The sequence below is a fragment of the Campylobacter concisus genome (genome assembly GCF_902460675.1).
GTDB lineage: Bacteria > Campylobacterota > Campylobacteria > Campylobacterales > Campylobacteraceae > Campylobacter_A > Campylobacter_A concisus_AJ.
In genome coordinates, this window is sequence record NZ_CABPUQ010000001.1 from 1,060,912 (window position 1) to 1,147,971 (window position 87,060).

General features: G+C 39.0%; 87 protein-coding genes, 6 tRNA genes and 1 pseudogene. 22 read left to right on the plus strand and 72 right to left on the minus strand.

Annotated features, from left to right (window positions below):
* Window positions 1-370: 370 nt before the first annotated feature.
* Genes F3G88_RS05125 through mqnE form a run of 5 tightly spaced genes read right to left on the minus strand, consistent with a single transcriptional unit; the run spans window position 371 to window position 5,109 of the window.
* Window positions 371-1,057, minus strand: a complete 687-nt coding sequence (locus F3G88_RS05125) for a type II secretion system protein (protein WP_149715544.1) — start codon at window positions 1,055-1,057, stop codon at window positions 371-373.
* Between the two features lie 3 nt (window positions 1,058-1,060).
* On the minus strand, window positions 1,061-2,278 hold the full coding sequence (locus F3G88_RS05130; protein ID WP_149715545.1) for an ArnT family glycosyltransferase: 1,218 nt from the start codon (window positions 2,276-2,278) through the stop codon (window positions 1,061-1,063).
* 9 nt (window positions 2,279-2,287) lie between these two features.
* Window positions 2,288-2,728: a phosphoribosyltransferase gene (locus tag F3G88_RS05135; RefSeq protein WP_149715546.1), complete on the minus strand. Its 441-nt coding sequence runs from the start codon at window positions 2,726-2,728 to the stop codon at window positions 2,288-2,290.
* Window positions 2,729-2,740: 12 nt separating this feature from the next.
* Window positions 2,741-4,033, minus strand: coding sequence for an NCS2 family permease (locus F3G88_RS05140; protein WP_087583722.1), 1,293 nt, complete (start codon window positions 4,031-4,033; stop codon window positions 2,741-2,743).
* A gap of 11 nt (window positions 4,034-4,044) precedes the next feature.
* Window positions 4,045-5,109: an aminofutalosine synthase MqnE gene (gene mqnE / locus F3G88_RS05145; protein ID WP_149715547.1), complete on the minus strand. Its 1,065-nt coding sequence runs from the start codon at window positions 5,107-5,109 to the stop codon at window positions 4,045-4,047.
* A 110-nt stretch (window positions 5,110-5,219) separates the two neighbouring features.
* Here mqnE and F3G88_RS05150 point away from each other — a divergent pair, with 110 nt between their 5' ends.
* The 7 genes from F3G88_RS05150 to F3G88_RS05175 all read left to right on the plus strand — a co-directional run bounded on the left by F3G88_RS05150 (window position 5,220) and on the right by F3G88_RS05175 (window position 11,747).
* Entirely contained in the window at window positions 5,220-7,718 is a 2,499-nt protein-coding gene (locus F3G88_RS05150) for an HD domain-containing protein (RefSeq protein WP_149715548.1), read from the plus strand.
* Window positions 7,719-7,721: 3 nt separating this feature from the next.
* A complete protein-coding gene (gene glmS / locus F3G88_RS05155; RefSeq protein WP_149715549.1) occupies window positions 7,722-9,533 on the plus strand; it encodes a glutamine--fructose-6-phosphate transaminase (isomerizing) in 1,812 nt (603 codons plus the stop codon).
* 128 nt (window positions 9,534-9,661) lie between these two features.
* Window positions 9,662-10,456 (plus strand): CsgG/HfaB family protein, encoded by a 795-nt coding sequence (locus F3G88_RS05160; protein ID WP_103637399.1) that lies wholly within the window; start codon window positions 9,662-9,664, stop codon window positions 10,454-10,456.
* 1 nt (window position 10,457) lies between these two features.
* On the plus strand, window positions 10,458-10,883 hold the full coding sequence (locus F3G88_RS05165; protein WP_107930401.1) for a gamma-glutamyl phosphate reductase: 426 nt from the start codon (window positions 10,458-10,460) through the stop codon (window positions 10,881-10,883).
* Window positions 10,884-10,912: 29 nt separating this feature from the next.
* Window positions 10,913-11,332 (plus strand): DUF4172 domain-containing protein, encoded by a 420-nt coding sequence (locus tag F3G88_RS05170; protein WP_107930399.1) that lies wholly within the window; start codon window positions 10,913-10,915, stop codon window positions 11,330-11,332.
* The gene (locus tag F3G88_RS10245) at window positions 11,296-11,445 is read left to right on the plus strand and encodes a hypothetical protein (RefSeq protein WP_188117462.1); all 150 of its coding nucleotides are present in this window, start codon (window positions 11,296-11,298) and stop codon (window positions 11,443-11,445) included. The genes F3G88_RS05170 and F3G88_RS10245 overlap by 37 nt, the downstream gene beginning before the upstream one ends.
* A 5-nt stretch (window positions 11,446-11,450) precedes the next feature.
* Window positions 11,451-11,747 carry a Fic family protein gene (locus tag F3G88_RS05175; RefSeq protein ID WP_149715550.1) on the plus strand — a complete coding sequence of 99 codons (297 nt, stop codon included), beginning with the start codon at window positions 11,451-11,453 and terminating at the stop codon, window positions 11,745-11,747.
* 47 nt (window positions 11,748-11,794) lie between these two features.
* Here the strand turns inward: F3G88_RS05175 and F3G88_RS05180 are convergent, their stop codons facing one another.
* The 8 genes from F3G88_RS05180 to thiC form a co-directional block, all read right to left on the minus strand.
* Complete coding sequence (locus tag F3G88_RS05180; protein WP_002939504.1) at window positions 11,795-12,289, minus strand: type 1 glutamine amidotransferase family protein; 495 nt, start codon at window positions 12,287-12,289, stop codon at window positions 11,795-11,797.
* 11 nt (window positions 12,290-12,300) lie between these two features.
* On the minus strand, window positions 12,301-13,500 hold the full coding sequence (locus tag F3G88_RS05185; protein WP_149715551.1) for a tetrahydrodipicolinate N-succinyltransferase N-terminal domain-containing protein: 1,200 nt from the start codon (window positions 13,498-13,500) through the stop codon (window positions 12,301-12,303).
* A 220-nt stretch (window positions 13,501-13,720) separates the two neighbouring features.
* Window positions 13,721-14,173 (minus strand): hypothetical protein, encoded by a 453-nt coding sequence (locus F3G88_RS05190; RefSeq protein ID WP_149715552.1) that lies wholly within the window; start codon window positions 14,171-14,173, stop codon window positions 13,721-13,723.
* 187 nt (window positions 14,174-14,360) lie between these two features.
* Window positions 14,361-15,050 carry a cytochrome-c oxidase gene (locus F3G88_RS05195; protein WP_149715553.1) on the minus strand — a complete coding sequence of 230 codons (690 nt, stop codon included), beginning with the start codon at window positions 15,048-15,050 and terminating at the stop codon, window positions 14,361-14,363.
* A gap of 103 nt (window positions 15,051-15,153) precedes the next feature.
* Complete coding sequence (locus F3G88_RS05200) at window positions 15,154-16,491, minus strand: PFL family protein (RefSeq protein WP_149715554.1); 1,338 nt, start codon at window positions 16,489-16,491, stop codon at window positions 15,154-15,156.
* Window positions 16,492-16,500: 9 nt separating this feature from the next.
* Window positions 16,501-16,767, minus strand: a complete 267-nt coding sequence (locus tag F3G88_RS05205) for an ACT domain-containing protein (protein WP_002939508.1) — start codon at window positions 16,765-16,767, stop codon at window positions 16,501-16,503.
* Window positions 16,768-16,903: 136 nt separating this feature from the next.
* Complete coding sequence (locus tag F3G88_RS05210; RefSeq protein ID WP_103573471.1) at window positions 16,904-18,004, minus strand: Mrp/NBP35 family ATP-binding protein; 1,101 nt, start codon at window positions 18,002-18,004, stop codon at window positions 16,904-16,906.
* Entirely contained in the window at window positions 17,998-19,293 is a 1,296-nt protein-coding gene (thiC, locus tag F3G88_RS05215; protein ID WP_149715555.1) for a phosphomethylpyrimidine synthase ThiC, read from the minus strand. Before thiC ends, F3G88_RS05210 begins: the two co-directional genes overlap by 7 nt.
* Before the next feature lie 146 nt (window positions 19,294-19,439).
* Between thiC and F3G88_RS05220 the strand changes: the two genes are divergently transcribed.
* The 4 genes from F3G88_RS05220 to F3G88_RS05235 are packed head-to-tail and all read left to right on the plus strand — an operon-like array spanning window position 19,440 to window position 23,080.
* Window positions 19,440-20,558 (plus strand): bifunctional 2-C-methyl-D-erythritol 4-phosphate cytidylyltransferase/2-C-methyl-D-erythritol 2,4-cyclodiphosphate synthase, encoded by a 1,119-nt coding sequence (locus F3G88_RS05220; RefSeq protein WP_149715556.1) that lies wholly within the window; start codon window positions 19,440-19,442, stop codon window positions 20,556-20,558.
* Window positions 20,555-21,445: a response regulator gene (locus F3G88_RS05225; protein ID WP_149715557.1), complete on the plus strand. Its 891-nt coding sequence runs from the start codon at window positions 20,555-20,557 to the stop codon at window positions 21,443-21,445. The genes F3G88_RS05220 and F3G88_RS05225 overlap by 4 nt, the downstream gene beginning before the upstream one ends.
* Entirely contained in the window at window positions 21,423-22,604 is a 1,182-nt protein-coding gene (locus F3G88_RS05230; protein ID WP_149715558.1) for a sulfate adenylyltransferase, read from the plus strand. The genes F3G88_RS05225 and F3G88_RS05230 overlap by 23 nt, the downstream gene beginning before the upstream one ends.
* An 8-nt stretch (window positions 22,605-22,612) precedes the next feature.
* A complete protein-coding gene (locus tag F3G88_RS05235; protein WP_021092968.1) occupies window positions 22,613-23,080 on the plus strand; it encodes a phosphatidylglycerophosphatase A family protein in 468 nt (155 codons plus the stop codon).
* A gap of 34 nt (window positions 23,081-23,114) precedes the next feature.
* Here the strand turns inward: F3G88_RS05235 and F3G88_RS05240 are convergent, their stop codons facing one another.
* From F3G88_RS05240 to F3G88_RS05410, 35 genes are all read right to left on the minus strand, one after another.
* On the minus strand, window positions 23,115-23,702 hold the full coding sequence (locus F3G88_RS05240) for a hypothetical protein (RefSeq protein ID WP_223228734.1): 588 nt from the start codon (window positions 23,700-23,702) through the stop codon (window positions 23,115-23,117).
* Between the two features lie 63 nt (window positions 23,703-23,765).
* On the minus strand, window positions 23,766-24,356 hold the full coding sequence (locus F3G88_RS05245) for a hypothetical protein (RefSeq protein WP_149715559.1): 591 nt from the start codon (window positions 24,354-24,356) through the stop codon (window positions 23,766-23,768).
* A gap of 105 nt (window positions 24,357-24,461) precedes the next feature.
* The gene (locus F3G88_RS05250) at window positions 24,462-24,842 is read right to left on the minus strand and encodes a hypothetical protein (protein ID WP_148785497.1); all 381 of its coding nucleotides are present in this window, start codon (window positions 24,840-24,842) and stop codon (window positions 24,462-24,464) included.
* Between the two features lie 191 nt (window positions 24,843-25,033).
* Window positions 25,034-25,468, minus strand: a complete 435-nt coding sequence (locus tag F3G88_RS05255; protein WP_149715560.1) for a fatty-acid--CoA ligase — start codon at window positions 25,466-25,468, stop codon at window positions 25,034-25,036.
* The gene (locus tag F3G88_RS05260; protein WP_149715561.1) at window positions 25,469-28,564 is read right to left on the minus strand and encodes a cytochrome c biogenesis protein CcsA; all 3,096 of its coding nucleotides are present in this window, start codon (window positions 28,562-28,564) and stop codon (window positions 25,469-25,471) included.
* A gap of 45 nt (window positions 28,565-28,609) precedes the next feature.
* Window positions 28,610-29,167, minus strand: coding sequence for a c-type cytochrome (locus F3G88_RS05265; RefSeq protein WP_009294491.1), 558 nt, complete (start codon window positions 29,165-29,167; stop codon window positions 28,610-28,612).
* Window positions 29,168-29,260: 93 nt separating this feature from the next.
* A complete protein-coding gene (locus F3G88_RS05270; RefSeq protein ID WP_103558373.1) occupies window positions 29,261-30,484 on the minus strand; it encodes a major outer membrane protein in 1,224 nt (407 codons plus the stop codon).
* Between the two features lie 267 nt (window positions 30,485-30,751).
* Window positions 30,752-31,189 (minus strand): hypothetical protein, encoded by a 438-nt coding sequence (locus tag F3G88_RS05275; RefSeq protein WP_149715562.1) that lies wholly within the window; start codon window positions 31,187-31,189, stop codon window positions 30,752-30,754.
* 126 nt (window positions 31,190-31,315) lie between these two features.
* Window positions 31,316-31,903, minus strand: a complete 588-nt coding sequence (locus tag F3G88_RS05280) for a hydrogenase-4 component G (protein WP_149715563.1) — start codon at window positions 31,901-31,903, stop codon at window positions 31,316-31,318.
* An 83-nt stretch (window positions 31,904-31,986) separates the two neighbouring features.
* Entirely contained in the window at window positions 31,987-32,421 is a 435-nt protein-coding gene (locus tag F3G88_RS05285) for a Dps family protein (protein WP_149715564.1), read from the minus strand.
* Window positions 32,422-32,574: 153 nt separating this feature from the next.
* Window positions 32,575-32,952 carry a rhodanese-like domain-containing protein gene (locus tag F3G88_RS05290; RefSeq protein ID WP_149715565.1) on the minus strand — a complete coding sequence of 126 codons (378 nt, stop codon included), beginning with the start codon at window positions 32,950-32,952 and terminating at the stop codon, window positions 32,575-32,577.
* A gap of 80 nt (window positions 32,953-33,032) precedes the next feature.
* Window positions 33,033-34,466, minus strand: a complete 1,434-nt coding sequence (locus tag F3G88_RS05295; protein ID WP_223228735.1) for a thioredoxin reductase — start codon at window positions 34,464-34,466, stop codon at window positions 33,033-33,035.
* Between the two features lie 71 nt (window positions 34,467-34,537).
* Entirely contained in the window at window positions 34,538-35,152 is a 615-nt protein-coding gene (locus tag F3G88_RS05300; protein WP_149715566.1) for a tRNA 2-selenouridine synthase, read from the minus strand.
* Between the two features lie 116 nt (window positions 35,153-35,268).
* Window positions 35,269-35,345: transfer RNA gene (locus F3G88_RS05305), tRNA-Arg, on the minus strand.
* A 78-nt stretch (window positions 35,346-35,423) separates the two neighbouring features.
* Complete coding sequence (gene fusA / locus F3G88_RS05310; RefSeq protein ID WP_149715567.1) at window positions 35,424-37,502, minus strand: elongation factor G; 2,079 nt, start codon at window positions 37,500-37,502, stop codon at window positions 35,424-35,426.
* A gap of 12 nt (window positions 37,503-37,514) precedes the next feature.
* The gene (gene rpsG, locus F3G88_RS05315) at window positions 37,515-37,985 is read right to left on the minus strand and encodes a 30S ribosomal protein S7 (protein ID WP_002941142.1); all 471 of its coding nucleotides are present in this window, start codon (window positions 37,983-37,985) and stop codon (window positions 37,515-37,517) included.
* A gap of 78 nt (window positions 37,986-38,063) precedes the next feature.
* Complete coding sequence (gene rpsL, locus F3G88_RS05320) at window positions 38,064-38,459, minus strand: 30S ribosomal protein S12 (RefSeq protein WP_149715568.1); 396 nt, start codon at window positions 38,457-38,459, stop codon at window positions 38,064-38,066.
* A gap of 80 nt (window positions 38,460-38,539) precedes the next feature.
* Window positions 38,540-39,673 (minus strand): beta-aspartyl-peptidase, encoded by a 1,134-nt coding sequence (gene iadA / locus F3G88_RS05325; RefSeq protein ID WP_103574040.1) that lies wholly within the window; start codon window positions 39,671-39,673, stop codon window positions 38,540-38,542.
* Window positions 39,670-41,082: a Na+/H+ antiporter NhaC gene (gene nhaC, locus F3G88_RS05330; RefSeq protein WP_103574041.1), complete on the minus strand. Its 1,413-nt coding sequence runs from the start codon at window positions 41,080-41,082 to the stop codon at window positions 39,670-39,672. The genes iadA and nhaC overlap by 4 nt, the downstream gene beginning before the upstream one ends.
* A 135-nt stretch (window positions 41,083-41,217) precedes the next feature.
* Window positions 41,218-41,607: a DoxX family protein gene (locus tag F3G88_RS05335; protein ID WP_103574042.1), complete on the minus strand. Its 390-nt coding sequence runs from the start codon at window positions 41,605-41,607 to the stop codon at window positions 41,218-41,220.
* Between the two features lie 132 nt (window positions 41,608-41,739).
* A complete protein-coding gene (gene rpoC, locus F3G88_RS05340; RefSeq protein WP_149715569.1) occupies window positions 41,740-46,254 on the minus strand; it encodes a DNA-directed RNA polymerase subunit beta' in 4,515 nt (1,504 codons plus the stop codon).
* On the minus strand, window positions 46,241-50,386 hold the full coding sequence (rpoB, locus tag F3G88_RS05345; protein WP_149715570.1) for a DNA-directed RNA polymerase subunit beta: 4,146 nt from the start codon (window positions 50,384-50,386) through the stop codon (window positions 46,241-46,243). The genes rpoC and rpoB overlap by 14 nt, the downstream gene beginning before the upstream one ends.
* Window positions 50,387-50,504: 118 nt before the next feature.
* Window positions 50,505-50,882: a 50S ribosomal protein L7/L12 gene (gene rplL, locus F3G88_RS05350; RefSeq protein ID WP_012001504.1), complete on the minus strand. Its 378-nt coding sequence runs from the start codon at window positions 50,880-50,882 to the stop codon at window positions 50,505-50,507.
* Window positions 50,883-50,910: 28 nt separating this feature from the next.
* Window positions 50,911-51,396 (minus strand): 50S ribosomal protein L10, encoded by a 486-nt coding sequence (gene rplJ, locus F3G88_RS05355; RefSeq protein WP_103574045.1) that lies wholly within the window; start codon window positions 51,394-51,396, stop codon window positions 50,911-50,913.
* 103 nt (window positions 51,397-51,499) lie between these two features.
* Window positions 51,500-52,201, minus strand: a complete 702-nt coding sequence (rplA, locus tag F3G88_RS05360; RefSeq protein ID WP_002941167.1) for a 50S ribosomal protein L1 — start codon at window positions 52,199-52,201, stop codon at window positions 51,500-51,502.
* Window positions 52,202-52,260: 59 nt separating this feature from the next.
* Window positions 52,261-52,686 carry a 50S ribosomal protein L11 gene (gene rplK, locus F3G88_RS05365; RefSeq protein ID WP_021092996.1) on the minus strand — a complete coding sequence of 142 codons (426 nt, stop codon included), beginning with the start codon at window positions 52,684-52,686 and terminating at the stop codon, window positions 52,261-52,263.
* 10 nt (window positions 52,687-52,696) lie between these two features.
* Window positions 52,697-53,227: a transcription termination/antitermination protein NusG gene (gene nusG, locus F3G88_RS05370; RefSeq protein WP_002941154.1), complete on the minus strand. Its 531-nt coding sequence runs from the start codon at window positions 53,225-53,227 to the stop codon at window positions 52,697-52,699.
* 15 nt (window positions 53,228-53,242) lie between these two features.
* The gene (gene secE, locus F3G88_RS05375; RefSeq protein ID WP_180999961.1) at window positions 53,243-53,422 is read right to left on the minus strand and encodes a preprotein translocase subunit SecE; all 180 of its coding nucleotides are present in this window, start codon (window positions 53,420-53,422) and stop codon (window positions 53,243-53,245) included.
* A 17-nt stretch (window positions 53,423-53,439) separates the two neighbouring features.
* Window positions 53,440-53,515: transfer RNA gene (locus F3G88_RS05380), tRNA-Trp, on the minus strand.
* A gap of 19 nt (window positions 53,516-53,534) precedes the next feature.
* Complete coding sequence (rpmG, locus tag F3G88_RS05385; RefSeq protein ID WP_002941157.1) at window positions 53,535-53,693, minus strand: 50S ribosomal protein L33; 159 nt, start codon at window positions 53,691-53,693, stop codon at window positions 53,535-53,537.
* A gap of 53 nt (window positions 53,694-53,746) precedes the next feature.
* Entirely contained in the window at window positions 53,747-54,946 is a 1,200-nt protein-coding gene (gene tuf / locus F3G88_RS05390; protein WP_002941132.1) for an elongation factor Tu, read from the minus strand.
* Between the two features lie 72 nt (window positions 54,947-55,018).
* Window positions 55,019-55,093, minus strand: a tRNA-Thr gene (locus F3G88_RS05395).
* Between the two features lie 124 nt (window positions 55,094-55,217).
* Window positions 55,218-55,294: transfer RNA gene (locus F3G88_RS05400), tRNA-Gly, on the minus strand.
* A 7-nt stretch (window positions 55,295-55,301) separates the two neighbouring features.
* A tRNA-Tyr gene (locus F3G88_RS05405) sits at window positions 55,302-55,386 on the minus strand.
* A gap of 52 nt (window positions 55,387-55,438) precedes the next feature.
* Window positions 55,439-55,514 (minus strand) — tRNA-Thr (locus tag F3G88_RS05410).
* A 257-nt stretch (window positions 55,515-55,771) separates the two neighbouring features.
* Between F3G88_RS05410 and F3G88_RS05415 the strand changes: the two genes are divergently transcribed.
* Window positions 55,772-56,020 (plus strand): hypothetical protein, encoded by a 249-nt coding sequence (locus F3G88_RS05415; RefSeq protein ID WP_002941090.1) that lies wholly within the window; start codon window positions 55,772-55,774, stop codon window positions 56,018-56,020.
* Here the strand turns inward: F3G88_RS05415 and F3G88_RS05420 are convergent.
* The 12 genes from F3G88_RS05420 to hemB all read right to left on the minus strand — a co-directional run bounded on the left by F3G88_RS05420 (window position 56,017) and on the right by hemB (window position 69,541).
* A complete protein-coding gene (locus tag F3G88_RS05420) occupies window positions 56,017-56,511 on the minus strand; it encodes a transglutaminase-like cysteine peptidase (protein WP_223228736.1) in 495 nt (164 codons plus the stop codon). The genes F3G88_RS05415 and F3G88_RS05420 overlap by 4 nt on opposite strands.
* 124 nt (window positions 56,512-56,635) lie before the next feature.
* On the minus strand, window positions 56,636-57,271 hold the full coding sequence (locus tag F3G88_RS05425; protein ID WP_103603296.1) for a response regulator transcription factor: 636 nt from the start codon (window positions 57,269-57,271) through the stop codon (window positions 56,636-56,638).
* Window positions 57,272-57,288: 17 nt separating this feature from the next.
* A complete protein-coding gene (locus F3G88_RS05430; RefSeq protein WP_103603295.1) occupies window positions 57,289-57,786 on the minus strand; it encodes a DUF5416 family protein in 498 nt (165 codons plus the stop codon).
* Window positions 57,786-59,252: an HlyD family type I secretion periplasmic adaptor subunit gene (locus tag F3G88_RS05435; protein ID WP_103603294.1), complete on the minus strand. Its 1,467-nt coding sequence runs from the start codon at window positions 59,250-59,252 to the stop codon at window positions 57,786-57,788. The genes F3G88_RS05430 and F3G88_RS05435 overlap by 1 nt, the downstream gene beginning before the upstream one ends.
* A gap of 2 nt (window positions 59,253-59,254) precedes the next feature.
* The gene (locus tag F3G88_RS05440; RefSeq protein ID WP_103574047.1) at window positions 59,255-61,393 is read right to left on the minus strand and encodes a type I secretion system permease/ATPase; all 2,139 of its coding nucleotides are present in this window, start codon (window positions 61,391-61,393) and stop codon (window positions 59,255-59,257) included.
* A gap of 3 nt (window positions 61,394-61,396) precedes the next feature.
* Window positions 61,397-63,346, minus strand: a complete 1,950-nt coding sequence (locus F3G88_RS05445) for a bifunctional diguanylate cyclase/phosphodiesterase (protein ID WP_087582012.1) — start codon at window positions 63,344-63,346, stop codon at window positions 61,397-61,399.
* A complete protein-coding gene (locus F3G88_RS05450) occupies window positions 63,343-64,002 on the minus strand; it encodes a transglutaminase-like cysteine peptidase (RefSeq protein ID WP_149715571.1) in 660 nt (219 codons plus the stop codon). Before F3G88_RS05450 ends, F3G88_RS05445 begins: the two co-directional genes overlap by 4 nt.
* Before the next feature lie 20 nt (window positions 64,003-64,022).
* A complete protein-coding gene (locus tag F3G88_RS05455) occupies window positions 64,023-65,702 on the minus strand; it encodes a TolC family outer membrane protein (protein ID WP_103574048.1) in 1,680 nt (559 codons plus the stop codon).
* Between the two features lie 112 nt (window positions 65,703-65,814).
* Entirely contained in the window at window positions 65,815-67,176 is a 1,362-nt protein-coding gene (hemN, locus tag F3G88_RS05460; protein WP_107915407.1) for an oxygen-independent coproporphyrinogen III oxidase, read from the minus strand.
* Window positions 67,169-67,654, minus strand: a complete 486-nt coding sequence (locus F3G88_RS05465) for a DUF2603 domain-containing protein (protein WP_103558393.1) — start codon at window positions 67,652-67,654, stop codon at window positions 67,169-67,171. The genes hemN and F3G88_RS05465 overlap by 8 nt, the downstream gene beginning before the upstream one ends.
* Window positions 67,651-68,568 carry an ornithine carbamoyltransferase gene (gene argF / locus F3G88_RS05470; protein ID WP_103558394.1) on the minus strand — a complete coding sequence of 306 codons (918 nt, stop codon included), beginning with the start codon at window positions 68,566-68,568 and terminating at the stop codon, window positions 67,651-67,653. Before argF ends, F3G88_RS05465 begins: the two co-directional genes overlap by 4 nt.
* Window position 68,569: 1 nt before the next feature.
* Window positions 68,570-69,541, minus strand: coding sequence for a porphobilinogen synthase (gene hemB / locus F3G88_RS05475; protein WP_103558395.1), 972 nt, complete (start codon window positions 69,539-69,541; stop codon window positions 68,570-68,572).
* 68 nt (window positions 69,542-69,609) lie between these two features.
* Between hemB and ribA the strand changes: the two genes are divergently transcribed.
* Genes ribA through htpX form a run of 5 tightly spaced genes read left to right on the plus strand, consistent with a single transcriptional unit; the run spans window position 69,610 to window position 72,167 of the window.
* Entirely contained in the window at window positions 69,610-70,173 is a 564-nt protein-coding gene (ribA, locus tag F3G88_RS05480) for a GTP cyclohydrolase II (RefSeq protein ID WP_103574053.1), read from the plus strand.
* On the plus strand, window positions 70,173-70,739 hold the full coding sequence (rsmG, locus tag F3G88_RS05485; protein WP_149715572.1) for a 16S rRNA (guanine(527)-N(7))-methyltransferase RsmG: 567 nt from the start codon (window positions 70,173-70,175) through the stop codon (window positions 70,737-70,739). The genes ribA and rsmG overlap by 1 nt, the downstream gene beginning before the upstream one ends.
* Complete coding sequence (locus F3G88_RS05490) at window positions 70,736-70,930, plus strand: hypothetical protein (protein WP_009294554.1); 195 nt, start codon at window positions 70,736-70,738, stop codon at window positions 70,928-70,930. Before rsmG ends, F3G88_RS05490 begins: the two co-directional genes overlap by 4 nt.
* Complete coding sequence (locus F3G88_RS05495) at window positions 70,927-71,292, plus strand: hypothetical protein (protein ID WP_103590731.1); 366 nt, start codon at window positions 70,927-70,929, stop codon at window positions 71,290-71,292. Before F3G88_RS05490 ends, F3G88_RS05495 begins: the two co-directional genes overlap by 4 nt.
* Window positions 71,293-71,300: 8 nt before the next feature.
* A complete protein-coding gene (htpX, locus tag F3G88_RS05500) occupies window positions 71,301-72,167 on the plus strand; it encodes a zinc metalloprotease HtpX (protein WP_103594992.1) in 867 nt (288 codons plus the stop codon).
* Between the two features lie 936 nt (window positions 72,168-73,103).
* Here htpX and F3G88_RS05505 read toward each other — a convergent pair.
* From F3G88_RS05505 to pgp2, 5 genes are read right to left on the minus strand one after another with little or no spacing between them, the layout of a single operon-like run.
* Window positions 73,104-73,505 carry a flagellar protein FlaH gene (locus F3G88_RS05505; protein WP_103638156.1) on the minus strand — a complete coding sequence of 134 codons (402 nt, stop codon included), beginning with the start codon at window positions 73,503-73,505 and terminating at the stop codon, window positions 73,104-73,106.
* Window positions 73,496-73,927, minus strand: a complete 432-nt coding sequence (locus F3G88_RS05510; protein ID WP_021088382.1) for a hypothetical protein — start codon at window positions 73,925-73,927, stop codon at window positions 73,496-73,498. Before F3G88_RS05510 ends, F3G88_RS05505 begins: the two co-directional genes overlap by 10 nt.
* 9 nt (window positions 73,928-73,936) lie before the next feature.
* Window positions 73,937-74,950 (minus strand): alanine racemase, encoded by a 1,014-nt coding sequence (locus tag F3G88_RS05515; protein WP_149715573.1) that lies wholly within the window; start codon window positions 74,948-74,950, stop codon window positions 73,937-73,939.
* On the minus strand, window positions 74,943-75,182 hold the full coding sequence (gene cmeU / locus F3G88_RS05520; protein ID WP_004317595.1) for a CmeU family protein: 240 nt from the start codon (window positions 75,180-75,182) through the stop codon (window positions 74,943-74,945). The genes F3G88_RS05515 and cmeU overlap by 8 nt, the downstream gene beginning before the upstream one ends.
* A gap of 2 nt (window positions 75,183-75,184) precedes the next feature.
* Window positions 75,185-76,150: a cell shape-determining L,D-carboxypeptidase Pgp2 gene (pgp2, locus tag F3G88_RS05525; protein ID WP_149715574.1), complete on the minus strand. Its 966-nt coding sequence runs from the start codon at window positions 76,148-76,150 to the stop codon at window positions 75,185-75,187.
* Between the two features lie 137 nt (window positions 76,151-76,287).
* On the opposite strand from pgp2, the gene F3G88_RS05530 reads away from it, so the two are divergent.
* The 5 genes and pseudogenes from F3G88_RS05530 (at window position 76,288) to F3G88_RS10730 (ending at window position 79,793) form a co-directional block, all read left to right on the plus strand.
* Window positions 76,288-76,710, plus strand: a complete 423-nt coding sequence (locus F3G88_RS05530) for a copper chaperone PCu(A)C (protein ID WP_149715575.1) — start codon at window positions 76,288-76,290, stop codon at window positions 76,708-76,710.
* Window positions 76,710-77,174 (plus strand): hypothetical protein, encoded by a 465-nt coding sequence (locus F3G88_RS05535; protein WP_103558403.1) that lies wholly within the window; start codon window positions 76,710-76,712, stop codon window positions 77,172-77,174. The genes F3G88_RS05530 and F3G88_RS05535 overlap by 1 nt, the downstream gene beginning before the upstream one ends.
* A 9-nt stretch (window positions 77,175-77,183) precedes the next feature.
* Complete coding sequence (locus F3G88_RS05540; protein ID WP_149715576.1) at window positions 77,184-77,726, plus strand: SCO family protein; 543 nt, start codon at window positions 77,184-77,186, stop codon at window positions 77,724-77,726.
* A 183-nt stretch (window positions 77,727-77,909) separates the two neighbouring features.
* Window positions 77,910-78,593, plus strand: a pseudogene (locus F3G88_RS10725) (cache domain-containing protein); the annotation flags it as partial.
* 759 nt (window positions 78,594-79,352) lie between these two features.
* On the plus strand, window positions 79,353-79,793 hold the full coding sequence (locus F3G88_RS10730; protein WP_410369037.1) for a methyl-accepting chemotaxis protein: 441 nt from the start codon (window positions 79,353-79,355) through the stop codon (window positions 79,791-79,793).
* Between the two features lie 403 nt (window positions 79,794-80,196).
* Here the strand turns inward: F3G88_RS10730 and F3G88_RS05550 are convergent, their stop codons facing one another.
* The 7 genes from F3G88_RS05550 to napA are packed head-to-tail and all read right to left on the minus strand — an operon-like array spanning window position 80,197 to window position 86,796.
* Window positions 80,197-80,538 carry a chaperone NapD gene (locus F3G88_RS05550; RefSeq protein WP_002939660.1) on the minus strand — a complete coding sequence of 114 codons (342 nt, stop codon included), beginning with the start codon at window positions 80,536-80,538 and terminating at the stop codon, window positions 80,197-80,199.
* Complete coding sequence (locus tag F3G88_RS05555; RefSeq protein ID WP_103648054.1) at window positions 80,535-81,470, minus strand: WD40 repeat domain-containing protein; 936 nt, start codon at window positions 81,468-81,470, stop codon at window positions 80,535-80,537. Before F3G88_RS05555 ends, F3G88_RS05550 begins: the two co-directional genes overlap by 4 nt.
* Window positions 81,467-81,934 carry a 4Fe-4S dicluster domain-containing protein gene (locus F3G88_RS05560; RefSeq protein WP_149715578.1) on the minus strand — a complete coding sequence of 156 codons (468 nt, stop codon included), beginning with the start codon at window positions 81,932-81,934 and terminating at the stop codon, window positions 81,467-81,469. The genes F3G88_RS05555 and F3G88_RS05560 overlap by 4 nt, the downstream gene beginning before the upstream one ends.
* Window positions 81,934-82,461, minus strand: coding sequence for a nitrate reductase cytochrome c-type subunit (locus F3G88_RS05565; protein ID WP_002939541.1), 528 nt, complete (start codon window positions 82,459-82,461; stop codon window positions 81,934-81,936). The genes F3G88_RS05560 and F3G88_RS05565 overlap by 1 nt, the downstream gene beginning before the upstream one ends.
* Window positions 82,458-83,249, minus strand: a complete 792-nt coding sequence (napH, locus tag F3G88_RS05570) for a quinol dehydrogenase ferredoxin subunit NapH (RefSeq protein WP_149715579.1) — start codon at window positions 83,247-83,249, stop codon at window positions 82,458-82,460. Before napH ends, F3G88_RS05565 begins: the two co-directional genes overlap by 4 nt.
* A complete protein-coding gene (napG, locus tag F3G88_RS05575) occupies window positions 83,246-84,004 on the minus strand; it encodes a ferredoxin-type protein NapG (RefSeq protein ID WP_228027415.1) in 759 nt (252 codons plus the stop codon). Before napG ends, napH begins: the two co-directional genes overlap by 4 nt.
* Window positions 84,005-84,015: 11 nt before the next feature.
* Window positions 84,016-86,796: a nitrate reductase catalytic subunit NapA gene (gene napA / locus F3G88_RS05580; RefSeq protein ID WP_149715580.1), complete on the minus strand. Its 2,781-nt coding sequence runs from the start codon at window positions 86,794-86,796 to the stop codon at window positions 84,016-84,018.
* Window positions 86,797-87,060: the final 264 nt, after the last annotated feature.

Below are 87,060 nucleotides of genomic sequence, written 5' to 3' on the forward strand. Positions count from 1 at the left end.
TAAGAAGCAACACTAAAGACTAAGATTGCTAATGTAATCTAGTAATTAATGTTTTTACTAAAATTGCTTTTAGTATTTATTATGAAGTTTTTAATCAAAAAAACTTTTAGTTTTTATATTAGTTTGTCTAATCTATTATTTAAGCATAATAGACTGGCTCAATCGATCACTTGTTTAGATTTCAAAGATTGACTAATAGTTTAACAATTGTAAGTTAAAAGAACAACGATAAGAAAAAGGCTTTATTAACGTTGAAGTTAAAGGTGGTTTCTCGTTTCGTGAGCTGGAATTATATATGAGGGATGCTTAAATGCAGATTAAAAAATGGCAACTTTTTTAAAAAATAAAAACTATAAATTTTTAATCAAATTTAACTATTTTCTTTTATGGATGCAAAGCCACTTTCTTTTTCTATAGTAATGGTTGTTTGATTACCGCGTTTATCAGTTATTGTTATACTGCAATCTTTTTTAACAAGTCTATCGTATGGTCGCTTTATACCACCACCAACGGTGCTTATTGACCACATCGGTCGTCCCATTTCATCAAAAGCGATTTTTTTCTTAGCATTTCCTTTTACACATCCGCCAGATAGAGTTACATCTGTTATACCAAATCTTTTTTCTATATTTAGCTCTTTGTTTATCTTTTTACAGTCACCACCTGACATACCACTCCAGCCAGCTGTTAGTAACTTTCCAGTCTTATAAATATCACTTGCAAACTCATCTTGTGAATTCGGATTTCCAGTCATACTTTTATCATAATATACACTATATTTCCAAGTTAACTCATTATTTTTATCAACCGAACAACTATCTACTTTATCTTTCGCAAAAGCTATCGTCCAACGCTGTTTTGCCCATCCTTTTTCGGCAATAGAATACTTATCATCCTGCATAGCGAGGTGTTGAGTGTATCTTATATGAGTTAGGATCTGGTTTGCCGCTTCTCTTGAGGCATTTCTATTTAGTTTTGGGATCATAATGGCAGCCAAAATTCCAACAACAACAATAACAAAAACAAGCTCTATCATAGTAAAAGCTCTTTTTTTCATAGTTTATCGTTCCTTGATATTGAAATTTGCAACTACTTTTCCCATTTTTTCTATACTAAATTTTGACTTCTCATCTAAATCGGCACTTGCTAATAAATTTTTAGAGTAACTTTTTGTTTTTATACCATAAAATTTAAGCCTTAGCGCAAGCCTTGTATCCTCAGTCGCTATATCTTGCACTCCAGCCTCTTTTAGCTTATCTGCTAGCTCTTTTGCTACATCAAATTTATAAGTGAGATGTTTTGTAGGGTCACTTAAAAATAGGTAAAAAACTTGATTAAAGATGATCGCTGACCAGTTAAATATCAAAAAAAGCATCACTAAGCTAGTGCAAATTTTATGGCCTTTTCTAAATTTTGGCAGTCTCACGCGATATGAGTTGAAAAAAACTCTTACCATAAGTGGTGTTGCGATCACACAAAATGGCAAGAACTGCTCAAGCTCTAGCCTTTGGCGCACAGAGACTATCATACAAAAGCAAAATGAGCAAATGGCGATAAACCACAAAAGATCCTTCTTTTCCTTAACCCAAATTCTATAAATCGTATATACAAAAAAGATAAAGACAAATGGCGAAAAAACAGCAGCAAATATGCCAAAAGTATCGATAAAGTGTCCACTTGGTCTGCCATTTGTTTCAAAGCCAAAAAAGTAAAGTGTCAGCAAAAATAAAATGGCACTGAGCCATGCAAGTGGCGGCTTTCGTTTATAAAGTGCAAATATAAAAAATCCTGCATAAAATATCAAAAAATCGCCATCTATGAAAAAGGCCAGGCAGAAAAAGAGACTAAATAAAATTTTCTTTTTAATATGAAAAAGATATATGCACAAAAGCGCTAAAGTGATGCAAATTCCAGCGTTATTTATGATAAGGGCTGAAGCCAGCGTGCCAGGAAGCAGAACAAAAAGTAGGACCGCTATAATCCTGTCAAACTCAAGCTTGATGTAAAATTTACTCACCTTATACATCAAAACTACGCTTGCGATGTGAAAAAAGATCATCACGCCTCGCACAGCAAGGTCATTTTGACCAAAAAAATGGGCGCTTAGTTTTAAGATGTAGCCAAGAAGGCTGTGCTTTTGAAAGAAAATTTCAGCCTCGTTGTAGCTTATGCTAAGAGAATTTGCCGCATAAAGTAGAAATACAAAATCAATCAAACATATCAAAAATACGCTAAAAGCAATGTGCCTGCTAGCAAATTCTCTAACTCTTTCTAACAAATTTAGCCCTTAAATATGTATATCCCAGAAAAACTCAACCCAGTCATGAGCCTCTTTTACCTTAAATTCAGGCAAAAGTAGAGCCTTCTCTTTATAAAATACAGTAGCTATCTTTATATCTAAATTTGGATAGCGTTTAAGCAGCTCTCTTTTTATCTCAACCATGCTCTCGCCGCTATCGATGATGTCATCAACAAGCAAAATTTTAGTGTATCTGCTAAGATCTGGCACATTAAAAATTTGTATCGTATCAAGCTTGTTTGTATCCTCGTAGTGGATAGAATTTAATGTAAATAAATTTCTATTTTCAAGCGCGACAGCTAGCGAGTGACCAAGCGTTAGACCGCCTCTTGCCACAGCTAGTATTACCTCTGGATCAAACTCATCTTTTATCTGTTTTGCCATCCTTTTGACATCAACGGCAAATTCATCGTAGCTATAAAATATCATCTTTAATCCTTATCAATGCACTAAAAATACGATAAAACTAATGAGCGCTAGCACGACTACGCCTAAATTTATATCGCTAAATTCTCTCTTTATGAGCTTAACTATGACGTATGACATAAAGCCAAATGCAAGGCCATTTGTGATCGAGTAAGTAAGCGGGATGAGCACAACTATGAAAAATGTCGCAACAGCGATGGCTGGATCTTTGAAATTTATGCTAGCAAGCTCAGCAAACATAAGCACGCCAACCATTACAAGGATCGGATAGATGGCGTTACCAGGGATCGCTTTAAAAAGTGGCAACATAAATAATGTAAGTATAAATAAAAGCCCACAAAATACAGCCGTTAAACCAGTCCTGCCGCCCTCTTCTACGCCGCTTGCGCTCTCTACAAACGATGTGGTCGTACTTACACCTACAAGCGAGCCAGCTGCAGTAGCAACAGCGTCAGCTTCAAGAGTTTTTTCAAGTTTTACGACGCCATCTTTTTTGTTTTCGTCAAATATCCCAGCCCTTGTGCCAACGCCAGCTAGCGTGCCTATCGAGTCAAAAAGATCGGTCACAAAAAATGTGATAATAACTGGGAGTAAAGCTAGGCTAAAGGCACCTTTTATGTCGAGCTCTAAAAATATCGGTGAGATAGAGGCTGGAGTTGAGAAAATTTCTGTTGGATGAGGAGCGATGCCAAGCACCCAAGCGATCACTGAAGTGACAAGCACAGCTAGGATAAACGCACCCTTTATCTTCCACGCCCAAAAGCAAATAACCAAAAATAGCCCCAAAACGCCAAGAAGCACGTTTGGATCTCTGAAATTTCCTATGCCGACTAAAACTGCGTCGTTATTTACTATAAAACCCATTTGCTGAAACGCAACAAAGCTGATAAACGTGCCTATGCCAGCGCTTATCGCTCTTCTTAGATCAAGTGGGATGGATCTTATTATCCACATTCTAAAATTTGTAAAAGACAAGACGACAAATATCACGCCGCTTAGAAAAACAACGCCAAGAGCCGTTTGCCAAGGCACTTTCATACCGATGCAAAGACCAAATGTAAAATAAGCGTTAAGCCCCATACCAACGCTCATCGCTACTGGCGTGTTCGCCCAAAGACCATTTAATACAGTAGAAAATATGGTAATTAGCGCAGTTGCTGTTATTAGCGCCTCATAAGGCATGCCAGTTTTGCTCATAATGATCGCATTTACCGGCACAATATACATCATCGCTAAAAATGTCGTAAGTCCCGCTCCAAATTCCTGCTTCACACTCGTTTTGTTTTGTGCTAAGTCAAAAAATTTCACCCCAAGCTCCTTTAGTAAATTTTAAGTTCGTTATATAGGCTATCACGCTCAACCGGCGTAAAACCAGATGTTTTTATGAGATCACAAAATGTCTTTAGTGTGACGCCATTTGCGCTATTTGCGCCGGCTGCACTTTGTATGCTCTCTTTTTCTATTGTGCCATCAAGATCATCAGCGCCAAATTCCTGAGCTATCATGGCTAAATTTAGCGTCGAAGTGGCCCAGTATGCCTTTATGTGTGGGACGTTATCAAGCACCAAGCGAGATATCGCCATAGTCTTTAAAATTTCAGCTGATCCTAGAAATTTCACATCTTTTAAGTAGTTGTTTTCTCTTTGATAGACAAGCGGGATAAATGCGTTAAATCCGCCAGTTTCATCCTGCAAGTCCCTGATCCTTAGCATGTGATCGATCCTATTTTCACGGCTTTCTATGTGTCCAAAAAGCATTGTTGCGTTGCTTTGTCTGCCTTTATCGTGCCACATTTTGTGAATTTTGAGCCAGTTATCGCTACTTACCTTGCCTTTGCAAATTTTAGCCCTGACCTCTTCGTCAAAAATTTCAGCCCCACCCCCTGGCATGCTATCGACGCCGTATTCAAGCATCTTTTCTATCACCTCATCGTAGCTTAAGCCGTAATGCCTTGATAAAAAATCAATCTCAGCCGCAGTCATCGCCTTTACGTGAAGCTCTGGATGAGCTGCCTTTATCTTTTTAAAAATTTCTAAATACCACTGCCAACCGCTAGTTGCGTTGTGGGCGGAGACGATGTGTATCTCTTTTACGCCGTGACTCACGCTCTCATCAACGATCTTTAAAATTTCTTCGTGGCTCATTAGGTATGGATTTGGATTTTTTCTGTGGGCTGAAAATGCGCAAAATTTACAGATGTCAGCACAGATATTTGTTGGATTTATATGGCGATTTACGTTAAAAAAGACCTTGTTGCCGTGCAGTTTTCTGCGCTTTTTGTCGGCAAATTTAGCCAAGGTAAAAAGATCAAGCTCATAAAGCGAAAAAGCCTCTTGCTTACTTAATCTCTCGCCACTTTCTAGTTTTTGTAATAGATTCATTATTTATATCGTCCTAAAGCTGAACTTAAGGCTTTATTATAAGCAAATAAAGCTTTGTTTTTGCAAAAATTATGTAACATTTGCCAAGATATTTTTAACAATGGAAACACTAAATGCTAGCTGATAGAAGTGCCAAAAATAGCGATAATTATTCAAAGATCAAAGAGAAATTTCTTGATTTTAAGGCAAATTTGCCAAAACATTTTCAAAAAAACCAAGGCAGAAATTTCACAAATTTCTTAGCCAAAGAGTATGATGATTTTATAAAATCTTATTTAAATGAAACTATGCGAGAATTTTTTGATGAGTTTGTGCCACAAAATGACAGCTTTGCTTTTAGCGTTCTAGCCACTGGCAAATACGCTCAAACGCTACTTAGCGCAAATAGCGAGCTTGAAATTTTACTAGTTTATAAAAATTTAAAGGGCTATAATATAAAAAATTTCTTAAAAGAATTTTCTGAAATTTTAGATAGCTCTGGCATGAAATTTGTAATAAAAAGCGCCGAAGTGGATGAAATTTTTATAAATTTCAAAGATGACCTTAAATTTAAAAGCGAAGCCTCGCAACTTCGCTACATCTGCGGCTCAAAAAGCCTCTACCGCTTAGTAAAAAGCGAGATCATAAAGATAAAAGAATTTGATAAAAAAGCCTTTTTAAACTACCATTTAAAGGCATTTTTGCCATTTTCTAGCATAAGCTACTTGACACAAGAGCCAAATTTAAAAAATGGCTTTGGCGGGATCGATGAAATTTACCGCTTAAACTGCATACTAAACTGCCTTGATAGCGACGTTTCGGTTAGATCGCAAGCGCTTAAAGTGATGAATGAAAAAGAGATCGCTAGCTTTAACCTAAATGTGGACTTTTTACTAAGTTTGCTAAGTGCTTTAAATTTAACTCAAAACACCGACACTTTCAGCGCCTCAAGTGTTGAGATCACGACAAATTTCATGCAGACAAAGTCCAAAAAGCTGCAAGACAACGAGAGCGTCATCAGCCAAAAGATGCTAAACTCGATGAATAACGTAGCCATTTATTCAAGATTTATCGCAGCTTCGCTTTGTAGGCCATTTTTCAAAAGCGAGTTAAGCTTCGAGCAGAGAAAATTTGCTAGGCTAAAAAATGGCTTTTACGAGATAAATGGCGTCATCTACGTGCCACTTCACAAAAAGCCAGCCCTTATCGAGGATCTCATAAATGAGCTTTTGGAGCTAAAAGATGTGGATTATAAATTTGATATAAGCACGATCTTTTATATCAAGCGAGCCATCATCACAAAAGATGGCTTAGAGCGCGCTATAAGCGAGTTTAAGAAGATATTTTTAAGAGAAAATTCCTACGCTATCTTAAAATCCTTGCTCGATGCACAGATGATACAAATTTTGATAAAACCGATGGAGCATATCTCCCAGCTAGCAGAATATGACGGCTATCACGAATTTACGGTTGATGAGCATAGCGTTTTAAGCGTCAAATTTCTTGAAAATATAAAAGATAAATTTATAAAAAATCTCTACGCTGAGCTTTGCTTGGAGGGCAAAACGATGCTAAAGATCGTGACGCTTATGCATGACGTTGGTAAAGGACTTGGCGGCAAAGATCACGCAAACATCGGCGCAAACATCTTTAGAGCCTACGCGAACAAGCTAAATTTAAGCCAAAAAGCTATCAACGTCGGCGTCATCTTGATAAAATACCACACCCTAATGAGCAACGTCTCAAACAGAGAGGACATCTACTCGCAGCGCGTCATCTTTGCCTTTATCTCAAAGCTTGGCGACAAGCAGGTCTTAAAGCTACTTTACATCCTTAGCTACTGCGTGATAAACGCCACAAATGAGAAGCTTTACAACGCATACACAGCAAAGCTTTTAAGGGAGCTTTATGAAATTTCTCTTAGCGCATTTAGCGATGAAAATTTACTTGATGAAGCGACAAGGCGAGTAAAAAAAGAGCAGTCTATAAAACGAAATAGCGAGTTTTTGGCGCTTGAGCCAAAGCTACAAGAGAAAATTTTTAAGATCACATCAAATTTGGTCTTTACAAAATATAGCGCGAGCGAGATCATAAATTTAAGCAAAGTGGCTGATAGCTTAAACGAAACAGAAATTTTCATAAACAATAGTAAAAATTTAAGCATTCAAATTTATACAAACAAGAGCCTAAATTTAAGCGCCCTGCTCTATGAATTTGCCAAATTTGACCTTGCGTATATGGAGATATTTGAGCTTTTTGAGAAGAAATTTTATATCAGGCTTGACTTTAACCAAAATGTAAAAAACCATGAGCTTGAAAACACTAAAATTTTAGCCCTAAAATCACTAAATAGCGAGGTTTTAAGAGAGCCATTGAAACCAAATATTAACAAAGATGAGATAAACTTCGAGCTAAATCACTCAAAAGATTACGCCAAACTTAGCATCAACGCAAAAGATCAGCGCGGGCTAATGGCTTATGTGATGAGTGTTTTTGACAGACTTCATTTTCAAGTCACGAGTGCGAGAATTCAGACGGTTAAAAATAGAACGAGAAATCTCTTTTTGATCGAGAAAAACGAGCGACTTGAGAGTAAAGGCGAAGAGATATTAAATTTATTAATAAGCGAGTAAAACATGTGTGGAATCGTAGGATACATCGGAGATAAAGAGAAAAAAGAGGTCATTTTAAGCGGTCTAAAAGAGCTTGAGTATCGTGGATACGACAGCGCTGGCATGGCTGTGATGAGTGATGGCAAGATCGACTTCTTTAAAGCGGTCGGCAAGCTTGAAAATTTAGCCCTAAAGACAAAGGACTTTACATCAGAGGGCTTTGGCGTGGCGATAGGTCACACACGCTGGGCAACTCACGGCAAACCAACTGAGATAAATGCTCACCCGCACCTTGGCGAGCACTCATTTGTCGTTCACAACGGCATCATCGAAAACTACAAAGAGCTTAAAGATGAGCTTGAGGCAAATGGCGTGAAATTTGTGAGCCAAACCGATACCGAAGTGATCGTGCACCTTTTTGAAGAAATTTTAAAAGAGAAAAAAGACCCATTTAAGGCTTATGAGGCGACTATCGCAAAGCTTAGAGGCGCTTATGCGACGCTACTTATCACCAAAACTGCACCTGATAAGATATTTTTCGCAAAAGATGCCGCTCCTATGGCGATAGGCAAAAGCGATAAAAAAGAGCTATATTTTGCCTCATCAGATGCCCCACTCATCGGCAACGCAACAGAAGTAGCATATCTTGATGACAACAACTACGGCTACGTGAGCTTAGACGAGATAGCTGTTTTTAAACACGGCAAAAAGGCTAGCATAACATTTAACGCACTGCCAAAAGATAAGAGCTATGCCCAAAAAGAGGGTTATACATTTTTTATGGAGAAAGAAATTTACGAGCAAGGCGCAGTCGTATCTGAAACCATCATGGGCAGAGTTAAAAACCACAAAGTCACCCTTGAAAATTTAGACGATGAATACCTAAAAGGCATCGATGATGTCGTGCTTTGTGCGTGCGGTACGAGCTACCATGCAGCGCTTGTTGCAAGCTATCTTTTTGAAAGACTTGCTAAAGTTAGAACAAAGGTCGAAGTAGCAAGCGAATTTAGATATAGAAAGCCTTATCTAAACAAAAACTCACTCTTCATCGTCATCTCGCAAAGTGGCGAGACAGCTGATACTCTTGAGGCGCTTAGGATAGCAAAAGAGGCTGGGCTTAGAACGCTTGCTATCTGCAACGTCGATAACTCTTCTATCGTTAGACTAGCTGATAATACACTTCTAACTCGCGCTGGCATCGAAAAAGGTGTGGCAAGTACAAAGGCCTTTGCTACGCAAATCATCGTACTTTGGATGCTTGTGCTTCAAATGGCATCTGCAAAGGGATCTATCAGCAAAAAAGAGCTTGATCACGAGATCAAAACGCTTCTTCACATCCCACAAATTTTAAATATAGATAACTCTTTGCAAGAGAAGCTTCACCGCCTAAGCAAGCACTATCTGCACGGTCATGGCTTCTTCTTTATCGGTAGAGATATCTTCTATCCGCTAGCACTTGAAGGTGCGTTAAAACTTAAAGAAATTTCATATCTTCACGCCGAGGGCTATCCATCAGGCGAGATGAAGCACGGACCTATTGCGCTTGCAGACGAGAAGCTATTTACAATCGCTTTAATGCCTCAAAACTTACTATATGAAAAGACAAAAAGTAACGTCGAGGAGCTTGCTGCAAGAGATGCTTACATCCTAGCGATAAGCCCACTTGAGTTTGAACTAAGCGATGACTACGTAAAAACAAGCGTTCAAGATCACTATATGAGCGAATTTTTCGAGATGATGCTAGCACTTCAGCTACTTGCACTTGAAATTTCTGTTAGACTTGGCAACAACGTCGATATGCCAAGAAATCTCGCAAAAAGCGTAACTGTCGAATAATTTATGTGGCTGGCATCTTGCTGGCCGCTTAAATTTTACTTTTATATTTTTCTTTTAAAATTTAAGTTTTCACAAAATATTATTTTCTTATAATATTTGCACTTCTAATTACATTAAAAAGGATCTTCATGAAAAAGAGATTTTTAGTATCTAAGGTCTTTAGCAGCGTTGCCGCTCTTTGTTTATTTGCTGGGTGCGCTAGCAGCAATAGCGGTGTAACTGGCGCTGCAGCAGGTGATACAGCCAAAAATGCCAACACGAAAATCGAGCGTTGCAGCCAAACACTAGGAACGTTATCTTTTTACGAAGATCAAAGTAGCTCATGGTACTCATATCTAACTAGAGATTATCAGCTTGGCTCAACAGTGCCAGTGCTAAGAATTTTAGCTCAGCAAACTGGTTGCTTCGTCATAGTAGAGCGTGGCCGCAGTATGGATAATATGATGCAAGAGCGCGCGCTTGAAGCTAGTGGCGAGCTAAGAAAAGGCTCTAAATTTCACAAAGGTCAAGTCGTAGCGGCTGATTATACCATGCAGCCAGAGATCACATTTAGCAAAGAGGATACTGGCGGTATCAGCGGACTTGTAGGCGCTGTCTTTGGCAACGTTGCTGGCAAGGTAAGCGGAGGCTTTTCAAAGAGCGAAACACAAACATCTTTGCTTCTCATAGACAACCGCTCAGGTGTACAGATCGCTGGTGCAGTTGGAAGTGATAGCAACTTTGACTTCTTTGGCATGGGATCAAATTCATTTTCACGTGTGAGCGCTGGACTTGGTGGCTACACAAAGACACCAGAGGGCAGAATGATCGTAAATGCTTTTATGGACGCGATGAACCAACTTATAGTCGCGCTAAAAGATTATAAAGTCCAAAATGTAAAAGGTGGTCTTGGCAAAGGCGGAAATATAAAAATAGGAGACTAAGATGAAATTTATAGCCATTTTGTTTTGTACATTTACGATGTTGCTAGCTGTAAACTATACTAAAAAGATAGAGATCGGGCTTTGCAAACTTATAAACGAAAGAGAAATGGCTAAATTTTATGGCGACACGAGAAACTATGACGCCCTTAGTAAAAAGATAGACGGATATAAATTTCGTTTTGGATTGAAAGATTTTGATGAGGATAGTTGCCGCATGAGTGGCTACTATCCTGTTGATCCAAACTATGCGCCATATCCGCCTAACTACCGCCCATACTATCAAAATGAGTACGAAAGATTTGATAGATTTCAGCGTGGTTACCGCGGCGGCTACTACAACGACGATGACTATGATGATGGTTTTGAGCGTGGATATAGACGTGGCTACAATGACGCTAGAAGAGAGTATAGAAGACCTTATAGATAGGCTAAAGTCATGATCTTTAAAGAAATTTAATGCAAAACCTGTGGATATGGCAACATCCTAACTATCCAAATTTTTCTTTCGACAAAAGAGCAATAAGCACCTTTGCAAATAAACTAGAGCAAGATCACGAAATTTTAAAAGAGATAACAAATAAGATCAACAGAAACGATCTTTTAAAGGTGCAAATTAACGCCCTAGAAGATGAGATCTTTTACTCATCTCTCATAGAGGGCGAGAGGCTTAAAAGATTAAACATTCGCTCATCGGTAAAAAAGAGACTAGATGAAAATTTTGACTGGCTAGCCGACACTCATGCGACTAGGCACAGTGATAATCTAGCCTCGCTAATGCTTGATGCAAATTTAAACAAAGCCCCTATGAACTTCGAGCGGCACATGGCTGGCACAATGCCTTGTTTGAATATAGCCATAGCAAAATTTACAAGATAAAAAGAGCTAAATTTAGAGATGATGAGATGAGCGTCGTCTCAGGTCCTTCAAAAAATGTGCAAATCCACTATGAAGCCTTGCCAGCAGAGCGCGTAGAGGATGAAATTTTTTAAATTTTATCAATAAAAATCACGAAAACGCCTATGTAAAAAGCGCCTTAGCGCACCTTTGGTTTGTGATCATCCATCCTTATGATGACAGCAACGGACGCATGGCAAGGGCTTTGGCGCACTACTGCTTGGCTGGTGAGAGCATTGAGCCATTTTCAATATCGAGCGTTATTTATGCAAATAAAAAAGATTATTATAAAATTTTAGAGCAGACAACAAAGCTTGAAAATAATTTAAACTTTGACTTCACAGCGTGGATAAAGTGGCATTTAGAAGCGGTAAATAGCGCCATAAACAAGCTATAAGCTCATTAAAAAGATAAAATTTCTATCAAATTTAAGAGCCAAAGCCCTTAAATTTTATCTTTACTTAGGATTTTTGCGAGCTGCTCTTTGATCTCATCATCAAATTCGCTAACGCTTATCACACCCCTGCTCTCGCACATCTTAGCGTCATTTACCTCACAGTAGCCACTTAGCGCGTTTTTATATCCGCCTCTTATGCAAGCCTCTCTGTCCTCTAAAAATCCAGCCCCGCCAAGGATGAGCACGCCAAGGTCAAAGCCGATCTTAAATTTCGCACTCGCTGAGCTTTTTATCCAGCTTAAAAATATCTCATCATACCTTAGCCCAAGCGCTCCAACGCCATCTGGCACGACCAAGATATCCACGCCGTAAAGGCTCTCAGCATAAATTTCAGGATGAAGCCTGACGCCAAATTCATCGACTATCTCAGGCTTTAGGGCGTAGGTTTTGATGTTAAAACCTTCAAATTTATGCAAAAAATCATAAATTTTGGCAAAGCTTAACAAATTTATCTTGTCAAACATCAAAATGCCAACTTTCATGCTAGCTCCTTTTAATGAAGTGCCTCATTTAGCTTGATCGCCCTTTTGCTAGCACTCGCGGTGATCTGACCTGTTTGGCTATTTTGTCTAAAATGAAGCCCGTTTAGCCCGCCAAGCTCAAGCGCTTTGTAAATTTCAGCTTCAAATTTAAACTCTGGATTTAGCTTAGCTAGCTTTTCGCGCTCGCTTGCCGAGATATAGACCTTTGTGCCCTCAAGCACCGCTATGCCAGCATCCACGATGCAGTTATCACCAAGTGGCACGCCAGTAACTGAGTTTGCGCCAAGCAAGCAGTGTTTGCCGATGCTTACAGGGTTGCCGTTTGTGCCGCTTAGCACGCCAAGTATGCTAGCTCCGCCGCCAACGTCACTGCCCTCGCCCACGACGACAGAGCTGCTGACCCTGCCCTCAACCATCACGCCACCAGTCGTGCCTGCGTTAAAGTTGATGTAAGCAGCCCCTGGCATGACGACTGTGCCAGGATGCACAGCTGCGCCCATGCGGACTTTGGCAGCGTCTAAAATTCTCGTGTTATCAGCTGGGATGATGTGACTTAGAAATCTTGGGAATTTATCGACACTTACGATCGCTGGATACTCGCCAAACATCTTTAGAGAAATTTCATTTTCTCTTAGCCACTCAAGCTCGATCGGGATGTTTTGGCTAGTCCATGCGACATTTGGTAACACCCCAAATGATCCATCAAGCACGATCGTCCTAGGTGCGACCTTACCAAGTGAGATCAAGTAAAGCTTGAGATAGACGGCCTCCACGCTAAGTGGCTTTGCGTCATAAAATAAAAATACAAGCTTAAATTTATTCTCATTTAGCTCAAGATCGTCATCAAATGCCATCTTCACAGCGTGTAAATTCTCCACGTTTTTATGCGATTTTATATCTTTTTCAAAGACGCTAAAGAGCTTGCTAGCCTTTTTTACTACCTTTGGCGTGAGATCAGTCACGAACTCGTGAGCGCTAAAATCAACCTCAACATCACACTTTTGCAAAGCGTAGATAAAAGCAGCTGCGCTTAAAAAGCTCTCTTTATAATTTACAACGGCGTAACTTGCTTGCAAAATTTTGTCGCTATTTTTTTGTCCGCGATCGACTCTTGCGATGCCAAAAGCAACTGGATCTTTGTAACCATCTTTTTTTCTAAATTCTTCAAAAAATTCCTTAAATTCGTTTGCGTCTTTAAACTCTTTAGACATCTATTCTCCTTTAAATTTTTTCTTAGTCTAGCCAAAAATGGCTAAAGAAATTATGATTTTGGACGTTTAAAAAGTTAGTAAAAACTAAAATCCAAGCGACTTTGGACGCTAGACTTAAAAAATCCCCCATCGCTTCTAAACTCACAGCCAAAGGGCTTATAAATTTCAAATTTATATAACTCTTATTATGTAAATTTAAACTACCTTCAAACTTAAACGTTTAGAACACCTCGCTAAGCTCTAAATTTTCTAAACGAAGCGGCTTTTCATCCTCAAAAATCACCCCTATACCATAAGGTTCACAGATATCTAGCGCACCCTCGGCAAAGCTCATCAACCACTGCTTATCACGCGCATAAAAGGTGCATTGCGGCGAGCTAAAGGGCAGGTCACAAACTGGCGCGTCAAGCAAGCTAAGCTCATCATCACTCAAACAATGCTCTCGCCTAAGCTCATCTTTTAAAAAGACAAGCGCCTCTTTTATGTGTTGGTCGATATCCTTGGCAATTCGCTCTGCTAGCAAAATAGTCTCATCGTCCACGCCAGTCTCGTCTTTACAGACAAGGCAAAACGGCACTTCTCCAAAGCTCTCGCTTTTTAGCTCCAGCTGCGCGTACCAAATAAAACCATCATCTACCGCGACTTTTTCAAGCTCTCCAAATTTCAAAGTCATTTTTTATTCTCATTTTGTATTTTTGTGATCTTGCTAGCCTCTTATGCAAAAGGCTAAATTTTAAGTATGTTTGTCGTAGTTTAAAGGGCTCAAGTGCCCAACACTTGCGAGTTAGAGCTAAATACTACCTTTAAATTTGCTGTCTTAGGCGCAAAACCTAAAACAGCAACTAAATTTAGCTCGCCGCTTAAAAGCAAAATTTCTCATCAGTGCCATTTTGCTTGCGCATAGCTTTAAAGTTAGCAAGATTGTCTTTGTCTAAAAAGTAATCTTTCTCTTTTTTATTGCGGGCTTCAAGCTTTTCTATGCCTTTTGCAAGGGCTGCTTTTCTATCTTCGTGAGGCGAGCTAAATTCTGGCGAAAACATCGCTTCATAGGCATTTTTCTTAGTCCATTCAAGTGCTTTATCAGCGATCTCTTGTTGCTTTTTGATGTCGCAAAATGCATAAGGATTGACCACGTCGCCAACAAGCTTCATAAACGCCCCTATCGCAGCCACCACGTCAGTAAATTTCTCGCCCTCCATGTCTATAACACCTCTTAGCAAGATCGCGCGATTTTTTGCCACGTAAAACCAAAATACCGCATCATCGCGAAGTCCAAGATCATAAGCGCGAGCTGAGAGAACAAAAAGAGTTATCGGACTAACTAACTGCGAAGCGTCCTGCACGATCTTTTCTGCCTTTTTAAAGTCCTCTACTTTGCCACTTTTTAAAAGCTCATCTATCTTATCATAGACCTTGACATACTCCACCTTGCCAGCGTTTGCTGAGTAGTAAGGCGTGACGTAGATGTCGATACTTCTTACTTTACCGTCATTTGCAAAGCCACATACCGCTGTAAAAAGTAGCGCTGTAAGCAGTGATAAAATTTTCATTTTAGCTCCTTGGTTTAAAATTTTTATTATTTTAACTAAAAGCAGTTGAAAAGTCGGGGTAAATTTAAGAGAAAGTCCGCAAATTTAAAGCGGACTTTGAAGATTAGTTTTTAAAACTATGTATAGGTGCTGGAATTTGTCCGCCACGAGCGATGAAATCAGCACTTGAGGCCTTATTTATATTCATAACAGGTGCCCTTCCTAAAAGACCGCCAAACTCGATCATATCGCCCTCACGTCCAAGAGGTATGATACGAACGGCCGTTGTTTTTTGATTTATAACGCCGATAGCCGCCTCATCAGCGATCATCGCAGCTATACTTTGGCTTGGCGTGTCCGCAGGTATAGCGATCATATCAAGTCCAACCGAGCATATCGCCGTCATCGCTTCAAGCTTTTCTAAATTTAACGATCCCGCGCGCACCGCAGCTATCATGCCCTCGTCTTCTGAAACCGGGATAAATGCACCACTTAAGCCGCCAACTTGATTGCACGCCATGACGCCGCCTTTTTTGACCGCATCATTTAGGAGAGCAAGCGCAGCCGTCGTGCCGTGCGTACCAACAGCCTCAAGCCCCATCTCCTCAAGCACACGAGCCACCGAGTCACCAACAGCTGGCGTTGGAGCAAGAGAGAGATCAACGATACCAAATTTAACCCCAAGGCGCTCGCTCGCCATTTGACCAACTAACTGACCGATACGAGTGATCTTAAATGCCGTCTTTTTCACAGTCTCAGCCACCACGTCAAAGCTCTCGCCACGCACCTTTTCAAGCGCTCTTTTTACGACGCCTGGGCCTGAAACGCCGACGTTTATCACCACATCAGCCTCGCCCACGCCGTGAAATGCGCCAGCCATGAAAGGGTTGTCCTCGACTGCGTTTGCAAAGACAACAAGCTTCGCACAGCCCATCTCTGAAGCTGCCGCCGTCTCTTTTATGATGTGCCCCATGTCACGCACCGCGCTCATATTTATACCACTTTTTGTTGAGCCGACATTGACGCTTGAGCACACTTTTGCGGTTTGCGCTAGTGCTTGCGGGATAGAATTTATCAAAATTTCATCGCCCTTTTGATAGCCCTTTTGAACTAAAGCCGAAAAACCACCTATAAAATCAATACCAACTTCAATAGCCGCCCTATCAAGCGTCTTTGCGATCATCACGTAGTCTTTTGCATCCGTTGCGGCGCCGATTATTGAAATAGGCGTCACGCTCACTCTTTTATTGACGATTGGTATGCCTAGCTCGGCAGAAATTTCGTTGCCCACTCTAACTAGGTCTTTGGCTTTAGTGGTGATTTTTGCGTAAATTTTGTCGCAGGCTTTGCCTATGTCAGGGTCGATGCAGTCAAGCAAACTAATGCCCATCGTGATCGTTCTGATGTCAAAATTTTGCTCCTCGATCATCGAGATAGTTTCAGTTACGTTTTTGATATCCATCTTTTGTCCTTAAATTTTGTGCATCGCATCAAAAATGGCTGAGCTTTGGATATTTATCTTTACTTTTAGGCTCTCTCCAAGCTTATCTAGCTCCGCTCTTAAGGCTGTAAAGTCCTTATTTTCGTCGCTTGAAACCACCGCCATCATCGTGAAAAAGTCGCTCAAAATAGTCTGGCTTATATCATCTATATTTAGACCTAGCTCGCTAAGCTTTGCTGAGACGCCAGCAACGATGCCAACTCTATCTTTTCCGACTACGGTTACGATCGCTTTCATCTTTTCTCCTGTTAAATTTTAAATTTATTATATAAAGTGCATTTTGGCTACAAAATTTAAGCTCCGCATCAAGCAAAGCTAAATTTTGGTAGCCAAATTTAATTAAAATTTGCTCTAAAATTTATCTTTTGTAAATTTATTTCGAGCAAGCACTCTTGCCATCATTTACTGGCTGGATCGCTGAGTTATCAGCCCCACCGCCGTTATTTATATTTTCTATTATCTCCCAAAGTCTTGCAGCTGCGCTCTCATAGCGTTTTGCAGTAACTGAGTTTGGCTCGTAAAAGCTAACTGGTTTGCCGCTATCGCCGCCCACACGAACCGCTGGCTCGATAGGAATTTCGGCTAAAATTTGAGTGTTGTAAGCCTTTGCTACCTCTTCAGTCGTGCCTTTGCCAAAGATATCATACTCTTTGCCGTTATCTGGGCAGATAAAGCCACTCATGTTCTCGATGACACCAGCGATTGGGATGTGAAGCTTCTCAAACATATCAAGCGCACGTTTGCTATCGTCAAGTGCTACTACTTGAGGCGTTGTGACACATACACCTGCCGTTACTGGCACGCTTTGAGCTAGAGTTAGCTGCGCGTCGCCCGTTCCTGGAGGCATATCGAGAAACAAGACATCAAGCTCGCTCCAAAGCACGTCTCTTAGTAGCTGCTCGATCGCTTTCATGATCATCGAGCCACGCCAGATAAGGCTCATGCCCTCTTCCATCAAAACGCCCATACTCATCATCTCCACACCGTGGCTAAGGATTGGCTTTAGCTTGTTGCCAACGACTTGTGGCTGGGTATTTACTTCGCCAAGCATTCTTGGGATATTTGGTCCGTAGATGTCAGCGTCTAAAATTCCCACTTTTTTGCCTAGTTTTGCCATTGAGATGGCTAAATTTAGCGTCGTGGTTGATTTACCAACGCCGCCTTTGCCAGAGCTTACCATTACGAAATTTTTAACTTGTGGCGCGATATTTTTGCCACTTTGAGTGTTGCTTTTCTCCTCAGGTATCTTTGGCTGGATCAAATTTAGCACGTACTCATTTGAGCCCATGACACGTTTGATGTCTGTTTTTAGCTCGTTTGCTACCTCTGGGCTTGAGCTAACGATCTCGACTTCTATTAAAATTTTCTCGCCGATCTCCACGTTTTTTACAAAGCCAAAGCTAACTATATCCTTCTCAAACCCCGGATATATGACGCCTTTTAGTCTGTTTAAGACCTCTTCTTTATTTAACATTTTTCTCCTTTTTCTAGATCTTTTGAAATTTTATATGCACAAAATTTTGGTCCGCACATCGAACAAAAATGAGCGCTCTTAAACGCATCTTCTGGCAAGCTCTCATCGTGAAGCTCTCTAGCCTTTTTTGGATCAAAGCTAAGCTCAAACTGCTTGTTCCAGTCAAACGCGTATCTAGCATCACTCATCGCATGATCTTTTTCGATAGCTCCAACTTTGCCAAGTGCGACGTCTGCGGCATGAGCTGCTATCTTGTGAGCTACGATGCCCTCTCTTACGTCATTTTCATTTGGTAGTCCTAGGTGCTCTTTTTGCGTCACGTAGCAAAGCATGCTAGCGCCGTGATATGCTGCCATCGTACCACCAATCGCTGAAGTGATGTGATCATACCCAGCGCCGATATCGCTAACAAGCGGTCCAAGCACGTAAAATGGGGCGTCATGGCAGAGCTCTTGTTCGATTTTCATATTATACTCAATTTGACTTAATGGCACATGACCAGGGCCCTCTATCATCACCTGCACATCTTTTTGCCACGCACGAAGCGTAAGCTCTCCAAGCACCTTTAGCTCGCTAAGCTGCGCCTCGTCTGTTGCGTCGTAAAGGCAACCTGGGCGAAGTCCGTCTCCAAGCGAGAGCGAGACGTCGTATTTTGCGCAAATTTCTAAAATTTGATCAAAAATCTCATAAAATGGATTTTGCCTATTTAGCTTTGACATGTAGCTCGCGCTCAGGCTGCCGCCGCGGCTAACTATGCCCATTTTACGCTTTTTAACAAGGGGCAAAAACTCACGCAAAAAGCCAGCGTGTATCGTAAAGTAACTAACCCCTTGCCTTGCTTGCTTCTCTAACACGCTTAAAATTAGCTCATTTGTGATATTTGTAACCTCTTTTGCCTCTTTTAAAATTTCATACATAGGCACTGTGCCAACTGGCACGCTTGAGTGCTCTATGATAGCGCTTCTAATGGCGTCTAAATCGCCGTCAGTGCTTAGATCCATAACCGTATCAGCGCCAAATTCTAGGCAAATTTCAAGCTTTCTAAGCTCTGCGCAAATGTCACTGCTTAGGCTTGAGTTGCCGATATTTGCATTGACCTTTGTCTTTAGCTTTCTGCCTATGCCCATTGGCTTTAAATTTATATGATTTACATTTGCTGGGATGATGATGCTACCTTTTGCCACCTCATCCATCACTAAATTTTCGCTCACTCCCTCAATCTTTGCCACGTAGCTCATCTGCTTTGTGAGCTCGCCTCGCCTAGCATAGTGCATCTGCGTCTTTGTCATTACTAGCCTTTTTTTAAAATTTAAAGGCTCATTTTAGTCCTTTTTTGTTTTGAACTAACTAAATGCTAGACTTAAATTTATTTCTATAAAAAGAAATATTTAGCTTTTAGGTGTATAATTCCGTAACAATCTTCAAAGGAGCTACCTTGCTTGATATCTCACTTATAATGCTAGGAGCAGGAAATTCCAGTCGTTTTGAGCTACCTGTAAAGAAGCAATGGCTTCGTATAGGCAGCGACCCACTTTGGCTATTTGCCGCTAAAAATTTGAGTAACTTTTACACATTTAAAGAGATCATCGTCGTTAGTAAAGAGTGCAAATACATGTCTAAATTTGCTCCAAATTATAAATTTGTTGATGGTGGCGAGACAAGGCAAGATAGCCTAAAAAACGCACTTGAGCTAGTAAATAGCGAATTTGTCCTAGTTAGCGACATCGCGCGCCCTTGTATATCAAGTGAGCTCTTTCACAAGATCATCGAGGCGGCCGCTCAGGCTGACTGCGTGGTGCCTGCGTTAAAGATCGCTGACACTGCCTATCTTGGCGAAAATGCAATAGATAGAGAAAAGGTAAAACTTATCCAAACGCCGCAGCTCTCGCGCACAGCACTTCTTAAAAAGGCTCTTAGTAGCGGAGAAATTTACACAGATGATAGCTCGGCTATGAGAGCCATTGGCGCAAGCGTTTGGCACATATTGGGCGATGAGATGGCTAGAAAGATCACTTTTAAAGAGGATCTTGCCAAAATTTCAGCCCTAAAAGCACCAGAAAATGAGCTCTTTGTTGGTAACGGCTTTGACGTGCATGAGTTTGAAAAGGGTCGTCCGCTTGTGCTTTGTGGCGAAAAGATCGACTATGAGTTTGGACTAAAGGCACACAGCGACGGCGATGTGGCACTTCATGCTCTGACTGATGCCATTTTAGGGGCTGCTGGGCTTGGCGACATAGGCGAACTTTTTCCTGATACGGACGCTAAATTTAAAGATATTAGCTCTATTTATCTATTGCAAGAAGCCTATAAAAGGGTGCAAAGCGTGGGATTTGTGCTAACAAACGCTGATATCACGATAATGGCGCAAAAGCCAAAACTTTCAAAACTAAAATCAAAAATGGAGGCAAACATCGCTCAGGCTCTAAATTTAAGCCAGAGCCGCATAAACGTAAAGGCGACGACGACTGAGGGGCTTGGCTTTGTCGGTAGATGCGAAGGGATCGCTGTCATGGCAAGTGCTAGCCTTAAATTTTACAACTGGACACAAATATGAAAATTTTAATAGTAGAAAATGAAATTTACCTAGCTGGCTCGATGGCTAGCAAACTAGCTGACTTTGGCTACGACTGCGAGATCGCAAAGAGCGTCAAAGAGGCTTTGAAATTTGAAAATTTTGACGTAGTGTTACTTTCTACCACACTCCCAGGGCAAGACTTCTACCCAGTCATAGAGAAATTTAAAAGCTCTATCATCATCTTACTCATCGCCTACATCAACAGCGACACCGTGCTAAAGCCGATACAAGCGGGCGCGGTGGATTACATCCAAAAGCCGTTTATGATAGAAGAGCTTGTTAGAAAGATAAGGCATTTTGAAGAGTTTAGAGGCTTTAAAAACGAGATCAAAAACTACGAAAACTATATAAATTTCGCCCTAAAAGACTACGAGATACCTTGTTTTGAAGCTAAAAAGATCAAATTTCCACTTCTTTTAAAATCAAGCAAAAATGGCTACAGCGATAAATTTATCTTTAACTATGTAAAGGCTGGGAATTTGCCATTTTTGTTTTTAGGCAAAGCCTGTTTTAGCGAGCTTGAAAAGGCACTTGCTCAAAGTGGCGACGAGCTAATATACATCACAAATCTTGAAGAGCTAAAAGATGATGAAAAAGAGAAAATTTTAGAGCTTTGCAAGAAGAAAAAAGTGGCTATCCAAACTAGCGATTTTGCGCAAAGTGCGCCATTTGAGGAGCTTGAACTCTCGGTTAGAGATAAAAACTTTGACATCGGCGAGATCGTCACGATCGATGAATATATAAAATATATCATCGTTAATTATCAAGATAAATTCCCCGACACCGAGCTAAGCAAAAAACTTGGAATTTCTAGAAAATCACTTTGGGAAAAGAGAAAGAAATATGACGTCAGCAAGAAAAAATAGTGAAATTTCTATAAACACCGAAGTTTATGGCGCCTTAGAGCTTATCAAAAACAAAATTCTCTCAAATTTTAGCGCCCTGATGGACGACGAGCAGATCAAAGAGGTGGCAAAAAAAGGCTACTTTAACGGCGAGCCGATGCCCTACTCTTTTGGCTTTGCCCCATTTGGCGAGATCAATCAAAATACCGCTAGCAAGCTGCATGCTGGGCAAAGAGTAAATTTAAATATGGACGGCAAGATCGTTGGGCACATCGACGTGGCAAAGGTCTTTAAATTTGACGAGAGCATGCGTGCTAAAAATATATTTTTAGCAAATGAATCAAACAGCGAAATGTCGCTAAATTTAGGTAAATACGGCATAAGTGGCGAGTTTGAGCTATATGATGAGAGCTTGCAAATAAGCAAAAAAGCGCTTAGTGAGCTCATAGCCGAAAGCGGCGCCAAAAAGATAACCGCTGTTTTTTTAACAGCCGATCCATTTAACCGCGCGCACGAACGCCTAGTTAGGATGACTATCGACAAGGCCGATCTGGTCGTTGTTTTTCTCATCAGAACGCGCGAAGAGAGACACATCGACTATGAGATCAGAAAGCAAGTGCTTGACTTTTTTAACCAAAACTATCTGCCGACAAAAAAGGTCTTTGTCTTTGCGCTAAAAAACACGACCCTTTTTAGTTCGCATGCCAACCCAACGCTTGAGTGTATCGCAGCCTCAAGGCTTGGCGCAAACAAGCTAGTCATCGGACAAAACCACTCAGGTATCGGCATGTTTTTTGACCACAACGAAGCTCACACGATCCTTGATATCTACAAAAACGATCTAAATTTAGACGTGATCGTCCTGCCTGAGCTAGTTTATTGCAACAAGTGCAAGACGCTAGTTAGCACCAAAAGCTGCCCGCACGGACAGCACCACCAGATCAAATACCACCCAGACGTGATCAAAGAGCTGCTATTTAACGGCATCATGCCACCAGCCATACTAGTAAGGCCTGAAATCTCAGCGCTCATCTTAAGCAAGCTTTATGTAAATCGCTTTAAAGATATACAAAAGCTCTGCGACGATCTATTTGTAAATTCTGGACTGCTTGAAAACAAGACCGACCGCGACTTTTACGAGGAGCTCATGAAGCTTTATCAGACATCATCACTCACTTAAGGAAATTTATGCAAAAGCTATTTTTGACATTTTTTGGATTTGGACTTTTACCAAAGGCACCTGGCACTTGGGGCTCGGTGGCTGGAGCTGTGGCGGCTTACTTTGTATTATATTTTTTCTCAGCGACCACGCTTTTACTGGCTAGCATTTTGCTGTTTTTGGTGAGCATTAGTGTTATTGATGATTTTGAGAAAAAGGTAAATTCGCACGACGAGAGCTTTATCGTGATCGATGAAGTTGCCGGCGTTTGGCTCGCTATCGCCATTAGCGGAGCTACGATCTCACAGCTAGTTCTCTCACTCGTGCTTTTTAGAGTACTTGATATCAAAAAACCATCGATTATTGGCAGGATCGACCGCAACGTAAAGGGCGGGCTTGGCGTCATGGGCGATGATATGGTCGCTGGATTTTTCGCTGGCATTATTAGCGCGATGATATATGGCATAGCTATGAAATTTGGCGTAGTTTTGCCGTAAACTGAGCTAGCGATCTTGCTGGCTCTTTTTAAATTTAACTCTCCCTGCTATTTTTCCATTTTAAAAATTCATCCCACTCTTCTTTTGAGACTAAAACTTTGTCGCTAGATTTTTTCTCATCTTTGCCAACAAATTTCTCTTTGTCGTGATTTTTTCTAAAGACGATCATATTATAAAGTGAAAATTTTAGCTCTCCAAAAAGGCTTAAATTTTTTGCATTTTCAGGGGTTATCTCATTGCCATTTTTATCACGTCCTTTGCCACCTAAAAACAGCAAATAAACAAGCGGGGTCATGAAATTAAATCTTAAAAGAAGCGCCCAAAAGCAGTTTAAAAAGCCGTGATTGTATTTAATGCAAACATAAAAACCAAAAACAGCATAAAGTGCCATTATAAAAAGTATGGCATAAAATATGTAAGATAGCCTAGTATCTTTTGAAATGCCAAAATACTCGGCCACTTCACTAAAAATAGCTACAAAGATGGGAAATATCACGAGTGGAAAAATGAGATGCAGTCCAACTAGGCCAAATTTACTCAGATAGACTTTTATATTTCGCCTACCAGCAGAAAAGATAGCAATAGCAGGAAATAAAATGAGAATAAAAACAATTAAACCCATATATAAAAATAAGTAAATATCATCAATCATTTCATACTCTTTTTAAATTTTTACTTGCATCTATTATATAAAATCATTCACTTTTCTTGCGGTATTTTTCACCACATAAGCAGACTTCTCCTTATCAAAAATTTTTCTAACAGCAACAAAACTATATAAAGAAAATCTGAATTGATCGAAAAGGTTTAAAGTTTTCATATTTTCAGGGGTTATTTCTTTGTCTTTTTTATCATGACTTTTTCCACCCAAAAAAATCACATAAATAAGCGAGAGAAATACAATGCCTTGAAATCTTAACAACAATGCTATTATGCAGTTTATAGGATCGCAATTATACTTAATACAAACCCAAATACTATAGATGATATAAAAAATAATCAAAGATAATATTACTAGAAAACCAACTACAATTTTCGTATCAGTATTAATATCAAGAAAAGACGCAACGATATTTATAAACGAATCAAATGTAAGAGGAAATATAATAAATGGGAAAATTAAATGTATACCCAAAAGATCAAATTTATTAGCATAAACCTTAATATTTCTCCGACCAACTAAAATGAGTGAGAAAAAAATCGCCACAAAAAAAAGTATGATCACAACCAAACTAAAGAAAGAATTTATAGCATAATTATCAGGACCCAAATACATAGCTAAACCTTTAACAACGATATTTTAACAGAAAATACAAATTGATCTGCAAAGCTAAATTTTGACATATTTTTAAATGTTATTCCACTACTATTTTTACGATTACTACATATAAGAAACAAAAAATATAAAACTAATAACTATCAATACAAAACAATAAAATCTAAGAAATAACGCTAAAATCCAATGCCAATAACCAAAATTATACTGAATGCAAACACATAAACTATAGAAAATATAAAATACAAAAATTCCAATAGGTATATAGACAAGAATGTTTGTAATGCCAGCATATTCTCCAGCATCAGAAAGAAGAGGAGCTAAAGAGAATAAAAACAAAATGGGCAAAATAATATTGATACCAACTATATCAAAAGTATTGGCAAAAACTTTGATATTTTGTCTCCTACAAAATAGCATTAAAAGTATCCATAGCAAGAACGGAACAACAGAAAATAGTTGATACAACAAGTATATTAAAAACATACAAGCTCCTATTAAATTTTATTTCTTTCTTAGTAATGCTTATTTTTATTAAAAAATTATTAACATCATCTTAAATAAAATTATTATAAAAATTCAAAAAATACACCTATAAAAATATAATTTTACTTTTTACTTATAAAATAAGTTCAAAGCATAAAGAACAATAAGCTAATTACTTGATTTTAAAATTTTTACCTGCGATTTTTGCGGTTTTCTATGCCTATCCTCTCGCTATCTTCGATCTCTGCAACATAGCTTGGATTTTTCTTTTTAGCCTCTTTGTCTAAAAAGCTAATAAGCTTTGCATCGGCATTTTGGTGAGAGCAGATGAGGATTATAAAATTTATGTAGTTGCTAGCTTCTTTTGGAGCGACCTGATTTTTTTTCGCTGGTATTATAAATTTCTCTCCAAAAATTTGTATAAGCTCGAAAAGCTCGTTTTTGCTTAGAGTTTTATCGCTAGCAAGCTCTTCAAGCTTTTCGATCGTGATCTCTTCTTCATCCTCAGCTTCTAGCCCTCTTGCTAAGACTTGATGATCTTTGTTTTTTAGCAAAAGATAGATTAGCGCGCAAATGGCAACTATAAGCAAAAAGACAAAAAAGACTATCAAGCCTTTAAGAAGCATCTATAGCCTTGTGCAAAGAGAGCGTTTCGTAAATGCAAGAACGCTCATCGCTATCATAATGGCGATGCTTATCCAGACAAAATCAGGCACTGGAAGCGGATCTCCAGCTGCATATGAGTGCATGCCAGCTAGATAGAAATTTACCCCAAAATAGGTCATTATGATCGACCAATAGGCAAAAAATGATGCAACGGCAAATGCGTATTGATTATTAAGCTTTGGTATAAATCTCATGTGAAGCACCGCCGCATAGACAAGGATCGAAACTAGCGCCCAAGTCTCCTTGCTATCCCAACCCCAGTATCTACCCCAGCTCTCATTCGCCCAGACGCCACCTAAAAAGTTTCCAAGCGTAAGTAAGCTAAGGCCAAGTATCATCGCCATCTCATTTATACGTGTTGCTTCAGTGATATTGCGTGCGATCTCTGCATTTGGCTTTTTCTTGTTTTGCAAGATGATAAGTAGCAAAGTAAATCCACCAAGCAACGCACAAAGACCTAAAAATCCATAACTTGCAGTAATGATAGAGACGTGGATAGTTAGCCAGTAGCTCTGAAGCACAGGCACAAGCGTCGTGATCTGCGGATCCATCCAGCTAAGGTGCGCGACAAACAGCGTAACGCCAGCTAATATAGATGTAAGCGCAAGTGCGATCGGACTGCGTTTTGCAAAGATGATGCCAGATAGACCAAGCGCCCAAGCGATATAGACCATCGACTCGTAGGCGTTACTCCAAGGGGCGTGCTCAGCGATGTACCAGCGAAGACCAAGTCCAGCTGTGTGCGCAAGAAAAGCTAGTAAATTTATAATATATACAGCTTTAACTATGCCATTTATCTGCACTTTTGGTGCTAGCATTTTTACAAAAACAAATAGTAAAAGCGCAAGTCCAGCCAAAAGATATATCGGTGTCAAGCGGTCAAATACTTGAAATTTATTAAATAAAATTTCTATATCTATCTTTTTCTCACTTGGCATGACAGCAGCACCGTATTTGTGCTGATAGGCTGAAATTTTCTCAAGCGCCGCATCCGCCTTACTCCAGTCATTATCCTTTGTGGCTGCATCAACAGCCGAGAAGTACTCTCTCATCATACCAACGACTAGCTCAGCCTCTTTTGGCGAGAAGTACATCATCGCACTAGCAGGCGAATACCAAGAATTTGACGGATCGTCTTGTTTTGGGAAAATTTTGAAAATTTCACCGATAAATATCATATAAAATACATTTAGTCTCTCGTCGATCTTTATCACATCCTTGTCAAATGTATTGCGTGAGCCTGGATGTTTGCGGTTTGCTATCTCGGCAAATTTTGTTAGTTTATACTCGCTTCCACCATCTTTTGTCGCTTTAAAAAATTCATCAAAGCTTGCGTATCTTGCATTCTCATCGACGCCTAGCTCTTTTTTTAGTTCCTTGCTCTGACCAAGTGCGATGATCTTCTCATTTCGCCAAAAATCAGGTGTTACCATTATAGAAAGCATCGCTTGGTTTGAATTTAAGCTACCTATACTCTCGCCTCTGTGGATTTTGTTTAAAACCTCTTTACTAAGCGTATCAAATGGCTTCATCCTGCCGTCTGGACTTTGCACGATGAGTCTAGCAAGCTTGTCTGCATGCTCTTTGCTGATATGTGGTAAGAAGTCCTCAGCCTTTAGCGAGCTAAAATTTAAGCCCAAAAGTAAGACCGCTATGAGCGTAGCCACTTTTTTACCGCCTTTTGTTGATTCATTATCTATTAGTTTTGCTAGCTTTCTAAAGCGGCTGTTAGGATTTATGACGCTTAACAAGAAACCAAGACCTAGCAAAAAGTAGCCAATATATGTCGGGATCTTGCCTGGGTCTTTGTTGACAGAGAGGATCGTACCTTTCTCGTCAGTGTCGTATGAGCTTTGGAAAAATCTATATCCATCGTAATCAAGCACGTGGTTCATATAAATTCTATAATCAAACCCCGGATCATTCGTGCCGTCTTTTACCACAACCTCACTTGAGTAGCTCATAGGAGAATTTGAGCCAGGATATCTTTTTAACTCAAAGTCTTTTAGATAGAGGCTAAATGGGAGTTTTATCTGCTGAGCCCCCCATGAAGCGTTAAATTTCTGTCCAGCCACGGCGATACGTGAAGGCTCCATTAGGTTGTAAAATACATGCATCTCTTTACTCTCACCTTTATAGTTTAGCTCAGCTATCAACGCATTAAACTCGCTATCCTTTGAGCTAACTAGCTTTCTTGAAGCATGCGCTGAGACTAGTCTTGGGGCGAAATTTATATTTGAGATAGTATATAAGCTACCTGTGCCAAATTCATTCACACTGCCAGCTTTTAGCTCAGTTTTTGAGCTATCCGCCATAGTAAATTTTGAAAGATCGGCATTTGAAGTAACTGTGAAATTTCCATCATTTAGCCTAAAAAGAACGTATTTTTTATTTTCATCTGGTTTTGCATTAAAGATAAAGCTGATATCTCCAACCCTTGCCTCTTCTTCTTCAAGCAAAAATATCTCTTCGCTTTCGCTCTCGTTTGATACTACAAATTCAACAACAGGCTTTCCGCTATCATCATTTACAAATTTATAACTTGCATTTGGCACAAATTCTTTAAATTTTAAACTAGCCTCACCGTCTGCTGTTTTTAGCTTTAGATCAAAGCCCTTCTTTACATCAGCAAGTCCCAAAGGCATAGCCGAGCTGATCTCTTCACCTTTGTCGTTAAGCGCTGTTAAATTTATATACGAAACCTTTGTGCTAACGACGTTTGAAGCAGTGTTTTCACGTATATGCATATCAGCTTCAAAGCCAAGGTATCTTGTGATGCCAGCACCGATTAAGATGACGATAAAACCTAAGTGAAAGATAAGTGATGGGAGTTTTTTAGGATCGATTAGATTGTATCTAAAGATGTTGAAGGCTAAATTTATACCAAGCAGTAGTTGGATAAGCGCAAACCAGCCAGCACCATAAACATAGTACCAAGCTGCTTCAGTGCTGGTTTTGCTCTCTATTATTGTGGCGGCTCCGCTAGCTATGGCAAAGATTATCATCAAAACGATAGCTGAGCCCATACTTAAAAATAATGTTTTTGGATTTAACATCTGCTTCCTTTTATTTATATTGTGGCAAAGCTACCGAAGTGAAATTTATCTTAAATAACTGCCCTGCTTTGTTTCAGTTGAAACTGGTTTATTTTCGTTTGTATCTTGATCTGCAAGTGCATCTTTACCTTTTAGATAAGCAAGTATTGCACCTAGATCATTATTTGAGACGATCTTAGCTTGGTTTTGCATCACGTTTTTACCGCTACCACCAAAGCTTGAGTCGCTTCTATAAGAGATAATGCTATCTTCTATATCTTTAGCATCCATATTTTTGAGTGGTGTTGAGCCAAATGGTCTTTTATCTGCGCTTTCGCCATGGCAGCTAGCGCATTGTTTCTCATAAAGCTCTTTTCCTAAAGAGACACTATATCTGCCTTTTCTATCAACGCCTAATTTTAAAATTCTATTGTCTTTATACCGTCTTGGATCTTCATCAACATAGACATTTACTTTTTCATTTCTGTCATTAGCCTGCTTTTTTGCCATTTCGGCAAGCTCTTTACCAAACTCGCCACGAGCCTCTATATAATAAACCTGAGAAGCTGCAAAGGCATTTGCCACCAAAAAACACGCCAAAAAAGAAATTTTGATATTTTTCATGAGTTTCCTTGAAATTTTGCTCTAAATTTAAAAATCCCGGATCAGATTGCTCCGACCCGGGATTATATCATAAGTTGATTAACGAGCTATGAATTAGAATGAGTATTTAGCTTCAAATCTAAATTTGTCTTCTTTTGTCTTCACATCATCAGGTAGTTTGTGAGTTTGGAAAGAATAGAATGAGCTAAATGTTAGCTTTTTGTTGTATTGGTAAGCAAATCTTGGAACAAATTCTTCAACTTTATCTTTTACATCTGGGTTACCAGCGCCACCTGAAGTTTTTTGAGTACCTTTAACATAGTCTAAGCCAACAGTGAATTTATCAAATGTATATGCACTTGTTGCATAGAAGAAGTTACCTTTACCCTCTGCATATGTCCAGTCAAATACATCTTCACCAGCAGTTATTAGACCACCTTGATCTTCAAATGTAAATGCTGACACACCCTTATCTTGAGCTTTCCAGCCGATATAACCAGCAGCTAGATCAAAACCAAATAGTGAAGTTGAAAGTTCGCCAGCATAGAAGTTACCATCATTGTAGCCAAGGATGTTTTTAGCTTCTTTATCAGCTGTGCTATTTGCATAGTTAAGTCTTGCACCTAGAGCAAAGTCATTAGTGATGTCGAATTTAGCTGAAACGTCAGCTGCAAGTACATCAGCTAGGTTAGTTAATGTGCCATACCATAGTTGGAAGCTAACTGGATTAAATGAACCAGCAATACCAGCTGCATATAAGTTACCAACGTCATAGCTATCTAATTTATTAGTTACAGCTGCATCATATAATTTGCCATCGCTCTCGCCATTGCCTTCAAGAGCATCAAAAGCTAAAGCTGTTAGAGTAAGACCTTCTATATCTTCATTTACTACTCTTACACCAGTACCGATAGCGTCATCAGTAAAGTATGAGTCAATAGTTTGTTTACCAGCTGTTATAGTAGTACCACCGATCTTATAGCCAAGATAGAATTGGTGAACACCAAAAGTTCCAGTTGTGTTTGTTTTATCTGTACCAGTACCAGCATTATCACCTGATCCATCAGTATCATTGTATCTTAAACCAACAACGCCAAAGAAATTATCATCGATAGCAGCTTTAAAATTTGTGATCATTTTAAAGTTATGACCAGCACCATTTGACTTTTTAACATCTTTTTGTGTTTTGTCATACTTATGTAAATGAGTATATCTGTATCTTGCCATACCAGAAAGATCAACATTTTTTATAGCTTCTTCAAGTGGAGTAGCACTTGCTACACTTGAGAATGCGCCTAAAGCAACCAAAGCGGCTAAACTAATTTTTGTTAGTTTCATTTTTTCTCCTTTTAAGGTTTTGTGATGACGATTATAATCAATAAATTTTAATATGAAGCTTAAAAAATCATAAAATTTTGCACTTTTGTTACCGATCGTTTACCGATTTTGACCAAAAAGAGGTATATTTTGATAATTTATCTTTCACAAATGAGACTTTTAAAATGGGGGTAAAAAGAAAAAGGGGCCGTTGCTTTGCCCCTTAAAAGGAGTTCTAGTTTTGATTGCTGATGAAATTATATATGCTAGCAGTAAATCAACGGTAATCTAAAAAGAAATTTTCTCCTCTTTTGGTACTTCGATATTCGTTTTTATATTTTTTCTTTTAACGACCACTTCATTCTGCGGTTTTCTTATACCATTATATGCACCCCTAGAGCCGCCCTCTTTTATAAGAAGCATGTCTATGAGCTTATCTGCGTAAAAAGTCGCATAGACAAGATCGCCCTTATCGTAATAATATCTGTTTGCACAAAAATTTGCTTTGTTTAGTTTGTGATTTTTCACATCGCTGGCTATTATCTCGTAGCAGTATTTCGAATCTTTATAACTGACATCTTTTATAAAGCCTTTGATAGAGCTTTTTGCGGGCGCAGTTTTAGTAGCTTGCCTTGGTTGCTTGCGGACTGGTGGATTATCATCAAAAAATGAACATCCCAAAAACATAGTGGCTACTGCTAGAGGAAGTAAAATTTTAGCTTTCATCTTTTCTCCTTGATATAAAGAGCAAAGTATAACTTTTAAGATTAAATAAAATTTGCGAGTTTTTAAAATTTGAGTTTTGTGCTTACATTAATATATTTAAATTTCTTGGGAGAGACCCCAAGAAATTTAGGCTGATACGTTTAAAACATTACCGCCAAGCTCAGCGATCTTTTTATCAAGCGTCTCAAGGGTCTTTTCGATAGTCTTTTGTGAAATTTCAGGAAGCTCACCGCCCCAAATTTTCTTTGCATCCTCAAAGCCTTTTGCCACGCCCTCTCTGCCAGCTTTTAGCTTCTCTACATCATCACCTGCGCCATTTAACACAAAGCCAGCTATCCTCTCGGCTGTATTTGCAATGCCAAAAAAGCCATTTTCACTAACTAGCTCACTTGCCTCATCACTACTTAGCTCTCCTAGAGCTTTGCCGTTGTAGCCGATGCCTGCTAGATCAAGTCCAGCTAAAATGTCTGATAAATTTTCGGGCACGCTAAAGCTTAGACCACCTTGTGCTAGTAAATTTGAGCTAGCGCTTTGAGTGATCTCTTTTTGATACTGCAAAAAATAGCTATTTGAGATCTCTTTTGCGCTTAAATTTGAAACCTCAGGCTGCTTTTTAGAAACCTCTTTTTCATCTTTGTGAAGTGAAATTTCTGATTTTACATTTTCTTTTACACTTGAAGTGTTGTATGAGCTTACGATTTGACTGATTTGCATATTTGGCTCCTTTAAGTTTATAGAAACTATATCGCCAAAAGGTGGAATTTATTTAGGATAAAGCGGGAGAGCTCCCGCTGTAATTATTTGCCAAGTGTTGCGTTTAGCATCCAGATGGCTTTTTCAAATTTCGCTATTTGATCTTGAGCATACATTTGAGTTGTTGTGTCACCCTCTGCAAGCTCATCAAGCTTTTTAAACTCACCCAAAAGGTGCTTGTAATCAGCCAAAACAATATCCAAAACTTCAGTCGGAGTGTAGCTCTCTTTTGGCTCGTGTTTTATGTGAGCGACTTTTGCTAGCTCCTCAGCCTTTGCGATAGGTCTGCCACCAAGCATAAGAGCTCTTTCTGCAACTGCATCAAATATCTCACCCATATCTTCATAAGCTTTTTCTGTGTACTCATGGACGCTAAAAAATTGAATACCTTTTACATTCCAGTGAAGATCGTGAAATTTAATGTAAAGTGCATTCGCATCAGCCTGAATTGTGTTTAACTGTAAAATAACTTTTGACATTTTTGTCTCCTTTTTTATTGTTTAAATGTGATGAAATTATATGTAGTTAGAGTTAATCACTGGTTAATCAAATAATAAAATTTATTATTTAGTATAAATTTTGACTACAAAATAAATTTATCTTGTAGTCAAATGTAGAATTTGGAGATTTGTCTATTTTTTATATGGCGTAGTTTTGTAACCTTGCTCAATCAAACTACTCATGCCACCATCTAAATTTATAATCTTAAGATCTGAATTATCTATCGCTGCAGCTGCTGCCGTGCTTCTTCTGCCACTTCTACAAACAAGTGCGATAGGCTTTTTGATATCAACTACCTTTGAAAGCTCATCTAAAAATGCACTCTTGTCGCTTGGATCAAAAGTAATGGTCTTCGCACCAGTTATAATGCCAGTCTCTTGCCACTCAGATGGAGTTCTAATATCGACAATCTGATCATATTTTTTGATCTCATCTGGACTTATATTAACAGTTTTAACATCAGCCGACAACATACAACAAACAGCTCCTAAAAGTAAAATTTTTTTCATCTACTCTCCTTAAATAAATTTTTTGAAATGTTAGCATTGTTTTATTAAACCAAAAACTATTTTTATATAATGGCTCAAATTTAGTCCGTTATATTATGCTCTTTTGCATATCTTAGTATATTTCGTCTAAGATCTTTTGGAAAACTATCTCTGTACATTACAGGGATAAGAGGATTTAGTTTCTTATCTAGTTTGCCAGCCTCATATAGTCTTGTTAGCTCTTCTGGTGTGTTGTAGTACGGTGCATTAGGATATCCCTCTGGTGGAGTTAATGACATCACCAAAGAGCCCAAGATGGTTGTATCTATAAAATCCTCCATTTCCCTATACTCCCATAGATCTGAAAAGCCATACTCTTCAAATTTATATTGATATGATCCTATATTTTTATTGACATACTTTACAAATTCTTCCCTTGTAGTCTCGTTTGCATCTAGGTCTCTAGGGTCTAGTAGCTTACCTTTATCTTCTACGAGTTCTCTTAGGTCCTTATATAAAGAATTATCTGGCATTGCTGCCACTCCATTTCTATTAAAATCCATCACGAAGTAGTTCCCTACTATCTCATCTAGATAAGGTATCATTCCATATTCATCTAGTGGGGGATTTTTATATAGTTTACGAATTTTTTCGTAGGTGTCTAAATTTTTATTTACTCCCATCCCATAAGTGTAGTATTTAAAAGAGTCTGCCAGATAGTTTAATGCTTCTACTACTCCTAGTTGGGCTGCCAGAAATGCTTTTTGAAAATCTCTTGCTTTAAATCCTGCTGAACCGCCAGTACCAAATGCTGATGGATTACCTAATACTCCAGCACATAAATTCCACTCTCCTATAAAGAGTTCTGATTTTAGTGTATTTTTATTTCTATCTACTTCATCATAAATTGCAGCATACTCTGGCTTTGTTAGTTTGCCATTGCTATCTACTCTACCTATGGCATCATCAGGTATGTGTATCATTGCGCATTTTAGATTGCTTCTTTTTACCAAGTATGCATATCTCTCTTTTCTAGTCTTTAAGCTCTCAAAGTAGGCTTTTTCCGATTTTGTCCAAGGTGAAATTTTAGTAGAGCTTGAAAGATAGCTTATGTCTAACCATTTTTTAAATGGCTCATAATAGCTCTTTGTATCATAGTACTCTGGCTCATAGTGTCTATATGGAGATGAGTTTAGTATCTGGCGAGAGTCTATGACTAGTTGGGCTGCAGCTTCTGGGGCTAATTGCCTTTCATCGTTCTTTTTAGCGACTATCAAATTTGTTATTTTGTCTATTTTTACTTCCCTGCCGTTAAGTGCCATAACACTATAAGTATCATGGCCTTTCCACTTAAAATATATTATTGCCACTACTGCCACAACTAGAGCCAAACTAACAAGCATAAATTTTTTATTAATGCTGTTATTTTTGATTTGCAAATTTTCTACATCTTCTCTTGGTTTATTTATGTAGTTTATGGATGAATATTTTATTTTTTTTATACTTTTTTGTTTTGCCATATAAGCCTCGTTCATGCTATTATTTTACATGATTATAAAATGTTACGTGATTATATTGAAAATTTAATTACTCTTTTACTAGAATTTCACTCATTTTTATTTACTTTTTCAAATTTATCGTTAGTAAGGATAAATTTATTTCCGCCTGGCACATATCTTGACTCTTTTCTTGACATATAAAAGCCTCTACCTTCATCACCAAATAGCCCATATATTTTGACTTGATAATCATATGAGACCGTGAGTTCGATAGGCACTATATTGTCGTTGTCATCAAGATAAAAAGACCAGACACCGATATCTGGCATAAATTTAGAATAATCATCTTGACCTATATAGTCTATCACTTTATTGACATATTCCTTTGATAATTTTACGGCCTTACGATAAGTTCTAAGAGTATAGTATGGTTTGCCATTTGAGAGGATTTGAGGATATTTTGTATCAAATCCTTTTAAATTCTTTCTCATATCAGCATCTGTTTTTGAAGCATTCACTATTGCTAGCTCCGCTTCCCGCCTTGTCTTTTCTTTGGTGGCTATCTCTTTTTCAAATTTCTCATTAAACACATAAACTCCACCATGTTTCTTAGCTAATTTTCTTAACTCAGAAACACTTATATTGTTATATGTTTGATTTACAGAACAGGCTATTAAAAATAAGCTTGTTAGTAGCAAAAACATAACTCTAGTAAATTTCATATCTAGTATCCTTTAAAAAAACTCGTTTTGAATATTTTATTATAATTTTTATGACCCATCTTAAAATGGTTTAATATCAGATAAAAGTAGTGATTTATTTAAAAATAATTTATTTATGGTGTCCCCAACAGGGTTCGAACCTGTGGCCTCAGAATTAGGAATTCTGCGCTCTATCCAGCTGAGCTATGAGGACAAATTTGTAAGATAGTTTAAATTTTATCCAAGTAGTTAAATTTTAAAGGGCAGATCGCTCTGCCCTATTTTTGGCTAATTAGCCATTTCTCTTTTTAATAATCTCTTCACTTACATTTTTAGGAACTTCTTCGTAGTGATCAAATTCCATAGAGTAAGTCGCACGACCTTGAGTCATTGAGCGAAGATCTGTTGAGTAGCCAAACATTTGAGCTAGCGGACAATAAGCTGCAATGATTTTTACACCATTTCTATCATCCATTGAATTTACTTGGCCGCGGCGCTTATTGAGGTCGCCAATAACATCACCCATATACTCTTCTGGAGTCTCGACTTCAACTTTCATCATAGGCTCAAGAATAACCGCACCTGCTTTTCTAGCGCCCTCTTTAAAGCCCATTGAAGCAGCAAGTTTAAATGCCATTTCAGATGAGTCAACTTCGTGGTAACTACCATCGAAAAGTGTAACTTTAACATCTTCAACTGGATATCCAGCAAGAACACCGCTTTGAAGCGCTTCTTTACAACCTTTTTCAACAGCTGGGATGTACTCTTTTGGAACAACACCACCTTTGATGTCGTTAACAAATTCAAATCCGCTAGCAGCTGGAAGTGGCTCGATGCGTAAAAATACGTGACCGTATTGACCACGACCACCTGATTGTTTAGCATACTTATACTCTTGTTCAACTGCCTTACGGATAGTTTCACGGTAAGCAACTTGTGGCTGACCAACTTCAGCATCAACTTTAAATTCGCGAAGCATACGATCAACAATGATCTCTAGGTGAAGCTCACCCATACCGCTAATAATAGTTTGTCCGCTCTCTTCATCTGTACTAACTCTAAAGCTTGGGTCCTCTTGAGCTAGTTTTTGAAGAGCGATCGCCATCTTCTCTTGATCTGCTTTTGTTTTTGGCTCAACTGCAACGCTAATAACTGGCTCTGGGAAGTCCATTCTCTCAAGGATAACTTTATCTTTTTCGCTTGCAAGAGTATCACCAGTTAGAGTATTTTTTAGACCAACAACGGCGCCGATTTCACCAGCAAAAAGCTCAGTAATCTCTTCACGTTTATTTGAGTGCATTTTTAGTAAGCGGCCGATTCTCTCTTTGCAGTCTTGAACTGTGTTGTAAGCGTAGCTACCACTTTCGAGGCTTCCTCTATAAACACGGATAAATGTTAGCTGTCCAACAAATGGGTCAGTCATGATCTTAAACGCAAGAGCGGCAAATTCGCCATCATCTGTACTTTCAACAGTCACTTCAGTACCATCTTCATAAACGCCATTTATCGCTGCAATCTCATCTGGAGCTGGTAAATAATCAACAACAGCATCAAGTAGAGGTTGGATACCTTTGTTCTTAAACGCAGTTCCGCAAAGCATAGGCGTGATAGTCATTCTTAAGCAGCCTGCTTTTATACCTTTTTTGATCTCTTCTACAGTTAGTTCTTCACCTGCAAAGAATTTCTCCATCAAGCTGTCGTCTGTCTCAGAAACAGCTTCGATTAGTTTTGCGCGGTATTCTTCGGCCTTATCTTTAACTTCAGCTGGAATTTCTTCTTCAACATAATCAGTTGGCTTTTTCTCGTCATTCCAAACGTATGCTTTCATTCTTACAAGATCAACCACGCCTTTAAAGTTATCTTCTGCACCGATTGGAATTTGAATAGGTACTGGATTTGCTTTTAATCTTTCTCTGATCTGCTCTTCAACTCTAAAGAAATTTGCACCAACTCTGTCCATTTTATTGACAAAAACGATTCTTGGTACGTGATATTTGTTTGCTTGTCTCCAAACAGTTTCAGACTGTGGCTGAACACCACCAACAGAACAAAATACCGCGACAGCACCGTCAAGAACACGCATAGAACGCTCAACCTCAATTGTGAAGTCAACGTGTCCCGGAGTGTCGATTAGGTTTACTTGGTAGCCCTTCCAAAACGCTGTAGTTGCAGCCGATGTAATAGTAATACCACGCTCTTTTTCTTGCTCCATCCAGTCCATAGTAGCAGCGCCATCATGAACCTCACCTATCTTATGACTCATACCAGTGAAGAACAAAATTCTCTCGCTGGTAGTTGTTTTTCCAGCATCAATGTGAGCCGCAATACCGATATTTCTTACCTTATGTAAAGGCGTTTTTCTCTCTGCCATACTAATTCTTTCTTACCAGCGGTAGTGAGCAAATGCTTTATTAGCCTCTGCCATCTTGTAAGTATCTTCCTTCTTCTTGAAAGATGCACCTTTTGAATTTGCCGCATCTAAAAGCTCATTTGCTAGTTTATCAACCATTGTTCTTTCGCTTCTTTTTCTAGCAAAAGTTATAAGCCAGCGGATAGCAAGAGCTTGTTGGCGAGCTGGGCGAACCTCAACTGGCACTTGATAAGTAGCACCACCAACACGGCGTGATTTAACTTCTAAAATAGGTTTTACATTTTCGATAGCGTCGTTAAAAACGTCGATGCCTTTAACCTCAGCATTTTTCTTTTCGATAGCTTTAATAGCACCATACATTATCTCTGTAGCGACGCTTTTTTTGCCATCATACATAAGAGAATTAATAAATTTAGTGATTATTTTATTTCCGTAAATCGGATCAGGTAAAACTTCCCTTACAGGAGCTTTTCTTCTTCTCATTTTGATTTTTCCTTCAAATTTTTATGAAATTTTACTCAAACGTTTGCAAATTTAAGCAACGTCTGCGAACCTAATTTTTTACTTTTTTGGAGCAACAGCGCCAGCTTTAGGGCGTTTTGCACCATATTTAGAACGAGAAACTGTTCTTTTTGCAACACCAGCAGTATCAAGTGCGCCACGAACGATGTGATATTTAACACCTGGTAAGTCTTTAACCCTACCGCCGCGAACTAAAACGATACTGTGTTCTTGTAGGTTGTGACCTTCACCGCCGATATAGCTGATGACTTCAAAACCGCTTGTAAGCCTAACTTTGGCAACTTTCCTCAAAGCTGAGTTTGGTTTTTTAGGAGTTGTAGTATAAACCCTAGTGCAAACTCCTCTTCTTTGAGGGCACTCTTTTAACGCTGGAGATTTTGACTTAACAGTCACTTTCTTGCGTTCATTTCTGACCAATTGATTTATGGTTGGCACAATAATTCCTTTCAACTAAATTTATTAAAAAGACCTAATTTTATTTAAAAAAAGCTTAAATAACGGTTAATAAGTTAGACTTATTCATAAGTTCCTTTTTTTATAAAACCACTGTCGTCTTTTAAAATTTCACCCTTTGCAACGACAAATTTAATCTCAAATTTCTCATCGATTAGCAAAATATCTGCATCGAAATTTTCTTTTATCTCGCCTTTTTTATTTTGTAAAGCCACACTTCTTGCCACGTTTGTCGTAAAATATGGCAACGCCTCCTCGATGCTAAAGTCATCTTTTACAAAATTTATAAACTCTTCATATAGGCTCTTAACGCTAGCGATGCCAATTTTTAGTAAATTTCCGTCGCTATCATAGCTAGAGTAGCTACCAAAGCCGTCCGAGCTTATCGTGAGCTTGTTTGTTGGCAAATTCTCTTTTTTGATGCGCTTCACAGCCTCAAGTGGCGTAAGTCCTGGCATGCAGGTAAAGTCGATATAGCCGCCGTCTTTTATAAATTTAAAGCTTTGTTTAAAAAGCTCCTCGTTTCTATTTACGTGCGTTGGCTGAAATAGCGTGATCGGCATGTCGTACTCATTTAGCACTTCATAGATCAAATTTAAGCCCTTTTTACCGTCACCCATGTGAAGCGTAGTATGGCCTGACTTCGAGCTGATCATACCAGCCACCCTGCCAGCTGAGACTATGTGAGCGAGCTCATCTTTGCTCACGCTTGATGAGCGGTGGTCGCTTATGGCTAGTTTTGTGCCGATTATGGGATCAACAAAGACAATATCTTTTTCGATATCGCCAGTTATGGTTGGCGTCTTAGAGCTGTATGCGCCAGTATGAGCGTAGCATGTAATGCCCTCGTCGTTTAGCGCGTGTGCTTTTGCGACTAAATTTTCAACGCTTCTTGTCGTGCTATCAGTTCCAAGTAGTCCTACGACTGTCGTTATGCCAGCTTCTATTAAATTTGATAGCATGATCTCAGGCACTCTAGTCTTAAAGCCGCCCTCTCCGCCGCCTCCAGTGATATGCACATGCTTATCGATGAGACCTGGTATAGCCGTGAAATTTGAAGCGTCGATCACCTTTACATTTGGTAAATTTGGCTCTAAATTTTCGGCTATGCAGATGATCTTGCCATTACATATAAATATATCTTTTTTGCCAAGAAATTTTGGCGAGTAAATTTTGGCGTTTTTTATAAGTATCATTTGGCGTCCTTGTTTACCTTAGCTATGCCGATGCCAGTAAGAGCTAAAATGATAGCAAAGACAACGCCCATGTAGTTTAGTATCGCCCATGGCAAGTACTCTACCGTTGGCACGCCAAGTGTAGCTGTCATATATGCGCCTGCTGCTGACCAAGGGATGAGTGGGACGATAACGGTGCCAGAGTCTTCAAGTGTTCTTGAGAGGTTTTTGGCTGCTAAATTTTTCTCTTTATAAAAGTCTTTAAACATCTCGCCAGGGATGAGGATAGAAAGATATGAGCTACCTGTGACAAATGCGACAGTTAGGCATGAGCCGATAGTCGAGATGATGACTCCTGCTGTTGATTTAACCCTTGCCATAATGGTGTGAAGTACCTTTGTAAGCATACCAGTTTTTGAGATGATACCAGCAAAGCCCATAGCGCAGATGACTAGGATAGTGGTTGAATTTACCGAGCTCACGCCGCCTCTGTTTAGAAGCTTCGTGATATCTTTTGAAAACTCCATATTAATGCCGCTCATCGTGACGTTAAAGCCAGTCATCACTGAGATAAAACCATTTTTAAAGCTAAAATCTTGAACGATCACACCAAGAGCGACTGAAAATAGAGATGCGATGATCATAACAGGTATCGTTGGCCACTTTAGCACCGAGCCAGCCAAGACAAAAAGCACAGGCAAAAGTAAGATGATGTTCCAGTGAAAAATTTTATCAAGCTGACCTTGAAGCGCCAAAACCGACTCTGAAACATTTGCACCACTGCTTGCAGCCTCACTACCAAAGAATAGATAAGCTGCTATCGCAACGATAGTTGCTGGGATAGTCGTATAAAACATGTGTTTGATGTGCTCATAAAGCTCTGAGCCAGCTGCTATCGGAGCTAGGTTTGTTGTGTCTGAGAGCGGAGAGAGCTTGTCACCAAAGTATGCTCCTGCAACTACCGCGCCAGCAGTTGCTGCTAAATTTACATCAAGACCTTGAGCTATGCCCATAATAGCGACGCCAACTGTGCCAGCAGAACCCCAAGATGTGCCAGTTACAGTTGAGATGATAGCTGCGATGACAAAAGCAGTTAGGACTAGATATTGCGGACTTATAAGATCCACGCCGTAGTAGATGATCATAGGGATAGTGCCTGAAAATACCCATGAGCCAATGAGCAGACCGACCGCCCAAAGTATCATAAGTGCCGGGAGTGAGCTTGAAATTTTCTCTATCACTCCTTCTTGAAGCTCGCTCCAGCTATATCCTAGTCTCCAAGCGATGCCACCAGCCACTAGGGCTGCTATCAAAATGATCGGCTCAACCTTTAGCTTCATATAACCAACGCCAAGCGCAAGGCCTACGATCATAACCAAGATAGGCGTAAGAGCCAGCAGAAACGAAGGCTCTTTTTTTGTCTGTTCCATCGTGTGTCCTTTAAATTTGAGATATTTTTGAATTTAAAGGCAAAAAACTTAAAGTGTTATAAAAAAATAAACTAAATTTAAATTTTAAATAAAATGTGTGAAAATTTAGCACATTTGATATGTGCTAAATTTAGATCAGTCTTGCTTGATAGCGTATTTGCCGCTGCCAGTCGAGATGATGCAAAGTGATATAGCGATATAAAGATATATAAGCTCTGCTTTAAAACCATTTACATTAGTAAGATCTAGTAAATTTGATAGTCCGTAAAACGAATACAAGATCACAAGGCTAGAGCCAAAAACTAGCACGGCTCCGACTCTTGAGTAAAAGCCAACAGCGATCATGATAGGAGCTAAGACCTCGCCAAGATAGGCAAAATACGCCAAAAAGCCTGGCAGCCCAGCGCCAACTAAAATGCTCTTTACGCCACCAACTCCGTGTAAAATTTTGCCAAATCCGTGCATAAAAAGGCAAATTCCAAGACCTAAGCGCAGAAATAAGAGTCCAAGATCGACATTTTTCATAATATCTCCGTTACATATTTTTAGTTATGGATTTTATTTAATATTGATTAATGGCTTGTAAATTTTGAAATTTTGTAAATTTAAGTGGGAAATTTATGAGAGGTTTAAGCCCCAAAAGCGGGGCTTAATATATTAGTTTTCTTTGATCTTTATCTTTTTGTCTTTGTAAAAACCAGTACCAACTGGGATCATACGTCCAAGGATGACGTTCTCTTTTAGATCTTCAAGATAGTCAAATTTAGCAGCGATTGACGCTTCTGTTAAGACCTTAGTTGTCTCTTGGAATGACGCAGCAGAGATCACACTATCACTTCCGATAGCCGCTCTTGTAACACCAAGAAGGATCGGTTCAGCGATAGCTGGCTCGCCACCCATTTTCATAATGCGCTCGTTCTCTTCTTTAAATTTGTTTCTTGAAACCATGTCGCCAACGATGAAATTTGTATTTCCGCTATCGACGATTTTTACTTGGCGAAGCATTTGAGATACGATGATCTCGATGTGCTTATCAGCGATCGCAACACCTTGGCGACGATAAACTTGCTGAATTTCACTGATCAAATAGTAGTGAAGTGCCTTTTCACCAAGAATTCTTAAGATATCGTGGCTTGAGATAAGTCCGTCTGTTAGTTTCTCACCAGCATGGACAAATTCGCCGTCTCTTACTTGGATCTGGCGGCTCTTCTCGATCAAATACTCAGCTGTCGTGCCATCTTCCGCTTGGATAATGATGCGCTCTTTTGAGCGAAGTGGCTTGTCAAATCTAACAACGCCGTCGATCTCTGCAACGATAGCTGTATTTTTAGGGCGTCTTGCTTCAAATAGCTCACTAACTCTTGGAAGACCACCGGTGATATCTTTTGACTTAGCAACAGCTTTTGGAGTCTTAGCTAAAATGTCAGCTTGAGCTACTTCATCGCCGCTTGAAACAAAGATCGCAGTTTTTGGATCAAGCGGATACTTGATCAAATATCCGCTCTTTGTAGTGATAATGATCGCTGGTTTTACGCCACTTGGCAAATATTCGTTGATGACAAGACGTCTTTGGCCAGTTGCCTCATCAGCTTGCTCAGTCGCACTATATCCTGGCTCGACATCTTCAAAGCTAACCACACCAGCTTCTTCTGCGATAGTTGGAGTTGAGTATGGATCCCACTCAGCGATTATTAGCTTGTCATCTTTTTCAGGTAGTGAGACCACTGTTGCTCTTTCTACCGCATCATTGTCTGATACTTGAATGATAGAATTTCTTGGGATGTAGTGGCGAACTGCCTCACGTCCGTCCTTGTCAGAAACGACAACAAAGAAGCCTTTTTCAGTTACTTTGTGACCTTTTTTGATATCTTTTAGTCTATCAAGGAAGTCACCTTTTAGTATGAAAAATTTAACCACACCATTTGCATCTGCGGTGATCTTTCTAGTTACTGGATCGCCGTCTGAAATTTTAAGCTCGCTAGCATAAGGGATACGATTTGGAACGTTCCAGCCCTCTTTTATTATCTCAACGATACTCTCATTCTCTTTTACCTTGTCGCCATTTGCATAAGGGATATACATCTTGCCTTCGATCTTACCGCTAACGCCAGCTAGTTCGTTTGGTTTAGCAAGGTCGTTTCTTCTGATGGTATATTTTATCTCTTCTTTTTTGCCTTTGATAACGATATTTACGTCTTCGTGAGCATATTCGATCTCGATTTTACCATCGATTGTTGATTTTATCTTTGGCTCAACAAGTAGCACAGCTGCACTTCTTCTGTTTGCAACGATCTTTTTGCCGTTGTTTTCGTATGTGCTAAGGTTGTAATACCTAATAAAGCCCTCTTTTTGAGCAATGACTTGGCGGTCTTGCTGCTCAGTAGAAGCCGTACCACCGATGTGGAATGTTCTTAGCGTTAGCTGAGTACCTGGCTCACCGATTGATTGAGCTGAGATGATACCAACAGCCTCGCCTGGTTTTACAAGTTTGCCCTCACCCAAATTTAAGCCGTAGCATTTTGCGCAAACGCCTTTTGGCGCCTTGCACGTGATAGGTGTTCTAATGCTTACTGATTTTATGCCAGCTTCTGTTATTGCCTTAGCTTTCTCCTCATCAAGCAATGTGCCTTCGCTAAATAAAATTTCATTTGTTATAGGATCGATCACATCATCTGCTAAAACACGGCCTAATACTCTCTCTTCAAGGCTCTCTATTAGCTCGCCGCTCTCTGTGATATCTGTGATCTCAACGCCCTCGTGCGTACCGCAGTCGTGCATCGTGACTTTAACGTTTTGAGCAACGTCGATTAGCTTTCTTGTTAGGTAACCAGCGTTGGCAGTTTTTAGCGCGGTATCTGCAAGACCCTTTCTAGCTCCGTGGGTTGAGTTGAAGTACTCCATTATATTTAGACCTTCACGGAAGTTTGAAATGATCGGTGTTTCGATGATCGAGCCATCTGGTTTTGCCATAAGACCACGCATACCAGCTAGCTGGCGAATTTGCGCTGCACTACCTCTCGCACCTGAGTCAGCCATCATATAAATTGAGTTAAATCCACCCTTATCACTTTGGATAAGCTTCATCATCTCGCTTGCAACGCTGTTGTTTGTATCTGTCCAGATATCGATGATCTTGTTGTATCTCTCACTATCTGTTAAAAGACCAGCGCCGTATTGCTTTTGAATTTCACGAACTTTTTTCTTAGCTTCGTCGATATATTTTTGCTTGCTATCTGGCACGATAATGTCTGCGATAGAGATAGAAATTCCCGCTTTTGTAGCATATCTAAAGCCTAAATTTTTAAGCTTATCAAGGAAGTCAGCCGTTACTTCAAGGCCGCCATTTCTATAAACATAATCAACCAAATTTGCAATGTCTTTTTTCTTCATGATCTTATTCCACATATTTTCAGGGACAAAATCAGGTAGTATCGCTCTTAGGATCAAGCGACCAGCTGTTGTAAAGATGATCTTGTTATCAACCATAGTTTTGATTTTAGCGTGAAGGCCAAGAGTGTTAGCCTCTTCAGCGATCATTACTTCATCAACGCTTGAGAAAATTTTATTTGCACCTTTTTCGTCATTTCTCTCTAAGCTTAGGTAATAAATTCCCAAAACCATATCTTGTGAAGGGACTGTGATAGCCTTACCGCTAGCAGGAAGCAAGATGTTCATTGAGCTAAGCATCAAAATTTTACACTCAGCAATAGACTCTTGAGATAGTGGCACGTGAACAGCCATTTGGTCACCGTCGAAGTCAGCGTTGAAAGCCGCACAAACTAGTGGGTGAAGCTGGATCGCCTTACCTTCAACAAGAACTGGGTGAAACGCTTGGATAGAGAGCTTGTGAAGTGTTGGAGCACGGTTTAGCATGACTGGATAGTCTTTAACGACCTCTTCTAAGCACTCCCAAACCTCATTTGTCTTATCTTCTATCATCTTTTTAGCTTGCTTAACAGTTGTTGCATAGCCTTTTTCTTCAAGGCGAGCAAGCAAATGTGGCTTAAATAGCTCTAAAGCCATCTTCTTTGGAAGACCGCACTGATCCATTTTTAGCTTTGGACCAACGACGATAACAGAACGTCCAGAGAAGTCAACACGCTTACCTAGCAAATTCTGACGGAAGCGGCCTTGCTTACCTTTGATGATCTCACTTAGTGATTTTAGTGGGCGCTTATTTGCGCCTTTTACTGCATTTGCTCTGCGGCCATTGTCAAATAGCGCATCAACAGCCTCTTGAAGCATTCTCTTTTCGTTTCTTATAATGATCTCAGGTGCGTCAAGCTCAAGCAGACGTTTTAGACGGCTATTTCTATTTATTACACGGCGATATAGATCATTTACGTCTGAAACAGCAAATTTACCACCATCAAGATTAACAAGTGGTCTAAGATCAGGCGGAAGAACTGGTAAATTTGTTATCATCATCCACTCTGGGCGGTTGCCTGAATTTAAAAAGCTCTCGATAACTTTTAGACGTTTTACGATAGTCTTTTTCTTAGCCTCAGAATTTGTAGCCTCCATCTCTTCTTGTAGTTGATTTAAAATTTGAGTTAGATCAAGCTCAGCTAGCATATCATAGATGACCTCGCCACCCATTCTAGCACTAAAGCCACTCTCTTCATATCTTGAAGAGAGGCTTTGGTATTGCTCCTCGTTTAAAACGTCATATTTTTCAACTTTTTTAGAATTTTCATTGTCATAATAAGCTTCGCCAGCATTATCAACAATGTATGCCTCATAGTAAAGTACGCGCTCAAGGTCTTTCATCTTGATACCAAGAAGCGCACCTATACGGCTTGGCAAGAAATTTACATACCAAATGTGAGCCACTGGAGTTACAAGCTCGATGTGACCCATGCGAGAGCGACGAACTTTAGACGTTGTTACTTCAACACCGCACTTTTCGCACTTGATGCCCTTATAACGCATCTTTTTATATTTACCGCAAAGGCACTCGTAGTCGCGGATCGGTCCAAAAATTTTGGCACAAAACAAGCCGTCACGCTCAGGTTTTAGCGTGCGGTAGTTGATGGTTTCTGGTTTTTTAACCTCGCCATAACTCCAAGATTTTATCTTCTCAGGACTTGCTAAACGAAGTTGAAAAGCTTCAAAATCACGAGGTCTATGCTCTTCTTTTATCTCAACTGGTTTTAAATTAGTTAGTTTCATTTGTCTCATCCTCATCATATACTTCCACATCAAGAGCTAGTGATTTTAGCTCGTTTGTTAGAACAAAGAACGTCTCAGGGATACCAGTCTCAGGAACGTTTTCGCCTCTTGTTAAAGCTTTGTAAGCAGAAAGTCTTCCCTCGACATCGTCTGATTTTACAGTTAGCATCTCTCTTAGTGTATGAGCAGCACCATAAGCCTCAAGTGCCCAAACCTCCATCTCACCAAACCTTTGACCACCAAATAGCGCCTTACCGCCGACTGGTTGTTGTGTAACAAGGCTGTATGGTCCAGTACTTCTTGCGTGAACTTTTTCATCAACCAAGTGGTGAAGTTTTAGCATATACATACAACCAACATTAACGCGTTCTCTTATCTTTGAGCCTGTGCGTCCGTCATATAGCTCAGTTTTGCCGTCGCTATCTATCTTTGCCATCTCAAATAACTTTGCAAATTCGTCAGCTTTAACGCCTTCAAAAATCGGAGTTGCAAATCTTACGCCATTACTCCAGTCTTTTGCATACTCAAGAAGCTTCTCATCGCTCATCTTACCAAGAGCTTTTTTAGCGTCCATTAGCTTAGCAACGCCTGCTATCTCTATCATCTTAGCTCTTAGCTCTTTTATCCATTCGCCTTTTTTGGTCTCAAAAATTTCATTGATCTGCTCGCCTAAGCGGTAACCAACAAGACCAAGGTGGCTCTCTAAAATTTGACCGATATTCATACGGCTTGGAACGCCAAGTGGATTTAGCACGATATCTACGATCTGTCCGCTTGGAAGATAAGGCATATCGACTTCTCTTACTATATTTGAAACGATACCTTTGTTACCGTGACGTCCAGCCATCTTATCGCCAACTTTTAGTTTGCGTTTTGTAGCTATATAAACTTTTACAAGTTTTACAACGCCGCTTGGTAAAATGTCATCTTTTTCTAAAATTTCTATCTTAGCGTCGTGCTCTTCTTTGAGCTTTTTCTTCTCATTTTGGAAGTAATTTTTTAGCTCGTCATATTTCTTTTGGATATCTTTTGAAAAGCTCTTTACGATAGCGTTTAGGGTAAATCTATTGATATTCTCAAAGTCAGCCTTATTGATCTTTGAGCCTTTTTTATACTCTTTTTTATTTACCTCTTGATCGCTCGCTAGTGGGTTTTTAGAAAGAAGCGCTGTAACTTTTAGCATCTCTTCGCGGTCTAGCATAAGCAATCTATCGTGGTGCTCTTTTTCTAAAAGCGTCTTCTCCTCTTCATAAGCCTTGTTTGTTCTGCTATCTTTTTCATAACCTTTTTTGGTAAAAATTTTAACATCAACAACCACGCCTTCCATTGAAGCTGAAGCATAGAGCGATTTATTTACCACGTGTCCAGCTTTTTCACCAAAGATCGCACGCAAAAGTCTTTCTTCTGGAGTTGGCTTAACCTCACCTTTTGGAGATACCTTACCAACAAGGATCATGCCAGGCTTGATCTCTGTACCAATTTTAACAATACCGCTTTCGTCAAGGTGCATAAGCTCCTCTTCTTTGACGTTTGGTATATCTTTTGTTATCTCTTCAACGCCATCTTTTAGCTCACGAGCTTCGATCTCTTTTTCATAGATATGAACGCTTGTAAAGGCATCTTCACGTATCATTTTTTCACTAATAACGATCGCGTCCTCGTAGTTGTAGCCATTCCAAGGCATAAATGCGATTAGCGCGTTTTTACCGATAGCTAGCTCGCCTTTTTCCATACTTGGACCATCGGCTATGATTTGATTAGCCTCGATCTCGTCGCCTTTTTTAACGATCGGATGTTGTGAAAATGTCGTATTTTGGTTTGTTCTTAAATTTTTCTCTAAAGAGTAGTGATCGATATATGGACCAGCTTCATCTTCACCAAGGATAAAGATGTTTTTATTATCAACCTTTTCAACCACGCCGCCTCGTTTTGCTTTTACGCTCTCCCAAGCATCTCTTGCGATAACACTCTCCATACCTGTTCCAACGATAGGAGCAGTTGAACGAAGTAGTGGCACTGCTTGACGTTGCATGTTTGAACCCATAAGCGCACGGTTAGCGTCGTCGTGCTCTAGGAATGGGATAAGCGAAGCTGCGACACCAGCTATCATACCAGAGCAAAGGTCTATCAAGGTAACATCTTCTCTACGAGCAAGCATCATCTCGCCCTCTTTTCTAACCTCGATCAAATCCTCAACAATATGTCCATTTTCATCAAGCTTGGTTGATGCTGGAGCGATAACATTGCCCTCTTCTTGTGTTGCTGTTAGATAGACTATCTCATCAGTCACTTTACCATCGACAACCTTTTTATAAGGCGCCTCAACAAAGCCAAGGTCATTTACTTTTGCATAAGTTGAAAGAGTGTTTATAAGACCGATATTTTGACCTTCTGGGGTCTCAACTGGACAAATTCTGCCGTAGTGAGTTGGGTGAACGTCACGCACCTCAAATCCAGCACGCTCTTTTACTAAGCCGCCCTCACCAAGCGCAGATAGACGGCGCTTATGAGTAACCTCACTAAGTGGGTTTGTCTGATCCATAAACTGGCTTAGCTGACCGCCTGTGAAAAATTCCATGATTGTTGCTGTAATCATTTTTGGATTGATAAGATCATAAGGCATGATTTCATCAGTGTTATTGCTCAGGCTTGTAAATTTATCACGGATAGCCTTTTGCATCTTAACAAAACCAAGGTGTAGCTCACTAGCAAGTAGCTCGCCGATAGATCTTATGCGGCGGTTACCAAGGTGGTCGCGGTCATCAATGTGGCCTTGTCCGTTTTTAACTTTTATAAGATATTTTGCAGTTTTGATGATATCTTCACTAGTTAGCAAAGTAACGTACTCTGGCACATCAAGCGAGAGCTTGTGGTTCATCTTCATACGACCAACTTTTGTTAGGTCATATCTTTCAGGGTTAAACAAAATATCATTTACAAAGCTTTTTGCAGCCTCTTTAACTACCGGCTCGCCAGGTCTCATAACCTTGTAAATTCTAATCGCAGCAAGGTCATTTTCATCATCTACGCCCTCAGTTTGTTTTAAAACCTTAAGCATGTCGTTGTCGGCGATAAACGAATTTATTATAGCGTCGTCAACACCGGCAGCAGAGTTGTTTATAATATCAATACTTTCATGCTCAGCTAAAATTTTTGCAAGTTTATTCTCATCAAGAGCAGATAGTGTGTCATATAAAATTTCGCCGCTTTCTGTGTTTATCACAGGGTTTGCCAAATATCTACCAATAAGTGCTTCAATCGGATACTCGACAAATTTAACGCCATCTTCGATTAATTTATCAGCTTTTTTCTTTGTTAGGCGCTTGCCAGCTTGGTGAAGAACCTCTCCATCTTCATTTTTTATATCATACTCAACTCTTCCTAGATAATCCTCTGGATTGAAAAGAGTTAAAAATTTATTATTTTTAATAACTAAATTTTGTATTGGATAAAATAGCTTAATAATGTCTTGTTTTTTATATCCTAATGCCCTAAACAAGATAGTTACAGGCACTTTTCTGCGCTTATTTATCCTGACATATAAAATATCTTTTGTATCATATTCAAAGTGCAACCAAGATCCGCGATCTGGGATTATTTGAGCTGTATAGATAAGTTTATTTGCAACAGTTGCACTCTCTTCTTGTTTAAAGATAACGCCAGGGCTTCTATGGAGTTGATTTACAACAACACGCTCAACGCCATTTATAATAAATGAAATTCTATCTGTCATCAACGGAATTTCACGTATAAAAATTTCTTGCTCTTTTATATCTTTAACGCCAACTTTATCACCAGTCTTATCATCTTTTTCATGTACGATAAGGCGTATTTTCATCTTTAAATTTACAGAGTATGTAAGACCTCTTTCTATACACTCTCTGATTGTATATTTTGGTTTTCCAATCTCTGAACTAACATATTCTAAAGTCAAACGATTTTGCGGATCATGTATAGGAAAAATCGACTTAAAAACTTTTTCGATACCGCTTTCTGTCTGATTGTTATTTAGATTTAAAAAATTATCAAAGCTCTTTTTTTGTAGTTGTAGTAGGTTTGGAACGTCTATCTCTTTAACGACATTAGAAAAGTCAACTCTAAGACGATTTCCTGAGTATAAGCTATTTAACATTGCATCTACCTCGTGGTAATTTTGAAAGAAAAGTATAGCCTTTTAACAAGGCATCTAAAATTTAAAAAAGAGAGAGCCTCTGCCCTCTCTTGAAATATTAAGCCTAAATAATAAAAAATTATTTAAGTTCAACCTTAGCACCAGCCTCTTCAAGCTCTTTTTTAGCTGCTTCAGCTTCGTCTTTGCTAACGCCTTCTTTAAGAACAGATGGAGTTCCTTCAACTGCGTCTTTAGCCTCTTTAAGACCAAGACCAGTAAGTGCTCTAACAACCTTAATAACGTTGATTTTCTTATCACCAGAATCAACAAGAACGATGTTAAATTCTGTTTTCTCTTCAGCAGCAGCTGCACCACCAGCAGCAACTGCACCACCAGCTACCATTACAGGAGCTGCACTAACACCAAATTTCTCTTCAAACTCTTTAACAAGTTCGCTAAGTTCAAGTACAGAAAGATTAGATATAAACTCTAATACGTCTTCTTTTGTAATTGCCATTTTTTAATCCTTATTATTTTTAATTTAATTAAGCTGATTGTTCTTTTTTCTCTTTAAGCGCATTCAAACCAATTGTGAAATTTTGAATTGGCGCATTCCAAACTTGCAAAAGCATCGCAATAAGCTCATCACGGCTAGGCATTTTAGATAGAGCTTTAACTTTATCAACGCTTGCAACTTCGCCATCGATATATGCTGTTTTAATTTTGAAAAGGTCAGCATTAGTCTCTTCAAATTTTGCGGCTACTTTAGTTACTGCTAATTGATCTTCACTCCAAAGATAGATGTTTGTATCTTTAAGTTCCATTCCGACTTTATCAGAATTTTTAAGAGCAATATTTGCAAGAGTATTTTTAATAACTTGAACTTTTACATTTTGTTCTTTAGCAGAATTTCTTAAAACTTCAAGTTTTTTAACTGAAAGACCACGATAGTCACAAACTACAATAGCTTCAGCAGTTTTAAATTCACTCTCTAATTTTGCAACAACTTCAGTTTTTTCGTTACGTGTCACTTTTTCTCCTTTCCGACCGGTAATTTCAAGCAGAGCGGGTCGAATCAATTAAGCCCAATGGCCTCGGCTATCTCCAATCTAAGATATAAATTTGTCTAAATTCTTATTTTAAGTCCATAACCTCTTGAGTATCAAGAGTTACAGAAGGGCTCATTGTTAATGACAATGAAGCATTTTTTACATATCTACCTTTTGCAGTCGCAGGCTTATGCTTATTAATAGCTTTAATAAATGTTGAAATATTTTCATTTAATTGTTCTTTAGTAAAATTGACCTTACCAAGACCTGCATGTATATTTCCTTGCTTATCAACACGGAAATTTACTTGACCACTTTTTGCATTATTAACAGCTTGTGCAACATCCATTGTAACTGTTCCAGTTTTTGGATTTGGCATTAAACCTTTAGGTCCTAAAATTCTACCGACTTTACCTACAAGACCCATTAAATTTGGAGTAGCTATAAGAACATCAAAGTTCATTATACCTTTTTGGATATCCTCAACTAGATCATCAGCACCAACTATGTCAGCACCAGCAGCTTTTGCCTCATCAGCTTTAGCGTCTTTTGCTATAACAGCAACTCTTACAACTTTACCTGTACCAGCTGGCAAAACAACTGAACCACGAACCATTTGGTCAGCATGTCTTGGATCAACATTTAATTTCAATGCAATCTCAACTGTCTCATTAAATTTAGCAGAAGCTAAAGTTTTAACTGTATCGATAGCCTCACTAAGGTTATAAATTTTATCTTGCTCTACTTTTTTGAGCAATTCTTGAAATCTCTTACTAGTTTTTCCCATAAATTTCTCCGCATATAAATTGCTTCCGTCTTTTGAAAACCAACCTGACGGTAAAGGTTTTAGTCTATTACTTCGACACCCATTGAACGAGCTGAACCAGCGATAATCTTAGCTGCTTGCTCTTTATCATTTGTATTTAAATCAACAAGTTTTTTCTCAACTATTTCTAAAACTTGAGCTTTTGTTAATTTACCTACTTTATTTTTTAAAGGATTATCTGTTCCTTTTGTTATACCTGCAGCCTTTTTGATAAGGTCCGTAGCAGGTGGTTGTTTAGTGATAAATGTAAAACTTTTATCAGCATAAACAGTAATAACAACTGGGATATTAAATCCAACCATATCTTTTGTTTTTTCATTAAAGGCTTTACAAAATTCCATAATATTAACGCCTTTTTGTCCTAATGCTGGACCAACTGGCGGGCTAGGATTTGCTTTTGTTGCGGCAATTTGTAATTTTATTTCACCTATAACTTTTTTAGCCATTTCTTGCTCCTTAAATTATCTTCTCAACTTGTGAATACAAAATATCAACAGGGGTACTTCTACCAAAAATAGAAACATTGAGTCTAAGCTTGCCATGTATCATATCGTATTCTTCAACAATACCTGTAAAGTTAGCAAAAGGACCTTCTGTTATGCGAACGCTTTCACCATCCTCAAAAAATATTTTAGGTTTTGGTGCTGCTCTTTTTTGAACTTTCTCCAAGATAGTATTTATATCTTTTTCAGTCAATGGCGTAGGCTTTTTAGCCTCACCAATAAAACGCCCAACCTTTGGTAAAGACTGAATCTTATGCCAAAGAGCTGTATCAAGATCTAAACATGCAAAAGCATATCCAGGATAAAGAGTTCTTTCATTAATTTTTTGCTTACCGTTTTTTATCTCTATTACGTCTTCTGTAGGAACGATAACTTCTTTTAGTTGATCTTCAATACCGTGATCTCTAACTAAATTTTCAATTCCTCTTTTTACTGCCATTTCGCTACCAGCGTAAGTTTGTATAGCATACCATTTATGTGACATTAGTTTTTCCTCATTCTATATAACTTTAGAAAGAACAAAGGACATAATAACATCAACAAGAGCTAAAAAAAGTGAAACAACAGCGACCACGATAAAAACTGCAATAAAAGCATTTCTAATTTGTTCTTTAGCAGGAAAGATAACCTTCATTATTTCCAATTTAGATAGCTTTATATAATTTATAAATTTTTCCATAATCTTAACCTTAATTGTGGCAGGGCAAGAGGGATTCGAACCCCCAACCATTGGATTTGGAATCCAGCGCTCTACCGTTGGAGCTATTGCCCTAATAGCTACTTATTCTTAATTAGCTTTTTAACTTAACTTCTTTATGAACAGTATGTTTTTTTAATCTTGGGCAATATTTTTTGAGCTCAACCTTATCTGTAGTGGTTTTACTGTTTTTTGTAGTAGTATAATTAATATCACCACACTCAGAGCATTTTAAACCGATTTTAATTCTCATATATATTCCTTATAGAAAGCCAAAGGGTTTCCCCTTTGGCATAATTTTATAAATTAACCAAGTATTTTTGAAACAACACCTGAACCAACAGTTCTACCACCTTCACGGATAGCAAAACGAGTACCTTCTTCAAGTGCAACTGGGGCTATAAGCTCAACAGAAATTCTTACGTTATCACCTGGCATAACCATCTCTGTGCCTTCTGGTAATGTAATAGAACCAGTAACGTCAGTTGTTCTTACGTAGAATTGTGGTCTATAGTTGTTAAAGAAAGGAGTATGGCGACCACCCTCTTCTTTAGTTAGGATATAAACCTCACCCTCAAATTTTGTGTGAGGAGTAATTGATTTAGGTTTGCAAAGAACCATACCACGTTCAACGTCTTCTTTTTTAGTACCACGAAGAAGAACACCAACGTTATCGCCAGCTTCACCTTGATCCATCTCTTTTCTAAACATCTCAACACCAGTAACTGTTGTTGTTTGTGTAGGTTTGATACCAACGATTTCTATAGTGTCGCCAACTTTAACAACACCTTTCTCAATTCTACCTGTTACAACTGTACCACGACCTGAGATTGAGAAAACGTCTTCGATTGGCATAAGAAGATCTTTATCTGTAGCACGAACTGGAGTTGGGATATAGCTATCAACCGCATCCATTAGTTCCATAATTTTTGCTGACCATTCACCATCTTGTCCAGCTTTTGCCTCTTCAAGAGCTTTAAGTGCTGAACCAGAAACTATCGGAGTATCATCACCTGGGAAGTTATACTCGTTAAGTAGTTCGCGAATTTCCATTTCAACTAGTTCAAGTAACTCAGCGTCATCAACCATATCTGCTTTGTTCATGAAAACAACAATGTAAGGAACACCAACTTGGCGAGATAGCAAGATGTGCTCTCTAGTTTGTGGCATTGGGCCGTCTGCTGCAGAAACAACAAGAATAGCGCCGTCCATTTGAGCAGCACCTGTAATCATATTTTTTACATAGTCGGCGTGACCTGGGCAGTCAACGTGAGCATAGTGACGTTTCTCTGTCTCATACTCAATGTGTGAAGTAGCAATTGTAATGCCACGCTCTTTCTCTTCTGGAGCATTATCAATATTATCATAATCTTTTAGCTCAGCAAGACCTTTGCGTGAAAGAACAGCAGATATTGCAGCTGTTAAAGTAGTTTTACCATGGTCAACGTGACCGATAGTGCCTATGTTTACGTGTGGCTTGTTGCGTGAAAATTTTTCTTTAGCCATCTTTTCCTCCGTTATGATATGTGTCTTTATCTAATTCAAATTCGTATAGTAATATAAAATCATATAAACCAGTGGAGCTCATAGCGGGACTTGAACCCGCGACCTCTTCCTTACCAAGGAAGTGCTCTACCTCTGAGCCATATGAGCGAAAAACGCTTGGCTGAGATGATTTTAATCAACATACAAACAACTAAAAATTCATGAAAATAAAGATGGAATAACTGTGTTTAGTAAAATCTAGATACAGCTCCCAGTTTACTTTCCCAAATTTTGGAGCGGGAAACGGGGCTCGAACCCGCGACCCTCAGCTTGGAAGGCTGATGCTCTAGCCAACTGAGCTACTCCCGCATAACAATGGTGGTGAGACGTGGATTCGAACCACGGAAGACATAGTCAGCAGATTTACAGTCTGCCCTCGTTGGCCGCTTGAGTATCTCACCTTAAACATTAATAAGTTATTTTGGTATTTTCTGGTCAAACACTGTTACAAAATGGAGCTGGTGAACGGACTTGAACCGCCGACCCACTGCTTACAAGGCAGTAGCTCTACCAACTGAGCTACACCAGCACCTGTTTTGTGAAGTGGCAATTATAGCCCAAAATAAAATAAAAGTCAAGAAGATTTTGAAAAATATTTTATCTAATTTTTTGCAATCAAAAATTAGATAAAATTTATAAAAATTTCAAAAACAGCCCACTAATCTGAGCCACTTTTACCAAAAATCGAAGATAAATTTTACATATATAAAATTTCATATTTTCATAGTTTTATTTTTTTTAAAAGCTAAAATTTCTATAATTACGAAAAATTACAAAGGATTTAATATGCAATTTTTACCTTGGGCGGTAATTTTACTGCTAATTTATGTGATCTATTTCTTAATGATCCGCTATGAAAAAAAGATAGCGACGCTAAGCAAAATGATCGAGCAAAACAGTGATGGTATCAAAGAAAATAGAGACCTTATAGGTCAAAACAGATCACTAATCGAGAAAAATAAACATAACATTGAGAAAAATACTAAAGATATTACAACAAATGTTGAAAAAATAGACATCGACTTGGAAGATTAATTCTTCCAAAATTTCTCTTCTTTTTCTTTTTTTATCAAATTTTCGTAAGTTTGCATTCTTATATTTACTGGCTCTAAATTTATGCCATCTTTTTTTATCTTAAAATATTTTCCATCCATCAAGCAATACTCTGGCACAAGGTCATAACGCTTCGAAAGTGGCAAAACTCTAAAGCTTAGATTATCTAGTATCAAAGGCTCTTTGTGTAAATTTTCCCAAACAGCTAGCACCATATGATATTTTTTCGTATTTTTTTCCTGAACGACTAGAAGACATTTTTGATTATCTACACCAAGATCTTTTAGGCTATCACGCTTTGATATCGCGTACTCCTCGCAGTCTCCGCCACCTCGCCTTAAAAACTCGCTCCTAGTGCTCCACACATCGACATTTGTATTGTAAAAATCATCATATCTTGGCATTAAGGAATTTAAGTATGAATTTATGAGTTCTAGCTTTCTTATAAAGCTTTCGTGTTCTATTTTTTTCATAAAATTTGCATAGTGATTTAGGATATTTTTGCAAATTTGATTTTTGCATTGAGATATATTCTTTGGAGAAATTTCAAAATTATTTGCAAAAAGTGAAGAGACAAAAAGGAAAAGAAGCAAAATTTTACGCATGTAGCTGCTTCATCAAAAGCACAAGACCTATTCTATCTTTCACATTTAGCTTGCTGTAAATCGACGTAGTGTGCGCCTTTACCGTCCTTAAAGTAATGCCTGTTTGCTCTGAAATTTCATTGTTTGTTAGACCTTGATATATTAAGTTTGCGATCTCTTTTTCGCGTGAGCTAAGCTCGCTTAAATCAGACTTTTTCTCTGAAGTTTCACTTTCATTATTTATATATGAGCCAGTTAGTTCTCCGATCATCGCTTGGATGAATTCTGGATAAAGCCAAACTTTGCCATTTAAAATCGTCTCAAAGGCATCTTCAAAGTGTGTTTTTCTCATGTGTGAGTTTGCATATCCTTTGACACCAAGAGCCAGCAGATGTTTGCCTTCACTAAATTTTGGTTCGTTTGCAAGGATTAGACATTTTATATTTGGAAAACTTTCATGAATTGTTTTAATATTTTCATCAAGGCTATCTTTAAAAGCATTTGTATCGATACCGACGATATCAACCTCGTCGTTTAAATTTGAAAAAAAATCTTTTTTATTGTGAGTAAATTTCACATCGTCATCTGAAAAATACCCTCGCCAAAGATTATTAAGCGAACCATTTTGAGTAAAAAAAACCACATTCATAATTATATTTCCTTATATCACATATAGGTTTGCTCGTAAATTTTTGACTCATTTACGAAAACGATCAAGTAGCGCTCCTTGCCACTATTTGCCTCAAATTTATAACTAAAAGTGGATAAAAATTTCTCAACCACTTCTTTGCTCTCTTTTAAAAAGATACTCATCTCAAAACAACCATTTGATATGGCGTATCTATATGGCACACTAAGAGATAGTAAATTTAGATCAAAGTCCAAGCTATCGCTGCTTTCATCGTAGCCACCAATAGATATTTTGATACTCTTTATAAGCTCATCTTTGATCTCCACGCCAGATAAATTTATGCAATTTTCACTTTTTAAATTTATCACCTCATCAAAGCTTTTTTCACAGTCTTTAAAGAGAAATTTAACGACTCCTCTTCCGATTAGATCGCATATTTTACCATCATTTAAAATGACAAATTCCTCAGCTAGCTTTGCTCTTGAAATTTGATATTCGCTAAAATTTTGCTCAAAGCTGGCTGACTTTTGCATTATCGCTCCGTTAAAGCGTTTTGTTTTGCTTTTAAGATAGGTTTTAACAGATAGTCAAGTATCGTCTTTTTACCAGTGATGATATCAGCTGAAACTATCATACCAACCTTTATCCTAAGTGGCTTCTCTTCGCTGCCAAGATAGTTTTTCTCAGTTTCTATCCTGACTAGATAGTAGCTCTCGCCTGTTTTTTCATTTGTCTCAGTATCGGCACTGATCTGCGTTACTTTACCTTTTAGGCCGCCATAAATACTAAAATCATACGCCGTAAATTTAACCATCGTATCAAGTCCAGGTCTTAAGAATGCAACGTCAGCTGGCTTGACCTTTACCTCAGCGATGAGCTTATCTTCTAGTGGGACGATCTCAGCTATGTTTTCACCAGGCTTGATAACGCCAGAGACTGTATGCACCATCATCTTACTAACGATACCATTTACCGGAGATCTTACATAAGTTCTTTCAACCCTGTCGCTTAGGCTGATTTGCGACTCGTTTATCCTTGCGATCTCAGCAGAGACTTCGTTCAGCTCTTTTTTTGCATTATTTTTAAATGCCAGCTTTGCCTCTTCTATCTTATTTTTTGCCTCTTTTATGGTTGATTCGACCCTTGGTACAGCAAGCACAGATGCGTCAAGCTCGCCCTTTAGGTCATTTACACGTCTTTGAAGCTGGATATACTCGACCTCACTAACAAGGCCTTTTTTAAAGATAGGCTCCATAATCGCTTTTTCTTTTAAGACAAGGTTGTAGCTATTTTGAGTTTGAGAAATTTTATTTCTAAGCTCATTTAGCTCACTTTGGCGTTGGTGGATCTGCTCTGTTAGAATTCCTATTTGCTCATTTAAGTGATCGATGTTTGAGTTATGCAAGCTTATCTCGTATTTTATAGCCTTGCTATTGTTCGCATCTCTTGTTTCGTTATAGTCAAATTCTTTATCATTTGCTTCAGCATCAAGCCTCATAAATTTAGCCTGAAGCTCATCAAGTCTTAGCTTTGACTCGCCGTAGCTACTTGTAAAGTTTTTATTATCAAGCCTGATGAGGATCTGATCTTTTTTAACCTCATCGCCCTCTTTTACAAAAATTTGATCTACGATACCACCCTCAAGATTTTGTATCGCTTGGTTTTTGCCTGATGGGATTATCTTGCCGCTACCTCTTGTTATCTCATCTATCTGTGCCCACGAAGCCCACAAAAGTAGCCAAAATACAGTTATACTAACTGCATAAAGTATCTTTTTAGAGGTTGATGGAGCCTTTGCCAAAACCGCTTCTGAGAGGCTTGACATAAATTTTAAGTCATAAGCATCATAGTTTTTTGCTTGGATGTTTGACTTGATGCCATCTACGCTATTTAAAATTTGATCTCCAGCGCTCTCTTGCTCTTTTATGTCGCTTTTTTGAACCGGCTTTTCGTCTGGCTTTGAATTTTCATTTTGTTGATTTTTTATATCTTCTTGCATAATCACTTCCCACTAAGTCTAGCTAAAACTTCGTCTCTTGGACCATCTAGTAAAATTTTGCCGTTATCCATCACTATGAGCCTATCAACAAGATCGAGCATCGATGTTCTGTGAGTTACTAAAATCATGGTTTTATTTACGGTATTTACCTTTAAATTTGCTTTTAGCTTGCTCTCAACAGTGTTATCTAGTGAATTTGTAGGCTCGTCAAGCAATATGATAGGACTATCAAGCAAAAATGCCCTAGCCACGGCTATACTTTGACGCTGACCGCCACTGATGCCATCGCCTCTTTCAAAGACAGGCATATCAAAACCAAGCGGGTGAGCATTGACATATTCATCAACACCACTTACCTTAGCCGCCTTAATGATCTGCATATCATCGACATAAGGAGCTTTTTGAACGATATTTTCTCTAACCGTTCCCTTAAATAGCACAACATCTTGTGGCACGTAGCCGATATTTCTTCTAAGGTCGGCTGGGTCTATTTGATTTATATCGATACCATCAATTAGCACTGAGCCCTCAGTAGGTGCGTAAAGACCTAGGATTATCTTTTGCAAGGTTGTCTTACCAGAGCCATTTCTACCGATGATGCCTACTTTCTCACCCGGCTGAATGACAAAATTTATCCTATCAAGTGAGCCTTTTGTGGTGTCTGGATAAGTAAAGCTAACGTTTTTAAACTCTATCTTGCCATCAAAAGAATTTCTTCTAACAAATTTCTTGCCCTCAGGTCTTTCAACTGGCATCTGCATGATCTTGCTAAGGCTTTGATAAGCTGTCTTTGTCTGCTCGAAATTTGCAGCTAGTGAGGCTACTTGACCCATAGGGGCAATCGCACGAGAACTAAGCATAACAGCAGCGATCAAACCACCCATAGTAAGGTGCGTATCTTGTATCATATAAACGCCAAGAACGATGATGGCGATAGTGTTTAGCTGAACCAAAAATGACGTGACAGTCGTGATCGAAGTGGTGATTATTTTTGATTTGATACTTCTATTTGCTATCTCGCCAGTCGCCTCTTCCCAGTTCCACTGCACATGGCCGCTAGCACCAAGAGTTTTAATGGTCTCTAAGCTACTAAGGCTCTCTATCAAAATTCCATTTTTCATAGCTGAAGCCTCAAATGTGCTCTTGATCGCATTTTGAAGTGGATCTTTTATAAAAAATGTGTAGCACAAAATAGCTATCATGATAACGATAGGCACAAGCACAAGATAGCTTCCTATAAAATAAGTAACTATCAAGAAGATTAACGCAAACGGTAGATCCACAATGGCAGCAAGCGACGCAGATGAGAAGAAATTTCTAACTGTGTCAAATTCTTTTAAGTTGCTAGCAAATGAACCAACTGACTTTGGCTTATTGCTAAATTTCATATCCATTACGCGCTCAAACAAGATAGAGCTCATAATGATATCGCTCTTTTTGCCTGCGATCTCAAGAAAATATGAACGAACAAATTTTAAAAATAGATCGATACCATAAACGACGCTCACGCCAAGCGCTAGAACCCAAAGTGTCTCAACTGCGTTATTTGGTACAACGCGGTCATAGACGTTCATCGTAAAGAGCGGGCTTGCAAGGACAAATAAGTTTATGATAAAGCTTGCAACAACCACATCTAAATAAATTTTCTTAGAGCGCTTTAAAGTGCCCCAAAACCAGTGGTCATTACCAGCGTCGATAAGCTTTGTCGAGCTTGTATCTTCTGGGACAAATTCACGTTTTAGGTAGTAAGCATAGCCTAGGTACTCATCTTTTAGCTTGCTTGTTTCTATCGTGCTAGTGCCAGTTGAAAGATCAGGCGTGATGATGTTTGCCATCTTTTTGTCTTCGCTGAAAGATTGTAAGATGCACGCTTTTTTGCCTCTAAGCATCAAGATACAAGGCAAAACTAAAGGCGAAATTTGATCAAGGTCTTTTCTGACAAGCGTTGATGCAAAGCCAGCACGTGAAGCTGCACGAGAAAATAAAGACTTCGAGCTCTTTAGTGAAAAAAGCTCGATCTCTTCGCCATCTTTTACAGGCAGACCGATAGTCAAAGCATCGGCACTATATGGGTTGTTATGAAGCTTGGTAAAGATCACCAAACATTGAAGCAGTTCGTCTTTTATCTTATCGCTATGCATCTATCATCCAATATTTTTGATTTCATCTATGTAAATTCCTTGCATATTTTTAATGCCAAGCTCAATTAGCTTACTCTTTTGCTCTTCACTCTCAACACCGATCGCAATCAAAATGATATCTTTTGAGCTTAAAACAACATCTAGTGATTGTTTTGTGTTTGCTCCTGATTTATCACTTAAAAAGTCGATTAAGACGCTTGACTGGATCTTTACGTAGTCTGGATTAAATTCTTTTAGCTTCTCAATGCCTTTTGCGCTGAGTTCAAAGTGGTCAAATCCAAAACCAAAGCCGAGTTCTTTTAATTTTTTAGTAAGTCTAACTATACTTTCGATACTAATATCGTCTTTGTTTGGAATTTCTATATAGTTTTTAGATTTTGAAATTTGAGCGATTTTCTTAAGCGTGGCTTCAAGTTTTGAGAAATTTTCATCCGAGCTTAATATCTCTTTACCCAAATTTATCGCCAAGCTTCCTTGAGGCAAGATATTTTCAGGCAAAATTCTAGCGATTCTATTTAGGATATGAAGATCGAGCATCGCACCTAAATTTAGCTCATTTACCATCGGCATAAAGTATGATGCCATACGCCATTTGCCCTCGCTATCAACTAGCCTTAGATAGAGCTCATACTGCTCAAAGCTTGAGTCAAAACCAACTACTTTTTGAGCTGCAAATTTAAATTTATCCTCTTTTATAGAGTCAAATATAAGCTCTTTATATTTCTCTTTGCCGATGACTAGGGTGTTTTGATTTGCATTAAATTCTTTGCAAGCAAAGCAGCCAGCCAGTCTTGCACTAGCCAAAGTAACGTCAGCTGATGTAAGTAGCGTCCTCATGTCAGTGCTTGGCGAGTACTCGACAATAGCAGCATTGACTGGGCATTCGCTATCATTTATAGAGAAATTTGCATAGAGTTTTTTAAACTCAGCCATGATCTTATCGTCTAAAGCTGAGAAATTTGACGAGTTTTTACCGTAAGAAAGTAAGATAAAGTCGTTGTCATTTAGCCTTGCAACGATCGCATTTTGGTCATTTTCGGTAGATTTTTCTTGTAAAATTTGAGCTATTTTTATGATGACACTTTGCCATTTTTCAAAGCCAAGAACGCCTTTTAGCCCTGCTAGATCTTTAAAGCTAACAAGCGAAGCAACACCGCTTGAATACTCTTCACTTGCTAGATACTCACTAAATTTAGTCTGAAAAAATCTTCTATTGTAAGTGCCGCTCATAGAGTCTTTATATAAAAGCTCTTGATACTTGCTAAGCGTAGCCGCCTCTCTTTCAAATATATCTTGAACTTTACTAACCATCGAGTTCATGGCGAGCACCATCTTTTTAAGGTCGGTTGTGAATGGAATTCTCTTTTGGATGATAAATTTATTATCAAGTATCGCTTCAGCTTGATCCTGCACCTTAACAAGCGGTCTAAATATCGCCTTAAGAGCAAAAAACGCCACGACAAGGGCGATGATGATCATTAAAGCTAGAAAGTTAAAAATATTTTTTGAGTTTGAGTAAAGCTCATTGTAAGCAAGTGCTGTGCTACCTTGAACATAGAGTGTGCCAAATTTAGCCCAGCCAGTCATGATCTCGCTTGTTGCAACAGGAGCTTCAAATTTAGCGATCTTGTAAAACCACTCAGGGATATCTTTAACGATAGTTTGTTGAGAATTTTCTATAAGCACCTTACCATCGACGTCTTCAAGTTTAATGAGCTTGTATCTGCCGCTATCAAACATAGAATTTATCATCGTTTGTGCCAAAGACATATCCTCAGGATCAACAATCGGCTTTAAAGCAAGTCCAAGTGAGTTTGCTGTGTGTCTTGCGTTTTCACCGAGCTGGTCGTTGATGTATCCATTTAGGCTCTTAAAATTTAAGTAGCCAACAGCCATAAAAATCACGATGCCAAAAGCTATCACAGCGATCATAATCTGTTTAAATAGCGTCATAAATCCTCTTTTCCTATCCTATCTATTAGTTCCATCCACTTAGGATTTTGTTTTTTATTTCCACCTGGTATTGCCTGACCAAGACCTTCTTGTTTTGCCAAGTATAGCGAATCACCGTTGAAACTATAAACTGGCACAAGGTCTGTTCTTTGAGTTGCGATTTTTATTTTACCATTTATGTTGTCTAAAATTAATGGAATAGACTTTGGTGTATCATAATATGCCAAAACCATATGTGCTTGGTTGTATCTTAAGGCTTTAACGTATGTGAAGTATAATTTTTGAGTTGGAATTCCAAGTTGCTTTAGGGTGAAATACTTTGCGATAACGTAGTCTTCACAGTCACCAGCGCCTTTTCCTACAAATTCCATTCTGGTAGCCCAGTAATCTTTTTTATGCCAAAGTTGCATATCATCAACCCACCTAAAAGAGTTAAAAAAATCATTTACTTTTATTAATTTCTCTTGTTCGGTTGCATCTTGCAATGAAGTCATTAAAGAATTTAATGCCGATGCCCTTCTTCTTGCATCTTCTCCATAAATTTTAGCCACCTTTGCTATCGTTGTTTGTTTTATAAAATCCCCGACAGCATTTAATGCTAATAACGAAAAAAGGACGCTTAAAGTAAGCGTCCAAAATTTTGTTTTGACCCTCATGGTCATCACTTTTTAAATTTTTATCTTAAGTCGTTTTGAATACTGCAAGCGCCTTGAATATATCTCTTAGCAAAGCCTGGCTCAAAACTATCTGAAACCATACCCATGTTATCTAGCAATCTATATTTTGCATAAGATAGTGCAGTCTCAGTTGTAGCTATCTCTTTTAAAGCTGTGTTGTACTCGTTTTCTGCATCAAGTAGGTTGATAAGGTCGCGGCGACCGATTCTAAACTCATCTTGGTATGCATCAAGAGTAGCTTTTGCATATTCAACGTGTTGATTAAGATATCCCATTTTCTCTTGGTTAAGAACATAGTTTTGCCATGAGAACTCTAAAGATTCTTTAAGCTCTCTTACAAGGTTGTCCATAGTTTGTTGCTCTTGTTGAACAGCAAGTTGGCTCTTCTCTTTATCTAGCTTATCGTTACCTTTGTTGTAAAGGTTATAGTTTAGTCTTAAAAGAGCATCAAATGTTTGCTCCTCATAATCATCATATAAAACATTTGAGTGATCATAAGCACCTGACACAACAAGATCTAGTTTTGGTAAGAATGGTGCATTTTTCTCTTTTACAACAGACTCTGCCATAGCGATGTTTGATCTTTGAACTAGAAGTGTTGGGTTACAAAGAACAGCTTTATCATAAACAGCCTCTTTAGTGCTTGGTAATGGCAGGTTAAATTCAGGCATTACTAGGTTTTTAGCAGCAACTTTTCTTCCATATAGTTTTTCAAATGTAGAAAGTGCGTCTTCATAGTTATTTTTTGCAGCTATATAGTTTGATTGAGCCAAAGTATAACGTGATCCAGCTTGTCTCTCTTCAGAAGCTACGCCGTAACCTGATCTTGCTCTATCTTTGATTTGACTATAAATTTCTTCATGGCTTTTTACATTTTCTTCTTCAATGTCAAGAATTCTCTTTGTTTGAAGAACTTGTAGGTAAGCATTTGCAGCGCTTAGTGTTAGTCTATCTGCAGCTTGAGCTACTGTGTAAGCAGCTGAGTCAAGTCTTGCGCTTTGAGAGTTGATTCTGTTTTTATCAGCGCCACCATTATAAAGGTTTTCAACTAAAGTTAAAGATGCACCAGATACTCTGCCATCGCCTCTTCTTGTTGAGATGCCATCATCAAGACGTTTTCTCTCATATCCTACTCTAGCAGCTGCATCAAGTGTTGGATAGTAAGCATTTTTAGCTATTTTTAGATCTTTGCCTACTTGTAAGTAGTTAAATTCTGTAGCTTTTAAGCTTGGGTTTTCATTTAAAATAGTTTTTACAACTTGATCCAAAGTCAATACACTATCATCAGCTTGTGCTGTAGCTGCTGCTTTAGGCTCTGCTGATATAGTTTGCTCTATATTAGATTTTTTAGCTGACTGAGCATTTGTTACAGGTGACTTAGCTCTCATTAAAGCATCTTTATAACCTGACTCATTTTGAACTTTAGCTAACAACTCATTAGCTTCATTTTCAGAAACTGGAGTTGTATCAACATATAAAAACTTTCTTCCACCAACTTCATAAACGCCAGTAGTTAGTCTGCTATCTGATATTTTGCTGTTTACTTTGCTAACAGCACTATCGATTCTAGCAGCGCTATCATCTTGAGCGAATGAAGCTAGAAAAATCCTATAAGGGACATCTTGAGCAGACAGCAACGTTGCTGCGGCCAAAGCACTAATTGCTAACATCTTTTTCATAACTAGATCCTTTTACCTTTTTATTGTCAAGCTTTGGCTCGACTTTTAGTGCGAATTATACACCAAGAAATATTAAACGTATTTTAAATACCTTATGACAAAAAAATAATTTTTATATCGTCTTAGAAAATCGCCTTAAATTTTCAGGAATTTTCTTAAGATACTCATCAAAACACATTGCAATATTTCGTATTATCAGCGTTCCTGTCTCATTTACGCTGATTTTATCTGTCGTAACATCGACAAATTCACTTAAATTCTTTAGCTCCTCAAGCTCATTTTTGAAATGTTCAAAGAAATTTATATGAAATTCATCCTCGACTGCCTTGATATTAAGCCCAAAATTACTCATCAAACTCATGATCACACTTTTTCTAAGCAAGTCTTCATTACTTAGATAAATTCCCTTTGCGTATGGCAACTTTCCGCTATCGATCGCTTTTTCATACTCATCCATATCTTTATGATTTTGCGCGTAGTGTCTTTTGCACTCACCGATACTTGTGATGCCTATGCCGATAAGATCAGCGCCACCCTTTGTCGTATATCCTTGGAAATTTCTATGCAAAGTGCCATTTGCAAGAGCGCCAAAAAGCTCATCATTTGGCTTTGCAAAGTGATCCATGCCTATCATTTTGTAGCCATTTTTAGTTAAAAACTCAGCTGTAAATTTTAAAATTTCAAGCTTCACTTCTGGACTTGGCAGTGTTGTCTCATCGAATTTACGCATCGACTTTTTTATCCATGGCACATGAGCGTAGTTAAATACTGCAAGCCTATCTGGATCAAGCGTGAGAGCCAGCTCAAGTGTCTTTTTAAAGCTCTCTAGGCTTTGATATGGCAGGCCGTAGATCAGGTCCATATTGATTGATTTTATGCCTTTCTCTCTAGCCATTTTTACGGCATTTTGAGTGATCTCATAAGGCTGAATTCGGTGAATTTCTTTTTGCACCTTCTCATCAAAGTCTTGCACGCCGTAGCTTATGCGGTTAAAACCGTGAGATATGAGCACATCAAGCTGCTCATTTGTCAAAAATCTCGGGTCTATCTCGCAGCTTATCTCAGCCTCTTTTGAGAAATTTTTAAATTTAGTCTTAATAAGTTTGATGATCTCATCAAGTTGAACGGCGTTATAAAATGTCGGAGTACCACCACCAAAGTGCATCTGCAAGACCTCAGTGCTTGTATCTAGGTGGCGAGCTAAAATTTCAAGCTCTTTTTCAATATACCTTATATATCTCTCTTTGCGGTCCTCTTTGCTCGTGTAGATGACGTTACAGCCACAAAAATAGCAAGCACTCCTGCAAAAAGGCAGGTGCAAATAAAGCGAAAGCGGCCTTTTTTTATCGCGGTTTTCAAGCTCTTTTATATAAGCCTCATAGCTAAATTTATCGCTAAACTCTGGTGCTGTCGGATAGCTCGTATATCTTGGCCCTGGCCTTGAATACTTCACATACGCACTAAAATCAATCATCTGCCCTGCTCCTTGCCATTTGGATCATCTCTTTTATATCTACAAATAGATTTGGATGCTCTTTTTTTATATTTTTTACTAGTTTTTCAAGATCTATGTTAAACTGCCTGCTCTTTTTATCGTGAGCGATCTTTTTGATCTCATCCATCGCAACCACCCAAACATCGCTAAAATCAACTGGGATATTTTGCCAGATCGTCTTTTCAAGTCTTAGGTCAAAATTCTCTTTTTGCGTCTCTTTTAAAGCCTCTATCAAAGCTGAGAGCGATTGTACTGAAATGACCGTGTGTAAATTTTGATTTTCATCAATGCCAAACCACGGCTCTTTCGAGTCCCAAGAGCCACTTTTTAAATTTAAGATATGCTCGTTTGGATTTTTTGTTGAAACTATCTCAAAGACCGTTTTTTCAGGGCTACTTAGCCCAAGTGTAGTGCCGATCTCATCTATCTCATCATATATATTTTTCTCTTCACTCATCTTCTTCTCTCATCTAACCAGACCATCACGCCTTTTTGGGCATGAAGTCTATTTTCCGCCTCGCTAAAAATTTCATCCGCGTGCCTCTCAAAGACCGCTTCGCTCACCTCGTAGCCTCTATAAGCTGGCAAGCAGTGCAAAAATATCGCATCTTTTTTAGCTAAACTCATCAAATTTTCATCCACGCAGTATCCAGCAAAGTCTTTTAGCCTCTTTTCTTTCTCAGCCTCTTGCCCCATCGATACCCAAGTGTCTGTAGTCACTACATCGGCACCATTTACAGCTTCTTTTATATCATTTGTGATAAAAATTTTCGCCCCTGAAATTTTTGCGTTTTCACTAGCCATTTTTAAAATTTCAGCCTCCGCCTCATAGCCTTTTGGCGTAGCCACTCTTAGCTCAAGGCCAAGTTTGCTTGCTAGCATGAGCCACGAGTGAGTCATGTTGTTGCCATCTCCTACATATGCGACCTTCTCGCCTGCGCTAAATTCAAGCATAGTTAGATAGTCCGCCATGAGCTGAACTGGGTGAAATTTATCACTTAGCCCATTTATCACTGGCACGCTTGAAAATTTAGCAAATTCTTCTAGCGTCTCGTGCTTATCAACCCTTAGCATAGCCATGTCGCACATCCTGCTTATCACTCTAGCGGTGTCACGTATGGGCTCGCCGCGGCCTATTTGTATATCATTTTTACTTAAAAATAGCGCATATCCGCCAAGCTCATGCATGCCCACATCAAAGCTCACTCTCGTTCTAGTCGAGCTTTTTTCAAATATCATCGCAAGCTTTTGGTCTTTAAGATATGGCTTAAATTCTCTAGCCTTCGCCTCTTTTTTGATCTTGCGAGCTAAATTTATCATCTGCTCGATTTCGTCTTTACTAAAGTCATTTAGCGTCAAAAAGTGCCTCATCTTAGCCCCTTAAAATTTTAGCCGCTTCTTTTGCGTGATAGGTGATGATCAAATTTGCCCCTGCTCTTTTAAAGCCGATTAATGTCTCCATCATAACCCGCTCGTAGTCGATGATGCCAGCTTTTGCGCCAGCTTTTAACAGTGCGTACTCGCCGCTTACGTTATAGACGCAAAGTGGCAGAAGTGTTAAATTTCTTAGCTCTCTAACGACGTCAAGATAGGCGAGTGCTGGCTTTACCATCAAGATATCAGCACCTTGCGCCTCGTCCTGCAAGCTCTCATTTATAGCTTCAAGGCGGTTTGCGCTGTCCATTTGGTAGCTCTTTCTATCGCCAAAGCTTGGAGCGCTTTGCGCCACATCGCGAAATGGTCCGTAGTAGGCTGAGGCAAATTTAGTCGAGTATGCCATCACTGGCAAATTCTCAAAGCCATTGCTATCAAGCGTCTCTCTTAGCGTTGCGATGATACCGTCCATCATACCGCTTGGTGCGATCATGTCGGCGCCATTTTGAGCGTGTATCAAGGCTTGCTTAGCTGAAATTTCAAGCGTTGCATCGTTGTCGATGGTGTTATGTACGTGATCGATTATGCCGCAGTGGCCGTGGTCTGTGTATTCGCAAAAGCAAAGATCTGTGATGACAAATAAATTTGGAAATTTATCTTTTATGGCACGAAGCGCAGTTGCGATGATGCCGTCATTACTTAGTGCGTCGCTGCCAACGCTATCTTTTAGGCTTGGTATGCCAAATAAAATGATCGATTTTATGCCTAAATTTACTATCTCTTCACACTCTTTTAAAATTTCATCGATACTCATTTGATAGACGCCTGGCATCGAAGCGATCTCGTTTTTAACGCCTTTGCCCTCGACTACAAAGAGTGGATAGATGAAGTCATTTACGCTAAGGCTAGTCTCTCTTACCATCTCTCTTAAAGCTGGATTTATTCTCAATCTTCTAAAACGTTTAAACATATTTTTGCCTTTTCTTTGTTAAAATGCGTGATTTTTAGCTAGTTTAGCACAGTTGGAGTAAATTTAAAATGAAAATAGAAATTTCAAACGCCGCAAATCTACCCTCAAGATTTGGTACTTATAAGGTTCAAGCCTTCAAAGAAGGAGCAAAAGAGCACCTTGCGATCTATAAAGAGCCTTTAAGCGAAGTCGTAAATCTTAGAATTCACTCCGAATGCCTAACTGGCGATGCGATCGGAAGCCTAAAGTGCGACTGCCGCGACCAGCTCGAAGCGAGTCTAAAATATATCGAAGAAAATGGCGGCATGGTCATCTACCTGCGTCAAGAGGGCAGAAATATCGGGCTTTTAAACAAGATAAACGCTTATAGCCTCCAAGACAAGGGCTTTGACACCATTGAAGCCAACCACCAACTAGGTTTTAAGGCTGATGAGAGGACTTATGAAGTGGTTGATTTTATCCTAAATCACTACGGTATAAAAGAGGTAAATTTACTCACAAATAACCCATTAAAACTTCACGGACTAAGCTCGGTAAAGATCGTAAAACGCGTGCCTATCGTCATAAAACCAAATAAATTTAACGAAGACTACTTAAAGGTCAAAAAAGAGCAAATGGGGCACATCTTGTGATGAAAAATGAGCTCTGCTTGCCAGCCGAATTTAACGAAAAAGTAAAGGCTTACGCTCAAATTTTTGCTAAATTTAACAAAGTTCATAGCTTAAGCAACTATAAAGATATAAGTGAGCAGGTGCTTGATAGCATAAAGCCGCTTGAGATTTTTGACCTAAGTGCCAAAACGGCGATCGATGTTGGTAGTGGAGCTGGCTTTCCAGCGATATTTTTAGCGCTTGCGATGCCTCAAACGAAGTGGCACCTTTTTGAGCCGATAGCCAAAAAGTCATCATTTCTAAGCTACGCTAAGATCGAGCTTGGTTTGCAAAATTTAGAAGTTCATAGCCAAAAGATCGAGCTTGCAGATAAATTTATGGCTGATCTCATCACCTCAAGGGCGCTTAGCAAGACAAAAGAGCTTATAAAAATTTGTGAGGGATTTTATGATGAGAGCACTAAATTTCTCATCTACAAGGGCTCAAGCGTCATGGATGAAATTTCAGGCATAGACGCACAAATTTATAATGAAAAAAACAGAAACTACATATTTTTTAATCTCAAAAATCAAGGGGAAAAACGTTGAAATACTTGCTTTTTGTAGCGATTTTGGTTGCGATTTACATCATATTTTTTAAAAATAGAAAAAAAAGCGACAAGATAAGCACCAGCAACTTCGAAGAGTGCAGCAAATGCGGTGTCTTTAGCGACATCGATCAAATGGTGCTAAGGGACGGAAAATACATCTGCAAAGAGTGCATAAAGGGTGAGAGATGAAAATTTTGGGTGATGAGCTGATCAAATTTGAACCGCTGTTTCTTTGCAAAAGCGAAGATGAAATTTCAAACAGCAGGCAAAATCTCTTTAAATTTGATAGAAATTTGATAAAAAAAGCGCTAGAAGCTGGAGCAAGCTTTAGCATCATCGCAAATGACATAAACGAAGCTATCATCGCAAACGGCGCTGGAGCAAAATTTATTATTGCCGATATTACGCTAGCTAAAGATCTGGCAAAAGTTGCGCAAAACTACCTATTTGACGCACTTATCGCTGTTTTGATAGAAAGTGAAGCAAGCCTTTGCGAGCTTGCGAAATTTGAGATCGACGCAGCGATCCTGCCAAATGCTATAAAAGAATAAGGACAAAAATGGAAATTTTCAAAACTGCTTTTTTAATGGTTGCTTTAATGCTAGTTTTTATCGCTGTTGGTGGCTATGTGGGCGGCGAGCAAGGCATGATGATCGCCTTTTTGATGGCAGCTGGCATGAACCTATTTTCTTACTTTTTCAGCGACAAGCTCGTGCTAAAAAGATATAACGCCATCCCAGTCGATGAGAGCAACGCTCACGGCCTTTACGAGATCGTCTCTCGCCTCACACAAAAGGCAAATTTGCCGATGCCAAAAATTTACATCATCCCAGAAGAGGTGCCAAACGCCTTTGCCACAGGCCGCAACCCAAGTCACGCAGCCGTCGCAGTAACTGAGGGGCTTTTAAAAATTTTAAATGAAAACGAGATCGAGGGCGTATTAGCTCACGAGCTAAGTCACGTAAGGCACTATGACATCCTAACTGGCTCAGTCGCTGCCATACTAGCTGGGGCTATCGCAATGGTCGCAAATTTTGCCAAGATAGGCACCGTGGCTGGTCAAAATCAAAACTCACAGCGAAACGCTAACCCAGTAATTATGCTAATCATCGCCGTTGTGATGCCTCTAGCTGCTACGATCATCCAAATGGCGATCTCAAGGGAGCGCGAGTACAAGGCAGACAAAGGTGCAGCCTATCTAACAGGACACCCAGAGTGGCTAGCCAGCGCGCTAACAAAGCTTGAAAACTACTCAAATTCTTACGTCATGCAAAATGCAAGCGAGCAAAGCGCCCATATGTTTATCGTAAATCCATTTGGCTCGCTAACTAGCAAGCTTGGCGTGCTTTTTAGAACGCATCCTAGCACTAGTGACAGAATCGCTGAGCTTCAAAGGCTAGAACAAGAGATAAAAAGAGGTATGTAGATTTAGCCCTTAGCAAATTTGGGCTAAATTTTTCGTTTTTTGGTTTAAATTTTAAATATAGTAGTCAAATTTTAAGGCGAGTATTTCGGCTCTAAAATTTGAGCTAAGCGGTAAGCGAAGTTAAAATTTAGCAGTCGCTCATGCAAGCGTTGAGACTTTAACAAATTTTAAAATTAGAGCTGGCATATCACGGCTCTAAATTTAGTGCTAAACGCAGTGTAGCCTAAATTTAGTAGTCTGCTAAGGCGAGTGAGTAAAGTTTTAAAATTTGCTTTGTTAAATAATGTGAGCGTCAAGTAAATTTTAAAATTTCATGAACGAGTAATTTCGGCTCTAAAATTTGAGCTAAGCGGTAAGCGAAGCCAAATTTTAGTAGTCAATTCTTGCGAGCGAATGGAATTTTAAAATTTGCAAAATAGTAAATTTCTATTCTTTAAAATACAGACTTTATTTTTTAGGTTCTTTTATTCAAAAGGGAGACAAGGGGACTTGAATTACGAAGCCGTCCCCTTATCTCCCTTTAGATCCCACAATCCCCTCGCACGTTCAAGGTGCATGCCCCAGTGCTAACGCACTGCATGCGGTCTAAAAACTCTGACAAATTTTAAAATTTCATGAACGAGTAATTTCGGCTCTAAAATTTGAGCTAAGCGATAAGCGAAGCCAAATTTTAGTAGTCAATTTTTGCGAGTGAATGGAATTTTAAAATTTGTAAAAATAGTTTTTTAGAAATTTAAAGTTTTGTTTCTTTGTTAAGGGGGAAGAGGCTTGAATTACGAAGTCGCTCCCTTCCCCCTTAACAATCCCCTAACCCCGACGACGTTAGAGGTGCATGCTTCAGTGCTTTGCACTGCATGCGTTTTTGTTAAAATTTACAAAGACAGCTTGGCTAAAAGCTAAATTTACAACCCAAAAACTGAAATTTAACCCCAAATTTCACTGCAGTTTCTTGCAATCTTCATCTTTTATGGTGTATTCAAAGATTAGTTCGCCATTTTCTGAGTAGAAAATTTCATCCAAGCTAACGCCGATGCTTAGCATATTTAAAATTTCTTTATCCTTGCAGGCGGTTCTTAAATTCTCTTTTTTTATAGCCTCGATAAATTCCAAAAGCTCTTTTTCTTCAAGCCTTTTGATCTCTTGCTTTCTTGCGTGTTTGACGGCGTATCTGTAGATAAGCGTATCGCCCACGTTTAAGATATCATTAAGCGTTAGCGTCGGTGTGCAGATAAATGGGAGCTTTTTTTTGTAGTATGTTGCGTGATTTTTCGCTGCCATATCTGGCGTAATAGCTAGAGCTAGCGAGCAAAAAAACAGCGCAAAAATGGCTACTCGCAACTACTCTTATCCAGCTTCAAATCAAAAAGATGCCTACCCTCAAAACCGTAGCTACCACTTAGCGTGATGCCGCGATTTAGCGCAGCTCTTGCCATGCCTGAGTTGCAAAGCGCCTCTTTTCCGTTTTGATAAAATTCATCTTTTAAAGCCGAAATTTGAGCCTTGTTATAGCCTTTTAGCTTCTTTGTCTTGGTCTCATTTAAGACAAACTCACCATGTATGTTTAGTCCATCACTGCTTACATCTTTTAGCGTGATCATCTCATCGACCCTGCTTGGTAAATTTGGCTTTGCGGTTTGGACGACAAAGGCTGGGATCTGCTTTGTATCAAGCTGATTTAGTATCTGCTCATAAACTTTAAACTCACTCTCTTGCACACCAAAAGCAAGGCTTGCAAGAGCTAATAAAACGATCTTTTTCACATATTACCTTTATATAAATTTTCTAGTGATATTTGGCGAGAGTTTGACCAAGATGTCGTAGTTTATCGTGCCAAAAAAGTTAGCCCAGACATTTGCGTCCTCAAAGACACAGACCCACTCGCCACTATCTTTGCAGCTAAAGCTATCCATCGAAATTTTACCAAGTATCAGCTCGCCGCTTGCAAGCCTTAGCTCACCAAGTCCATTGTATCTTAGCAGTCCGTCGCCATATCCAAGATCATAAGTAGCGACGTTTATATCATCTTTTGCTATAAATTTAGCCCCATATCCCACGCTTTGACCACTTTTTAAGACCCGCCTGCTAACGCGCTTTGCCCAAAGTGAAAGCACTGGCTTTAAATTTAAAGAGCCATTAAACTGGGCATATCCGTACTGAGCGATGCCAACACGCACCATCTCATCTTTTATCTCGCTCGCTCTTTCAAGGGCGGCTGAGTTGTGAGAGTGAAAGATCGGTTTTTTTATACCAAACTCATCACAAAGAGCTAAAATTTTCGCTTTTGCGGCGCTAAAATTCTCTCTTTGCACGAAATAATCAGCATTTAGCTCATCACTTGCGCGAAAGTGCGTATAAGCGCCAAGAAGCTCTAAATTTCTTCTGGCTAAAATTTCAAATGCATAATCAAGCTCGCTTATATCAAGCCCATTTCTATGCATGCCAGTGTCGATGGCGAGGTTGATTTTTGTATTTTCTTTTATCTTTAAAAGTGCGTCTATGTCGTTTATGGCGTAGGTAAATTTAGCGCTCTCATCGCCTGTTGGGATGTGTGAGAGGATCAAGATATTTTCAAAGATATCAGCGATCTCATTGGCTTCAAATTCGCTCTTTACAGCGCAGTTTTTTATGCCAAATTTCTTAGCCTCGCTAGCTATTAGCCTCGCACCGTGCCCATAAGCGTTATCTTTTAGCACGACGATCACTTTTTCTTTTCCGCCAGCCTTATCACAAATTTTAGTTAGATTGTGGATGTAAGCTGCTTTGTTTAAGCGTATCTCAGACATTGAAATTCACATTATAAGCTTTATAAACGTCAGGCAAGAGCTTTCTTACATTGTAGTCAAATGCATAAAATTTAGCGTAAATTTCTTTTAGATCAGCCTCTTTAACCTTGCTAAAGTCAAAGACGTCAGTGCCATTTTTCTTTGGTACTTGGCGGTCTAGCTCAGCAAAAAATGCAGACCTAGCCTCTAAAATTTTCTCTATCTTCTCTTTAACTTCTTGAGATTTTTCCACTTCTACTCCTCTATAAAAATTTTCATCTCATCGCCATAAAGCTTGACGTAAAGGGTCTTTTGACCTGCAAATTTATGCGTATCAGCAGCGTAATCCTCATAAAAACTCACGCGAAAGAGCTTGTCGTTTTTAAGGTTTGGATAAGGCGTGATGAGAAAATTTGAAAAAGCGATATGTTTTTTCTCTTTTTTAGAAAAGATTGCTCGTTTCATATTTTTAAAATTTTCTAAGCTCATACCGTCATATCGCTCAAAATCTTTATCATAAAATTTCAAATAGCTATCGATGTCACTCTCGCTCCAAGTCTTCTTCCAGTTAAGAATTCCAGAGATGATCACTGCTATGTCGTTCGCGCTTGCTTCTGGGCGCTTGTCTTCGTAGATAAAGGCGAGCGTTTTTTTGTGGTCTATAACTTCGTCAAATTTCATCAAGATGTCATTTTGCATGGCCACGCAGCCTTTTGTCTTTAGCTCATCTGTCCTTTGACCATCGAGCGGATAGCCATGTATCCAGATGCCGCTGCCATTGCGTTTTGCAAGTTTATCAAGTAAATTTGGATATGAAAGAGAAAAAGCAAGTGGGCCAAGATATCTGTCATTTGGCGTAAATCTACGCGTGAGCTGATAGACGCCAACTGGCGTTTTTAGGTCGCCCTCAAGCAGCTTATCGCCATTTTTACCAACGATGACGCTTGAGCTAAAGAGTTTTTTTGTAACTCCGTCTTTATAAGAGATGACCTCAAGCTCTTTGTCAGTCTTATCAACCACGCTTAGAAGTATCTCGTTGTCGTAATATCCGTATCTAACGTCCTTGTCTTTGAGCTTGTTTAGCCAGTAGTCCTTACTTAAAATATTTTTTTCAATGGCTTCTATGACGGCAGATGGGCCATTTTTTAAGTAAATTTCTTCGTAATTTTGGGCAAAAAGACAAGGCACTAACGCGATGAAGAAAAATAGTATCTTTTTCAAGTGAAGTGTCCCAAAAAGTAAAATTTAGTGCGTAATTATAACCTAAAAAATTTCAATTTTTAAATTTTAAAGGGAATTTTAGTTTCTTTATATGTATAATCTGAAAACCATTATTAATTTACCATAAAGGAAAAAATATGAAAAAACTTGTTTTTGGTGCATTGCTTGCGGCTTCTACACTAATGGCAGCTGACATCAGCCTAGAAAATGTCAGAGCAAGAGACACAAAGCCTGGCACAAACAATAGCGCTATTTTCATGAATATCAAAAACGCTTCAAATGCCGATGTAAAGCTAGTTGGCGTTCATTCAAGTGTTTGTAAAAGCACTGAAATTCACACTCACAAGATGGAAAATGGCATGATGGCTATGGTCCAGGTTGAAGACGCCGTTATCCCAAAAAATGGCGAGACAAAGCTAGCGCCTGGCGGTCTTCACATCATGCTTATGGATCTAAATAAGCCCATAAAAGATGGTGACAAGGTTGATCTGGAGCTAAAATTTAGCAACGGCGAGAGCATCAAGCTTGATAATATCGAAGTAACCAAAAACTTTAAATAATGAAAAAGATTCTAACCCTTTTTTCACTCATCTTTATAGTAGCAGGCGCTTTTTGGATGGGTCATAAATTTATGGTCAGCAAAGAGGATCCGCCTGAATTTGCCGATGTAAATACATCGCTTGATCCTTTAAAATGCGATCTAAACAAAGATGCTTGCGAGGTGAAATTTAATGGCGTTAAGCTAAAGATAGACATCTCGCCAAGACCGATCTTTGCGATGAGACCATTCAGCTTTAAGATCATTAATGGCAAAAATTTAGGACTAAAAGATCCAAATCTTGTAATCGATGGCATAAATATGAACATGGGTTCTATAAAGGCAAGGCTTGATCAAAGGGGCGATAACCTAATAGCCCAAGTCGTGCTAAGTGCTTGTGTGGTCGATCTTATGAGGTATAGATTTAAGCTGCTTGATGGCGAAAAAGATACTGGATTTTTTGTCGATCTCGATCTAAAAATGTAAGGGCAAATGATGAAAAAGACACTTTGGGGCTTAATAATAATCTTAATATGTGCTGGTCTTGCGATGCTTTTTATAAAGCCAAACAAGTATGATTTTAAGGCGCTTTCAGAGCATGGCGAAGTGAGCCTTAAAAACTATAACGGCAAGTATAAAGCGATATATTTTGGTTATCTTTACTGCCCCGATGTCTGCCCTACTACGCTCTCTCTTGTAGGCGATGAGCTAAATAAGCTAAAAAGAGACGACTTTGAGCTACTTTTCATCACCCTTGATCCTGAGCGTGACACGCCTGAAAATTTAACCCTAATGGCTAAAAATTTCTACAAAGATGCAGACGGACTAAAGATGAACGACCTGCCAAAAGTAGCTAAAAACTACAGTGTAAAATACCAAAAAGTACATCTTAAAAACTCTGCTATGGGCTACTCTGTCGCTCACAGCTCCGCTATCTATCTGCTAGATAAAGAGGGAAATTTTTACAGTGAAATTTCAAATTTAACTAGCGAAAACATCAAAGAAAATCTCTTAAATTTAATAAAAGATAGACCTTAAATTTATCTTGTAGATCAAAATTTCTTATTTTTAAAGAAAAATTTTTTAAACAGCTATACAATTCTTTTTAAACTAGCCGATATTGCGACAATGTAAATCATATGTAAAGGAATTCGTGTGAAGTCAATCACCAATAAAATAGCACTAATGCTAATAGTTGCTCTATGTATATCGTTTGTGGCTATGTCGGCCGCTAGCTACTACACCGCCCAAAATAAAACCATCGAGCTAGTCATCCAATCTCAACGTCAAATTCTAAAAGATGTAAAAAACGCTATGAATACATTTTTTGACGAGAATACACATGCCGCAAATGGCATCGCCCAAAGGCTAGAAAAGCTAGAGGATAGAAGCCAGATAAATGAAATTTTAAGCACAACAAAGCTAATCGTATCTCCTGAGATAGAGAGAATTTTTGTTGGATATGAGAGTGATGGTGCGATGTACCGCTCAAATGGTAAGAATGAGATGCCAAAAGACAATGGCTACGACCCAAGAACAAGAGACTGGTATAAGATCGCAAAAGGCTCAAAAGCAACTTTTTCTGATCCTTACAAATCATCAAGCTCAAATGCCATGATGATAGCGTTCTCAGCACCTATCGGTAATAAAGGTGTCGCTGCCATGAATGCTGATATTTCAAGTCTCAGTGAAGAGATCATGAGTATCAGCAAGACTGATTATAGTTATGCTTACGTAGTAGATAAAGATGGCAAGATCATCATCCACCCTGACAAAGATCTAGTCGGCAAAGATAATCCAACTACGATAGGTCTAATTAATAGATATAAAAATAAAGAATTTAATGAAAATGGTCTCATCGCTTATAAAAACACAAAGGGCGAGGATAGATATGCTGACTTCATAGAGCTAAACGATCGTGGCTGGCTGGCTATAACTGCCATGCAAAAAGATGTATTTACGTCAAATACTATGCCCCTCCTAAAGATCCAGCTAATCCTAGCAGTGCTATTTATCGTTATCCTCTCAGCATTTGTCTATTTCTTACTTAAAAAGTCTCTTAACCCTATAAAAACTATCCAGTCTAAGCTTGATGATCTATTTAAATTTGTAACTTACGAAGCAAAAGCACCAAGCAAACTAGAGGTAAGATCAAATGATGAATTTGGTGAGATGAGTAAAGCTATAAATGAAAACATCGATAAAGTCGTAGCTGGTATCAAAAAAGATAGCACTATGATAGATGAGCTAAATAAGGTAGCAAATCTAATGATCAAAGGAAACCTTGGAGCAAAGATAGGCTCAACTCCAAACAACCCATCACTAAATGAACTAAAAGAGCTACTAAATAAATTCTTTACATCTATCTCGGCAAATTTAAAGGGCATAACAAATGTTCTTAGCTCATATACTAAAAACGACTTTACAGCAAAGGTTGAGATAAATGAAGAGCTAGAAGCCGATCTAAAAGCTATGATACTTGGAGTATCAAATATGGGTGAAGTAATTTGCACTATGCTAAACTCAAATTTAAATGATGCCAAGATGCTTGAAGAAAAAGCTACAACTTTGGCTTCAGCTATGAAAGAGCTTACACAAGGTGCTAGCACTCAAGCAAATAGCTTACAAGAATCTGCTGCTGCAGTTGAGCAAATGTCTAGCTCAATGAATGCCATCTCTCAAAAGACAGCTGATGTTATAAGACAATCAGATGAAATTAAAAACATCATAACTATCATTAGAGATATAGCGGATCAAACAAACCTTCTAGCACTTAATGCTGCTATAGAAGCAGCTAGAGCAGGAGAGCATGGTAGAGGATTTGCAGTTGTTGCTGATGAAGTAAGAAAGCTAGCTGAAAGAACTCAAAAATCACTTGGTGAGATAGAAGCAAATACAAATGTATTAGCTCAATCAATAAATGAGATGAGTGAATCAATAAAAGAGCAAAGTGAAGGTATAAATATGATAAATCAATCAGTTGCTCAAATAGATAATCTAACAAAAGAAAACGTTGTAATTGCTAATAGAGCTAATGAAGTAACAAGCGATGTTGATAACATGGCTAAGACAATAGTAAGTGAAGTAAGAAAGAATAAATTTTAATCAAATTACTTCATAAATCTTCATAAATTTCAACCTGGTTTAAGCTGGGTTGGGGTTTAATCTTTTTAAATTCTAAATTTCAAATTTAACACTCAAGAGTTATCTATCAAATTTTAAAATTTATGAATGAGTAATTAAGCTAAGCGATAAGCGAAGCCAAATTTTAGTAGTCAATTCTTGCGAGTGAATAAAATTTTAAAATTTGCAAAGCAACCTAATTAAATTTAAATGTTTATTTCTTTGTTAAGGGGAAAGAGGCTTGAATTACGGTCTGCTTGCAGTTGCGAGCTAGCGAAGCAAAAGAGCTCCCTTCCCCCTTAACAATCCCCCAACCCCGACGACGTTATAGGTAGCATGCTTTAGTGCTTTGCACTGCATGCGATTTATTGCTTTAAATTAAATTTCACCTCACCTTATAGTGCACGCTACCGCCGTATGCGATATCTTCGGCTTTTACGTCATCGCTTGTTAAAATTTCGCTTATCTTGCCGTTTGCTTCAAGCCTCTCTCTATTTTCCTGAGCGTCTTCTTGGTAGCTATAAACCATCGCTACGCTTACCACACCGCTAATGCCCTCTATCATCTTAAAAACTCTGATCTCATCTTCGATGCTCTCTGAGCTAACGACCACCACGATCCTATCTTCTGCGTCAGTGATGATCTCGCACTCTTTTAGCTTGCTTATCTCGCCTTTTACGCTCTCATTTTTATTATCCGTATAGACTATCAGGCTTGAAATATTCATCTAACTCTCCAAAATAAAATTTTCTTCTCATAAGCAGAGGTTACTACCTCGTTGTCGCTTATGAAAACTATGCTATTTATCGTGCTTTGACCAGTTTTTAGCATCGCGATCTTATCCAAAGTGACGCTATCAACCAAATTTACATCGCTCATCTCATCGCTCATATAAGCTGCGATCTTGCCGTCACTACTAAGCCCCACGCCATAGACCAAAAAGCCAGTATTTATCTTTTTTAGCGTCCCAGCTGAGAAGATGCCAGCGATCCTGTCGGTGCCTCCGCTGATCATGACGCCATTTTTATAGGCGATGTCGTAGATATTATCAGTGTGGATATCTAAAATTTTGTCCATCTTTTTAGTGCGAACGTTGTAAAAATAGACCTTGCCACTCTCACAAGCGATCGCTAGCGTGCCTCTATCTTCGCTTATCTCCATGTCTGAGAGCATTGCGATAGAGATCTTAAAACTATCATAAATTTCGCCACTTTTTAGGTTTAAAAAGTAAATTTCATTGCTGATCGAGGCAAGAGCGACGTGCTCATCATCTAAAAATAGAGCCTTTTTTATCGCTTGATTAGCCATTTTTATGCTTTTTATCTGCCCATTTTCTCTTAGATAAAGCACCTTTGTAGCATAGTCGCCCTCGCTTAGGATGAGCATCTTGCCATTTAGCTCATCGACATTTAAAATTTTTGGCCTTTCATGGTCGCTAACGTAGGTTTTTATATCATCCATTTTGATGATCTCATTAAATTTAGACTCTTTTGGATCGTAAATTTCAACCGTGCCACCATCAGTTGCGATAAAAAGTTTGCCATTTATCAGCGTGGTGCCAAGCACATTTGCACTAGCTTCTATCTCTTTAATAGGCGTTGTGATCTCATTTGCAAAGATAAAATTTAGCAAGCAAAAAAGAAAAAATAAAACTCTCATAAAGCCTCCATCTCAAGCGAATTTTTAAAACAAACATCAAAGCACTCGCCGCAGCTTACGCAATTTTGATTGATTATAGGGCGAAAAACACCAAGAAACTCAACCGCTTTAAATTTACAAGCATCAAGGCAGTTGTAGCAAATCGTGTCATTCCACGCTAGGCAGCTAGCGACATTGATGCTAACCTTTGCGTTTATGCTCTTTGGTGAGCTTAAATTTAGCGTCGCGTGACCGCTACTTTGACAAGCTTTCGCGCACTCTTCGCAAAAGTCGCAGCCTAGCTTTTTAACTTTAAAAACAACTCTTTCATTTTCAAAGCTAAGAAGCTCTTTTTCACAGGCACTTACGCAGCTAGCCTCACAGCCAGCGCAGTCAAATTCTCCGCTAAAAAATGGTGGATCTATAAATTTGGGAGCAGGTTTTGCCCCCAAAATTTTACTAATTAGCTCGCGCCTGCTTTGCATTACTTAACGCCGTCATTTAAAACGTCTAGTAAATTTGACTTATGTGAGCCGTTTTTATCTCTAAAGTCAGGCTTAAATTTATTGCCAACAAGCTGAGTTACGCCATTTTGTTGCTCGACGTGGCAAGTTGTGCAGTTATATCTCTCATCATCAAGCTTGCCTGCAAGATCTTTTTTGTTTCTGATGTCATAAAAGTGAGAAGCTGGGATAGGAGTAGCTCCGCTATCTTTTGCAAACTCAGGCATGTGGCAGGTTACGCACATATTTGAATCTTTTGTGATAGGCACCAAACCCTCAGTGTCGTGTGGGATAAACGGAGGTGCATTTTCAAAAGATCTATCAAATCTCTTTGCCATACCGGCTGGCTCTTTTGTGTAGTTGATGTCTTTTAAAACAACGTCTTTATCATCTAATAAATCGACATTTCTAAGGCCGATTTGCGAATCGCTAATGCTTGGATTATTCAATGCACATGCCGCTAAAAAGGCAGCGCATAGTGCTCCAAGCGCCATTATTTTCATTTTCATTTTTCTCTCCTTAAATTTCTAATACTAAAATTTAGCGCCCCGTCGCCGCAAACGTCGATACATCTACCGCAGCTTATGCACTCGCTTGAGCTAACCGCGCGGCTCTCTTTGCCGATCATATCTAGCACTTGCACCTCTGGGCAGACGAGCTTGCACTTCATACATTTTGTGCAAGCATTTGCGTCGTGTTTTACTCTGATGAGAGCAAATTTTGATATCACCGCGTAAAATGCACCAAGCGGGCAGACGTGTGAGCAAATTCCACGCTTTAGCACGAACATATCAAAGGCAACTATGCCAATAGCAATACCAATGGCGCTAACTGAGCCATAGATGATGCCACGCTGAATGATGCCAACAAAGCTAATGCTCTCAAATGCTGGCAGCGAAAGAGCTAGGCTTAAGATAAGAGTGAGCGCTAGCAAGTAGTAGCGCAAATTTTTACTTACGTTTAAAATTTTCTCACCCTTAAAGCCAAATTTCTCTCTTAGCTTGTAAGCAATGTCAGTTAGTAAATTTACTGGGCAAACCCACGAGCAAAATGCCCTAGAAGCGACGAGCGCATAAAATGCAAAGACGATGATCGCGCCAATTACTGCATTTATGCCTACGCTAAAGCCTGCTAGTAAAATTTGAAGCACCGCAAATGGATCGCTTAGTGGAATTTGTCCAAAAAGCAAAGATGAGCTTAAATTTCCGCTAAGTATCTTAACTCCATAAACATTTCCTAGGATAAATAGCACTAGGATAGAAATTTGAGTTATTCGTCTTAAGATTAAAAATTTCATAGCTCACCACCATTTAGATAGTCAGTCGCCTTTTTGATGTCGAGCTTTATCTTGCTGTCGGCATCATCCACGCGCCTTTCATCTTCTTTTACCCAACCTTTGACGTAGTTATCGCCAACTTTACCAAGCACGACTTCACGGTTTAGCACGGTAATGGCTGCTTTTTCGGTGATACAGGCTCGCTCGCACACGCCACATCCTGTGCAGATATCGCTATCAACTACTGGGAGCAAAAACGCATGCTTTTGCGTCCTTTCGTTGCGGCGATACTCAAGATACAAGGCTTTGTCTATGAGCGGACAGGATCTGTAGCAAGCGTCGCACTGTATGCCCCAGTATGCCACGCAGTTTTTCATATCGACCACTGCAACGCCCATTTTGGCTTTATTTATGTCTAGTTTGCCAGCTGTGCTTACTAAATTTGCATCCAGCGCACCAGTCGGACAGGCTGGCACGCAAGGGATATGCTCGCACATATGACAAGGAATTTTTCTAGGCTCAAAATAAGGCGTACCGACACTTATACCATCTTCAAGAGTAGCAAGCTTTAGCGTATCAAATGGACAGGCCTCTACACAAAGCCCGCATCTAATACAGCTTTTCAAAAACTGCTTCTCCGCTTTCGCACCAGGCGGTCTAAGAAGTATAAGCGGTGAGGCTTTGGCACTAAGCGACCATATAAAGCCTCCGCCAAGAGCTAAGATCGCTGCCTTAGCTCCAAATTTCAAAGCTTCTCGCCTACTTGAAAATTCCATATCAGCCACTTTTACGCCTTGTAAATTTTAACCGCGCACTTTTTATAGTCTGTCTCTTTTGAGATCGGGCAAGTAGCGTCAAGGCAGACTTTATTTATAAATACGTTTTCGTCAAAGAAAGGCACATAGACAAGTCCTACTGGCGGCTTATTTCTACCTTTTAGATCTACTCTAGCTTTTACCTTGCCGCGGCGTGACTCGACCCAAACGATCTCGTTTTGAAGCACGCCAAGCTTTTTAGCGTCATCTTCATGCATGTAGCAAAGTGCCTCTGGAACAGCTCTATAAAGCTCAGGAACACGCATAGTCATCGTGCCTGTATGCCAGTGCTCTAGAACACGGCCAGTACATAGCCAGAATGGATAATCTTTGCTTGGCATCTCGCATGGATCCATGTAAGGGCGGAAGAAAATTTTTGCTTTGTTTGCAAGAGGAGTTTTCTCTTGATTTTTCACACCTTTTAGATCGCCTGTTGGAAGGGCTGCGTTTTTGTTGCCGTAGAATGCAAATTTATCATTTGGAGCAGCTTTTTTAGCGTATGGGTCAAATTTAGTATTAAATCTCCACTGAGTCTCTTTGCCATCAACAACTGGCCATCTTAGACCTCTTACTTTGTGGTAAGTGTCAAAGTCAGCTAGGTCGTGGCCGTGGCCAACGCCAAATTTTCTATACTCCTCCCAAAGATATTTATGGATGAAAAATCCATATCCTTTAAATTCTTTACCATCAGAGCCGATCACTTTTCTGCTGTCACCAAAGACCTCAGTGTTGTCATAGTTTTCCATGATCGGATCGTTTGCGCTAAATTTCTTAGCATCTTCATTTGCAAAAAGTACGTCAAATAGCGTATCTTCTTCGCTATATCCCATAGCTTTTGCAGCTTCAAGCACGCTTGGAAGTGTTACTTTGTCATTTAGCTTTTTCTCGCCCCAAACATCTTTTAGCTTAAAGCGCTTACTAAACTCAAGCATCTGCCAGATATCAGGCATCGCTTCGCCCACAGGGAGTACTTGCTGTCTCCAGTGCTGTGTCCTTCTCTCAGCATTACCGTATGCACCCCATTTTTCATAGATCATCGCAGTTGGGAGGATAAGGTCAGCTACTTTTGCAGAAATTCCTGGATAAGGGTCACTTACGACGATGAAGTTGTCCATTTCGCGAGCTGCTTTGATCCAGTGGTTTGCGTTTGCAGTGTTTTGCCATGGGTTATTTACTTGAACCCAGATAAATTTAACCTTGCCATCTTCAAGATCACGCATCATTTTTACATAGTGTGAGCCTGGAGTGCCGTTTAGTGTGCCAGCAGGAAGTTTCCAAATTTTTTCAGTGATCTCTCTGTGTTTTGGATTGCCGACAACCATATCAGCTGGCAAGCGGTGAACGAATGTTCCAACCTCTCTTGCTGTTCCGCACGCACTTGGCTGGCCAGTTAGAGAAAAGGCGCCTGAGCCTGGAAGTGCTTGCTTGCCAAGTAAGAAATGCACCATATAAGCTTGCTCATTTACCCATGTGCCGCGTTGGTGTTGGTTAAAGCCCATAGTCCAGAAGCTAACGACTTTGCGATTTTTCTCGATGTAAAGATCAGCAAGTGCTTTTAATTTTTTCTTAAATTCATTGATATCTTCGTTTGGATCGCCTTTTGCTACCTTAGCTGTAAAGTCAAGTGTGTAAGGCGCAAGAGCTTTTTTGAACTCTTCAAATGTTATTTGCCAGTGATCGCCAGCCTTTGCAGCGTTTTTGTTTTCTAACGTATCACCAGCTTTTAGACCAAGATAAGAAAGCGTAACGCCCTCAGCCTCGCTTAGCACCTTTGATTTCTCAGTCGCAGCTGTATCTAGCTCGCTTGGAGCATATTTTTTGTGGTGGATGTCTGGACGAAGACCATATCCGATATCAACTGGGCCAGCTGTGAAGACGCAGTGTTTTTTGACAAATTCTTCGTCTATCATCTCTGGGTGGTTATAGACTATCTCACGAGCGATGTAGTTCCAGATAGCAAGGTCAGATGACGGAGCAAAAATGATCTCTATATCGGCTAAATTTGATGTTCTAGTTGAGTAGGTGCTTAAATTTACGACCTTTACTCTATCAGGATCGCTAAGCTTTCTATCGCTTACGCGCGCCCAAAGGATCGGGTGCATCTCAGCCATATTTGCGCCCCAAGCTATGATGGTATCTGTTAGCTCGATGTCATCAAAGCAGCCTGATGGCTCATCGATACCAAAAACTTGCATAAAACCAAGAACCGCACTTGCCATACAGTGTCTTGCGTTTGGATCGATGCTATTGCTTCTAAAGCCACCTTTCATAAGCTTAACAGCTGTATAGCCCTCTGGGATAGTGTATTGACCAGAGCCAAGCACGCCAACGCCGTGAGGTCCAAGCTCATCATAAGTCTTTCTAAACTGAGCCTCCATCACGTCAAATGCTTGCTTCCAGCTTACTTGCTTAAATTTACCTTTTTTGTCAAATTCGCCCTTTTCATTTACACGTAAAAGTGGATGAGTGATCCTATCTTCGCCGTACATGATCTTAGCGTTAAAGTAGCCTTTGATACAGTTTAGACCGCGGTTTACTGGTGCTTCTGGATCGCCTTTTACAGCTACTATCTTGCCCTCTTTTGTAGCAACCATGATGCCACATCCAGTTCCACAAAATCTACAGGCAGCCTTATCCCAACGCCAGCCTTTTTCAGCTTCGTTTGCCGCACTTAGCGAGCTTGGCACAGCAATGCCAGCACTAGCACAAGCAGCACTAGCTGCAGCACTTTTGATGAAATCTCGTCGATTCATTTTTTCTCCTTAAAAGATTTAAACAAATTTAATAGATATTATCCTCATTAAACTTATTTACCCCTGATTTACATAGATAAATTTTTTAATAAACTTAAAACATAAAATTACATATTAGTTTAAGAAAATTTATATAAATAGCCCTTTATAAAAGAGATGATGCGATAGTTTAAAGCAATTTTTCTACATATTTATAGGGATTTTACAAGTAAATCTTAAAAAAATAAATTATAAATTTATTTAAATAGCTGAGTAGAAATGTAA

What these genes read in the sequence shown, in the direction of transcription:
- F3G88_RS05275 (WP_149715562.1), bottom strand. Translation starts at nt 31,189, where the DNA reads ATGAAAGCTAAAATTTTACTTCCTCTAGCAGTAGCCACTATGTTTTTG.
- F3G88_RS05235 (WP_021092968.1), top strand. Translation starts at nt 22,613, where the DNA reads ATGCAAAAGCTATTTTTGACATTTTTTGGATTTGGACTTTTACCAAAG.
- F3G88_RS05515 (WP_149715573.1), bottom strand. Translation starts at nt 74,950, where the DNA reads ATGTCTGAGATACGCTTAAACAAAGCAGCTTACATCCACAATCTAACT.
- argF (WP_103558394.1), bottom strand. Translation starts at nt 68,568, where the DNA reads ATGAGGCACTTTTTGACGCTAAATGACTTTAGTAAAGACGAAATCGAG.
- F3G88_RS05455 (WP_103574048.1), bottom strand. Translation starts at nt 65,702, where the DNA reads ATGAAAAAGATGTTAGCAATTAGTGCTTTGGCCGCAGCAACGTTGCTG.
- F3G88_RS05285 (WP_149715564.1), bottom strand. Translation starts at nt 32,421, where the DNA reads ATGTCAAAAGTTATTTTACAGTTAAACACAATTCAGGCTGATGCGAAT.
- F3G88_RS05240 (WP_223228734.1), bottom strand. Translation starts at nt 23,702, where the DNA reads ATGGGTTTAATTGTTTTTATTCTCATTTTATTTCCTGCTATTGCTATC.
- rpmG (WP_002941157.1), bottom strand. Translation starts at nt 53,693, where the DNA reads ATGAGAATTAAAATCGGTTTAAAATGCTCTGAGTGTGGTGATATTAAT.
- F3G88_RS05160 (WP_103637399.1), top strand. Translation starts at nt 9,662, where the DNA reads ATGAAAAAGAGATTTTTAGTATCTAAGGTCTTTAGCAGCGTTGCCGCT.
- F3G88_RS05435 (WP_103603294.1), bottom strand. Translation starts at nt 59,252, where the DNA reads ATGCAAGAAGATATAAAAAATCAACAAAATGAAAATTCAAAGCCAGAC.
- F3G88_RS05205 (WP_002939508.1), bottom strand. Translation starts at nt 16,767, where the DNA reads ATGAAAGCGATCGTAACCGTAGTCGGAAAAGATAGAGTTGGCATCGTT.
- F3G88_RS05535 (WP_103558403.1), top strand. Translation starts at nt 76,710, where the DNA reads ATGAAAAAGATTCTAACCCTTTTTTCACTCATCTTTATAGTAGCAGGC.
- F3G88_RS05530 (WP_149715575.1), top strand. Translation starts at nt 76,288, where the DNA reads ATGAAAAAACTTGTTTTTGGTGCATTGCTTGCGGCTTCTACACTAATG.
- F3G88_RS05335 (WP_103574042.1), bottom strand. Translation starts at nt 41,607, where the DNA reads ATGAAAAATGTCGATCTTGGACTCTTATTTCTGCGCTTAGGTCTTGGA.
- F3G88_RS05210 (WP_103573471.1), bottom strand. Translation starts at nt 18,004, where the DNA reads ATGTTAAATAAAGAAGAGGTCTTAAACAGACTAAAAGGCGTCATATAT.
- F3G88_RS05540 (WP_149715576.1), top strand. Translation starts at nt 77,184, where the DNA reads ATGAAAAAGACACTTTGGGGCTTAATAATAATCTTAATATGTGCTGGT.
- F3G88_RS05295 (WP_223228735.1), bottom strand. Translation starts at nt 34,466, where the DNA reads ATGAACGAGGCTTATATGGCAAAACAAAAAAGTATAAAAAAAATAAAA.
- F3G88_RS05170 (WP_107930399.1), top strand. Translation starts at nt 10,913, where the DNA reads ATGCAAAACCTGTGGATATGGCAACATCCTAACTATCCAAATTTTTCT.
- F3G88_RS05135 (WP_149715546.1), bottom strand. Translation starts at nt 2,728, where the DNA reads ATGATATTTTATAGCTACGATGAATTTGCCGTTGATGTCAAAAGGATG.
- F3G88_RS05565 (WP_002939541.1), bottom strand. Translation starts at nt 82,461, where the DNA reads ATGAAAATGAAAATAATGGCGCTTGGAGCACTATGCGCTGCCTTTTTA.
- F3G88_RS05165 (WP_107930401.1), top strand. Translation starts at nt 10,458, where the DNA reads ATGAAATTTATAGCCATTTTGTTTTGTACATTTACGATGTTGCTAGCT.
- F3G88_RS05420 (WP_223228736.1), bottom strand. Translation starts at nt 56,511, where the DNA reads ATGAAAAAAATAGAACACGAAAGCTTTATAAGAAAGCTAGAACTCATA.
- F3G88_RS05560 (WP_149715578.1), bottom strand. Translation starts at nt 81,934, where the DNA reads ATGCAAAGCAGGCGCGAGCTAATTAGTAAAATTTTGGGGGCAAAACCT.
- rplL (WP_012001504.1), bottom strand. Translation starts at nt 50,882, where the DNA reads ATGGCAATTACAAAAGAAGACGTATTAGAGTTTATATCTAATCTTTCT.
- F3G88_RS05465 (WP_103558393.1), bottom strand. Translation starts at nt 67,654, where the DNA reads ATGAGTGAAGAGAAAAATATATATGATGAGATAGATGAGATCGGCACT.
- napG (WP_228027415.1), bottom strand. Translation starts at nt 84,004, where the DNA reads ATGGAATTTTCAAGTAGGCGAGAAGCTTTGAAATTTGGAGCTAAGGCA.
- rpoB (WP_149715570.1), bottom strand. Translation starts at nt 50,386, where the DNA reads ATGTTAAATAGCTTATACTCAGGAAATCGTCTTAGAGTTGACTTTTCT.
- fusA (WP_149715567.1), bottom strand. Translation starts at nt 37,502, where the DNA reads ATGGCAGAGAGAAAAACGCCTTTACATAAGGTAAGAAATATCGGTATT.
- F3G88_RS05245 (WP_149715559.1), bottom strand. Translation starts at nt 24,356, where the DNA reads ATGTATTTGGGTCCTGATAATTATGCTATAAATTCTTTCTTTAGTTTG.
- nhaC (WP_103574041.1), bottom strand. Translation starts at nt 41,082, where the DNA reads ATGGAACAGACAAAAAAAGAGCCTTCGTTTCTGCTGGCTCTTACGCCT.
- F3G88_RS05300 (WP_149715566.1), bottom strand. Translation starts at nt 35,152, where the DNA reads ATGAAATTTACTAGAGTTATGTTTTTGCTACTAACAAGCTTATTTTTA.
- F3G88_RS05260 (WP_149715561.1), bottom strand. Translation starts at nt 28,564, where the DNA reads ATGTTAAATCCAAAAACATTATTTTTAAGTATGGGCTCAGCTATCGTT.
- F3G88_RS05555 (WP_103648054.1), bottom strand. Translation starts at nt 81,470, where the DNA reads ATGAGAGTTTTATTTTTTCTTTTTTGCTTGCTAAATTTTATCTTTGCA.
- F3G88_RS05200 (WP_149715554.1), bottom strand. Translation starts at nt 16,491, where the DNA reads ATGGATATCAAAAACGTAACTGAAACTATCTCGATGATCGAGGAGCAA.
- F3G88_RS05195 (WP_149715553.1), bottom strand. Translation starts at nt 15,050, where the DNA reads ATGAAAATTTTATCACTGCTTACAGCGCTACTTTTTACAGCGGTATGT.
- F3G88_RS05265 (WP_009294491.1), bottom strand. Translation starts at nt 29,167, where the DNA reads ATGAAAAATATCAAAATTTCTTTTTTGGCGTGTTTTTTGGTGGCAAAT.
- rpsG (WP_002941142.1), bottom strand. Translation starts at nt 37,985, where the DNA reads ATGAGAAGAAGAAAAGCTCCTGTAAGGGAAGTTTTACCTGATCCGATT.
- F3G88_RS05280 (WP_149715563.1), bottom strand. Translation starts at nt 31,903, where the DNA reads ATGCAAATCAGTCAAATCGTAAGCTCATACAACACTTCAAGTGTAAAA.
- F3G88_RS05225 (WP_149715557.1), top strand. Translation starts at nt 20,555, where the DNA reads ATGAAAATTTTAATAGTAGAAAATGAAATTTACCTAGCTGGCTCGATG.
- F3G88_RS05415 (WP_002941090.1), top strand. Translation starts at nt 55,772, where the DNA reads ATGCAATTTTTACCTTGGGCGGTAATTTTACTGCTAATTTATGTGATC.
- secE (WP_180999961.1), bottom strand. Translation starts at nt 53,422, where the DNA reads ATGGAAAAATTTATAAATTATATAAAGCTATCTAAATTGGAAATAATG.
- F3G88_RS05250 (WP_148785497.1), bottom strand. Translation starts at nt 24,842, where the DNA reads ATGTTTTTAATATACTTGTTGTATCAACTATTTTCTGTTGTTCCGTTC.
- hemN (WP_107915407.1), bottom strand. Translation starts at nt 67,176, where the DNA reads ATGATTGATTTTAGTGCGTATGTGAAGTATTCAAGGCCAGGGCCAAGA.
- F3G88_RS05440 (WP_103574047.1), bottom strand. Translation starts at nt 61,393, where the DNA reads ATGCATAGCGATAAGATAAAAGACGAACTGCTTCAATGTTTGGTGATC.
- F3G88_RS05255 (WP_149715560.1), bottom strand. Translation starts at nt 25,468, where the DNA reads ATGCTTCTTAAAGGCTTGATAGTCTTTTTTGTCTTTTTGCTTATAGTT.
- tuf (WP_002941132.1), bottom strand. Translation starts at nt 54,946, where the DNA reads ATGGCTAAAGAAAAATTTTCACGCAACAAGCCACACGTAAACATAGGC.
- napH (WP_149715579.1), bottom strand. Translation starts at nt 83,249, where the DNA reads ATGAAATTTTTAATCTTAAGACGAATAACTCAAATTTCTATCCTAGTG.
- rsmG (WP_149715572.1), top strand. Translation starts at nt 70,173, where the DNA reads ATGAAAAATGAGCTCTGCTTGCCAGCCGAATTTAACGAAAAAGTAAAG.
- ribA (WP_103574053.1), top strand. Translation starts at nt 69,610, where the DNA reads ATGAAAATAGAAATTTCAAACGCCGCAAATCTACCCTCAAGATTTGGT.
- F3G88_RS05190 (WP_149715552.1), bottom strand. Translation starts at nt 14,173, where the DNA reads ATGACTTTGAAATTTGGAGAGCTTGAAAAAGTCGCGGTAGATGATGGT.
- nusG (WP_002941154.1), bottom strand. Translation starts at nt 53,227, where the DNA reads ATGTCACATAAATGGTATGCTATACAAACTTACGCTGGTAGCGAAATG.
- rplA (WP_002941167.1), bottom strand. Translation starts at nt 52,201, where the DNA reads ATGGGAAAAACTAGTAAGAGATTTCAAGAATTGCTCAAAAAAGTAGAG.
- F3G88_RS05430 (WP_103603295.1), bottom strand. Translation starts at nt 57,786, where the DNA reads ATGCAAAAGTCAGCCAGCTTTGAGCAAAATTTTAGCGAATATCAAATT.
- F3G88_RS05445 (WP_087582012.1), bottom strand. Translation starts at nt 63,346, where the DNA reads ATGACGCTATTTAAACAGATTATGATCGCTGTGATAGCTTTTGGCATC.
- F3G88_RS05180 (WP_002939504.1), bottom strand. Translation starts at nt 12,289, where the DNA reads ATGAAAGTTGGCATTTTGATGTTTGACAAGATAAATTTGTTAAGCTTT.
- htpX (WP_103594992.1), top strand. Translation starts at nt 71,301, where the DNA reads ATGGAAATTTTCAAAACTGCTTTTTTAATGGTTGCTTTAATGCTAGTT.
- iadA (WP_103574040.1), bottom strand. Translation starts at nt 39,673, where the DNA reads ATGATACTTATAAAAAACGCCAAAATTTACTCGCCAAAATTTCTTGGC.
- F3G88_RS05450 (WP_149715571.1), bottom strand. Translation starts at nt 64,002, where the DNA reads ATGAGGGTCAAAACAAAATTTTGGACGCTTACTTTAAGCGTCCTTTTT.
- F3G88_RS05495 (WP_103590731.1), top strand. Translation starts at nt 70,927, where the DNA reads ATGAAAATTTTGGGTGATGAGCTGATCAAATTTGAACCGCTGTTTCTT.
- F3G88_RS05185 (WP_149715551.1), bottom strand. Translation starts at nt 13,500, where the DNA reads ATGTCTAAAGAGTTTAAAGACGCAAACGAATTTAAGGAATTTTTTGAA.
- F3G88_RS05150 (WP_149715548.1), top strand. Translation starts at nt 5,220, where the DNA reads ATGCTAGCTGATAGAAGTGCCAAAAATAGCGATAATTATTCAAAGATC.
- F3G88_RS05425 (WP_103603296.1), bottom strand. Translation starts at nt 57,271, where the DNA reads ATGAATGTGGTTTTTTTTACTCAAAATGGTTCGCTTAATAATCTTTGG.
- rpoC (WP_149715569.1), bottom strand. Translation starts at nt 46,254, where the DNA reads ATGAAACTAACTAATTTAAAACCAGTTGAGATAAAAGAAGAGCATAGA.
- rplK (WP_021092996.1), bottom strand. Translation starts at nt 52,686, where the DNA reads ATGGCTAAAAAAGTTATAGGTGAAATAAAATTACAAATTGCCGCAACA.
- glmS (WP_149715549.1), top strand. Translation starts at nt 7,722, where the DNA reads ATGTGTGGAATCGTAGGATACATCGGAGATAAAGAGAAAAAAGAGGTC.
- F3G88_RS10730 (WP_410369037.1), top strand. Translation starts at nt 79,353, where the DNA reads ATGAATGCCATCTCTCAAAAGACAGCTGATGTTATAAGACAATCAGAT.
- hemB (WP_103558395.1), bottom strand. Translation starts at nt 69,541, where the DNA reads ATGTTTAAACGTTTTAGAAGATTGAGAATAAATCCAGCTTTAAGAGAG.
- F3G88_RS05550 (WP_002939660.1), bottom strand. Translation starts at nt 80,538, where the DNA reads ATGAATATTTCAAGCCTGATAGTCTATACGGATAATAAAAATGAGAGC.
- F3G88_RS05230 (WP_149715558.1), top strand. Translation starts at nt 21,423, where the DNA reads ATGACGTCAGCAAGAAAAAATAGTGAAATTTCTATAAACACCGAAGTT.
- F3G88_RS05125 (WP_149715544.1), bottom strand. Translation starts at nt 1,057, where the DNA reads ATGAAAAAAAGAGCTTTTACTATGATAGAGCTTGTTTTTGTTATTGTT.
- F3G88_RS05290 (WP_149715565.1), bottom strand. Translation starts at nt 32,952, where the DNA reads ATGAAAAAAATTTTACTTTTAGGAGCTGTTTGTTGTATGTTGTCGGCT.
- napA (WP_149715580.1), bottom strand. Translation starts at nt 86,796, where the DNA reads ATGAATCGACGAGATTTCATCAAAAGTGCTGCAGCTAGTGCTGCTTGT.
- thiC (WP_149715555.1), bottom strand. Translation starts at nt 19,293, where the DNA reads ATGACAAAGACGCAGATGCACTATGCTAGGCGAGGCGAGCTCACAAAG.
- F3G88_RS05270 (WP_103558373.1), bottom strand. Translation starts at nt 30,484, where the DNA reads ATGAAACTAACAAAAATTAGTTTAGCCGCTTTGGTTGCTTTAGGCGCA.